The sequence below is a fragment of the Acinetobacter sp. G18 genome, assembly GCF_052660225.1.
Genome location: NZ_CP109658.1, coordinates 3,056,593 through 3,171,935, shown reverse-complemented (window position 1 = coordinate 3,171,935; position 115,343 = coordinate 3,056,593). Strand labels below are relative to the sequence as shown.

Sequence of the window (115,343 nt, the reverse complement as noted above, 5' to 3'; positions counted from 1 at the left end):
TATTGAGCTAATTTGTATTGCTCTTTAGTTGTTCTAGTTCTTGGTAAATCCACTCAACAAATTTTTGAATAGTCGGTGAGATGTCTTGGCTTGAGTGAATGAGATAGTACTTTCGGCTGCCTTTTAGTTTTTTATTAGAAACAATCACCAGTTCTTTTTTTTGTAGTTCAGACTCAATCAACATTTGTGGAATTAGAGCCATTCCCATGTCATGGCTAGCAGCAACCGCAAGCATTGAAAATAACTCATGGCGTTGTCCATCAAAAGGTTTCGGGTGCTGCATCTGATGAGTTAGAAACCATTCTTGCCAAATGCTAGGCCGAGTGGTTTGTTGTAGGAGAGGGATTTTTAATAAATCTTCTGGGCTTAAATCATAGGTATTTTCATTAATTATCACAGCATCTGGAAAATACTTTTCGATTAGCCTTGGTGAGCATACAGGTACAATTTCTTCATCCATTAAATAATGTGCTTGTATGCCGGGCCAGTGGTCAATTTGCTGCTGCGTACCTGCAAAAATCGCAGCATCAAAAATGTTATCATTAAATAAAAAAGGTTTAGTACTGGTTTCTAAATGAACGGTAATTTCAGGGTGTTTTTGATTTAAAAGATGAAGTTTGGGTAACAGCCAGCGCGTTGCAAAGGTAGGAACCACACCTAACTTTAATGTTCCACCTAAACCCTTATGAGAAATCACATCGGCTGTACATTTCTCTAAACCCAATAAATAGGGCTTAATACTTTTAAAATACTGCTGACCTGCAATGGTCAGTTCAACGCCATGCCGAGTACGAATAAAAAGTTCAACGCCCAAGAAATCTTCTAACTGCTGAATTTGGCGCGAGACTGCACTTTGGGTAATACATAACTCTTGTGCAGCATAGGTATAACTTAGATGTTTTGCTGCACTTTCAAAGCAAATCAGGCCCTGAATAGACGGGATGCTTCTTCGCATAAATAAATCCTTTTATTTGTCGTCATATTTCAAAACAGCATATGACCTAAATGCAGATATCCGATTTTAGTATAAAAATAAGCCATTTTTAATGAAATACAACGAATTAAATATCTAAATTTAAACTTTCTTATTTTAAATATGCGTAAGTCGCATATCTGCATGAACATTTATCGTTTGATTACTGCATTTTTCACGCATAACATCGAGTTAAATAAAGAAGATCAAATCAAGCAGAGGATGCGATGAATCACATGGTGACAACAAAAAAAGCAAAAGTTCAATTTAACTGGCAAGACCCATTTTTAATTGAACAACAGCTTAGCCCAGATGAGCGCATGATTCGTGATGCGGCTCATGCCTATTGCCAAGAACGTTTGCAACCCCGTGTACTTGAACAATTCCGTCATGAAAAAACAGATCCATCTATTTTTCGTGAAATGGGAGAGCTTGGCTTATTGGGTCCAACCATCCCTGAGCAATATGGCGGTGCCGGTTTGAACTATGTGAGTTATGGTTTGGTTGCGCGTGAAATTGAATATGTCGACTCGGGCTACCGCTCTATGGCGAGCGTGCAAAGCTCATTGGTGATGGTTCCGATTCATGAGTTTGGTACCGAAGAGCAAAAGCAAAAGTACTTACCTAAACTAGCTACGGGTGAATACATTGGTTGTTTTGGTTTGACTGAACCTGATCATGGCTCAGACCCGGGCAGTATGATTACCCGTGCTAAAAAAGTTGACGGGGGTTACCGTTTAACTGGCGCAAAAATGTGGATTACCAATAGCCCAATTGCCGATGTATTTGTTGTTTGGGCAAAAGAAGTTTCTGCTGAAGGCAATGTCGGTGATATTCGAGGTTTCATTTTAGAAAAGGGCTGGGAAGGCCTATCTGCACCAGCAATTCATGGCAAGGTCGGTTTACGTGCATCGATTACAGGTGAAATTGTAATGGATAACGTATTTGTACCTGAAGAAAATGCGTTCCCTGAAATTCGAGGTTTGAAAGGCCCATTTACCTGTTTGAATAGCGCTCGTTATGGCATCGCATGGGGTGCAATGGGTGCTGCCGAGTTTTGTTGGCATACCGCACATCAATACACCATGGACCGCAAACAATTTGGTCGTCCGTTGGCTGCAAATCAATTAATCCAAAAGAAACTGGCAGATATGCAAACTGAAATTGCGTTGGGTTTGCAAGTGGCACTACGTTTTGGTCGTATGAAAGATGAAGGCATTGCCTCAGTTGAAGGCACATCTCTAATTAAGCGCAACAATTGTGGAAAGGCGCTTGATATTGCTCGTATGGCACGTGACATGATGGGTGGAAACGGTATTAGTGACGAGTTTGGCGTAGCACGTCATTTGGTCAATCTTGAAGTTGTGAACACCTATGAAGGTACACATGATGTTCATGCTCTTATTTTAGGTCGCGCACAAACAGGCATCGCGGCATTTAGTAACTAACTCATTCATTTTTAAAAATAAGGGTGTTCTTTCGAGAGTACCTTTAGGGATTTTTTACGCAAAAATTTATGGATAATGACAAGATTCATCGTAAGGATACTCATGTGAAGATGTACCTCTGTGTACTTAAATTTGAAAGTAAGTTGATGAAAAGTATAGAAGATTAAGTCATACAGAAAACATAAGTAAGCTACCGATGACTCATTTGGGAAAATGAGGAACTAAAGATGAACAATGATGTTCAAGTAATATCGAAAGAATTAAGAAATACATTTCCAAGTAACCTTGGAACATACGAAAGGATTGGACCAAATACATGGAAATGGGCATTATTATTTGCCTATTTTGCGATGGTGGTCGATGGCATTGATATTATGCTGCTGTCTTATAGCTTGACCAGTTTAAAGGCAGAGTTTGGTTTAAGTACCTTTCAGGCAGGTGCCTTAGGTAGTGCTTCTTTGGCGGGTATGGGTATTGGCGGTATTTTGGGTGGCTGGGCATGTGACAAGTTTGGTCGCGTACGGACCATTGCCAACTCGGTAACCTTCTTTTCTGTAGCGACCTGTTTATTGGGCTTTACGCAAAGCTTCGAGCAATTTATGGCTTTACGTTTTATTGGTGCTTTAGGAATTGGAGCACTTTATATGGCTTGTAATACCTTAATGGCTGAATATGTGCCAACCACTTACCGCACAACGGTCTTGGGCACATTACAGACGGGTCAGACCGTAGGTTATATTGCTGCAACTTTATTAGCTGGCGCAATTATTCCAGATCATGGCTGGCGCGTTTTATTCTTCCTGACCGTGGTGCCTGCTTTTGTAAATATTTTCCTACAACGATTTGTGCCAGAACCAAAATCTTGGCAGCTCACCAAAATTGAAAGCTTACAAGGCGATAGACAACCAAAAGAAATGGTCGTGGCTGAAAAGCCTAAAAGTGGAAGTATTTATAAGCAAATTTTTAATAACTTTAAACACCGCAAGATGTTTTTGTTGTGGATGACCACAGCATTCTTCTTACAGTTTGGTTATTACGGCATTAACAACTGGATGCCAAGTTATTTAGAAACAGAAGTGCATATGAACTTTAAAAACTTAACCAGTTATATGGTGGGTTCGTATACCGCAATGATTTTAGGAAAAATTTTAGCGGGTTATCTTGCCGACAAATTTAACCGCCGTGCTGTTTTTGTGTTTGGCACAATTGCGAGCGCTGTGTTCTTGCCAATCATTATTTTCTTCAATACCCCTGACAATATTTTGTATTTATTGATCACTTTTGGCTTCTTATATGGCATTCCATATGGTGTAAACGCGACCTATATGGCTGAAAGTTTTTCAACCGACGTGCGCGGTACAGCCATTGGCGGTGCTTATAACATTGGTCGTGTCGGGGCCGCGATTGCACCGGCCACGATTGGTTTCTTGGCATCGGGTGGAGCTTTTGCGATGGCCTTTATTGTGATGGGCGCAGCGTATTTTGTTGCGGGTGTATTGCCGGGCTTATTTATTAAAGATCGTCAGTACGATCCGCAAAAACAATCATAAACAATGACAAGAAGGTGCGTTGAGTACCTTCTAAAAAGATAAGGGTATCGTTATGGGTGCATTACAAGGAATTCGGGTTTTAGATTTAAGTCGTGTACTTGCAGGGCCTTGGTGTGGGCAAATATTGGCAGACCTTGGCGCGGAAGTGATTAAAATTGAACGTCCTCGAGTCGGTGATGACACCCGTATGTGGGGACCGCCATGGATGCCTGATCAAGACGGAAACATGACCCGTGAATCTGGCTATTTTCAGTGTACCAACCGCAATAAATATTCGGTTGCGGTGGACATTACCAAATCAGAAGGTCAGGCTTTAATTTATGAAATTGCTAAGACTGCCGATGTGGTGATTGAAAATTATAAGACAGGGTCTTTGGCTAAATATGGTTTGGACTATGCTTCCTTAAGTGAGCTCAACCCAAATATTGTGTATTGCTCGATTACGGGTTTTGGGCAAGATGGCCCACGTGCAGAAGAACCCGGTTATGATTTTATTATTCAGGGTATGTCTGGCTTAATGAGCATTACTGGCGAGCCTGATGATGTGGCAGGCGGTGGTGCACAAAAGGTTGGTGTGGCTGTGGTAGATATTCAAACGGGATTGTATTCCACCATCGCGATTCAGGCGGCTTTGATTGCACGCTCACACACGGGACGTGGACAATATATTGATATGTCACTCCTTGATGTACAGGTCGCGGCATTGGCAAATCAGGGAATGAACTATTTAGCTTCGGGTAAAGCCCCGCAGCGCATGGGCAATCAACACCCAAGCATTGTGCCATATCAAACTTTTAAGGCTAAAGATAAAGAGTTTATTATTGCTTGCGGTAACGACAAACAGTTTAAAGATTTGTGTATTGCGATTGGTTATCCAGAGTTACTCGAAAATGAAAAGTTTGTGCGTAATCAAGACCGCGTAAAGTATCGAGATGAACTGATTCCTTTATTGTCCGAGCACTTTTTACAGAAAACTGCCAAAGAATGGGTCAACATGATTCATGCGCTTAAAGTTCCCGTAGGTGTAATCAACTCTATTGAAGATGCTTTGGCTGAACCACAAATCGTACATCGTAATTTGGTGGTGAATATTCCTCATCGTTTGAATGAAAACTTTCAAACGATTGGTTCACCCATCAAGTTGTCTGATACTCCCGTTGAATATCATCATGCACCGCCAGAGCTAGGTGAACATACGGCTCAAATCTTATCGAGATTTAAAACAGCAGAAGAGCTAGCTGCATTAAAAGAGAAAGGCATTATTGATGGGAAAATTGCTTAAGCTATTGTCGTTTTTAATGTGATTCAATTTAAATAAAAACTGTGATTTGCAATAAATCACAGTTTTTTATTAGAAACTAAGCGTTTTTAATATTTAAAAATAAGCGGCAGCTCTGGTCTGAAATCATGAATTATTCCTTGAAGTTCATGATCAAAACTAATTTCCATTAAATGCTCTGATCCATCAGTCACTTCAAAATTATCAAGTGTATTGAACAGCAACGAAGTAGGGTGCTGTTCAAGGTTTGGAATAGAAACTTTAATCGCAGTGATTTCTGATAAATCTTTGCTATGAACAAGTGGTTGTTGTTTTTCTTTTGCAGCAAGGTCTGGTCGTGAAGCAAATGAAAGGAAGAACCACATCGGTTCAGTTACCACAGAATCTTTGGCAACATTTACTTCTAAGCTGGCTGGTAAATAGCTAGGCTTGTAAACCCAATTAGGAAATTTTGCACCGTTATCATCTTTATTTTTAGGGCGAAAACAAATACCAAAAGGGGACGCGATATTATTTTGAGTACTTAGTCGCTCAAAAAGCAGAGTCGGTTTTGTGAGATCACTTGAGGCTTCTTCGGGGTTATTTAAAAAGATTAATTCGATAAAGCTATTTTTAAAGAAAAAGCGTCTGTTTTGGGTACCTTGACCCGGGTGCTTATTGGATGAACCTTCTGTTAGACCGAATTTTTTTAAAGTTTCAGCTTCGGGAGCGCCTGATTGTACACAAATAAAAATATGGTCCACTTCCATTTTAAGTTCTCATACTAATGTTGATGAATATTAAATAATTGATTAATAGAGTTTTTCATGTTTATCGCAAGTATTTCATCGAAACCATCGACTAAAAAGCGGCTAATTAAGCCTTCAATCACCGTATAGATCAGCTCAGATAAAGCTTCACCATTCGGTATATTGCAGTTTTCCGCAATCAATACTTTAATCCATTGTTTATGAGCTTTAGAAATAGAAATAATGTCTTGATCATCTTGGTTAGATTCAGCGACTGCTCTTACAAATAAACAGCCCTTAAAAAAATCTTGTCTAAACCAATTGGTGTGCCAATCCAGAATTTTATTGATGGCTTCTAACCCTGTTGCATTTCCCACATAGCCCAAAAGGCTTTGCTTAAACCGTTCATCACGAGCAACGAGTACAGACTTAACTAGTTGATTTTTATTTTTATAGTACGTGTACATAGTGGTTTTAGAGCAACCAGATTCATCGCGAATCAAGTCAACGCCAACCCCGACAAAACTATTTTCATTAAATAACTTCTCGGCTGTATCTAATATTTTTAAGGCAGATTTTGACATAAAACTTTTCCAAAAAATAAAATAGTACAGATCTGTACTATTTGGAATTTTATCTATATGCTTTTTAAAAAGCAAATTTTTGTTTGAGGAAAAAAACCATGTTCTCGATCTTTTATGGCAAAGAAAAACTGGCTCCATCGCCCACTAAAATTGACGTTTTAAGAAGCCTTATTGGGGGTACGCTCAGTATTTTTATACTCCTGTGGTTGAGTAAGCTCACACATAATATCTTTATCATGGCGCCGTTTGGTGCGACCTGTGTATTGCTCTATACCGTGTCGCAGTCACCTTTGGCACAGCCGAGAAATATTATATTTGGGCATCTTATTTCGGCTTTTGTAGGTTTGTTTTTTCTAAAATTTGTCGGTGTTTCTATTTTTACAATTGCTTTATCAGTAGGTTGTGCCATTGCTCTCATGCAAGTTTTTAAATGTGTTCATCCACCTGCTGGGGCCAATCCTTTGGTTATTTTACTCACCGCAAGCAGCATACATTACCAGTGGAGTTTCTTAATTTTCCCTGTTTTAGTTGGTGCAGTGTCTTTAGTTTTGGTGGCAATGCTGATTAATAATATTAAAGCGAGTACCAAGTGGCCGATGTATGGCTTGGGAATTTTAAATAGTAAAAAGTAGGCAAGCTATGAAGTATTTTGAGCTTAAAATAATGAAAGTATTCACTACGCCAAGATAGTGAATACTTTTGAATGAAATTATGACTTTTTAGAAGTACGTTCTTCGATGGCAAATTTGAGTAAAGAAGCACTGCGGTAAAAACCGTGTGCGAACTTTCCAAATGGCATGGTAATAAAGAATGTCATGACCGTAGCTAAATGGAAAATCAGTAAAAGTGCCATGTAAGGTGTATTGCGAAATGCCATAAGAGCTAAGCCTGAAGCACTGACTAAAATTAAAAGGAAAATAAAACCTCGATCTACTGGTTTTTGCTCGCGGTCACCATGTAATGGATGGCGTTTAAGATTTAAATAGAGTAAGCCAGATGGTCCAATCACTAAGCCAAGCCCACCCAACGTACCTAAAATTACAGGCAAGCTAAAGATAGGGTACGGCGCATGCAGGTTAAGGAAATAGTGATATAAAGTCGCTACGCCTGTGGCTGCAAAGCAGAGCATAAAGCCATAAAAAGTCAGGTGATGGAACACGCGGCGGATTTGGGTGTAACGGTCATCTTGCTCATTACAGCCTTTGCCATGTCCACCATCTAAATATTTAAGCGTTAACACATTTTGAGAGGCTTGAATAAGGTCTGGTTTCTCAACTTTGCCGTGAATAACTTTAGACGTCTGTCTCCAAAATTTACTAATCCCAATGCCGAGCAAAACAATCGCAACTGTAAAGGTCGCTCCAAACAATAGAGCTAAAAAGTTATGCGGGAAAATCGCATAGAAATTACCTTGATAGCCTGCAAATAGGTCGGTGCCTTTGTACCAAACCACAGCTAACATGCATAAAAAGAAAATCACTGATAAAGCCGAAACAAAAGGAATCCCAACAGACTTATAAAGTCGGCCTAAAGGCTGAGGTGTCGCAAATTCTTGGTAAGTTTCTAAACGTACTTGCGCCATCGCTTTTGGAATGTTTACGCCAAACTCGTGCGGCGGGGCATATTGGCAAGCATGCAGACAAGCACCACAGTTATGGCACAAATTTGCGAGGTAATGAATATCAGCTTGATTAAACTCAAGACGCTTGGTCATCGCCGCAAATACAGCACAAAACGACTCACAGTAACGACAAGCATTACAAATCTGTAGGGCTCTTTGAACTTCCTGCTCATGGTCAGAGAGCTGAACAACTGGAATTAGGGCTTTAGTACTAGCATTCATGTTCAACTCCTTGTGAAAGTGCGTAGTGGGCTGCATTTTTTCCGGCAATGCGTCCAAACGTTGTGCCAATCGACATGCCGACCCCTGCGGTATAACCCTGACCGAGTACGTTACCTGCCATCATTTCACCTGCGACAAACAGGTTGCGGCTTGGCTTATTGTTAAAACGTACAGCAGCATCGTCTTCGACTTTTAAGCCTAAATAGGTAAAGGTAATGCCAGGTTTAAGTGCATAGGCATAGAACGGTGGCTTGTCGAGAGGAACGGCCCAATGGGTTTTGTTGGGAACAATATTTTCGGTGGTGCAGTCATCTAAAACTGTGTGGTTAAAGGTGCCTTGCACACAGGCTTGATTAAATTCTTCTACGGTGTGGCATAAGGTTTTTGCATCTAGTCCGATTTTTTCGGCTAACTCTTGAATGCTATTTGCTTTTACACCCGCAAACACAGGTGGCATAAAGCGACCAATGGCTTTTGAGTCGATAATAGAATAGGCAATTTGCTGAGGTTGTTTGGCAACCAGGCGGCCCCAAATCGCATAACGTTTTGGCCAGAAGTCTTCGCCTTCATCGTAAAAACGTTCGGCTTTGTTATTGACCACAATTCCTAGTGAAACGCAGTCAATACGGGTGCAGATGCCGCCGTCATATAACGGTGCTCTTGCATCTACAGCGACGCAATGCGATTGTGATGGATCACCAATAATATCGGCGCCTTGATCTATCATAAATTTGAGTAAGTTGCCCTGATTAAAGCGGGTTCCGCGAATAATGAAATTATCGGCAGGCCATTCACCGTTTTCATTTTGTCCCCATGCTTCTCTTAACCATTCCAGATTTGACTCAAAACCACCTGCGGCCAATACACAGCTTTTCGCTTTAAATACACGGCCATCTTCCGCAATTGCAGCTTCAAAATGTCCTTGGTTTAACTTTAGATCTTTAATTTTTGTGTTGTATAAAATCTCAATGCCAAGCTCTTGGGCACTACGGTAATACGCATTAATGAGGGCTTTACCGCCACCCATAAAAAAGGCATTGGTACGTGCAACATGTAAAGCACCCGATAGTGGTGGCTGAAAATTGACCCCATGTTTACGCATCCAGTCACGGCAGGTCGCCGTGCTACGAATGACCAGACGAGCTAAGTGCTCATTGGTTTTGCCCGCAGTGACTTTAAGTAGGTCTTGCCAATATTCTTCTTCTGGGTAGGCATCGACCAATACATCTTGAGGAGCATCATGCATGCAACGGAGGTTACGAGTGTGTTGTGAGTTACCACCACGCCATTCTTTAGGTGCTGCTTCTATGACAAGCACAGACGCGCCACTTTCTTTTGCCGTGAGCGCGGCACACAGTGCGGCATTCCCACCACCAATTACAATCACATCATGCATGGATTTCTCCCTTTCTCAGCTAAGGCTAATGTAGCTTTAAAAGGGAAGAGGAAGTGAGAGGCTAAACTTGAATGGGTGTTTAGTAAAAATAAACACTAATGGCTTAAGTGTTTATGAGTTTCGCACCGGGCCAGCGCTTTTCATTAATCAGGTTAGTCACACAAGCACGAATCACTACTTTGGTGGCTAAAGTTGCAGGCGAGAGTTCTTCTTCAGACAGACTAATTAAATAGTTAATGCGTTCAATAGCAGGTTCTACAACGCGCAGTAAGCATAGGTCTTGCCGTGAGTTTAACGATGCGCCCGCAGGTTGGATGGTTGCCATTTCGAGTTGGCTAATGCTTTCCATTAACAAATGCAGCCCATCAATTTCATAGGCCACTTTAAGCTGATGAATTTTCTGTTCGAGCAACAAGCGCAGCCCATGTCGTTGGCTTGGTAAAATCAGCGGAAGTTCTTTAAGCTGTGAATGAGTAATGGTTTGAGTGTCTATACAGCTTTCAAGGTGGTACTGGCTTAGGACTTCTTTAGGCGAGATTAAAAACATCTGTTCTTTGACTAAAGGCTGTATGGCCCACTGTGGGTCGACATCGTCACTAAAGATGATAGCAACATCGAGCTGTCTTGCATTCACTAAGGCCTTTAAGTCACCCGATAAGCCTTCAATGAGACGGACTTTAATGTCGGGGTAGCGGTTTCTCATGAGTTTTAAAAAGTGCGCGCCAATAACCGACGCGACACTTGGCGAAAAACCGACGGTAACATGACCACTTAAACGCGAAGAATGTGCAGAATCTACAGCATGGTCTAAGTGTCTAAGCGCCAGTTGAACCTGTTGAAAAAAAGCTAAACCCGCAGGGGTGGGAACCGTACCCAAAGCAGTACGTTGTAAAAGGCGAATAGAAAGCTCGCTTTCTAATTTTGAGATTTGCTGACTTAATGCAGAAGTTCCAATATCGAGATTTTTTGCAGCTTTACCCAAGCTTCCAGACTCGATCACTGCAATAAAATATTTTAATTGTTTGAGTTCCACGGCAAATACTACATTGTCCTTTGTTCATTATTCTACACTGGTTTATTGCTCTACATTTTGTTCTATTACGCTGCGTAAACCGCTCAAAGAGTAAAGGCAACATCCTCTCAAAATGCTGCCTTTTAGAGCTTTTATTGTTTAACCTGCTCAAGACCCTGTTCTTCAATAATTTGTTTCGCTTGAGGCGATTTCACAAATTGAATAAGTTCTTTTGCGACTTTTGCATGTTCAGAGTTTTTACCAATGCCAGCAGCAAACACGGTGACTTTTTGATAAGGTGCAGGAATTGGGCCGACTAAATCAACTTGACCATATTGGCCAGTAAAAGGTTTGATTTCACTAATTTGCTGGAAACCAATATCAAACTGACCTTCAGCAATACGTTTTGCCACGCGGTCACCGACTACTTTTTCTGCTTTACCAGTAATCACTTTGTACTCGACAGGTGGAAAGCTTGGGAAAACATCTTTTTCAAGATGTGTACCGCTCGCACTTGCTGAATAACCAATGTGCTTGGCATTTAATAAAACTTTTTCGAATTTTGCCGCAGAGCTAATATCTGGTTTTGGTGCACCTTTAGGTACAGCCATACCAATGCTCGAATTGACTAAAGCGCTTTGTGAATTTGGGTCGACATAACCTTTTTCTGCAAGCTTACTGAGTTCAGGAGCAGCCAAGACCACCATGTCAAAACGTTCACCACGATCGAGACGGTTTGGAATTGCAGTTGGCGATGCACCCATAGATGAACCAGATGAGAGGTGAACTGTATGACCAGTTTGCTTTTCAAATATTGGAATGAGTTTTTCCATAGATGAATAGAAACCGCCAGAGCTAATCACTTCGAGGGTATCTGCGTTAGCAAGCGTTGAACCTAAGCCTGCACTAGCTAGGCAGATGGTCATGAAGATAGGGGACTTTTTCATAGTATCTCACTTTTAATGACAGGAGAGCACAGTACGGCTGCAACATGCGCCGTACTGTTCATTAAAATTTCAGGTTAAGTAGTTAGTTGTTTTAAGCGCCAACCTTGGCAGGTTCAGCAATCGCGTCAGATTTGTTCTGCTTAGAACCGCGACATAGATATAAACTTGAGATGAGGCTACATACCGCAGCGAGCATCAGCCAGAACGCTGGTGTGCTTGCATTGCCTGTGTTTTCCACAAGGTAAGTACACGCCATTGGCGTCATACCACCAAAAATAGCGGCTGCAAGACTGAACGCTAAAGAGAAGCCAACGGTACGAACACGTTTTGGCATTACTTCGGCAAGGGTTGCTACCATAGTCCCGTTGTACATACCAAAGAAGAATGAGAAGTAAGCAAGCGTGATCAGTAAGTTTGAAAAACTAATATCGCTCACCAACCAGCTTAAAACTGGATAACTGGTAAAAATCGCAAGTGTCGTAATACCCACTAACACTGGACGGCGACCAATTTTGTCTGAAAGTAAGCCACCCATTGGTAACCAGAAGAAATTTGATAAACCTACAAACACGGTTGCTAAAAGGCTATCTGTGACTGACATTTCTAAAGTACGTTTTGCATATACTGTGGTGTAAACCGTAATGAAATAGAACGTGGTGGTGGTCATGGCACTCATCATCATACCTGCAAGTACAATGCGCCAGTTGCTCGCCAGTGTGCTGAAAATTTCTTTGGTTGATGGGTGAGTTTTTTGTGCTTTAAATGCTTCAGTTTCCTCTAAAGTACGACGGAATAAGAAGATTAAAGGAATGATCAAACAACCAATTAAGAACGGAATACGCCAGCCCCATTCACTCACTTGTGCATGAGTTAAAACGGTGTTGAGCCAATAACCAAATAACGCAGCAAACACCACCGCAATTTGTTGACTACCAGACTGCCAGCTTGTGATAAAACCACGGTTTTTATCGGTTGCAATCTCTGCGAGGTAAATCGACACACCGCCAGATTCAACACCTGCCGAGAAGCCCTGTAACAGACGTCCAATGACCACCAAAATAGGGGCCATAATACCTATGGTGTCATAACCCGGTACAAAGGTAATTAAGATGGTACCAATAGCCATAAGGCTTAAAGTCACAATCAAACCCTTACGGCGACCGATTCTGTCGACATAAGCACCCAAGAAAATAGCGCCGAGAGGACGCATAAGAAAGCCCGCAGCAAACACGGTAAATGTCATCATTAAAGAGACATATTCATTTTCAGAGTGGAAAAATTTTGCTGCGATATAAGTGGCATAGAAACCAAAAAGAAAAAAATCGTACTGTTCTAAAAAGTTGCCACTTGTTACATTTAATATTTTTTTAAAAGTAGCCCTACGGTTATTAACGACATCCATTGGAGACCTCCTTGGCCTGACAAAATGGAAACATTCACGATCTTCAAAGTTTGGACGTAAATTGATTCAATCAATAAACCTAAATAGGAAATGGGTTAGAGATGAGATTTAAAGGTGTCCTTGGTAGAAAATGTGATGCCTTGTTTCCAGTTAAAACTACACATCTATATTTCGATAAACAGAAAACCACTTATCATTCGTATAAAAATGTAATCTTAAAAAGCAGGGAAGAGTGAGAGGCGAAAATTAATTAGGTATTTAGAAAAATTAATGACCCTTTAAACAATAATTTCAGAACATGGCCAAATTTGGTTTTGAATCAACTCTTTCACACATGCCTTAATGGCTGACTTGGCAGCAAGTGCAGCGGGTGATAATTCTTCTTCGGCAAGGCTCACTAAGTAGTTAATTCTTTCCACTTCTGGGTCAATCACCTTAAGTAATTGCAGCTTATGTTTGTACTCTTGCAAGCAAGCACTTCCGGGGCGAACACTAGCAAGGTCAAGGTGAATCAGACTGTCCATAAGTAAGTGTAAGCCATCAATTTCATAGACAACATTAAGCTGCCCAATCTTGTGTTCAAGTAGCTTTCGTAAGCTATGACGCTGACGTGGCAACACTAATGGAATATCGCCAATTTGCTGGGACTGAATAATTCCGCTTTTAATGCAATCGGCTAGACCATATTTTTCGAGCACTTCTTTGCGCGCCATCAAGTACATTTGCTCGCGTACCAAGGGCTGTATAGACCACTGCTTATCAATCTCATTAGTAAAAATAATGGCAATATCAAGCTGACGCGAGTTAATGTATTGAATGAGATTACCTGACAGGGTTTCCACAATCTCTAAGCGAATGTCTGGATAGCGTTCAGACATCAGTTTCATTAAAGGGATACCAATCAAAGCGGTAATGGTCGGTGGAAAACCAAGGCTGACATGACCTGACAAGCGTGCCGAATGCGCAGCATCTATGGCAAAATTTACCTGACGCAAAATAAGTTGCGAGTGCTTTAAAAAGGCAAGACCTGCTGGGGTTGGTGTCACGCCAAAAGCATTACGCTGTAATAAGCGAATGCTTAGCTCTTGTTCGAGCTTACTAATTTGCTGACTAATCGCCGAAGCACCGACATCGAGTTTTTGGGCAGCTTTACCAATACTGCCCGATTCAACGACTGTCAAAAAATACTTTATTTGCTTGATTTCCATAATAAATGTATTCGCTCATCATCCTTGATTTATAGAGATATGAAGGATTGGAAAATCTATCATGCATTTTTATATTAACAGCAATGCATAAAAAAGTTTCTGAAAATTAAGCGGCTCTACTGAAACTGAGTAAAAAGTAGAATCACACCTAATACACATAAAATAGAGCCAATCACCTTATTAATTTGCACTTGCTTGGCTAACATTTTTTGTCTCAACAGCATGGATGAAAACAGTACAGCCACCAGTGAAAACCATACAAAATGAGCAAATGACATAAAAAGGCCATAAGCTATAAGAACGCTTTCAGGTGTAGTTAAACTCACAATTTGCGTATAGGTGCTAATCACAAATAGTGTGGTTTTAGGGTTCAGGGCGTTGGTAAAAAAGCCGTATTTTATAGCTTGAAAACTGCCTATAGCGTTTGAAGCAACAGCGTCTGAAACAGGTTTTTGCGTAAAGGTTTTATAGCCAATATAGATCAGGTAAAGTGCGCCAATGTACTTCACAATATTCAAAATTTGCGGCGTATAAGCCATCACAAAGGCAACGGCAACTAACGTATAGGTCACATGCACCAACACGCCAAGCGATATTCCAAGTGAAGTGAATACACCTATTTTTCTGCCGTACAGATAACTATTTTTGGTAACGATCGCGAAGTCAGCGCCGGGGCTAACCACCGCCAAAATCGTAATGAGAATAACCGCAATAAACTCTGCCATTATCTTATATCCTCACTGAAAATGAGGGAGTTCATCTGTACTTTTTGGAATGTATGTAAGAGAGCGAAAACACTACTTAAAATTGCTATTCTTTTTGTAAGAGATGCTGGGGCTTCAGGTTTTCGAAGATAGATATAGATATTCAATATGTTTTTCATCATCTAAAATGGGGTTTAATAAAGATGATTTTTATTTTGAACAGAAATCTAAAAATAAAAATCGATAAAAACGACTACACATTTATGAGTTTTTGGAATGATTGAAAGAATATCGCTGAATTCATTAAAATTTTTCTACTTTGTGGCGAAGTATGGCAGCGTCACTTTAGCTGCAAAGAAATTATTTGTGACGCAAAGTGCGGTCAGTAAACAGATTTATAATTTAGAAGAAGCTTTAAATACGACTTTGTTCGATCGAAAAAATAAAACACTTGTGATGACCGAACAGGGTGAAACTTTATTAAGTTGTTGCCATCAGGTGTTTGGTCAACTCGATGAATGTTTAATACAACTCAGCCAGCCTAAAACCCACAATAAACAACTGGTTTTGTCGTGTGAACCGACTCTTTCTATGAAATGGCTTATTCCACGGCTCTCAAAATTTAAAAAATTTGGTCATGATTTTGAGGTTGTGCTACTCACAGCAGGCGGCGTGGTCGATTTTGAAAAAGATAATATTGATATCGCAATTCGCCGAAATGACTTTGATTGGGGAGAGCATCTTTATAGCGAAAAGATTGCCGATGAATATATCGCTCTAGTCCAAGCAACCAAGCCATCGGAAACAAACGACTTACTGATTTCGACCTCTAGACCGAATTTTTTCAAAAGCATGAGTCGAATTGCTGAGTTAACGCAGAGTTTAAAAGGCTACACCAAAGTTGAACTCGAACATTTTTATCTATGTTTAGAAGGTTGCTTGGCGGGACTGGGCGCAACGGTCATCTCAATTTATATGATTGAAAAAGAGCTTGAGTGGAACTTACTGAAAAAAATTTCATCTGTTGTGCAAGATAATTCAGCCTATTTTTTACTTTCTCATAGCGCTTTTGAGGAAGATTCACGTAAAACCATATTTTTAGAATGGCTAAAAGCAGAGATGAATGAAAGTCAGCACACATTACTTTAGGTTGATTCTTTTTAACTTAAATTTTTACTATTAAGTATTTGAAAATAATAATTAATATTTGAAATGTTAAGGTGCTGTGTGAGCGCCGTGTCTTGAATTTCTGCTGTCTAAAATTCCCGAAGATGAAAAAAATTTAACGTTATACTTATTTATTAAACCATAAACATGAATTTCACTCAGTTTGTAATGAGACTAAATCATTTTTATTCATGTTCTGATTGCGGTATAAATCTATTCATGCTCTGAAGCGCTCCAGTAATTCACTTTGATAAGACCATAAGGCACAAATCTGACAAGTCTGGAAAGTTTAAAAAGAGCAAAAAGTTTTTATTTAGGTTTTATCTCAGAAATTAGGGTACTGATCACAATGAGTAAAGAATTTACATTTACGATTAAGAGTATTTGTTTCGATGAGAACTATCGTCCAGCAGACAATACACGTATTACAACCAACTTTGCTAACTTGGCAAGAGGGATGAGCCGCGAAGAGAATTTGCGCAATACATTGCAGATGATCGACAATCGTTTCAATGCCTTAGCTCATTGGGACAACCCTAAAGGTGACCGCTATGGCGTTGAACTTGAAATCATTTCAGTTGAAATGAACATTGATGCCGAAAACCGTACCAGCGGGCTTCCTTTAATCGAAATATTGAAAACCAATATTGTTGATAAGAAAACCAATGAGCGCATCGAAGGTATTGTAGGCAATAACTTCTCGTCTTATGTACGTGACTATGACTTTAGTGTGCTTTTGTTAGATCACAACAAAAACAAGTCGACTTTTAGTACGCCAGAAAAGTTTGGTGAGTTGCACGGTAACTTGTTTAAGAGCTTTATTAACTCTGAAACTTACAAAGCCAACTTTAAAAAAGCACCTGTGATTTGCTTAAGCGTTTCGACGACTAAAGAGTACCACCGTACTGAAAACGAACATCCAGTTTTAGGTGTTGAATACAAGCAAGAAGACTATTCATTAACTGATGAATATTTCCAAAAAATGGGCTTAAAAGTTCGCTACTTCATGCCGCCAAATAGCGTCGCGCCGTTAGCGTTCTATTTTACAGGCGATTTGTTGAGTGATTACACCAACCTTGAGTTGATTAGTACCATTAGTACGATGGAAACATTCCAAAAGATTTACCGTCCTGAAATTTACAACGCAAATTCAGTGGCTGGAAAATCTTATCAACCAAGCTTGAAACACGAAGATTATTCACTTACTCGAATTGTGTATGACCGTGAAGAACGTAGCCGTCTGGCTATTGAGCAGGGGAAGTTTGTTGAAGAGCAATTTATCAAACCATACCAAGCGATTCTTGAGCAGTGGTCTGCTAATTACGCTCCTAATTAATCAACATATAGGTCATTGATCATGAAAAAATTACTACCGACTTCAACTGCTGGCAGCTTACCTAAACCGTCTTGGCTTGCAGAACCTGAAAAGCTTTGGTCGCCTTGGAAACTCGAAAACGAAGGTCTGCTTGAAGGTAAAAAAGACGCGTTACGTTTAGCATTGCACGAACAGCGCCTTGCTGGCATCGACATTGTGAGCGATGGTGAACAAACCCGCCAACACTTTGTGACCACGTTTATTGAACACTTAAATGGCGTAGATTTTGAGAAGCGCGAAACAGTTCGAATTCGTGACCGTTACGATGCAAGTGTGCCATCTGTTGTAGGTGCGGTGTCTCGTCAAAAGCCTGTGTTTGTTGAAGATGCGAAGTTTTTACGTCAGCAAACTGATCAACCAATTAAGTGGGCATTACCTGGCCCAATGACTATGATTGATACGCTTTACGATGGTCACTACAAGAGCCGTGAAAAACTTGCTTGGGAATTTGCAAAAATTTTGAACCAAGAAGCGCGTGAGTTAGAAGCTGCTGGTGTAGACATCATTCAGTTTGACGAACCTGCATTTAACGTATTCTTTGACGAAGTAAATGATTGGGGCGTTGCGACTTTAGAGCGTGCAATTGAAGGTCTTAAGTGTGAAACTGCGGTTCACATTTGCTATGGTTACGGCATTAAAGCTAACACTGATTGGAAAAAGACACTCGGTTCGGAATGGCGCCAGTACGAAGAAGCTTTCCCGAAACTGCAAAAATCTAACATCGATATTATCTCGTTAGAATGTCACAACTCACATGTGCCTATCGACTTACTCGAACTCATTCGTGGTAAAAAAGTCATGGTCGGCGCAATTGATGTTGCATCTAACCAAATTGAAACTCCGGAAGAAGTGGCAAACACACTTCGTAAAGCGCTTCAGTTTGTAGATGCTGACAAGCTTTACCCTTGCACAAACTGTGGTATGGCACCTCTTTCACGTGAAGTGGCACGTGGCAAGTTAAATGCTTTAACGGCAGGTGCAGAAATCGTTCGTAGAGAACTTACTGGTTTTGATCTTACTGCTTAATATTTACCAATAAGTGGTATAAAGGGTTACTTTTTTGATGGCAGTTGATAATCAAACAAGTAACCCTCATTTTACTTACTACATGTCGTTCTACATCAGAAAGCATGTCGATAAAGTACCTTCCTGATGGAGTTGAGCGGTATAGCAAACACTCAGGACAAGGTACGGTTCAATTTAGGAATAATGTCATGGTTCAAGCAACAGACTTTAGAAATGCAATGTCTTTACTCACAAGTGCAGTTAGTGTTGTGACTACGGCAGGCATGTCTGGCCGTTTTGGATTTACTGCCTCTGCTGTTTGTAGTGTGACCGACACACCTCCGACATTATTGGTGTGTATGAACCAATCTGCGAGTTCACATGCACATTTCCTAGATAACAAAATCTTAACTGTGAATGTGTTGGGCTCACACCACGAACATATTTCAAAAGCATTTTCATCTAAACTCACACCAGAAGAGCGCTTTAAACATGGCGCATGGATTGAGTTAGAAACAGGTTCTCCTGTGTTAGATGATGCGTTGGTCAGTTTCGATTGTGAGATTGAACAAATTCAACAAGTCGGTACACATACGATTTTTATATGTCCGATTGTGGCGATTAAACAAAGCCAACATGACCAAAGTTTGGTTTACTTTAACCGCGCTTATCACCAAGTGGGGCAGACCGAGATTGTCTAAACCCACTCGTTTAGTTGTTTCTGAAATAGCGAAATGAGGGCCTAGGAACAAGCCTATTTACAAGTTGTTTCACCGGGTTCGGGCTCTCGGATTTCTAGCTTATTGTTCTGTTCTACTACACAAATACGTGTATCGAAAGTTTTGTATATATCTAAAGTAATGTCATAAGCCACATTCTTTTCAAATGCCTTTAGAGGAATTTTTACACAATCTTTCTCTTCTATTGGCAAAGGAACATTTGAATATTCTTTCTCATAGGTGCTTTTGTAGCCGTTTGTATAGTCAGCTTTCGCCACAAAAATCAAAAATTTATTATCAAAAGAATAATGCGTTTTTTTAGGGTTATTGGTAAAGGCACATACATAATCTTGATGTAGTGTAACTTCTAATGGAAGAGGGCCTTGGCTACAGCCATTTAACAAACACCCAGTGGTAAATATTAAAATGGACTTTGAAGATAGTCTTATCATTTATGTTCTCGTAAAGTTCTAAAAAATATTCAAAATCAAAAAAGTAAAATTCATGTCGTTTAGCTTACCGTATCTGACTCTTTTTAAAAAATTAATAAATACAATTAAATATAATATCTAAAATAATAATTAAGTTAATCTAATGAAAAACAATAAGATATTTAATCACTTGTCATAAAAGCGACATTGACACTTCTAAACTCTCAGATTATGCTTTGCGTGCTGGCCACATTGCCAGCCGGCTTTGACAGGCCGCGCTCAAGAACATTGAAAAAATTCATTTTTTTGATGTAGACTCACTCGTCCCCCTTTTTGTAGCGGTAGGACGGAAGGGGGACACCTTCAGGTGTGCTGGGTCTTGAGCCAGTCTGTCAACCCTCTTTCGTTCTGCCACCATAATTCCAAATGAATGCTCTGGCAGAACTCCAATAATTAGGAGTTGGCTATGCACATCCATCATTTCTTGGTACTCAGTGCCAAAAGCTATAACAACACAGCTTAAAAAATTACAGCAGCTTGAACGCCGTAGGGTTTTCAGGCTTTAAGTCATTTTTATTTAAAACTTAGCAACAACAAAACTTGAGATGTGCCAAGCACCGTCTTGCGGCTTTGCTGTGCCTTTTTTTCTCCCAAAAAGGGCACAGGCTTTTTATCTCATGCAGAAACAACAAGAATTTAAAAAGGTAAAACTATGCCAACTTTAGAACTATCTTCCAAAAAATTACAGGTTATTCAAACCGCAATCCAACTCTTTACCACTCGTGGCTTTCACACCGCAGGCGTAGACCTGATTGCTAAAGAAGCTAATATCACCAAGTCCACGTTTTATAAATATTTTGGCTCGAAAGAACATCTGATCGAAATGTGTATCGCCTTTCAAAAAAGCCTGCTCCGAGAAGAAGTGCTCTCTATCATTTACTCAAGCCGTTACTACACTTCAAAATATAAACTCAAAGAAATTATTGTTTTACATGCCAATTTAAACAGTCTGTACAACCTTTTACTTAAAGCCATTTTTGAAATAAAACTTCTTTACCCACAGGCTTACAACATGGCGGTTGAATACCGAAAATGGTTGCGCCATGAAATCTTTGATCTGATTTTTAGCTGTGAAACCCGCGAGCCAAAATTCGATGCCGACATGGTGGTAAACCTGATCGATGGTTTGCTGCTACAGGTTTTAAGCTCTAATAGTTTGGATGAACGGGATGTGGTGGTGGAGAGGTTTTGGGGGAGAATATAACTAATGTACTTTAAAAAATATCGTTAGTTATTTAAAGCTAAGGCTTAATAAACTATATAAAGCGAAATGATTTTCTAAAGTGTTGGAGAGTACTTTTTTATTAAAGATATTTTTAAATCTAATAAATTAAGTGTGAAATAACAGAAACTAAAGAAGAGTTTCATTTTCATAATTATTTAATAGAATTTTTTGATCAAACTGGTTTTGCTTTCCTATAATTTTTAGCTTGATAAAAGACATATTTATAATATATTAACTCAGCAAAAAAATTGCTTAGAAAAAATAATTTTATTTTAAATTTATATTAAAGGGGTTTTCATGACAACATCAGATAAAATTTTAGATGGATATGACAAGGTCAGTACAGCTAATGATCTAATTGATAAGGCAAAAACTTTAAATGATTTCAAAAACGATTTAGATAAGGGGCCGCCACAAACACCTGAAGATGCTGGAAATACTATAGGTTTATTGCTTCCTTTAATTCCTGGTTTGGGAGGCCTTGATGGAGATGTTGCTCAAAAATGGGGAGAAAATGCTGCTAGAAATATTGATCCAAGAAATAGAGTAGATAGAGCAGTTGAACAGGCGTTATCTGGTGGTGAGGGAAAATATCATTATGTTGATCCATTAATACTAGATCTGAATGGAAATGGAATTGAAACAAATGGATTAGAAGGAGGGGTGAAATTTGAATTAAATACATCTGGCCTTCAAGTTAAAACAGGATGGGTATCTTCTAACGATGGATTATTAGTCTGGGATAGAAATAATGATGGGCATATTAATGATGCTTCAGAATTATTTGGCAATCATGTTTTAATGAATGATGGTTCGATTAGCCAGAATGGTTTTGCTGCACTCAGTGATTTAGATACTAATAAAGATAATATTGTTAGTAGTGATGATGAGGCTTTTAAAAACCTAAGAGTATGGAGAGACCTTAATCAGGATGGAATTAGCCAAGAAAATGAGCTGTTTACACTAAATGATTTAGATATTAAATCACTTAACTTAAATTATTCAGATGTTAATACGAACCTTGCAAATGGAAATATTATTTCTCAAACAGGAACTTATGAAAAAAATGATGGTTCTTCTCACGTCATGGGAGACGTGAATTTTGCAATTGATATCACTCAAACCAATAGAGAAGATACTAATCTAAAAGATTTAAACCTTGCTGATCTTATTCTTTTTGGTAGAGGCAGAGTTTCAGATTTACAAATGGCTGCTAAAGGATCAGTGGAACTCAGAAATATAATAGAAGATTATAAGAAATTAACAAGTATTGCTGATAGAGAGGCTATGCTTGATAAATTAATAATACAGTGGGCAAAAACAGATCCTTATTATTCAGAAGATATAAATTTAGTAGGTAGATGGATATTATCAGCAAACGAAGGTGTTGCAATAAGACGTCCAAGTGGTAGTGGGACTGAGGTTAGGGAAGTAGATTTAGCTACCTTTAATGATTTACCACTAAATATACAACACAAGTTTGAACTAATTAAACCTTATATAGCTGCACTCAACTCTTTGACTGGTAAAAATATAACTAGCTTATATTTTAATGGAAAAGATTACTCTGGTGTCAGTGCTGAGAGTGTTATTGATAAAATGGCCGATGCCTTTACTATTTTAAAAGGTTTAGTTTTTAAAGAATTATATTCACAAACTATATTTTTAGAGCAATTTGGTGATGATATCTATGGTTCTATGACAGAACCCTCAAAAGTTTTTCTAGATATCCCTAAAATTTTTTCTAAATTAGATAATTTATCTACTATTAATGAAGGTGAAGCATTTAAAAATCTTTTCTTATTATTAAATCATCTTAAAGAGTATGGATCAAAAATTCAAATTATAAACCTTGATTATTTAGAAACTTTATTCAATCACTATGTGATTGATTTTGGAACTATTAAAGTTGATGCATGGTTCGATGAGTTAAGCCAATATGGGTATGCTAATTCGAAGGCATACGTTGGTACTGATACTAATGATGTAATAGAGAATACAGATAAAAATAGTGATGGTTATCTATACGGTAATGAGGGAGATGATCAGCTTTATGGCAACATAAATAACGATACACTTGTAGGGGGCTTGGGGAACGACACGTTATATGGGCGTGGAGGGAACGATACGCTTGAAGGCGGAGAGGGCGACGACAAACTGTATGGTGAAGAAGGAGCCGATATTCTCAAGGGTGGTCTGGGTAACGATACCTTAGATGGCGGTAATGGAAATGACATTCTTGAGGGCGGTGCTGGTAACGATACTCTGAGTGGCGGTGCTGGTGATGACATCCTTGAGGGTGGAGCCGGTAATGACCAGCTGAATGGTGGTTCGGGTAACAACATCTATCTGTTTGGCCGAGGTGACGGACAGGACACGGTCAGTTCAAGTTATGACAATAATGTCAGCAAGCTTAATATTCTGAAGTTAAAAGAAGGTATTACCGCTTCGGATCTGATAATCAAACAGGTGGGGAGTGGTCTTGAAATTAGCATTTCAGGGAGCACGGATAAAATCACATTCCAAGATGTGCTGTTTCATGATTCCTTAGATAATCAGTATAGCTCATTACAGCGTATAGAGTTTGCTGATGGCACCAGTCTGAAAGTTGCCGATATTTTACAGCAGCTCTATCAGGGAACGGATGGAGCAGACTGGTTGGCTGGAACGACAGAAGCGGATCAGTTATTTGGAGGCTTGGGGAACGACACGTTATATGGGCGTGGAGGGAACGATACGCTTGAAGGCGGAGAGGGCGACGACAAACTGTATGGTGAAGAAGGAGCCGATATTCTCAAGGGTGGTCTGGGTAACGATACCTTAGATGGCGGTAATGGAAATGACATTCTTGAGGGCGGTGCTGGTAACGATACTCTGAGTGGCGGTGCTGGTGATGACATCCTTGAGGGTGGAGCCGGTAATGACCAGCTGAATGGTGGTTCGGGTAACAACATCTATCTGTTTGGCCGAGGTGACGGACAGGACACGGTCAGTTCAAGTTATGACAATAATGTCAGCAAGCTTAATATTCTGAAGTTAAAAGAAGGTATTACCGCTTCGGATCTGATAATCAAACAGGTGGGGAGTGGTCTTGAAATTAGCATTTCAGGGAGCACGGATAAAATCACATTCCAAGATGTGCTGTTTCATGATTCCTTAGATAATCAGTATAGCTCATTACAGCGTATAGAGTTTGCTGATGGCACCAGTCTGAAAGTTGCCGATATTTTACAGCAGCTCTATCAGGGAACGGATGGAGCAGACTGGTTGGCTGGAACGACAGAAGCGGATCAGTTATTTGGAGGCTTGGGGAACGACACGTTATATGGGCGTGGAGGGAACGATACGCTTGAAGGCGGAGAGGGCGACGACAAACTGTATGGTGAAGAAGGAGCCGATATTCTCAAGGGTGGTCTGGGTAACGATACCTTAGATGGCGGTAATGGAAATGACATTCTTGAGGGCGGTGCTGGTAACGATACTCTGAGTGGCGGTGCTGGTGATGACATCCTTGAGGGTGGAGCCGGTAATGACCAGCTGAATGGTGGTTCGGGTAACAACATCTATCTGTTTGGCCGAGGTGACGGACAGGACACGGTCAGTTCAAGTTATGACAATAATGTCAGCAAGCTTAATATTCTGAAGTTAAAAGAAGGTATTACCGCTTCGGACCTGATAATCAAACAGGTGGGGAGTGGTCTTGAAATTAGCATTTCAGGGAGCACGGATAAAATCACATTCCAAGATGTGCTGTTTCATGATTCCTTAGATAATCAGTATAGCTCATTACAGCGTATAGAGTTTGCTGATGGCACCAGTCTGAAAGTTGCCGATATTTTACAGCAGCTCTATCAGGGAACGGATGGAGCAGACTGGTTGGCTGGAACGACAGAAGCGGATCAGTTATTTGGAGGCTTGGGGAACGACACGTTATATGGGCGTGGAGGGAACGATACGCTTGAAGGCGGAGAGGGCGACGACAAACTGTATGGTGAAGAAGGAGCCGATATTCTCAAGGGTGGTCTGGGTAACGATACCTTAGATGGCGGTAATGGAAATGACATTCTTGAGGGTGGTGCTGGTAACGATACTCTGAGTGGCGGTGCTGGTGATGACATCCTTGAGGGTGGAGCCGGTAATGACCAGCTGAATGGTGGTTCGGGTAACAACATCTATCTGTTTGGCCGAGGTGACGGACAGGACACGGTCAGTTCAAGTTATGACAATAATGTCAGCAAGCTTAATATTCTGAAGTTAAAAGAAGGTATTACCGCTTCGGATCTGATAATCAAACAGGTGGGGAGTGGTCTTGAAATTAGCATTTCAGGGAGCACGGATAAAATCACATTCCAAGATGTGCTGTTTCATGATTCCTTAGATAATCAGTATAGCTCATTACAGCGAATCGAGTTTGCAGATGGTACGAGCATGAAGGTTGCCGATATCATTCCTAATTTATATCAGGGAACGGATGGAGCAGACTGGTTGGCTGGGACTGCAAATGCGGATCAGTTATTTGGAGGCTTGGGGAACGACACGTTATATGGGCGTGGAGGGAACGATACGCTTGAAGGCGGAGAGGGCGACGACAAACTGTATGGTGAAGAAGGAGCCGATATTCTCAAGGGTGGTCTGGGTAACGATACCTTAGATGGCGGTAATGGAAATGACATTCTTGAGGGTGGTGCTGGTAACGATACTCTGAGTGGCGGTGCTGGTGATGACATCCTTGAGGGTGGAGCCGGTAATGACCAGCTGAATGGTGGTTCGGGTAACAACATCTATCTGTTTGGCCGAGGTGACGGACAGGACACGGTCAGTTCAAGTTATGACAATAATGTCAGCAAGCTTAATATTCTGAAGTTAAAAGAAGGTATTACCGCTTCGGACCTGATAATCAAACAGGTGGGGAGTGGTCTTGAAATTAGCATTTCAGGGAGCACGGATAAAATCACATTCCAAGATGTGCTGTTTCATGATTCCTTAGATAATCAGTATAGCTCATTACAGCGTATAGAGTTTGCTGATGGCACCAGTCTGAAAGTTGCCGATATTTTACAGCAGCTCTATCAGGGAACGGATGGAGCAGACTGGTTGGCTGGAACGACAGAAGCGGATCAGTTATTTGGAGGCTTGGGGAACGACACGTTATATGGGCGTGGAGGGAACGATACGCTTGAAGGCGGAGAGGGCGACGACAAACTGTATGGTGAAGAAGGAGCCGATATTCTCAAGGGTGGTCTGGGTAACGATACCTTAGATGGCGGTAATGGAAATGACATTCTTGAGGGCGGTGCTGGTAACGATACTCTGAGTGGCGGTGCTGGTGATGACATCCTTGAGGGTGGAGCCGGTAATGACCAGCTGAATGGTGGTTCGGGTAACAACATCTATCTGTTTGGCCGAGGTGACGGACAGGACACGGTCAGTTCAAGTTATGACAATAATGTCAGCAAGCTTAATATCCTGAAGTTAAAAGAAGGTATTACCGCTTCGGATCTGATAATCAAACAGGTGGGGAGTGGTCTTGAAATTAGCATTTCAGGGAGCACGGATAAAATCACATTCCAAGATGTGCTGTTTCATGATTCCTTAGATAATCAGTATAGCTCATTACAGCGTATAGAGTTTGCTGATGGCACCAGTCTGAAAGTTGCCGATATTTTACAGCAGCTCTATCAGGGAACGGATGGAGCAGACTGGTTGGCTGGAACGACAGAAGCGGATCAGTTATTTGGAGGCTTGGGGAACGACACGTTATATGGGCGTGGAGGGAACGATACGCTTGAAGGCGGAGAGGGCGACGACAAACTGTATGGTGAAGAAGGAGCCGATATTCTCAAGGGTGGTCTGGGTAACGATACCTTAGATGGCGGTAATGGAAATGACATTCTTGAGGGCGGTGCTGGTAACGATACTCTGAGTGGCGGTGCTGGTGATGACATCCTTGAGGGTGGAGCCGGTAATGACCAGCTGAATGGTGGTTCGGGTAACAACATCTATCTGTTTGGCCGAGGTGACGGACAGGACACGGTCAGTTCAAGTTATGACAATAATGTCAGCAAGCTTAATATTCTGAAGTTAAAAGAAGGTATTACCGCTTCGGACCTGATAATCAAACAGGTGGGGAGTGGTCTTGAAATTAGCATTTCAGGGAGCACGGATAAAATCACATTCCAAGATGTGCTGTTTCATGATTCCTTAGATAATCAGTATAGCTCATTACAGCGTATAGAGTTTGCTGATGGCACCAGTCTGAAAGTTGCCGATATTTTACAGCAGCTCTATCAGGGAACGGATGGAGCAGACTGGTTGGCTGGAACGACAGAAGCGGATCAGTTATTTGGAGGCTTGGGGAACGACACGTTATATGGGCGTGGAGGGAACGATACGCTTGAAGGCGGAGAGGGCGACGACAAACTGTATGGTGAAGAAGGAGCCGATATTCTCAAGGGTGGTCTGGGTAACGATACCTTAGATGGCGGTAATGGAAATGACATTCTTGAGGGTGGTGCTGGTAACGATACTCTGAGTGGCGGTGCTGGTGATGACATCCTTGAGGGTGGAGCCGGTAATGACCAGCTGAATGGTGGTTCGGGTAACAACATCTATCTGTTTGGCCGAGGTGACGGACAGGACACGGTCAGTTCAAGTTATGACAATAATGTCAGCAAGCTTAATATTCTGAAGTTAAAAGAAGGTATTACCGCTTCGGACCTGATAATCAAACAGGTGGGAAGTGGTCTTGAAATTAGCATTTCAGGGAGCACGGATAAAATCACATTCCAAGATGTGCTGTTTCATGATTCCTTAGACAATCAGTATAGCTCATTACAGCGTATAGAGTTTGCTGATGGCACCAGTCTGAAAGTTGCCGATATTTTACAGCAGCTCTATCAGGGAACGGATGGAGCAGACTGGTTGGCTGGAACGACAGAAGCGGATCAGTTATTTGGAGGCTTGGGGAACGACACGTTATATGGGCGTGGAGGGAACGATACGCTTGAAGGCGGAGAGGGCGACGACAAACTGTATGGTGAAGAAGGAGCCGATATTCTCAAGGGTGGTCTGGGTAACGATACCTTAGATGGCGGTAATGGAAATGACATTCTTGAGGGCGGTGCTGGTAACGATACTCTGAGTGGCGGTGCTGGTGCTGATACTGCAATTTTCAAAATTTTAGAAGGTTTTGGAAATGATGCTACAGGTGGTAATGGCATTGATACATGGTCAGACTTTAATATTTCCCAAGGAGATAAAATCAATATTTCTGATTTAATTATGGGTCAAGCTAGTAAAGAAAATCTCAATCAGTTTGTATCATTTGAAAAAAGCGGTTCAACAGTTACGCTAAGTTTTGATAGAGATGGAAATGATGTAAATTATTCACCTACCAAGCTATTAATTTTAAATAATCAAACAAATGTGGCTAGTTTGGATGATTTAATTAAAGCTGATGTATTTATAATTTAGTTTCATCACTGATACTTTAATTTAAATTTTAAAGACTGAATAAAAAACCGCTATTAGATAGCGGTTTTTTATCTGCACCTTTTATAAAGAACTTTCATACTCCACATACCCATCTTCAATTGCAGGAATAATCTCTACAAACTCAAAGTAGGGCACTGTACAAAACTCAGAGTTTCGTATCGCATCAATCACAAAATAATAATCTTGCAAAGATGTCGTTTCAAATACAGCAATATCACTGGCTTTAGTACTAAACGCTTCAACGTCATACCAGCGAACTTTTACAGTAGAGTACTTTTCAAAAATCGGTTCAAGCTTTTGTGTACTAAACTCAGCCCGCTTTTCACGTGGTAAAGCCAACCAAGCAGGCAAAGCTCTTAAATGAATAAAAAAAGTATAGGTTCTAGACATAACCACTCCATCACTGGGCTTAGTTGTAGCTCAACTGAAAAGACAGCATTTGCTTGTCATATCAACATGACTCAGTCAGTATATGAGTGATTACTCATATTATATACTCGCATTTCGGCCCATGTTAGAAACCCTCCCAGACCCACGCAAACGCCCGCGTCAAGCACGCTCAGTGGCTACATTTGAAGTTATTTTAGAGGCGGCTGCTCGCATTCTGGAGTCTTTAGGCTTTGCTGGATTTAACACAAATGCTGTGGCTGAACGTGCTGGCGTAAGCATTGGTAGCCTATATCAATACTTTCCATCTAAAGATGCTTTAATCGTCGAGTTAATTCGACGTGAGCGAGCTAAGCTTTCAAATCGTATTGTTGAAGCCATACAGCAAAATGATGCCGCAGACTTAAAAGAAAAATTAAAACTCATCATAGACGCTGCTGTGCAACATCAATTTAGCCGTCCTCAGTTAGCACGAACACTAGAATTTGCTTCTGAACTCATTGGAAAAGACTTGGAAGAAAGTGAACTTCAACACGAGCTTGAAACCATAATTTCTGATCTGTTTATACGCTCTGGCATTTCACATGCGCAGACAGCGGCACAAGATGTGATTGCTTTAAGTAAAGGAATGATTAACGCGGCAGGTATAGCAGGGGAAAGTGATTTAAATCATTTACAGCAGCGAGTTGAAAAGGCTGTATTGGGTTATTTGGATTTGAGCTAGCGGACATAAGCTAATGTTATAGCGGCACAACCTATGTCATTATAAAGAAAGAGCATATAGATTTGATAAATTCTTTGGAAGATGCTTTTAGATACTCGACTTACTTAAGTGTATATATGTATGCAGGATAGGGTAGTGAGTCATTGTAAGAAAGATTTAGATTAGAGTGGATATTTATCTGCTTTAGAATTAATAGAGATTACATGAAATTGTAGAGAGTTGATCAATAAGTAATCCTGAAAGGTGACAAAACATTAAAAAAGCCCAAGTACTATGAGTCGGGCTTTTTAAAAAAATAAGACTATGATTTATATTAGATAAAAAATTACATTTCGCATAAGCTGTATTATATTAATTTTAGATTTTCTTCTTAATTCGAAAGAAAAGTTAACCCCTTTTATTTTTTAACACGTATAGTTTTATTTGTATTTTAAAAATATAGATTATCGTTTCAATCGTACGGGTAGTTTAATTTGCTTAAATTACTCTGTGTAAATTTTATTTACATATACAATGCTCCTTGAACTAGATGCTCTTCCTTTAAATCATCTGTACATGATGTCAATTTATTTGATTCAATCATGTATTTCTTTAAAAACTCAATTTGCTGAGTATCGAGTAAATACTTACAAATATAGCTATCATAAGAATACGAAAGCCAATCATTGACAAATATTAAATAATAATTTCCCTGATCAATATTGAATAACAATTCAGTATGCTGATACTGATCTTCCACTATGAACAAACAAAAATTATCCCACTTCAAGAATTCAGTTCGATAAGGATGGCATTCAAAATATTTAGAAATTTTTTGCCCCTGTATGACTTGAATTTTTGGTAAATACTCAAGCACTCTTCTGATTGAAATTATAGTTGCACTAAAACTTCGTTCTGCCCCAAAACTATGACTCTCGTTAATCCACTCACCTTGAGATAATTCAGCCTCAACAACATAAGATTTTAAAACTTCAGTTGGTCGATCATATAAAGTATTCAGTTCTGAATGTGGAGGGAGCCAAAGCAAATAATATCGCCCATTTTTAGTATGTTGAGCTTCAGAGTCTTGTAAAGAAATTTGGTACCTTTCACCAACTCTAGGCAAAAGCTCATCTAACTTTATGATGGACTCCCAACTTAAATCCCAGTTTGTTTGAGACCAATTGGCAGAAGCAAGTAGTTCAATTTTATTTCTATTCATTTTGACGATTTATCAGCAATTGCTTATCCCAGAATTAACTTTAACTCAAATCTTTTACAAACCGCTAGCTAGCCAACAAAGGTCCTGTGGCATTAAGGATAAACTGACGAAAACATGTTATATCAATCATCTTATCCAAATAAATATTATTTAACATAATGGGCGTTATCTAAATAATATTTAAAAAGCTTTTTAAAATCACTCTGTATAACTTGAGTGAGGCATAACTCGGTTTAACTTAAAATTTCTTTTTTAAATTCAAAATTAGAATAAAAGCTAATTTTTTATCACAACAGATATTCTTGTAGCTCTTTTTCAATTGTTTCGCTAATCAACGTTGAATAGTCACTATCCTTAGTATCTAAATGACGCATTAACCACACATCTTGTTTTAAAGTTTGCTCAGGTAGTATGGGTACTAAACCAAAAGCCTTTGCAACAAAACAAGGCAGGGCTGTAATTCCTTGTCCTTCAATGACTGCTCGTAGTTGCGAGTGCATGTTATCAAAAGATAAAGCAGGAGCTGCATCTTGGGTGAGTTCACGTATCCATTGTGCTAAGAACGTATATTGAAGGCTTCGGTCCCAACCAATTATACAATGATTCATTAAATCATCAGCCGTTTCAGCATGCTCTGTGAAACTAGCAAGATAATCTTTATTACAATAAAGTCCATATTCTAGTTGGCCAAGGCGTCGAATAATGTAACGCCCGCTTTCTGGACGAACAAGTCGAAGAATAATGTCAGCTTCCCGTCTGGAAAAATCAACAGGAACGACACTCGTTGAGATTTCTAATTGTAAATCTGGATGCTTCAGTTGCAACGCTGTTAGCTTTGACTGAAGCAACTGTTGCCCGATTAACTCAGGTAAAGCAATACGGAATAATGATTGTTGCCCTTGATCGTTGTAACGTTCCATCGCTATTAAATGCTCTTCTGCTTTTTCAGCCAAAGCAAAAAAATGTTTTCCAACGTGGGTGAGTGTATAGCCATCACTGTCTCGAGAAAAAAGAACCGCATTGAGACTTTTCTCGAGTTCAACGGCTCTGCGATGTACGGTAGAAATACTAATACCAAGCAATTTTGCACTGCGGCTCAACCCGCCAGTTCGCCCAATAGCTAACAAAATTTTAGTATCGTCCCAGTTCATACCTTTCCATATTTAGAAAATGCGTTTGCAATAAAAACTATAGTATCCCCGCTGTCTAGATTTATACAATTCAAATAACTACTACAAAGAATCAAAACTCATTATATAAGGCGACCATAAACCTTTTCGAACTACGACATGTGGCACAGCAATTAAATAAGATTTTCTGGTTATGGCGGGAGCTATTTCTGAGATCACAATATTAACAACAGAGGAGTTCTGCCATGACGACCATTTATGTAGTTGATGCATTTACCATCCAACCAAATACAGGAAATCGAGCAGGGGTTGTTCTAGATGCTGACCATCTTACAACGCAAGAAATGCAAGATATTGCTGCATTTGCAGGATATTCAGAAACTGCCTTTGTTCTGTCACCTAAAGATCAAAGTCATGATATACACGTTCGATATTTTACCCCTACAAATGAAGTCCCGATTTGTGGACATGCGACGATCGCTACTCATTTTTTACGTGCAACTACAGGCCACCAATCAGACTATCCATTAATTGCAAAAACAGGGGCGGGTCATTTACCCGTTTCAATATTTGGAAGCCCAGAAGCATTATTGGTGAAAATGACTCAAGGTCGCGTAGAGTTTTTACCACCTTTTAATGCGAGTCAACGGAGTGATCTTGCAAGCGCACTGGGTGTGAGCGAGAGTGATTTTGCCGACTTGCCAATACAAGTTGTCACGACGGGGCATTCCAAGGTGATGGTACCCATGCTGAGCAGAAGCACGCTTGATGGATTAATTCCGAATAATGAAAAATTGAAAGCCATGAGTTCTGAAATAGGCTGCAATGGTTTTTTCCCATTTGTCTTGGAAGGTAGTAAGCAAGAACCTATTACCTATGGTCGAATGTTCGCGCCTGCAATCGGTATTAATGAAGATCCTGTAACGGGTAATGCAAATGGTCCAGCGGGAGCGTACCTTGTTCATCACGATTTAATCGAATGTGACCAGAAAGTAAGTTATTGGGGGTATCAAGGTGTAGCCATACAAAGACCGGGGCGAGTTTTAGTAACAGTTGAGAAAACAGATTCAATATTACACGTTAGCATTGCAGGCCAAGCGGTTTTAGTTGGCTCAGTTTTGTACTCGGGAAAAGATTGATTCTGTTAAATAAATGATAAAACCTTGCAGTAACACGATAGCTGTCTTTTTTGTTGTGAATGGCACAACAGGTGCTATTTTATTTTCAGACTTACTGCAAGCTCATTTGTTAAGCTTGCAGTAAGTTTATCTTATAAATATTTCTGCAAAAAGCCAGCTTCAACTACTCATTCTGCTAAGAGTGTGACGAGGTTCTTAGGGTTTCCAGTCGTGTAAGTCACAGACTACCTTTTCTTCAGGTTTCATTTTCTTTATATCTTTTGGATCACCAGATAGAGGGTGGCATAACCGAGTGGATTGCTCATTATCTTGTCCAGTTGTACGAGCCCAAACTGTAACTAAACCAGAGTTTTGAATCGTCTGATTACAACCTTCAAGTGCATGGAATGCATGAATTGAATTACGTTCAAAGTAGGTGAGCCACTTCTGCTCTGGATCTTGATTGGAAAACCACTTTTTCCATTTACCTTTTGACCCATCGATCTGAACGTTCCAGCCTTTTTCACTGCGTTTTTGTTTGAATTGGTCGCTGTCCCAGTGCATCACCATAAACTTATTTTGATCAATACACTGAGGCTTGGTCAGCGTCATATAAATCTCTTGAGGGTGGTGATAATGGTAGGGGTAGGATGTATTGAATAGTTGAACTGTCATACCTATTTCTGCACCTACTTTTTCACCATTAATTTCCTTAATCCGCAAGTTACCCCATGGACCCATGACTTCTGCATAAAGATAACCGCCACGGAAACGGTCGCTTCCTGCATTTGAGTTTTCTGCGTATAGCGGGATCCAACCTACGGAAGACCAAAGCGTTGGTAGTCCTTTGATACTGACATCCTTCGTCCAGTGCGACTTAGTGTCGGTACGTGAAGTAATTGCTAAGAAATTTTCATTCAACTCTAAGCCTGCTGTACCAATTGCGCCCCCCATTTTTTTGTAGTAATCAGTCAGTAATGGGCGGTTAATCCATTTTGAGGTTGCTGACAAATTTTGTACTTGTAGACTAGGGGTGTAGAGTGTGAAATCTTTATAATTCTTTTGTGGGTCGAAACATGCCTTTGCTTTGTCTGGCTCGGCTAATATAGCTCTAAGGTGTTTCGCAACCAGTTCAACATCACGGTATTTCATAATACAACGTGTTTGCGCTTTTCCTGTTTCGGAAGAATAAGTTTGGGTCGTTGCTTGCGCTGAGTCTTTGCATTGACCAGTAGGCGTCTCAAGTGCCTTGAGGTATTGGTCTAAATAGACTAGGGACTCGGCCCAGAACTGGTCAACAAGCTTCTGTTCATCGGCAGTCAAGTGTGCAGGTTTTACATCGTCTTGGCATTTGAACTCAGCCGCTTGTGCTTGAAAGCATGCAAGCGTAGTTCCAATAACTACCCCTAAAATTCGTTTATTCATGATTCTATCTCTGTTGTTATCGCTAAGTGGAAGAGCTTGATATTTCTACTTAAAGTCTCTAATTTTTTGCACTTTAAAATGATGTAACTAATAAAAAAGCTGACTAAGTCCTTACAGTCGTAACTAACTTTATAGAGTTAGAAAATACTTAAAAATTATCCTAAATATTGAAGTTAAAAATGAAAATCTAAACTTCTAGTAAAGAGCACAAAGCTTAAGTTTAAAATGATTTTCACATTTTATCTTTTTGATTTAAAACAACTAATTAATTTTAAATAAGTCTACATTATACTTTTTTTAAAAAGTTGAAGATCATAAAGTATCTAAAAATTTCGAAAGTCATTGTCAGAAAAAATTATATAAGTTGTTGAAATCAATTTTAATCTAACAAGATTGCTATTTCTAGATGGATGGTCTATTTTATAAATATGAATTATTCGAATTTACCCAAAAGACCACGTGGTCGGCCCACTAAACATGGCATCAACTATGCAGATACGAAAGACGTATTAATACGTCGTGGTATTGAATTGCTTACAGAACGTGGAATGAATGCCATGAGCTTAGATGATCTCATGAAGCCTATTCAAATCCCTAAAGGCTCGTTCTATCATTATTTTGAAAACAAAGAGGCATTTATTTTAGAAGTCCTAGATGCTTATGAAACTTATTTTGTAAAACGATTAAATAAGTTTTTAAGTCAACCAGATCTTACACCTCAAGAAAAACTACAAAACTTTGTAAAAGACGCTGGAGAAAAACTACAGAAATATGATTTTAAGCGAGGTTGTATTCTGGGGAACTTAGGGCAAGAGGTTTCTTATTTAGCCCCTGAAATTATTGCTCGAATAGAAAGTATTTTTCAGGTCTGGCAGAAAATGATTTCTGATTGCTTACGTGAATTTTATTCTCAATACAGCTTAGTAGATTGTAATGAAATGGCTTACCAATTTTGGATTGGGTGGGAAGGCGCAGTTCTTAGAGCGCGTTTAATCAAATCTACGAGTCCTTTAGAAGCATTCTTTCGCTTGTTTACATTAGGGGTAGAACAGCTCAATAGCATAAAAAGTTAATTAAAAAATAAATGCAGATTTCTGCATTTATTTTTTAATTAATTCTAGACAGTTAGTCTAATTAAATAGAGAGGAAGTTCTATGTATAAAGGTATCGTAATCACTAAAGATGATGCTGGTTATCTGGCAAAGGTTGCTGAGATTAGTCCAAAGCCTTTACAAGAAGGAGAGGTTACAGTTCAGGTAAAATATTCAACATTAAATTATAAAGATGCTTTAGCCATTACTGGGCGCTCTCCCGTAGTGCGTAGTTTTCCATTAACACCAGGTATAGATTTTTCAGGTGTTGTAATTGAATCAAAACATCCAGTATGGAAACAAGGCGATGAGGTTTTATTAAATGGCTGGGGTGTTGGTGAAAAATATTCTGGCGGATTGGCTGAGCAAGTGACTATTTCAGGTGATTGGCTCATACAGAAACCTTCTGCTTTTTCTTTTAAAGATGCGATGATTATTGGTACAGCAGGTTATACCGCTATGCTGTGTGTCATGGCTTTGCAAAAGCATGGCATTAAACCAAGTGATGGAAAAATTTTAGTAACAGGTGCAAATGGTGGAGTGGGTAGTATTGCCATTATTATTTTGAGTCACCTTGGCTATGAGATTACAGCATCAACTGGTAGACCCCAAGAATCAGAATATTTAATGAGTTTAGGGGCTAGCGAAATTATTGATCGCGCTGAATTATCTTCACAAGGAAAGCCGCTAAATAAGGAAATTTGGGCAGGTGTGATTGATACTGTGGGTAGTCATACTTTAGCCAATGCATGTGCTAGTACAAAATATCGTGGTGCGGTGGCTGCTTGTGGTCTGGCGGGTGGAATGGATTTCCCTGCAACAGTTGCTCCATTTATCCTGAGAGGAATTACGTTGTATGGAATTGATAGTGTTATGGCACCAATCGAGCTAAGAAAAGAAGCTTGGGAGCGTTTAGCTACAGAATTAGATAAAACGAAATTGGAAGCAGTAACGACTGAGATTCAGTTAAGTGATGCCTTAAATTTTTCAAATGAAATTTTAGATGGAAAAATAAGAGGTAGAGTTGTTGTAAAGCTCTAAGCCTTCAAAAAAGGTTTAATGACTCTTTGTGTACCTTGGGGTGAAATGATTTTAGTTTATAAAAAAAGCCATCTACTGAGATGGCTTTTTTTTAGAATAATTTCAATTGTCGTTTTTCTTTGATAATACTTAAACTTACCAGCTTAATGCACCACCAATTTGGGAGTTAGATACTGCATTTTAATTAATATTGAATTTAATTAGGATTTTATTAGTTTTACTAATTAATTGCATGTGTGTTACTCATTTAATTAAAATAAATAATGATTATTTAGCAGAAGTAATACAATTGTAGTATTTCGTATTGCCATACCCATTACTATGATTAATGAATATAAATTTAATTAATATAGATAACATTTAAAAATGCTAGACAAAACTAAATGCGATGCCTTTTCGGCCGTCGTTGAAACAGGAAGTTTCGAAAAAGCTGGTAAAAAGTTATGTGTATCTCAGTCAGCGATTTCTCAAAGAGTTCGATTATTAGAGGAACGATTAGGGAATGTATTATTAGTGAGAGAAAGACCATGTAAACCAACACCATTTGGAGCTGAGTTATTTGCTTATCTTCAACGAGTGTCTTTATTAGAGAATGTTTTTTTAAAATCGGTCATCGATAATAATAAATTTAAGCCGTTACCCATTGCTGCGAGTATCGGTACATTTGAGTCATTGCTTTTCCCTATATTAGCCAAGTACTGTCTGTCTGAGGCTATTACAATAGATGTAAAAATTGATACGCTTTGTAATACCATCGAACTCTTAAAAAGAGGAGAGGTTCAGGCCTGCATTACTTCCGAGTCTGAGATAATTAGAGGGTGTACAAGTGTATATTTAGGTAATATGGTTTATTGCCTAGTTGCCTCAGAGAATTTTATTAATAAATGGTTTAAAAATGGAATTAATAGAGAGAGTCTGCGTTTAGCTCCTTTAGTTTTATTTAATGAAAATGAAAGAATATATTTCGATTTTTTAGAATCTAACTTCGGGCTCAAAAAATCAATGATTCCTTTTCATATTATTCCTTCAACTGACTCTTATATTTCTGGGCTTGCTTGTGATATGGGCTACGGAATAATGCCTATATGCAAGATAAATCAGGATTTATCGAATCAGGGCATAAAGGAAATTTCGAAAGAATATAGAATTAAGATTCCATTATACTGGCATCAGCTTTCTTATCTTTCTCCAGCAGTTTCAATAATGAATGATATTATTATTAAGCACTCAACAACAATCTTGGCTACCGTAGGGAATGAAGATGCTTAAGCATGAGGGTCAAAGTCCACTCGAGATATACAACTCTATGATTGATAATGGCGTTGTTCTTGCAGATCCGTCTCAGCGACAAGCTATTGAAACATTAAATGAGATTTGGAATAAAATTGAAAACCAGTCTAGTCATTTCTTTAGTCCCCAGATTAAAGGTCTATATATGTGGGGAAGTGTAGGAACAGGCAAGACATGGATTATGGATTTATTCTATAACTCTCTTAATTTTAAAAAGAAAATGAGAGTGCATTTTCATCATTTCCTAAAAGATGTTCACAAGCAGCTTATTGCCTATCGGGGAAATAAAGATCCTTTAAAGCTGATTGCTAATGACATAGCAAGCAACTATAAACTGATTTGCTTTGATGAGTTTTTTGTATCAAATGTTGCCGACGCAATGATACTTTCAAATCTATTTAATCTGCTATTTTCAAAGAAAGTGATATTGGTTGCTACCTCGAATATTGACCCGGAAGATCTTTATAAAGATGGTTTAAATCGTGATAGATTTTTAGAGACCATAGATCATATCAATAAGAATTGCACAGTCTTGAAAATCGGTAATCAACTCGATTATAGAACCATTAAAGAAAGCAACGCCAATGACCATTTCTATAGATTTCCATTAAATGAAGAATCAGAACAATGGCTTCATTCGGTTTACCAGCAGCTTACAAATAACCAGAAAGAACTCAAGACGAGCATTATGATCAACCATAGATCAGTCGAGGTTAAATCTTGCTATAAGAATGTGATCTGGTTCGACTTTGAAAACCTTTGCCGAGAAGCCAGAAGCCCAGCTGATTACATTGAGATAGCAACGCAATATGACTATGTGCTCATCAGTGGAATTGGTGATTTAACAGATAGAATTTATGATACCGTGAGACGTTTTATTTATTTGATTGATGAACTTTATGATCAAAAAATCAAACTATACTTTGCTGCTTCACAACCATTAAATCAATTATATAAAGGCGAGAAGCTTAAATTTGAATTTCAAAGAACGTATTCACGATTACAGGAAATGCAAAGCATAAGTTATAACAAGGAACTTCAAGAGCCTGCTTGAATATATAACGATGCTTTGCATGACTAACACGCAGTTGGATTAAGCAAAAAAGTACGATTTTTCTGGAAATTTTGCCTTATATCCATTCTGCAAAAATACTTCTAATGCTTGAATAATGTCGGCTTGTTCCTCTGTACTAATTTCCTTTTTTCTATTGTTTTTAAAGTCTTCAATAATATATTGAATATCAGCGTTATAGTCCTTAATAAAAATATCTGAACTCAGTCGAGTTTTAGGTTCAATATTGGCAAGTAGTGGTTCTATTTCTTCAATATTTTTAAAAAATTCAATACTAAATTCTCCAATTTGAAGAATGATATAACGGCTTTCAACCTCAATATCTTTATTTGCAAATCTGTGTCTAACATTGGGGGGAATTTGAAAAAAGTCGCCCTGATTAACAATATATTTCTGCTGCAAATCTGGTAACTCAACCTGAATAGCACCTTTTGAGCAGTACACAAGATCGGGGATATGAGTATGCTTATGAAACGGAAACAGGCTATCTTTTAAATTGCACAGCACTATCCTAATATCACGGTCATAACAAAACTGATGCATTTCCATTGATCATTTTCCTTGTCCGATTAACTAATTTTATAAAGTTGTTCTGGCGTAAATATGGGTTCACTGAGATGCTTTTGAAACAATTCAACCCAATCAGTCGAGACAGAATCAGCAGCATCAACAATCGCTTTGGAAAAGTTACGTTCATTCTGCCAGTATCGGGTAAGCACACCAAAAGAGTAAAAATACTCCGAGGGCTTTATAAATCCTCTACGGTTTTCCATCAGTTTGAAGGTCTCGAAGCCATCTAGCATCAAACCTCCAGTGTTATATTCATCCTCCATATTCGGGACAATATTCTTTTGCTCTAACAATGATTTAATCAATGCTGATGGATGTTTATAGATATCAAAATCTTGACTGATCGTATTCACCACAAGATCAAAATCAAATGAATGCCCTAGATCATCAGTGAGCTGTACATGGCTATCCATTATTTTTAGAGGTTTACTGTTATAGCCAAGTTTGAGTGATTGAAGTAGACCAGCTTCAAATAGGCATTTCAGCTTTTGTGCATTTTCCAGTGGGATTGGTACGGCAAGGCGAATGAATAAGTGATCAAATTCTTGGTCATAGCGTTTTTTATCATGACTGCTTAAATAGCGGTAAAACTTCATTCTTCGTACTTTAAGAATGATCATATTAATTAAGTCATTAAGCTCTTGGTGCTCCAGATCGTATTTCAACTTTTCATAAGCATTTGCAAATTTCAAGTTGCATAAGTCATTGAATGACACTTCACCATTCGTTGCATCTTTAAGCTCAAGATCAAGCAGATGAAGAATATCATCTAGTGATAAAACCTGATTTAAGTGCTGCTGCAACTCAGGGAAAGATTCATGATTGAAATACTTAAAGTCATAGTTAGGTTTATTGCCTCGTACCGCAGGGAAGTACCCTGAACGACTAGCAACATAGGCTTTGAAGTTTTTATCTGTCACGGCCTTCTGATAGCTTGAGAAGGCTCCATTTTCAGTTGCAAACGATCCTTCGCTAAATAGAGTGATGATGGTATCAACGCCACTAGGGCCCATACCGCGAACAAGAACATTTGGCTTATAATCTTGTTTCATAATGTCATTAAGTCTCATTAAGACTTTTTGAAAAGGATATGGTTTTACGAATAAACTCTGTTTGGAGTCTAAATGACTGGCAGTCCAGTGTCCGATAGTCAGCAACAGCTTAGAAAATCCTTTTAATTCAATGGTTCGATTTAAGTTTTGATTCTTAATAACTAAATTATAACCGCCTTTAGCCTCGTAGCCATCGATAGCTTCATAGCCATTGTAAACTTCAACTTTTATACGATTTAATTTGGCTAATTCTAGGTATTTTTTGAATCTATCATTCAGATAGATACCAAACAAAGCTCGAGGGTAAAAAGCGTTAGGATCGGGGAAGACTTGCGATTCATCAGCCAAAGATTTCTTATAAACTAGGTGGGGATAATGAGTCATCAGATGGTTTTTATTTTCTACCATCCAATCCACAAAGTCGTTATCCCAAAGCGACATTGAATGGGCAGGATTATTACACAAATGGCCAGCCAATAATTCGTCTTTGTCGTATGGATTCCCATGTCCCATAGATTCACGCATTTCAACAAGAGTAATAAAGCATGACTTATGATCAATCTCTTGATTTAGTAATTTTTTTACAAAGCTGATGAAGGTACACGTACCTGAGAATCCCATTCCAATGATACAGAACTTTTTCAAAGTAATATCGTCCATAAAAATGTAAATTCAGGAAGTTATAAATTAACTTCCTGAATAATATGAGTTAGTTCAATTTCTGAAGGGCTTCTTTAATACGTGCTGCGGCTGCCTTTAGAGTCACGGGATCACGTCCACAATTCATGCGAATGTAATGTCGGAGGCTATCGATGTTTTCACCAAAATGCATGCCTCCAATAGAAGCAACTTTTGCTGTCTCCAAAAGATATTGATCTGCTGAATCAAATCCTAGCTTTTGGATTTTGTCGCCATACTTTGACAAGTCTAAGAATAAGAAAAATCCACCCTCAGGCTCAGTCACTTCTAAACCAGTGCAGCTTTTCAAGTCTTCAATGAATGTCTGCATGTTCTGTCTGGCAACTACCGCACGTTTCTTTGCAACGTCATCCATGTATTCTTGCATTGCTTCATGTGTCGCAATTTGGGCATAAGTCGAAGCAAATGAGTTTAAATTCACCTGTACTTTTTCCATAACTTTAATCAGTTTGTCCGAAGCACAAATATATCCAGATCGGTCGCCGTGCATTCCATAGGTTTTACCGGGACCAGTGATATAAATGGTGTAGTCCCACATAGAGTGTGTTTGGTCTTTAAACTGCTGGGTAATATTTGAAATGTTTGCAGGCTTAGTATTCAAAATATGTGATTCATACGGACAATCAAAAAGCACATAGATTGGGCTTAGACCTTTTGATAAACGTTCTGCATTGGCAGTTAAAATCACTTTCGAAATCGACTCTAATTCATCACGAGTATAAATTTTGCCAGAAGGGTTTAGGCAGTCACCAAGAATGATAATTTTGGTCTTATCAGTAATGGTTTTTTCTAACTCAACTACATCAATCGCTTGGTTATAAAAGTCTTTGACATAGATTGGTTTAGCTTTACCTAAGTGCAATTCAATCATGTCTGCGTAATGAGGCCAGTTTGGTACTGGGTAAATCACTTCATCATCTGGATTTAGAAGTGTATGAAATACCACGGTGATAGCACCTTTAATACCGCCAGGAGTGACCATGATTTCAGTATCTGGATTGAAGCTGATGTCTCGTAAACGCTTCACACGCTCAGCAATAGCCTTTCGTAAGAAAGGGAAGCCTTTAACTGGGGCAAACTCATGGATAATTGCAGCATTATTTGAAATATAACTCTTAACTGCATCATCAATACCGCTATTGGTCTTTTCATCTAAAGTACCAATACTTAAATCAATGACCTGATCATCTGCGCTAGACTTTTTATTTAACTCTAAAATTTTCGCCTTAGTTCCGTGTGTAATTGATTCACGTAAATTCAAGGCTGCTTGTGAAATACCTAAGTTTTGCATTATGAAATCTCAAAATCCGTTTTAATTAAAGTGATACAGCTTGATCAAACATTGCATTCCACATCTTAAACTGGGCTTTCAATGTTTCATTTGCACCAAACTTAATCTCATCAAGGTCTTCTTGGTTATTACAGTTATTATGGACACACTGTTTAGCATCTTGAGCATGACGATCTTCGACGCCATTTTCGATATGGGCGTTAAAATAGACCTCAACTTTCTTAATGAATTCACTTGGATCAAGTTTTTTGTTATTGAATCGGAACGCTTCGCGGAATACGGTAAGCATCTTATCAGCATGGTTTTCTAGGGCCATGACTGCCCCCAACATGCGAGGATAACTACCCGTAATCAAACCTTGGATAGTATCTCGATACTGCAATGTCTCTGCGATGATTCGATCACTATTCTTAGCCTGTTGAACCTTCATCTCTGGAAGATTGTATTCTGCGGCGCCAAATACATTCAGCGCATTCTCCATAAAGATTTCATGACACTTGGCTTTTTCACCCATACCAGTTTCTTCACTTAAGATGTGAGTGAATAGGACTAGAGTGTCCATATCGTTTTCAAAAGCAGATCGCGAACATACATGAGCAATCCCTTTTACGGTTAGCTCGGTACGATAGAAGAAATTGTCACGAAATAAGATATATGATTCTGGCGTCCATGAAGTAGAAGTCAAATGCTTGAAATAATTGTTTTGGAAAATTTCATGATCATCCATTTTAGTAATGAATTCATCTAACTCAGCACTAATCGTTTCTTTACAATCAACATTTCCATTGATGATTACTTTAGAGTTCATTCTTGAATTATCCTTTTATAATGAAATTTATTTTTTACAGCGAAATTTTTATAACAAAGAAATAATCAAAAAAAATGAGTATTAAATATTTTAATGTTTGATAAAATTATCTAATATTTATGTGATAAATTATATTTTAGTGTAGTTTGGCTTGGTTAAAAATCAAAAATGGAATTTTAAATGTATCTTTTAGAAGATTTTTCAGTACTGCAACTTTCAATAATGTTAATAACAATAGTATGCTCTTATATTATTTTTGGAATGGTGGGTTTTGGAACTGCATTAATTGCGAGTCCTGTATTACTTAACTTTTTGCCTCTCTCACAAATTATTCCACTGTTAGCTTTACTAGATATGTTCGCTGCCATTTCGAATGTCATTAAAGATGGTAAGAAGGCAGACTTTTCTGAATTAAAATTTCTAATCCCACTTATGTTTGTCGGTAGTTTTCTTGGCTTTATACTGCTGATGAGAGTTAATGCAAGTTACGCACTTCTAGCATTTGGTATATTTACGCTTTTATATGCGATTTACTCATTAAGTGGCTTTAAGCCCCAGAAAAAACTAGAGAAAAAATTTGTTTTTCCTTTTGGATTATCTGGTGGTTTCTTAGGAGCCATGTTTGGTAGTGGGGGGTTTTTATATGCGATTTACCTCAATGGACGAATCGAAACTCCAGAAAAAATCCGTGTCACTCAAACTACATTAATTGGATGCAGTACGGTTTTTCGAGTCATTCTATTTACTACAGCAGGTGTGTATTTTTCGGATAACTTATTGTCACTTGCGCTTCTGTTTATCCCATCGATGTTGATAGGTGCGTTCATTGGTAAGCGAATTACACTCAAATTGTCTAAACAGCAATTCTTGAAAATTATTAATTTTATTGTACTGCTATCTGGAATATCGATTATTGTTAAATACGCTTTAACAGTATAGATTCATTATTATGGGTACCTAAACTAATTAATTTAGATATTAATAATTTTACTATTAAATTTATTTTATTTTTTAATAATGAAGGATGAATACATATACTGCTTTATAGAAAATGTTTATCAATACATTGATACCTGTAGTGGAATAAAATCAATTAATTAATATCCATTTATAAATTTTAATAGAGTGATAGTGGATTCTAAAAAAAGTAACTATAGAATCAGTAAAGTTTTCATTAAACTCATTTAAAATTAATTTGAGTGAAAACGTGGTAAGGGATACATATAGAAGCTGGAAATTTAATAAGATTACTGAAAATCTGCATATGTATGATCAAGATTTAGCCTCTTGAAAAAAGTTTAATAAATACAAGCCAAGAAAAAACCGCTAATAGATAGCGGTTTTTTCTTAATTAACTAAGTCGAAACTTACCAGCTTAACGCACCACCAGTTTGGTAGTCAGTTACGCGAGTTTCAAAGAAGTTCTTCTCTTTACGTAAGTCCATCATCTCTGACATCCACGCAAATGGATTCGTTACACCAGCAAATTGCTCTGGTAAACCTAACTGAGATAAACGACGGTTACAGATGAATTTCAAGTATTCTTCCATCATGCTTGCGTTCATACCCAATACACCACGTGGCATTGTGTCACGTGCATATTCGATTTCAAGCATAGTACCTTCAAGAATCATTTGAATGACTTCTTGTTGGAACTCGGCAGTCCAAAGGTGAGGGTTCTCAATCTTGATTTGGTTAATCATGTCGATACCAAAGTTCAAGTGCATAGACTCATCACGCAAGATGTATTGGAACTGCTCAGCAACACCGTTCATCTTGTTACGACGGCCCATACTCAAAATTTGAGTAAAGCCACAGTAGAAGAAGATACCTTCAAGTACACAGTAGAATGCGATCAAGTTACGAAGTAAACGTTGGTCGTTTTCAGGAGTACCAGTGTGGAAAGTAGGGTCACTTAAAGATTGAGTGTACTTAAGGCCCCAAGATGCTTTACGCGCAACAGATGGAATCTCACGGTACATGTTGAAGACTTCGCCTTCATCCATACCTAAAGATTCGATACAGTATTGGTAAGCGTGAGTATGAATTGCTTCTTCAAATGCTTGACGCAAAATATACTGACGGCATTCAGGGTTAGTAATGTGACGGTAAATCGCCAATACTAGGTTGTTTGCAACCAAAGAGTCCGCAGTCGAGAAGAAACCTAAAGAACGCATAACAATAGTACGCTCATCTTCGGTTAAGCCATTTTCAGACTTCCAAAGCGCGATGTCGTGGTTCATGTTAACTTCTTGTGGCATCCAGTGGTTTGCACACCCGTCAAGATACTTCTGCCAAGCCCATTCGTATTTAAATGGAACAAGCTGGTTCAAGTCAGCGCGACAGTTAATCATGGCTTTGTCGTCAACCTGAACGCGTTGCGCGCCCATTTCTAGCTCTTCAAGGCCAGGAGCAACGTCTAAATGTTCTAAGGCTGCAGAGGCTCTAGCCATTGTATCGGAGGCAACTGTTGGTCGCACGGAATGGGTTCCAGTGGATTGTGGAGCTGCCACGCTCGGCGATGATGGCTGCGCAGTAGATACATTCTGCGAATCTGGCGTTTTTTCCGGTTGGATGGCCGCAGACTTGTGTTCAGGTGCAGCCGGTTTTTGCGAATCATCTTCAAAATCGTCCCAACTAAGGATAGACATTTTTGTTCTCTCTTCGTTGTATATATCTATATTTGACATCTCTTAAACGAAGATGTCCCTACTATACGCTTTTAATGTGTAAACAAAATTAAGTTTTATTAAGGTATGACCAAATTTTGGGCCTTTGGTCTCTACTCACTACAACTTATTTTGCTTACGCTGTTGCTTACGTATCGTAATGAATGCGTAAACCATCGGCATATAAAAGAAAATAAAGGCAAAGATTAATACTCCAACACCAAGCATATAATTATGGCTGAGATGAGAAAGCATAATCTTTACCTCTTTTAAAATTGCTCTTTAGTGAAAAAGAGCAATTTTATTGAATGTTATTGGCAAGCTTCACAATCAGGGTTGTCGATTGAGCAAGCCATTGGTACAGGAGCTGCTTGGGTAAAGCCTTCTTCTTCAACCGCTGCTTCAGGTTTTTTCGCTTCTACGACCGGAGCCGCTGCAGGTGCTGCTGCTTCTACAGTTGCAGGTTTAACCGCGTTCAACGCACCTGTGTTAATTGTAGATTTTTCAGCAGAGGTTGCACCTAAAGCTCGGAGGTAATAAGTCGTCTTAAGACCACGTAACCATGCCATCTTATAAGTGATGTCAAGTTTCTTACCGTTTGCACCAGAGATGTAAAGGTTAAGAGACTGTGCTTGATCAATCCATTTTTGACGACGTGATGCAGCATCAACGATCCAACGTGTATCTACTTCAAACGCAGTAGCAAAGATTGCTTTTAATTCTTCAGGAATACGAGCAATTTTTTGTACTGAACCTTCAAAGTGTTTAAGGTCGTTAACCATTACTGTGTCCCAAAGACCACGGTCTTTCAAGGCACGAACAAGGTAAGGGTTAATAACAGTGAACTCACCAGACAGGTTAGATTTCACATATAAGTTTTGGAATGTTGGCTCAATAGACTGAGAAACACCACAAATGTTAGAGATGGTTGCCGTTGGAGCAATTGCCATCACGTTTGAGTTACGCATACCGTCTTTTTGAACTTTGGCACGTAAAGTGTCCCAGTCTAAACGTTGAGTACGGTCAACTTCGAACATGCGCTCTGGACGAGATTTCGCAACAATTTCTAAAGAGTCGATTGGAAGGATACCTTGATCCCACAATGAACCTTTGAATGTTGAGTAAGAACCACGTTCAACAGCCAAGTTGCTTGAAGTTTCAATCGCGTAGTAGCTAATCACTTCCATTGATTCATCTGCAAAATCAACAGCAGCGTCTGAACCGTAAGCAATACCCATTTCGTATAGTGCATCTTGGAAGCCCATGATACCCATACCCACAGGACGGTGTTTCAAGTTAGAGTTTTTCGCTTGTGGTACAGCATAGTAGTTAATGTCGATAACGTTATCGAGCATACGTACTGCTGTTTTAATTGTGCGAGCTAACTTCTCACGGTCTAACACACCACCTTGAACGTGTTGTACAAGGTTAATCGAACCTAAGTTACATACAGCAATTTCGTCTTGATTTGTATTCAAGGTAATTTCAGTACATAAGTTAGATGAGTGAACTACACCAACGTGTTGTTGAGGTGAACGTAAGTTACATACATCTTTGAACGTGATCCAAGGGTGACCAGTTTCAAACAACATAGAAAGCATTTTGCGCCATAAGTCTTTAGCACGTACTTTCTTGTGTAGCATGTTAGTTTCTTTCGCTACAGACTCATAGTAAGCATAACGCTCAGCAAATTCAGCACCAGTTAAGTCGTGCAAGTCTGGAGTTTCAGAAGGGGTAAAGAGTGTCCATTCACCATCTTCAAATACACGTTGCATAAACAAGTCTGGAACCCAGTTCGCAGTGTTCATGTCGTGTGTACGGCGACGGTCATCACCGGTATTTTTACGAAGCTCTAAGAACTCTTCGATGTCTAAGTGCCAAGTTTCTAGGTATGCACATACAGCACCTTTACGCTTACCACCTTGGTTTACGGCAACAGCAGTATCGTTCGCAACTTTCAAGAATGGAACAACACCCTGAGACTTACCGTTTGTACCTTTAATATAAGAGTTCAAGGCACGTACAGGTGTCCAGTCATTACCTAAACCACCAGCCCATTTAGAAAGCATCGCGTTGTCACGCATCGCGCCATAAATGTCATAAAGGTCATCGCCAATCGTTGTTAAGTAACAACTTGAAAGCTGTGGACGTAATGTACCTGAGTTAAACAGGGTAGGCGTAGAAGCCATATAGTCGAAGCTAGACAATAAGTTATAGAACTCGATTGCACGCTCTTCTTTATCTTGCTCATTGAGTGCAAGACCCATTGACACACGCATGAAGAATAATTGTGGTAATTCGAAGCGAACGCCGTTTGAGTGAATGAAGTAACGGTCAAATAGAGTTTGTAAACCTAAGTAGGTAAACTGATTAGAGCGTTCTGGTTGAATTGCTGCTGCTAATTTTTCTAAGTCGAAGTCAAGCAAGTCAGGTGAAAGCAAATCAAGCTCTACACCTTTTTTCAAGAATGCTTCGAGTGCATTGTTTTCAGCAGTATCAGTTGGTAGACCTAAGAAAGCTAAACCTGTACCCACTAATTCATTACAGAGCAAACGTGCAGTTACGTAAGTGTAGTTTGGTTCTTGTTCAATACGAGTACGTGTTGCCATCATCATGGTTGTAGCAATATCGCTTTCTTTTACGCCGTTATATAAGTTTTTAACGGTTTCATCCACGATCGCTTGAACGTCAATACCTTCCAAACCTTCAGCTGCTTTAGAAACTGTAGCTTGTAATGCACTTAAATCAAGTGGCTGAAGCTGACCGTTCGCGTCAGTAACTTGTAAAGTAGGGTGGTGGTTTGAGTTTGTTTGCTGACGAGCGTTAGCGCGTTGTTCACGGTAAATCACATAAGCGCGGGCAACTTTTTGTTCCCCAGTACGCATTAAAGCAAGTTCTACTTGATCTTGAATTTCTTCAATGTGGATCGTACCGCCCGATGGTAAACGGCGAGTAAATGTATTTAAAACCATTTCCGTCAACTGGGTAATACGGTCGTGAATACGGCTAGAATCCGAACTCTGTTGACCTTCCACAGCAAGAAAAGCTTTACCAATCGCAACAGAAATTTTATCTGCATCAAATGCAGCAACATCTCCAGTGCGTTTAATCACCTGAATTTGACCGGGAGTCGAAGTAATTACGCTCATGCCAGCATAGCTCCATTGTCACTTTTGTTATGTTCATAGACCGTTTGAACCGAGCAAAAAACATGCCACGATATTTGAGGGATAAACACAAGACTTAGTAGTTAAAGTTTATTTTCAACACAAGATACGGGATTTTTTAAGCTAGATCAATCTTGACTTTTTAGTAATTTTTTATCTGTATGATTTGTCGGGAGATAGCATAGCAAAGCTATTAAAAAACGCTTATAGATAACTTTGTGGATAACTCAAAAAACAAGCACTTGAATGAATTTAAATTCCGCCAAGAAATAATTTGTTTAATATTCATACATAGGAAATATGAATAGATTATGACTTTTAATAACAATAAACAGATATTAAAAATACTTGGAAATTCAAAGATTAATAAAATGCAACAAAACATGGTTGTCATGTATCAGTTTGGTGAACGCCTACTTGTTTACAATGTAAACGTGTGTATATTGCAAATGATAAACGAATGTATCTGCAAGATTTTTAAGATGCATGTAATGAGATTTATAGGGGCAATGATATGAGCCAAGAAGAAAAGTTACCAAAGATTCTGATCGTTGAAGATGACGAGCGTTTAGCACGATTAACTCAAGAATACTTAATTCGCAACGGCTTGGAAGTTGGTGTGGAAACTGATGGTAACCGTGCAATTCGTCGTATTATTAGTGAACAACCAGATCTTGTGGTCTTGGATGTCATGTTGCCGGGTGCCGATGGTTTAACCGTTTGTCGTGAAGTTCGCCCACATTACCATCAACCTATTTTAATGTTGACTGCACGTACTGAAGACATGGACCAAGTACTTGGTCTGGAAATGGGTGCTGACGATTATGTCGCTAAACCAGTTCAGCCACGTGTATTGTTAGCGCGCATTCGTGCACTATTACGTCGCACAGATAAAACTGTTGAAGATGAAGTTGCACAACGTATTGAGTTTGACGACCTTGTCATCGACAATGGCGGCCGCTCTGTAACGTTAAACGGTGAACTTGTTGACTTTACAAGTGCTGAATATGACTTGTTATGGTTGCTTGCATCAAACGCTGGTCGTATCTTATCGCGCGAAGATATCTTCGAACGTTTACGTGGTATCGAATACGATGGTCAAGACCGTTCAATCGATGTACGTATTTCGCGTATTCGTCCAAAAATTGGCGATGATCCTGAAAATCCAAAACGTATTAAAACTGTACGTAGTAAAGGTTACTTGTTTGTTAAAGAAACCAATGGATTGTAAAATCTGATTAAACTTCCTATAAGGTTGGTCGAGTGTTTAAACACAGTATATTCCTGCGAATATATGCGGGGCTGGTAATTCTTGTTGTTTTGGTGGCTGTTTTTGGATATTTACTGGTACAAATTATCAACTACCAACGCGCACAAGAATACCGAGAATCTTTAACTGATGGTATTTCTTATGTCATTAGTGAAGGGGTCGCTCGACAACCTGGGAAGCAGCAAAAGATAGATTGGATTTCTGACGCATCTGATTTGCTCGAACTTCCAATTTATTATACCGATGCAAGTAAGGTTGAACTGTCTCGAACCGAGAAAAAGCGGATCGAAGCACAAAAATCTGTAGTTCGTTACGATGCAAGTAATAGCATTGCTTATGTGATTATTGGCTTACGTGACGACCCGCAGCATTATCTATCTATAAAAGTCGACAAAATTAGTGAACGCCAAATGAAGGCTCTTCCTATTTTTGTACTCGACTACCTCATGTTTTATCCGGGTCAGGAACAAGAGTATCTTGCCAAGATTCAAAAACATTTTTCATATCCAATCAATATTCAAAACATTCAAGATATAAATCTGGATTCTGAACAGATTGGACGTTTACGCCAAGATCAAAGCGTGATGTTGTACAAAGATAGTGCAACAGTTCGTGGTACAACTATTTCGATTGTCTCTCCAATTCCGAACCATCCTACGCAAGTTTTGGTGCTAGGCCCTGTTCCAATGTTTAACTGGATGCCTTTACAGCTTTCTGCGGGTATTACCTTATTTAGCTTGTTCTTATTAAGTTTAGGTGTTTATGGTTTGATTTTGCCGTTAGAGCGCAAAATTCGACAAGTGCGTTATGCATTAAACCGTATGAAATCGGGTGATTTGTCATTGCGTGTTCCTATTGAAGGAAGTGACGAAATGGCAAACTTGGCTTCAAGCTATAACAATATGTCTGATCATATTCAGCGTTTAATTGAAGCTCAACGTGAGTTAATGAGAGCTGTATCTCATGAACTGAGAACGCCAGTAGCACGTATACGCTTTGGTACGGAAATGTTGGCCGAAGAAGATGACTACAATCATCGTATGCATCAGGTCGACATGATTGATAAAGATATTGAAGCACTCAATACCTTGATTGATGAAATCATGACTTATGCAAAACTAGAGCAGGGCACACCTTCGTTAGATTTTGCAGAAATTGTGCTGTTTGAAGTGTTGGATCAGGTTGCTGTTGAAACTGAAGCCTTAAAAACGCAGAAAGAGATTGAGCTCGTTCCACCACCTTTATATGTCAAGGTGGATGCAGAGCGTCGTTACCTTCACCGTGTTGTACAAAACTTGGTCGGAAATGCGGTTCGTTATTGTGATAATAAAGTGCGTATTACTGGTGGTATTCACAGTGATGGTATGGCTTTTGTTTGTGTTGAAGATGATGGGCCAGGTATTCCTGAGCAAGACCGTAAGCGTGTATTTGAAGCCTTTGCGCGTTTAGATGACAGCCGTACGCGTGCCTCTGGTGGTTATGGTCTGGGACTTTCAATTGTAAGTCGTATTGCTTACTGGTTTGGTGGTGAAATTAAAGTTGATGAAAGCCCAAGTTTGGGTGGGGCACGTTTTATTATGACTTGGCCTGCACATCGATTTAAACAACCCCCATTAAAAGCCAATAAAAAAGCACCTGCATAAGGTGCTTTTTTATTGGTTGATTTATAGTTGAGTCGCGTCAGGCTCCAAAATCGGTTTCCCGCTTCTTAGACTGTTGAGAGCATCGGTATTAAAGTCAATTAACAGCGAATTATTTTTAGCATCAATTTGATATTTTTGAATAAGAGGTTGGTCTCCATTCAAAGTTTCAACTTTATATGAATCTGCAATATGTAAAATGCCTTCTAGGTTTGTCGTGGTTGACGCGAAATCTTGTCTAAAAATTTCATAGACATCTCTCAAGTCAAAAATGGCATTATCTGCATCTGGATGTTTTTGAATATAGCTTTCTATATGTCGCACGAGTAATTGCGCGAACAAGTAATAGTCTGGTTTATGCGTATATTCTAGATTCATACATTTTTCTCCTTATTATCTGTTATTAGCATACATGGCAAAAACAGAAGTTATTGTATAAAATTCATTACACTAGATGATGACTTTAAAATATTACAAAGAAATAAAAACCCGATTACGTCCTTGGCGTTTAGCTTGATAGAGTGCGTCATCGGCTTCTTTAAACAGGCTTTCAATAGAGCGATGGTGATTTGGTGAATATAGACTTATACCAATACTGACCTGTACAAAAATAGGTAATTTCCCATAAACATAAATCGGTTGCTGACTAATCTTGGTACGTATTCTTTCAGCGAGTTCAAAAGCGGCTTCTTTATTAGTATCAGGAATAAAAATTGCGAACTCTTCTCCACCAAAACGTCCTAGTAAATCATGAGGGTGTAAAATATTTTGTATAGTGGTTACACAGGTTTGTAAAGCTCTATCTCCAATTAAGTGGCCATAACTATCATTTACTTTTTTAAAATGATCGACATCCAGCATAAAAAAAGCAGATGTTTTATTTTCCTTTTGAACTTTTTCTTGAAGTATACGAACTGATTGTAAAAATTGACGTCGAGTTAAACTAGATGTGAGCTCATCATGGGCAATAGCATGTTGGAGTTTTTGAATTAACTCAGAGTGAAGTGCACTAATACTAGAAACAGTCAGAGGTGCAAGCGTCATCATAATTAAGCCAATACGAATTGAAATGGTATTGCTTAAGTATTCATTTGGATAAAGTAATAAATAATGACCAGAGACATGGTAAATAATATAAGCACTGGTAAATGAGGTAATTAGGGCGACTACAATAGGTTTGTAGCGTATAGCACACCAAACTAAAGCTGCGATTGGATAGAGTAAAGAACCTGGCCCAGAGTCGTAATAACTTACTGTAATTGAAATTAATACAGCTAAAAAAGGCAATAAGTCGATAATGCTTATATGTTCCCGATGACCATTAAAGTAACGTTTTATTTGGGAGTAAGCAGGGATGTTGAGCAGTATAGGAAGTAAGAGTAGGGCATTTTGTAGTTCTGATGTCATCCAGTAACCAAACTCAGCCCAAAAGCTGCCAAGCATAAACTTGGTATTAAACATAGGCACAAAAGTCGCGGCAAATAAAGCGCCAACTAAACTGCCTATGCCACATAACCCGAATAAAAAAAGGTAAGAATAACCACGATGAGCAGATCTAATGTGTTGACTTAAACATAGATATAGCACTAAAGAGGTAACAACATAAATATAGTTAGATGTTGTTAGGATAATAGTCAGTAAAAATGGTGTGCCTTGAATAAGGTCGGCAATAACATATCCAGTATATGCACCAAGAAAAGTACCGAGCTTACGTGTTTGAGGATAACGGACCAGTAATCCTAATAAAACTGAATTGGCCGGCCAGAAAAAAGCCAGAAAACTAAGGGGCCGAGATGCAATTCCAATAAAGCAGCATATCGAAACAATGATCGTAAATAGAAAGAAGAATTTCAGGAAGGAAGAAAATGAAAGTTCACGAACTGAGTATGGCATCAGCTGCCCTTAATGATAAATACCCTTATCCAAGAGTAATAAATATTATGCATGATTAAACATTCATCATAATTCAGAGCAGAAGATGAATACAATAAAAAACCACTTAATATTATAAAAAAGTAAGTTGTTTAATTTGACCAAATGAGCGATTGTTCAAATAATATTAAAAATCAAAAAATGAAAAAAATCATCACAAGCATAAAAACTATCAAATAAACCGATTGTAAACGGTGAAACCCCCTCTACAAGACATAGATGAATACTTTTGATTAGAAAATCATCCAAAAGACTAAGACGCTTCAACTAGCATGCGAAATTAGAAATCAGGTACAATTGGCGGGATTAATTTTGTGTTTGGTGTATTCAAAGGCCAATACATACATTCTTTGTTAAATAATAGGCCTGCCAGGAGTTATCCCCGCATGAGTGCCATTACTCCATACGACTGGGCGATTATCGCCTTCGTGATCGGCGTTACATTTCTTTGCGTCTTTATGCTCACAGTTCCCTTACTCCTCGGGGGAAAATCGTGGGGACGTGCTAAGCAAGAGCAGTTTGAATCAGGTGTCGTGAGTGCTGGTGGCGCTCGCATTCGCCTGTCTGCAAAGTTCTATTTAGTTGCAATTTTCTTTGTTGTATTCGACTTAGAGGCACTTTACCTCTATGCATGGTCTACTTCTGTGCGTGAAGTAGGGTGGTTGGGATATACCACTGTTGTGATCTTTGTCGTTGATCTATTGATTGCGCTTGTTTATGCCTTCTCTGTAGGTGCCTTAAGTTGGTCACCGGCAGATCGTCGTAAATCAGCAGGTGAAAAGATCAAAGTTGGTTCACCAACAATGAATATTGCTGAAATTACACGCTTTAACTCTATTGAAGAGCTCGTAACTGACCCTACAGGCCAGATTCCAGCCCAATCATCAGGTCGTGTTAAGTCAAAAACTACACCTGCATTGTCATCTGAAAAGGAGTAAGTCGGGATGAAATATACTCTGACCCGCGCGAATCCGGATGCTGATCAATACCCATTGCAAGAACGTCAAATTGTGACTGATCCGCTTGAAGAGGAAGTGAATAAGAATGTATTCATGACTCGTTTAGAGGATGTCTTGCATACAGCAGTAAACTGGGGACGTAAAAACTCTTTGTGGCCATTTAACTTTGGTACCTCATGTTGTTACGTTGAATATGCAACGACTTTAACAGGCGTGCATGACTTGTCCCGTTTCGGTGCAGAGGTTATTCGTGCTTCACCTCGTCAGGCTGACTTGATGATTGTTGCAGGTACCTGCTTTGTAAAAATGGCTCCGGTTATTCAACGTTTGTACGAACAAATGTTAGAACCTAAGTGGGTTATTTCAATGGGTGCTTGTGCAAACTCTGGAGGTATGTACGACATCTATTCAGTAGTACAAGGTGTAGACAAAATTATTCCTGTTGACGTGTACGTCCCAGGTTGTCCACCTCGTCCTGAAGCATTAATTCAAGCATTAATGCTTTTGCAAGACCAGATTCAATTAGAGCGACGCCCGCTTTCTGCCGTGATTGGTGATGATCTTCAGCCAGTGTATAAGCCAAAGATGATGCCAGAACGTGATCGTAAGAATGCGCAGCGTATTGCCGTTAAAAACTTACGCTCTATGGATGAGATTAAATAATTTTTGACGGTGTTTTTACATGTCTAACCGATATGTTCATCGAGAAAATTGACAGAATTTGTATTAAATAGGAAGCCAAGCCAATGGCTGAAACTGACATTGCTATGCCAGAGTCAACACCAGTTGATTCACGCCCAGCATTTGCAATCGTAGAAGAGCTCAAAACCAAATTTGGTGAGAACTTCTATGTGCAGGCGACTTTTGAAGAGTTTCCAACAGTCTGGGTTGAGCGCGCACGCGTGCAAGAAGTCCTCATGTTCCTGCGTAAAGTGGAACGTCCTTATGTAATGCTGTTTGACTTATCAGCGATGGATGAGCGTTTGCGTCAACATCGTGATGGTTTACCAGCATCTGACTTCACTGTGTTCTATCATTTATTATCGCTTGAGCGTAATAGTGACATTCGTATCAAGGTTGCCTTGAACGAAAATGATCTTAACCTCCCGACAGCGACAAATATCTGGCCAAATGCCAACTGGTATGAACGTGAAGCTTACGATATGTTCGGTATCAATTTCGAAGGGCATCCAATGCTCCGTCGTATTTTGTTGCCAACTTATTGGGAAGGTCACCCGCTTCGTAAAGAATATTCAGCACGTGCGACAGAATATACGCCGTACATGCAAGACAAAGCGAAGCAAGATTTCGAACAGGAACACTTACGCTTTGTACCTGAAGATTGGGGTCTTAAGCGTGGTAACGCTGACGAAGACTTCATGTTCTTGAACTTGGGTCCTAACCATCCATCTGCGCACGGTGCGTTCCGTGTTGTATTGCAGTTAGATGGTGAGGAAGTGAAGGACTGTGTACCTGATATCGGTTATCACCATCGTGGTGTGGAAAAGATGGCTGAACGTCAAACATGGCATTCTTTCATTCCTTATACTGACCGTGTCGACTACTTAGGTGGTTGTGCTCAAAACATGCCGTATGTCATGGCTGTAGAGCAAATGGCAGGTATTAAAGTTCCTGAACGTGCGCAAGTGATTCGTGTCATGTTGAACGAATTGTTCCGTATTAATAACCACTTGTTATTCTGTGGTACGGCAATTCAGGATGCCGGTGGTATGACACCAGTATTCTATATGTTCGCAGACCGTCAAAAAGTTTACGACATTGTTGAGGCAATCACGGGTTACCGTATGCATCCAGCATGGTTCCGTATTGGTGGTACAGCACACGACCTTCCAAACAACTGGCAAAAACTTGTTAAAGAGTTGCTAGAGTGGATGCCTAAACGTTTGAACGAATACTACACAGCTGCACTTAAAAACTCTGTGTTTATTGGTCGTACACGTAATGTTGCTCAATACGATGCAAAATCTGCGCTTGCGTGGGGTGTAACTGGTACTGGTTTACGTGCAACAGGTATTGATTTCGACGTACGTAAATATCGTCCATACAGTGGCTATGAAAACTTTGATTTTGATGTGCCAGTTGAGTATGAAGGCGATGCATACGCTCGTGTACTTGTTCACTTCCGTGAAATTACTGAGTCACTCAAAATTATCAAACAGTGTTTGGATAACATGCCTTCTGGTCCATATAAAGCGGATCACCCATTGGCTGTGCCACCACCAAAAGATAAGACATTACAAGACATTGAAACCTTGATTACGCACTTCTTGAGCGTGTCATGGGGTCCTGTTATGCCTGCTGGTGAATCATCATTCATGACCGAAGTTGTGAAAGGTGCAAGTACTTACTACTTGACTTCAGATAAAGCGACCATGAGTTATCGTACTCGTATTCGTACACCGACGTTTACTCACTTACAGCAAATGCCTTCAGTGATTAACGGAAGTTTAGTATCTGACTTAATCATTTATCTGGCGACCATTGACGTGGTTATGGCTGACGTGGATCGCTAAGAGGTAACACATAATGATGATTTTGACTGATAAAAAACCACGTGTGAATGTTGAAGGAATTTTGACTGCGGAAGAAATTCACGACATCGAACATCACATTGGTCACTATCCGTACCCACGTGCAGCCTCTTTGGATGCTTTGAAGTGCGTACAGCGCCGTAATGGTTGGGTAGATGACGCTCAAATGAATGCCATCGCACAGTTGTTGTCGATGAGTGTTGCTGATTTGGAAGGTGTTGCAACATTTTACAACCGTATCTATCGCCATCCGGTAGGTCGTCACGTAATTTTGCTTTGTGACTCAATTGCTTGCTTCTTAATGGGTGCTGAAACACTTGCTGAAGCATTCCAGCGTGAATTAGGTATTCAGTATGGTCAGACGACACCAGATGGTCGTTTTACATTGCTACCCATTTGCTGCCTAGGCAATTGTGACAAAGGCCCAACGTTAATGATTGATGAAGATACTCACGGTTTAGTGGAAGTGACATCAATCAAACAGTTATTGGAGAAGTATGTATGAATACCGAACCAAAACCAATTTATGGCGACGGTAATCCGGAAACTCATCCACTGACTTGGCGTTTAAGCAAACAAGAAGCAGTACGTAGCGCTGACGATTACGAAGCACTTGAAGGTTATGCAGGCTTTAAAAAAGCATTAGGTATGAAACCTGCTGAAGTGTTAGATGTCATTAAAGCTGCAACTGTAAAAGGTCGTGGTGGTGCAGGCTTCCCAGCAGGTATCAAATGGTCTCTTATGGCACCAAATGATGGTGGCCCACGTTACTTAATCTGTAACGCCGATGAGATGGAACCGGGTACCTTTAAAGACCGTTTGTTGATGGAAAAACTTCCTCACCAATTGATCGAAGGTATGTTGATTGCAGGTTATACCTTAGAAGCAACTCAAGGTTATATCTTTATTCGTGGCGAATACATCGAGGCTGCACAATACCTAAATGAAGCGCTTGAGCAAATTCGCGCTAAAGGTTACTTAGGTGACAACATTTTAGGTTCTGGCTGGAACTTCGAGTTACATGTGCATACAGGTGCAGGTCGTTATATCTGCGGTGAAGAAACTGCATTGATTAACTCACTTGAAGGCCGCCGTGCTAACCCACGTACGAAACCACCATTCCCGCAAGTTGCTGGTGCATGGGGTCGTCCTACGATTGTGAACAACGTTGAAACTTATAACAACTTGCCAGCAATCATGCTTCGTGGTCCAGAGTGGTATATCGGTTTATCAGCTGGTAAATCAAAAGATCCAGGCACTAAGATTTATGGTGCGTCAGGTAAAGTTAAATTCCCTGGTCTTTGGGAACTTCCATTTGGTACGACTGCTCGTGAAGTAATTGAAGATCATGCCGGCGGTATGCGTGAAGGCTTAAAGCTTAAAGCATGGTTACCAGGTGGTGCGTCTACTGACTTTTTACCTGCAGATACTATTGATTTACCAATGGATGCAGACACTATTATGAAAGCAGGTTCTCGTTTGGGAACATGTTTGTTGATGGTGGTAGATGAAACTCAATGTATGGTATCGCTCACTCGTAACTTAGAAGAGTTCTTTGCGCGCGAATCATGCGGTTTCTGTACACCATGCCGTGATGGTTTGCCATGGGCTGTTAAAGCGCTTAAAGCACTTGAGACAGGTGAGGGTAAGAAAGAAGATATCGATCATTTACAAGAGTTAACTCGTAAATTGTGGATTGGTAAAACTTTCTGTGCCCACGCACCAGGTGCGATGGAGCCGCTTATGGGCGCACTCAAACATTTCCGTGGTGAGTTTGAAGCGAAAGTGACGAATCGTCCTGTCGTGCAAACCAGCAACGTAGAACAAGCTTAAGGAATTCGACTATGGCTACAATTCATGTCGATGGAAAATCGTATGAAGTCAACGGCTCGGAAAACTTGCTACAAGCATGTTTGAGTCTGGGCATCGACATCCCATATTTTTGTTGGCATCCATCCTTAGGTTCGGTTGGTTCTTGCCGTCAATGTGCAGTAACTCAGTATGCAAATCCTGAAGATACGCGCGGACGTCTTGTGATGTCATGCATGACGCCAGCATCTGACAATACCTATATCTCGATTGAAGACAAAGAAGCTACGGATTTCCGTGCGTCTATTGTTGAATTCTTAATGACGAATCACCCTCACGACTGTCCAGTATGTGAAGAGGGTGGTCACTGTCATTTACAAGATATGACTGTAATGACAGGTCATGACCGTCGTCGTTATCGTTTTACAAAACGTACGCACTATAACCAAGAACTCGGCTCGTTCATCGCGCATGAAATGAACCGTTGTATTGCTTGTTATCGTTGTGTTCGTTACTACAAAGACTATGCTGGCGGTACGGACTTTGGTGTATATGCGAATGCATCACGTGTTTACTTTGGTCGTCCAGAATCAGGTACTTTAGAGTCTGAATTCTCTGGTAACTTGACTGAAGTATGTCCAACAGGTGTATTTACCGATAAGACTCATTCGGAGCGCTATAACCGTAAATGGGATATGCAATATGCACCAAGCGTGTGTCATGGCTGTTCTTCAGGTTGTAATATTTCTCCGGGTGAGCGTTATGGCGAAATCCGTCGTGTAGAAAACCGCTTCAATGGTTCGGTTAACCAATACTTCCTTTGTGACAAAGGTCGTTTTGGCACAGGTTATGTCAACCGTGCAGATCGTCCGCGTCAACCTCAATTCCGCAATGGTGAAACGGTAGTAACTGTTTCAGTTGACCAAGCTTTAGATCAAGCAATTGCGAAACTTGAAGGTAAAAAGGTTTTAGGTATCGGTTCACCACGTGCAAGCTTAGAATCAAACTATGCATTACGTGAACTTGTAGGCCAAGCAAACTATTCAACAGGTGTTGCACAAAAAGAGCAAAATCTTGTTGAGCTTGCAGCTTCAATCATGCAAACAGAGGGTATTTACAACCCGAACATGCGTGAAATTGAAGGCTATGATGCAGTATTAATTTTGGGTGAAGATTTAACTCAAACTGCACCTCGTATGGCATTGTCAGTTCGTCAAGCTGCAAAAAACAAAGCTCGCGAAATGGCTGCAAAAACACGTACGCCAGATTGGTTGGCTGAGCCTGTACAACGTATTGGTCAAGAAGCGAAGTCTCCGATCTATATCTTGGCTGCAACTCAAACTCGTCTTGCCGATGTTGCAACTGGTGAAGTGGTTGCATCTCCAAATGACATCGCGCGTTTAGGTTTTGCAGTTGCTGCAGCAGTTAAAGGTGAAGTTGTAAGTGGTTTAGATGACGATGCAAAAGCATTTGCACAAACTATTGCCGACACTTTAAAAGCAGCAAACAAACCGTTAATTATTGCGGGTACGAGCTTGCAAGATGCTTCAATTATGGAAGCTGCGGCAGAGTTAACGCAAAACCTTGGTTCAAAAGCTGGTTTAAGCCTTGTTGTTCCTGAAGTGAACTCTATGGGCTTGGCATTGTTTGGCGGTTTAAGCCTTGAACAAGCATTTGCTCAAGACTACGACACACTTGTGATTGTTGAAAATGACTTGTTCCGTCGCTTACCGGCTGCTCAAGTTAAAGCAGCACTTGATAAAGCTGAAACAGTAATTGTGCTTGATCACAGCGAAACAGAAACTGTGAAACAGGCTGATATTGTACTTTCAGCATCAAGCTTTGCTGAAGGTGATGGTACTGTTGTAAGCCAAGAAGGCCGTGCACAGCGCTTCTACCAAGTTTACGATCCAAGCTACTACAAGCCTGAATACGCGATTAAAGAATCTTGGCGTTGGTTGCATGCCATTGAAACTGGTCTTAAAGGTAAGCCAGTTGATTGGACATTGCTTGATGACGTTATCGAAACTATCGTTAAAAATGTTCCTGTGCTTGAAGCAATTCAAGACGTTGCACCAGATGCAGGCTACCGTGTACATGGTTTGAAAATTGCGCGTGAACCACGTCGTTATTCTGGTCGTACAGCAATTCGTGCACCTTTATCGGTTCATGAACCTAAACAGCCAACAGATCCAGACTCAGCATTAACATTCTCTATGGAAGGTTATGTTGGTCCACAAAATGCATCTTCACTTGTACCATTTGCGTGGGCTCCGGGTTGGAACTCTCCACAATCTTGGAACAAATACCAAGATGAAGTGGGCGGTCACTTAAAAGGTGGTGATTCGGGCGTTCGTTTATTCGATCGTTTAGCAAAACGTCCAGCACGTAGCTATGTTGCTCCAACTGCTGTAGTTGCAAACCCTGAAAGCTTCCGTCTTGTACCAATGCACCACATCTTTGGTTCTGGTGAATTCACGATTAAAACGCCTGCAATGGAAACTCGTATTCCAGAAGCTATGTTTGCAGTTGGTGAGCAAGATGCAACGCGTTTGAATTTGCAAGAAGGCCAACGCATTACAGTTAAAGCAGGCGAAACTACAGTGAGCTTGCCTGTACAAGTAATTGAATACTTACCTACAGGTTATATCGGTTACCCAGTTGGTTTAGCACCAACAGTATCGTTAGCTGAGCCTGTTTCAGTGGCTTTAGGAGTGTAATTCATGAATCAAGAAATTATACGTCAAACGCCACTTTGGGCTGAGAACTGGCCAATTGCTTATGCAGTTGTTCAAGCAGTTGTGATTTTGCTTGTTGTTGTTCTTGTTGCTGCATTAATGTCTTTTATTGAGCGTCGTTTACTTGCTTGGTGGCAAGACCGTTATGGTCCAAACCGTGTTGGTCCTGGTGGTATGTTCCAGATCGTTGCCGACATGCTTAAGATCATGTTCAAAGAAGACTGGACACCAAAATTTGCTGATAAATTAACTTTCCGTTTAGCTCCAGCAGTTGCGATGGCAACTGCGGTGCTTTCGTTCATGGTTATCCCGGTGAGTCCTTCACTGGGTGTTGCCGACATGAGCATCGGTCTGTTGTTCTTTATGGCAATGGCTGGTATTGCAGTCTATGCAGTCTTATTTGGTGGCTGGGCTTCAAATAACAAATACTCATTGCTTGGTGGCTTACGTTCAGCTGCTCAAACCATTTCTTATGAAGTGTTCTTGGGTATCTCGTTAATGGGTGTGGTTGCAATTGCAGGTTCATTCAACCTTCGTGAAATTGTTGAAGCACAACGTGATGTTTGGTTCGTTATTCCGCAATTCTTAGGTTTCTTGATTTTTGTGGTTGCTGGTGTTGCGGTAACTCACCGTCATCCATTTGACCAACCAGAAGCAGAACAAGAATTGGCTGAAGGTTACCATGTTGAATATGGCGGTATGAAATGGGGTATGTTCTTCGTTGCTGAATATGTCAACGTTGTACTTATCTCTGCATTGATCGTGACTTTATTCTTTGGTGGCTGGTTAGCGCCATTCAATTTAGAAATTCCATTTGTTCCACCAGTATTCTGGTTTGTGATTAAAACAGCATTCTTTGTAATGATGTTTGTATTGGCACGTGGTTCTTTAATGCGTCCACGTTATGACCAAGTCATGAACTTTGGTTGGAAAATTTGTTTGCCATTGGCGTTGGTCAACTTGTTAGTGACTGGTGCTGTGATTCTGATGAATCAGGCCTAGGACAGCAGGGAGTACAAAATGTATAAATTTCTAGCTGGATTCGGATCAATTGTACGTTCGTTGTTTATGGTATTTAGCCATGCAACGCGTAAACGTGACACGATTTTATATCCAGAAGTACCGGCTGAACAAATTGTGCCGCCACGCTTTCGTGGTCGTATCGTATTAACGCGTGACCCAGATGGGGAAGAACGTTGTGTGGCATGTAACCTTTGTGCGGTTGCATGTCCAGTTGGCTGTATTTCACTACAAAAAGCAGAAAAAGAAGATGGGCGTTGGTATCCGGAGTTTTTCCGTATCAACTTCTCTCGTTGTATTTTCTGCGGTATGTGTGAAGAAGCATGTCCAACGACAGCGATTCAAATGACTCCAGATTTCGAGTTAGGCGAATACGTACGTCAAGACCTTGTATATGAGAAAGAAAACTTACTCATTTCAGGTCCAGGTAAATACCCAGACTACAACTTCTACCGTGTAACTGGTATGGCTGTTAGCGGTAAAGAGAAAGGTCAAGCACAAAAAGAAAGTGCACCAATCGATGTACGGAGTCTATTACCATGATGTGGCCGTTTTATTTGATGGCGCTCGTGGCCATCGTTTCTACGGTTCGTGTAGTTACTAACACGAACCCTGTACATGCATTGCTTAGTCTGATTGTTTCATTACTTGCAGTTGCTGGTATTTTCATGATCGTAGGTGCGCCGTTTGCTGGCGCCCTCGAAATCATTGTTTATGCTGGTGCAATTATGGTCTTGTTCGTATTCGTGGTGATGATGCTTAACTTAGGGCAACACACTGTAGAACAAGAGCGTAAATGGCTTTCTTCAGATGCTTGGGCATATCCAGCACTCATGAGCTTTTTACTTGGCTTACTTTTAGTTTGGATGCTTGGTGGTGAATATACAACCATCTCTGCACCACTTGGAGCACAAGTAATTGGACCAAAAGTTGTTGGTCAAGCGCTCTTTACTCACTACTTATTATTGGTTGAAGTTGCCGCGATGTTATTGCTAGCAGCCCTTGTTGCAGCATACCACTTAGGTAAACGTGAACCAGGTGCAGAAGAGGAAAAAGAATAATGGGCCAGATCCCTTTAGAACATGGTTTGATTGTTGCAACCATTCTTTTTGCACTCGGTTTTTACGGTGTAATGGTGCGACGCAACCTACTATTTATGTTAATGAGCCTTGAAATCATGATGAATGCTGCTGCGTTAGCATTCGTTCTTGCGGGTAGCGTATGGGCACAACCAGATGGACAAGTGATGTTCATTCTGATTTTAACCCTTGCTGCGGCAGAGGCGTGTATCGGTCTTGCGATTGTTCTTCAGTTCTATCATCGCTTCCATCATTTGGATGTGGATGCTGCTAGTGAGATGCGCGGATGAGTTATTTATATCTAACAGTATTATTTCCGCTAATCGGTTTTATTTTATTGGCGGCAGGGCGTGATAAGCTCTCTGAAAATGTTGCAGCAATTATTGGTGTGGGTTCTGTAGGTTTATCTGCATTATTTGCATTGATTGCTGGTATGGCATTTACCAATAGCGGTCAGCAGGTTTTTGTTCAAAACCTTTGGACATGGTTCAATGTTGGTGGTTTCGCTCCTGGCATTAGCTTACATTTAGATGGCTTATCTTTACTTATGATGGGCATGATCACTGGTGTTGGTTTCCTAATCCACATCTTTGCATCATGGTACATGCGTGGTGAAGAAGGTTATGCGCGTTTCTTCTCTTATTTCAACCTATTCGTTGCAAGCATGCTTGTGCTTGTATTGGGTGACAACTTAGCGTTGTTATTCTTAGGTTGGGAAGGCGTAGGTCTTTGCTCTTACTTGCTCATCGGTTTCTATTATGCTAACCCTGCAAATGGTTGGGCAGCGATCAAAGCATTTACAGTTACCCGCGTAGGTGACGTATTCTTACTTATCGCTTTATTCTTGCTTTACCAACAATTTGGTACGCTGAATACTCAGTACATCGTTGAACACGCAGCAGAAGTAATGACGAAGAGTTCGTCACTTACCATCTGGACTGCTTTAATGTTGTTCTTGGGTGCTGCTGGTAAATCTGCTCAAATTCCATTGCAAACATGGTTGGCAGATGCGATGGCAGGTCCAACACCTGTTTCTGCATTAATCCACGCAGCAACAATGGTAACGGCTGGTGTGTACTTATGCTGCCGTTTATTCAGCGTATTTGAGCTTGCACCTGAAGTGATGCAATTCATTTCGGTAACAGGTGCTGTAACTTTATTAGTTGCAGGCTTTGCTGCTCTTGTGCAAACAGACATCAAACGTATTTTGGCTTACTCAACAATGAGTCAGCTTGGTTATATGTTTATGGCTGTTGGTGCAGAAGCTTACCAAGCTGGCTTGTTCCACATGTTGGCTCACGCATTCTTCAAAGCATTATTATTCTTGTCTTCTGGTGCAGTTATTCTTGCTTACCATCACGAACAAAATATTTTCAAAATGGGCGGTTTGTTCTACAAAAACAAATTCCTATTTGCATGTTTCGCGATTGGTGGCGGTGCATTAGCAGCGATTCCATTCTTAACAATCGGCTTCTTCTCAAAAGATGCGATTCTTGGTGAAGTTTGGGTACAAGGTCAATCAGTTGCTCTATACCACACCTTATATTGGGCTGGTGTAGCGGGTGCGTTCCTGACTTCAATCTATACTTTCCGTTTAATTTGGGTTGTATTCTTTGGTAAAGAAAATACACATTACCATGAGATTAAAGGTGCAACTTACTGGGCGCCATTAGGTATCTTGGCTGTATTGTCTACTTTTGTGGGCGCTGCACTAAAAGGCCCTGTAGCTGGTATTTTAAATACAGCGAAAATTCCTGAATTCCACGTTGCTGAACAGTTTGTAGAAGGCATGCATGGAGCAGAGCATTTAGCTGTAGGTATCGCGCTTGTTGGTTTAGCAGTTGGTATTGGTCTGTTTGCATTTGCTTACGGTGCAGTAAAATCGTTTGCTCAAACAAGTCTTGGTGCTGGCTTAGCTCATATCTGTCGTACTGCATTTGGTTTCGATGCGTTGTATGACATCGTTTTTGTTAAACCTTATTTATTCTTCGCCAAACTATTTGGTCGTGATCCAATTGATAGCTTGTGGCTTGTGCTTCCTGCGCTTGTTAAAGGCGGAAACAGTTTTACAAGCTCACGTCAAACAGGTTCATTGCGTGAATACGCATCAAGCATGTCACTCGGTGTAGTGGTGTTATTGATGATCTTGATCGTTATTCAGGTAGTGGGGAAATAAAATGGAAAACAATTTAATTTTACCCGCGCTGATCCTTGTTCCGTTCATTGCAGGTTTTGCTTGTTGGTTAGTCGATAAACTCGACAAAACTTTACCACGCTGGATTGCCTTAATTGGTATGCTCATTACTTTGGGCTTAGGTCTTGCACTTTGGCAAAGTGGTACTTATACATACGAGTTGGGCTCAAAAGTCCCAACTTGGTCAGCTGAGTTCTATTTACCGTGGATTAAATCTCTCGGTATTGGCATTCACTTAGCAGTGGATGGCTTGTCTTTACTCATGGTGTTGTTAACAGCTTTACTGGGTGTACTTGCTGTTGGTTGTTCATGGGGCGAGATTCAAAAGAACGTTGGTTTCTTCCACTTAAACTTATTATGGAGTTTAGGTGGCGTTATTGGCGTGTTCTTGGCAATCGATTTGTTCCTATTCTTCTTCTTCTGGGAGATGATGCTTGTACCAATCTACTTCTTGATTGCGTTATGGGGTCATAAAGGTTCAAACGGCCGTTCACGTGTTTACGCTGCAACTAAGTTCTTCTTATATACGCAAATCGCTGGTTTAGTGATGTTAATCGGTATCCTTGGCCTTGTGGTTTATGGTTACATGATGACTGGTATGATCGGTTTTGATTACAACTATTTATTAGCTGTAGCGAATCGTTTACCTGCTGGCTTCGCGTATGGTTTCATGATCTGCTTCTTTATTGGTTTTGCAGTGAAGTTACCAGTGTTTCCATTGCATGGCTGGTTACCAGATGCCCATGCTCAAGCTCCTACAGCGGGTTCTGTAGACTTGGCTGGTATCTTGATTAAAACAGCAGCATACGGTTTACTCCGTTTTGTAATTCCATTCTTCCCGGCAGCTTCTGCACAGTTTGCAGATATTGCGATTATTTTCGGTTTGATTGGTATTTTCTACGGCGCTTGGTGTGCTTACCAGCAAACTGACATGAAACGTTTACTTGCGTATACGTCGATTTCACACATGGGCTTCATTTTACTTGCAATCTATGCAGGTAATATTTTGACCTTCCAAGGTTTAATGATCATGATGTTGGCACATGGTTTGTCATCTGCTGCATTGTTCATTATGTCTGGTCAAATCTACGAGCGCTTGCATACACGTGATTTGCGTTTGATGGGTGGTCTTCGTGGTCAACTCCAATACTTACCATTCTTCTTAATGTTCTTCGTAGCTGCTCTTGTTGGTGTGCCAGGTTTAGGTAACTTTATTGGTGAATTCCTGATTTTGATGGGTTCATTTAATAAATATCCGGCCTTCACGATTCTTGCTTCTATCAGCCTTGTATTTGCAGGTTTATATGGCTTGATCTTGATTCACCGTGCTTTATTTGGTGAGCCAAACCCTGAACAAAAGCAACACTACACTAGTCCATTAAAAGACTTATCTGCTCGTGAAGTTGTTATTTTGATGATTTGTGCGATTGGTCTCGTTTGGCTTGGTATCTTCCCACAAACATTCTTGGATGTATCTCATTCAAGTATGCAGTGGTTGGTCAATAGTTATGTGCCAGTACAAGAAGTCGTTGAAACTGTTCAGCAAACAGCTACTCAACTTGACCATGTGGAGATCCAATAATCATGAACTTCACAGTATCATTTTCTACGATTATGCCATTAGCGCCTGTGATGATTGTTGCGTTGACAACAGTCGTCGTTATGCTGCTCATTGCAATTAAGCGTAACCATAATTTAATCGCAACAACTTCTGTTGTCGGTTTAAACCTTGCTGCACTTTATATCTTGTTAGAACTATTTGGCGGTAAATTTGTACCGGCAAATGTGATGGGCATGTTTATGGTTGATCCATTTACTTTGTTCTATCAGTTCATGATTTTAGTTGCATCATTGGCTTGTTGTACTTTGTCTCATGCTTACATCGAGACTTATAAAGACAACCGTGAAGAACTCTATCTTCTGTTACTTGCTTCTGTAGCAGGTGCAATGTTGATGGTTGCAAGTTCTCACTATGCATCTTTCTTCATTAGCCTTGAGTTAATGTCGATTCCTGTATACGGCTTACTTGCTTATACATATCAACGTAGCCAATCGCTTGAAGCGGGTATTAAGTACCTTGTACTTTCTGCAACAGCTTCTGCGATGTTGTTGATGGGTATGGCGTATATCTACGCTTACACTGGTTCGCTTTCATTCTATGATTCGGTTCAAGCTTTATTTGGCGCAATCAAACAGCCAATGGTGTTATTAGGTTTAGCACTTATTATCTTTGCTGTTGCATTCAAATTGTCGCTTGCACCGTTCCACAAATGGACACCAGATGTATATGCAGGCGCTCCAGCTCCAATGGCAACTTTCTTAGCAACTGCTGCTAAGGTTGCGACTATTGGTTTGTTCGTACGTTATTTGCTTGCTTCTGGCGCAATTATGGTGAACTCGCTAGTGACTGTTTTGACAATCATTGCTGTATTGTCAATTTTAGTCGGTAACTTGCTCGCTGTTCGCCAAGTGAACTTAAAGCGTATTTTGGGTTATTCATCTATTGCTCACTTTGGTTATTTGTTAATTGCTTTAATTAGCATGACATATGCGAGCTTAGGTAGCGTAACTGTGTATGTGGTGACTTATGTATTAACCACTATTGGTGCCTTTGGTGCAGTAGCGTTAATGTCTAGCCCATATAACAACGTAGATGAAGCTCAAAGCCTTGCAGACTACCGTGGTTTGTTCTGGCGCCGTCCAGTACTTACAGCAACATTAACAGTCATGATGTTATCTTTGGCTGGTATTCCATTAACAGCAGGCTTCATTGGTAAGTTCTTAGTTGTTATGGCTGCTGTAACGACTCAACACTGGTTCTTAGCTGCAATGATTATTGTGGGTAGTGGTATTGGTTTGTATTACTACTTACGTGTGATGGTTGTGATGTATATGACTCCACCTGAAACTCCTCGTATTGATGCTGATGCACATTGGGGACAAAAAGTGGGTGGTTTGATGGTATTAGCTGCTGCTGCATTAGTGATTATTTTGGGTGTATATCCAGATCCAATGATTAATTTGGCGTTAAAAGCAGAAATTTTATCTCCATTACATTTCATGCTTTCACAACAGCAATAATTCTTGTGTACAAAAAAGCCTCCAAATATGGAGGCTTTTTTTTATTGATAGTTAAAAAAAGATTATAATAAATACGTTTTTATATTTTTAGGTAACATCTGTGGCCATTCAAGAAATTCGTCACCCACTTATTCGTCATAAATTAGGTTTATTACGTCGTGCTGACATCAGTACTAAGAATTTCCGTGAGCTTGCTCAAGAAGTGACTATGTTATTGACATATGAAGCAACGAAAGATTTACCTGTTGTGGATTGCGAAATTGATGGATGGGCTGGAACTGTTACTACTCAGCGTATTGCTGGTAAAAAAATAACGATTGTACCGATTTTACGTGCTGGTATTGGTATGCTTGATGGCGTGCTTAATCTGATTCCAAGTGCAAAGGTAAGTGTATTAGGTCTTGAGCGTAACGAAGAGACTTTGGAAGTACGTACTTACTATAAAAAGCTAGTTCCAGATGTGGCTAACCGTATTGCAATGATTATCGATCCAATGCTGGCAACAGGTAACTCTTTGGTTGCTGCAATTGATGTGTTAAAGGCAAGTGGATGTAAAGATATCCGTGTTATGGTATTGGTTGCAGCTCCTGAAGGAATTGCAAAAGTTGAGGCAGCACATCCTGACATTCAGCTTTATACTGCATCTATTGATGATGGCTTAAATGAACAAGGTTATATCGTTCCTGGTTTAGGCGATGCTGGTGACAAGATTTTTGGTAGTGTTCAAAAAGATTAATTTTTGAAATAGTCATAAAAAAGAGACTTCATCAAACCGTATTTTTAACAGCGGAATTGAAAGTCTCTTTTTATTTACAGCAACGATTGGATAGGAAAAATAGGGGAAAGATCATGAAACAAGAGTTTTATATTGGAAGAGTAAAACAATATAACGCCGATAAGGGGTTTGGTTTTATTTCAACCACTGAAGGAGATATTTTCTTTCATATTTCTGACTTTCCTGCATCAGAAGGTGAGCCGAAAAGAAATGAGAAAGTGAGATTTCTTGCGGCTGACAATCAAGGGAAATTTAAAGCGATCAAAATTGAGCGTGTTGACACGAATCCTGCGAAAACCAAAAAAAATAAAATTGCGGATCACAATAAAGCGATCACGAGTGAGTTATTGTCAAATTTCCGACGTTAATAATGAGCTAAATGTAATATATTAAAAACACTTAAATAATGAATGTATTAGACAAGTGTTTTGATGCGTTCAGAAAGATTAAGTGATTTAGAATTAAGGGAGATATTAATTTCCCTTAATTTTCTTAAAAATGAATAATAAGATAAAGAATGGGGAAATATGGTTCAACGGGGAAAAATTAAACGCAGCAAATTCAAGCTGAGTTCACGTGAGTACATCAGTATATTTATCGTTGGCATCTTGGTTGTTGTTGCGTGTGTGACTTTTATTGTATTGCACTATCGTCAACAGGCTCAGCAGCGTGCATCACATGAAAAAGTACAATTATTAATACAGCAACAAAAGCAGATTATTAAGGAACAGCGCGCAGCTTTGGGTAAATTGCCAGATATACAACTTTCTGAGAAAACGAAAAAGGCTTTAGCATTTACTCCTCAAACAGTTGCTTCTCAAACAGCCCCAGCCCCGAAACGAATAAATGATGAAACATCGGCTTTTCATTGTGATGGGCGTGAGTATTGTACGCAAATGCATTCTTTAGAAGAGGCACGTTGGTTTGTAAGAAATTGCCCAAACACTAAAATGGATGGAGATCATGATGGTGAGCCATGTGAAAATGACTCTAGATGGCATTAGAAGATCAGGCTTTAAGCCTGATCTTCATCGCAGAATTTTAAAAATGCTTTAAGACCCGGGCCTTGATATTTTTGGCGATGTACCAGCATATAAAGTGGACGGGTCAGTTGCCAAAATGGTGTATCTAAAATAACGAGTTGACCTTTCTCACTTAAAGGTTCAATCGCTAATCTAGAAATACAAGACATTCCTAAGCCACCTGCCACTATTTTCAAGATTGCTTCATTATGACCAAGCGTTAAGCGAATGTTGGCATCTGGTAGATCTTGTAAAATTGCATTATCAAAGACTTCTCGCGTACCAGATCCTTCTTCACGTAAAATCCATTCTACGTCATGAAAATCTTGAGGCGTAAGTGGACGATTTAAACGAGTTAAAGGATGATCTGGTGAACAACACACTGCCAGCTCATCATCACGCCAATGAATACATTGTAGTTGAGGTAAGTGACAAGAACCTTCAATTAAAGCTAAATCTAATTGGAACTGATTTACTGCTTCAATCATTTGGCGTGTATTGCCCACTTGAAGTTGTAAATGTGCTTGCGGATGACGTTGTAAAAAGTTAGCCATTAAATCAGGCATTAAATAGTCGCTAATGGTTAAAGTCGCACCGATACGTAAATCGATACTTTGTAATTCACCCTTAGCAGCTTGTTCAAACGCTTCACAACGTCCTAATATTTCTAATGCTTGAGGAAGTAAAAAACGTCCAAGATCATTAAGCTGTAAGCGCTTACCTAAACGATCAAATAAAGGAGCACCTAAGCCGTCTTCTAAATCGGCTAAAGCCATACTAGCTGCACTTTGCGTCAGTCTGACCGCATCACTGGCTTTAGTAACGGTTCCTTCTTGGGCGACTGCTACAAAAACAGCCAACTGGCGTAATGTCATCCGCATGTTTAAAAAGCCTTAACGTTTAAAAGTATTCATTATTTCGGCTGTCATGCTAACATGAGCGCACTATTTCATGCCACGTTGAAATCATGTCAATTGAAAAATTTAGCGTAGAAAAAGTTTTATCAGTTCATCGTTGGACCCCAACACTTTTCAGCTTTACCATGACTCGCCCTTCGCATTTTAAATTTACCGCAGGTCAGTTTGCGCGTATAGGTTTAAAGGTAGGTCACGAACTGGTTGTCCGTGCTTATTCGGTGGTGTCTTCTCCATTTGATGAAACGCTAGAGTTCTTCTCAATTGTTGTACCAGACGGTGCTTTCACTTCGAATCTACAGCATTTGAAAGTCGGTGATGAGCTATATTTAGAAAAAATTCCATATGGCTATCTGACTTTGGCGCGTTATCAGCAACCTTTACCGCATGATTTATGGTTATTAGCAACAGGTACAGGTTTGGCTCCATTTTTGTCGATGCTACAAGACTTTGAAACTTGGTCTAATTATCAAAAGATTAGTTTGGTCTATAGCGTCCGTACAGCAGATGAATTGGCTTATGTCGATCGTATTCAAGAGATTGCTGAAACGTTTGGGGACGGGCATAACGGCTTTAAATTTATTCCTATTATTACCCGAGATTCATCTGCGCCGTTGCATGAGCGCTTACCGGTTTTAATCGAAAATGGTGAGTTAGAAAAAGCAGCAGGTCTAGAACTTAATTCAGCAACCAGTCACGTTATGTTATGTGGAAACCCACAAATGGTAGATGATACCAAAGAAGCTTTAAAACGCCGTGGTTTGACGATGAATCGTCGTGGTGAAGGAAATATTGCGGTAGAAAATTATTGGTAAAAACCGAAAATAAAATATTTTAAGAAAACTTTTTATGGATATGTTTATTAATGGACAAACATATCCATAAATTCACGAATTTCTGAAATCGCGCTGTCGACATCTGTTGAAAGCCAAGTTGGTTCAAACAGACCTGCATAATATTCAAGACGATCTTGAGGAACAACCAAGCGAACAGGGCAGTCTTCTTCAAGTAAACGCCACGGTAAAATTGGGACTTCATTGTCCAGAAATACATTGATATTACGAATATCAACAATCATCGCATTAACACATTCAGGGAATGGCATGACCGAGAACTCTTCGGTACGGCGACGGAAATACTCAAGATCACCCCATTTTAACTGGAAGCTTGGTTTATTAAATTCAATAATACCAATGAGATGCTCATCTCTTGTTTGATGCAAATAACATTGATGTGTGACGTCAGTGTCGAGATCAAGAGTTACGCTTTGCTGACGATACATCATAAAATTGAGTAGCTTTAAAACAAGGGGGCTTATTATAGCCTATTTTATAAAAAGTAAGCGCTAAAACATATTGTATTACAAATCGAGTTTTAAAGAAGGTGATGAATAAAATGAGATTATATTTTTAATAGTCAAAATTAATGTGGCTAAATTTTATACTAAATTTATTATTTTAAAAGTAGAGTTTTGCAAACCTAGTCACCTACGCATAATGCTTTTTCACACAATGCAACAAATCAAATTGTTATGATGATTATAAAGTTAATGATAATAGAAGAGGGGAAAGAAGATGCATGATTTTTCAAAACCACCTCATGTGACGAGTCCTGAAGAAACTGCGAAAAAAAGAAGATTGCCAGTTTATATTTTAATTATTGTTGGGCTTTTTCTTATTGCACTCATCGTCTACATGGTTGCTGATCATAGCAAAACGCCTAAAGAAGAAGGAGCTTTTCAACATGAGGCCACACCACATGTCATGATGGGTAGTCCTGATTTGAAGACTTACAAAGGATAGTAAGCCCAACAGTATATCTTGATAGAAAGCCTTTAGGATGTGTCCTGAAGGCTTTTTTTGCAATCTTTTGCATCAATTTGTTGTATTTATGCAGAAGGTTGTTGATTGAAAAATATTCAAAACATAAGGTGACATAGACCGCATTTATCGTCATTTTTTACAACGAACTGGTGTTTTTCATTTATTGATAACACTGAAAAGAACATAACAATTGAGGACATAACAATATGAATGAATTTTTTAATGGGCCTCGCGGCGCTCAGTTTGATGCGATGTATTACTGGGATCAGTTTCATCCTATTTTGGCTGCAATTGTCATCTTACTGGTTGGCTGGATAATCGCTTTATTAGTTGCAGCAGGGGTAAAAAAACTTCTGCAAAAATTAAATACAAATGCCAAATTATCTTCAGCTACAGGACGTACTCCTAATATAGAAGGCCTCGTCTCCAAAGTCATATTCTGGTTTATTCTGATTCTTGCTGTGGTTGCCGCTTTAAATGTGCTCAACATCAGTGGAGTGAGTGGACCATTTAGCAATATGGTGAATCAGGTACTCGTCTATATTCCAAATATTATTGCTGCCGTGGTGGTGGGTTTCATTGGTTGGATCGTTGCTCGACTGGTGCGGGCGGGAATTACCAATGTGCTATCCAGAACGCAACTTGATGACAAATTAAGTAGCGAAGTAGGGGTAGGGGGAATTAGTCAGAATATTGGTGAAATTCTTTACTGGCTTGTGTTATTGCTTTTCCTTCCTATTGTTCTCTCAATCTTAGGGTTAACAGGTTTACTTATTCCTGTTCAAAATATGGTAAATGAGGCAATAGCCTTCTTACCAAATATCTTTATTGCTGGCGTTATCGTTTTTGTTGGTTATATCTTGGCAAAAATTGTACGCGGTATTGTTGAAGGCTTAATCAATAGCTTAGGCGTTCAAGCGCAAGCTGAAAAAATTGGTCTTTTCAAAAGCTCTAATGTAGGCAAATTTTTAGGTTCATTTGTTTTTGCCATTATCATCATTACGACATTGATTGTGGCATTTGAAGCTTTAGGTATTGAGACAATTTCTCAGCCAGCAACAGCAATGCTCAATGAAATCTTGCAAGCGATTCCAAACATTATTGCTGCTGGTTTAATTTTACTGGTTGCTTATATTGTTTCTCGTTTTGTTGGACGTCTAGTTGCTGAACTCATTGCAGGAACAGGTGTTGATGAAATCCCTGCAAAATTAGATGTACAACGCTTTTTCGGTCAAACTAAAGTTTCTGGTGCTGTTGGCTGGTTAATCGTGTTCTTTACCATGTTGTTTGCAGTTTCAGAAGCTGCTGACCGTCTTGGCTTTGAACAGATTAGTGGTCTAATCGCAATGTTTATCCACTTCGGTGCAAACATTCTATTGGGCGCTGTAATCTTGGTGATTGGTTTCTGGCTTGCCAATGTTGTGGCAAATGTGGTGCAACGCGGTGAATATAACAGTTCGCGTTGGTTAGGTAGTTTGGTTCGTGTCTTAATTATTGGCTTAGTCCTTGCGCTTGGTTTAAAAGCGATGGGTATTGCTGATTCGATTGTGAACCTAGCATTTGGTTTAACTCTAGGTGCAGTTGCAGTGGCTTTTGCGCTTGCATTTGGCTTAGGTGGTCGTCAACCAGCGGAAAGACTGTTGTCTGACTTGCTCGATAAAGCGAAAAAAGAAGCAAATCAACCAAATCCTTTATATCAACCACCTTCTACTACAACAGCAAGTACGTCTTCGGCTTCAACTGCGCCAACGGCTACAACTTCATCATCAACTGTTTCATCTGATGCAAAACCAGCAGATTCTGCCCAAGTAAATCCATCACAACCACCAGTAAATAAACCGTTTGGTTCTACTGGCGAAAATGATGAAATTTAGTAGGTGTAACTAATTTTCAGATAAACAGTACAAAAAATCTTTGATTTTTGTGATAAGTTCGACCACTCTATATTGAGTGGTCGTTCTGTCTTTGACAGCTATAAAAACAAATAAGTGAGGAAAATACGATGAAAAAGCCTGGTCGTTTTTTAGCACCTGTTGTAATTGCTGGGATTACCGTTGGTTTTTTAGCAAGTGCTTATAAATTTGTGTTTAGCAAATCTGATTCATCAAAACAGGCAACAACGCATACACGTGACGCTGAAAAATCATCAAGTGAAGCGAAAGCAGCAAATTAGCTTATTCAGCATTTAAACATATTGCGCTGCTGCATAAGCAGAAGACCAAGCCCATTGGAAATTATAACCGCCTAAATGGCCGGTCACATCCAGTACTTCTCCAATAAAGAACAATCCTTTCTGCTTTTTGCTTTCGAGTGTTTTAGATGAAACTTCAGTTGTATCAATTCCACCTAAGGTCACTTCGGCAGTACGATATCCTTCAGTGCCTGATGGTTTAACCGAAAAACCATGTAATTGCTCAGCAATATGCTCTAGCTGTGCATCACTGATATTACCAATCGCCGTTTCGCTATGCTCTGGCCATATGAGTTGTTGTAGCTCTTGTACAATACTTTTCGCCGTAAACTCATTCAAAAGGGTGCGCAATAAAACTTTAGGCTGTGCTTTCTTTTTATCTTTTAAATAAGCTGCCAAATCTTGGCTTGGGAAAAAGTCAATTTTAAAACTTTCTCCAGTATTCCAATAGTTAGAAAGCTGTAAAGAACTTGGCCCACTTAATCCACGATGGGTAAATAATAACGCTTCAGTAAAGCTATTTTTTGAGTTGCTTAACGTAACATCTAAAGCATTACCACTTAAGCGAGTGGTGACTTCTTTAATATGATCTGAAAAAGTAAATGGAACTAAACCTGCACGAGTAGGGAAGACTTGGTGTCCAAATTTTTGTGCTAATTCATAGCCAAATCCAGATCCGCCCAAAGTCGGAATAGATAAGCCTCCTGTAGCAACAACTAATGACTCACAGCTAAAACGACCTTGATTGGTGTGTACAGAAAAACCGCCTTGTTCTAATGGGTCGATCTGTCCAACTTCACAATGGGTTTGGACTTCAACATTGTTGGTTTTATTACACTCACTCACCAACATCTCTAAAATTTCTTTAGCGCCGTTTAACGTAAATAATTGCCCGTGTTTACGTTCTTCATAGGCAATTCCATAATCACACACCAGACCAATAAAGTCCCAGTTGCTATAGCGTGACAGGGCAGAAATGACAAAGTGCGGATTATGAGAAATATAGTTATCAGGCTCTACATAGAGGTTGGTAAAGTTACACTTGCCTCCGCCCGACATTAAAATCTTTTTACCAATTTTGTTGGCTTTTTCTAAAATTAAAACCGAGCGCCCTCGTTTAGCAGCATGTGCAGCCAACATGAGTCCAGAAGCGCCTGCACCTAAGACAATGACATCGACATGACTGTTAGACATAAGAGATTCTCGATTAATCGTGAAAATTTAAAAGGGGCATATACTACCATGTCAGCACTTACTCGTGCTAAAGACATTTACTGCTATGCAGAGTAATGTGCACTAAAAGCTAATAAGTTATTGATGTGATTTATTTCTTATATCTGCCTGTAAACCACCAGAATGAATTGCCAAAATGCGAGTTCCTTCAGAAAAGTAATTATTCTTTATAAGATCAAACAGACCGAACATCATCTTTCCCGTATAGATCGGTTCTAGTGGTACCGCATGCTGCTCTTCAAAACTGTCTATAAATGCCAATAATTCGGGTGAAGTTTTTGCATACCCACCACAGCAGTATGCATCTGTCACAGACCAGTTCTGTTTTTTGGTCCACTGCCGAATTTCTTGTTGTAAAAAGTCACCTTTTAAAGCCGAAAACCCTAAGACTTTTTGGTGTAGTCCACTCCTTTCAATAAGACCCGAAATCGTTCCGCCAGTTCCTACTGCACAGCAAATGACATCATAGTTTTGCAAATCGCTTTGGCTGAGAATTTCCTGACAACCTTGAACAGCCAATTCATTGGTGCCGCCTTCTGGAATAATAAAAGTTTCAGGAAACTGATGACCTAGCTTTTGAAGATAATTTGCGTCATCTCGCAAGCGATACTCATTGCGTGAGACAAAATGTAGCTGCATTCCCAGACTTTGGGCTTTTGCCAAAGTGGGGTTAAGAGGCTTACTCGCTAACTCTTCACCACGAATAATTCCAATACTATGTAAGCCAAAAAGATGAGCTGCATAAGCAGTTGCAGCAATATGGTTGGAATAAGCCCCACCAAAAGTCAAAATAGTTGATAGACCTTGTTGTTTTGCGGCAAGCAGATTGTATTTTAGTTTGAAAAATTTATTGCCCGAAATTTGAGGATGAATTAGATCTATCCTTTTAATGTCGAGATGAACAGATGAGGGGAGTTCAATGTGCTGGTAGGAAATCGGTTGGGCAATGTGATCAAACATTAGAAATTGAGAAAAATAATGAATGATCACATTGTAGCTTTTTAAAGAGAACTTTAAAAAGCTGATTAAGAACTTGTATCGACAGAAGTAATTACTGACATACCAGGGCGTAAGTGTTCCATTCCTTCCTGATTCGGGTCTATGGTGATGCGTACAGCTATGCGTTGCACAACTTTAGTAAAGTTGCCTGTCGCATTGTCTGGCTTTAACACACTGAACTCTGAACCTGCAGCAGGTGAGATTTGCTCAACATGGCCTGTAAATTTTTTGTGGTTCATGGCATCGACAGTAAACCATGCTTTTTGACCAATTCGCATATTGGCAATTTGGGTTTCTTTAAAGTTAGCAATCACCCAAGTTTGCTGTGGAATTAAGTAGAGTAACTGTGAGCCTGCCGCGACATATTGTCCAACACGAGGGTTTACTTCACCCAGTTGACCATCCATTGGAGCAACAATAACGCTATAGTCTTTGGTGGTCTGTGCTTGGTCTAACTGTGCTTTAGCACTTGAAACTTGTGCTTCTAAGCCAGCTTCTGCGACCTGCGCGGTTTTCAAAGCCTCTTTAGCAACTAAAACATTCGCTTCTGCCTGTTTAAGTGCTGCAAGGTTATTTTCAGCATCGGCCGCGGCTTTATCTTGCTCAGATTTAGAGGCTGCACCACTATTTCCTAGCTGTTGGTAACGTCTAAGCTGAGCTAAAGAGAGTTCGTATTGAGCTTTTGCTTGATCGACTTTAGCTTGCGCCGCCACAATATCAGCTTGCTTCTGAGCAATGGATTGGGTTTGGTTGGCTAAAGTATTTTTAGCTTGTTCAACCCCAGAAGCTGCCTGAGTTACTTTTTGGTCATAAGTGGTTGCATCAATGTGCATTAACACTTGACCCTTTTTAACGTGATCAAAGTCTTTGACTAATACATCTTTAATGTAGCCATTAATTTGTGAAGATAAAATCGTAGTTTTACCTTTGACATAACTATTGTCAGTTTGCTGGACACTCGTTGCAAAAGGACCAATTCTCCATGCCCATAAAATTACTAAAATACCGATAATAAGGACTCCCAACATCCAGAACAGAGTTGAGCTTTTTGTCGGAATCAATTTACTTGCAGGTGCAGGTGCAGGTGTTGGCTCGTTGGCAGGAACCTGAGCAGGTGATTGTTCCGGTTTGTTTTGATCATCTGACATATATCAATCTCAATTTCTATTTCATCAATAACAAAAGCCTTTAAGGGCGGCTAATTCCTCTACGTTGTAGATATTTACTACGCGCAATGTTAAATCCACCCCATAAGAGCAGTGCGATAGCAAAAATACCGTTTAACGCAATAACATCATTGTAGGCGCGCACTTGGGCTTCACGGGTGACTACTTGATTGAGTGTGCGCATGGCCTGAGTCGTTTGTAATGCCGGGTCATTTGTTGTGATGGCTGCACTACGTTGATAGGTGGAGAGCCTTTGAGAAACTAACGGATCTGATTGTTCTAAATCTTTAATAATCTCGACTTGATAGTTCTGTGTGCGGTGTTGTTGATAGGTCGAGAAGAAAGAAGACCCGACAAGGCCACCAAAGGTTTGAGTTGCAGAAAACAAGACAATAAAAGTCACTACATACGAAGGACCTTTAGCCAAAGTTTGGGCAAAGCCAATAAGCAATAAAGGCCCAATAAATAAACCACCTGCGAAGCCTACTAAGAACTGACTTGCAAAGAAGTTCACAGGCCGAACATCACTGGTTAAGTGGTAATCTAGTCCGCATGCAACCAGAATCAAGAACTCTGCAAAAAGTAAGTGGAAGATAATTCGTTCACGTGAAAAAGTCAGTGCACTAAACAGCGTTCCGCTTAAAATCCCGATGAATATCACTACATAAAGAGGTACAAACTGATCAGGCCCCATTCCCATAGCTTTTAAGAAATTAACCGCAGCATAGCTTTGCTCTGACATTAGAAGTCGAATAGCAAAAGCACCAAAAATGAAACGCAAGGTCGAAGCAGTACCTAGCCAACGTGTCATAATTAATGGATTGGCTCGATAGTGTTCATAGAGCAAACCAAGAACAACCAAACTAAAGCCAGCAATTAAAACGTAAGCAAGCCATTCACTGTTAAACCACCATAAAATTGGGCCTTGTGTAAGCACAATACATAAACATGCAAAACCGGGAGCCAGTAAAGCAAAGGTAAAGAAATCCTGCTTCTCAAATACATAAATACGTAAGCTTCGTGGTAGTTTCAATGAAACAACCATGGCTAAACAACAAAGTGCTAAACCTAGCTCAAAGGTGTAAAGAACAGACCAACTGTCTGTACTTACAAGAAATGGAGAAATAATCCAAGCGACGGGAACCCCTAACTGCTGAAAACCGAAGGCAATATATATACCTTTTGCCATATCTGCTTTTTTAAAAGCTTGCATGGTGTAATACATACCTAAAGAGCTGAGAGGTGCACCAGCCAAACCCGCTATAACCCTTGCAAATAGGGCCATTTCGTAGGTATGCACAAAAATATGTAAAACCAGCACGGCAATAAAAATAACCAGTCCTATTTCCGAAAATACTCTCAGACCATACTGTTGCCGGGCTTTAAACAAAATCAGGTTTGAGCTGACATTTGCCATGACATAAGCAGCAGGTAGCCAAGCAGCTTCGGAAGGCGTCAGTCCATATTCACCTTGAATTAAAGGTAAATTCGCCGTAATAAAACCATTACTTAAACTTGCCGAAAGGGCTATAAATAAACCAATAAAAAAGTAAATAAACCGCTTAGGTACAGAGTGTGCAATTGCTGCTGGTGAACCAGGCAAAGTCGGTTGCTCGTCTGGTGTCCAGTCGGGTGGTGTTTCTAAATAACGAGGCGTTTTACTCATTCTATCCCTCGAATTTTTGTACTTGAATACCATTAAATAGTAATTCAATTGCTCGTTTTGCTAAGCGAGTCTGTTCTTCTGGCTCATGTCCTTGAAATGAAGAACCTAACATTGCAGTGACCATTGCATAGTCATTGGCAGTGAGATCAGCTCGACACAGTTTTTGTTCTATGGCATTTTCAATCAGTGGTTTAAGTGCATTATTTCGCCGTTCATAAATTTTTAACATAATTGGATCTTGTCGATCAATCACTCTCCAAAAATCTTGCAAAATTGCAAGCTTAGGAAGTTGTGCAATATGTCCTTCAATTAAACGAAATAAACCATCTTCGAATTGTTGAAAATGAGCTGCTTTTTGCTCTAGCTGTGTAATTGCACGCTCTAAAAGGGCGCTAATTAAGGCCTTACGATCACAAAAGTTGCGGTAAAAAGTTGCTCTACCTACACCTGCATGGTCAATCACAACCTGTAAGGGGACATTAATGCCATGAATACGAAAACATTCTTCGGCAGCATTGAGTAATTCATCCCGATTATGGGCAGCAATTTTTTGGCGGGTACTCATGTTCTTGGTTTTGAGAGTTTTAAAGACCGATATATTTAACGGACATTTTTGTCCGTTGTGAAGATATAAATTGTAAAAACATGAAAATTCAATTTTCATCATTTATATGTTTTCCATTTTTATATGTGACATAAAAAGCTGTTAGAATACCGCGCAATTGCGTAATGCTAGGTCAATACAATGTTTGAGTCCCTTATTTCTCTTTTTTCAATTGCGATGGCATTGATGCTTGGAGCAATAAGTCCTGGGCCAAGCTTTATTTACGTAGCACAAAATTCAATTTCTAAATCACGTAAACATGGTTTGTTTACAGCTTTAGGTACAGGTACAGGCGCAGCTCTTTTTGGTTTTCTAGCTGTTATGGGGTTGCAGGCAGTTTTATTAGCAGTGCCTTCTGCTTATTTAATCTTAAAAATTGGTGGTGGGCTGTATTTGCTTTGGCTGGCTTTTAAAATTATTAAACACGCTAAAGAACCAATTGCCATGGAAAATGATGGCAAATCAAAAATGACTTATAAACAGGCATATCGTTATGGCCTGATTACCCAGTTAAGCAACCCGAAAATTGCAGTCGTTCTAGCGAGTGTATTTACTGCTTTATTGCCAAAAGAAATTCCAAATTACTACTACGTTGCATTGCCAGTGATTTGTTTTATGATTGATGCAGGGTGGTATTCATGTGTTGCAATGCTGCTCTCTTCAGAGAAGCCTAGAACAATGTACTTAAAAGCAAAAACTGGCGTTGACCGAGTGGCTGGAAGCATTGTGAGTTTATTGGGTTTAAAATTAATTTTCTTCAAATGATAAGCCTTTAATTAAAATATCTAAAAAATACAAAGCCAGCTATTTAAAGTCTGGCTTTATTTTTGAGTAAAATATATACAAATTGAAATATCTTTTTTTATACTTAAATATTTAAAAAGTGGTAACTTAATAAATAAAACAAAAAGAAATGAGGATCACGTTATGAAAAAACTAATGGTGAGCATTTCTGTAGTTTTTCTCATCTTAACTACAGGGTGTGAGATGAAAACAATGAGTAAGCCACAACCAGCAAATGAGCGGACCATGAGCATTGTTGGTACACCTGTTCATGAAAAAGATTACAAGATTTCCGATTTACAAGCCAATAATCATGAGCAATCCAACTATTAAGTTACTCACAGCTTGCATCACTTACTGTATGTTAAATGTAGTAAGTGCATGTGAGCCTGCATCCTTGGATTGGAAGCTTTTTCAGGAAAAATATGATTTAAATCATGATGGAATGTACAGCTTAAAAGAATTTGAACGTGTCCAAGATTTCTACCCGTATAACTGGCCTACGGATAAGCGTTTTCAGGGAGAGAATAAGCAAACAGAGCTATTTCATTATTTAGATGAAAATAAGAATGGCTATTTAACAAATGAAGAGTTGGGGAATATACACGTTTTATTTAGTAACCCTTGTGAAGGGCGGCCATGGACATGATTTAAATCTTCTTATAGATGTTTCTAGAAAATTTATAGTTAAAAAAGCTCCCAAGTTAGGGAGCTTTTTTATTAAAGCAAATTAAGAAACTTTATCGCCAGGTTTTGCACCGCTATCTGGTGAAATAATGAAAATACCTTCACCATTTCCAGCAGCAAGTACCATTCCGTTTGAAATACCAAAACGCATTTTACGTGGTGCAAGGTTAGCCACCATGACAACCAATTTACCTTTTAAATCTTCTGGTGCATATTGGCTACGAATGCCACTAAATACGTTACGTGGTTCAGCTTCACCAACGTCTAACGTCAGTTGAAGTAACTTATCTGAACCTTCAACTGTACCTGCTTCAACAACCTGAGCAACACGCAAGTCAACTTTTAAGAAGTCTTCGATACCGATAATTTCAGCTTCACCCACTGCTGGAGTAGGGGCAGCTTTTTTCTCTGCCGCTTTGTCCTTTTTCGCCGTTGCTTTAGTTGCTTCTGGAGCAGGAGTACCTAAAGACTCTTTAGAAGCATCGACCATTGCCGCAACAGCTTTTGGATCAACACGTTGCATCAATGGCTGGAACTGTGCAATCTCATGACTTACAAGAATTTGTTTGCGTGACTCGAAATCGAAGCTTTCAAGTTTTAAGAAGTCTTGAACTTGCTTTGCCAAAGTTGGAAGAACTGGAGCCAAGTACACCGCGAGTTGACGGAATAAGTTGATACCCACAGAACATACATCAAGAACTTGTTGCTCTTGACCTTCTTGTTTAGCAAGTGCCCAAGGTTTTTTCTCATCAATATATTGGTTTGCACGGTCAGCAAGCGCCATAATTTCACGGATCGCCGTAGAGAATTCACGTGCTTCATATGCTTTAGCAATTGAATCGCCTGCATCAATAAAGATTTGTACTAACTCAGATTCTGTACATCCAGCAGATAAAGTATTGTTAAAGCTACTATTGACGAATTTTGCACAACGGCTAGCAATATTGACGACTTTACCGACTAGGTCTGAATTTACTTTTTGAACAAAGTCATCAAGGTTCAAGTCAGAATCTTCAACCTTATCTGAAAGTTTAGAGGCAAAGTAGTAACGTAAATATTCTGGGTTTAAATGCTGTAAATATGTCTCGGCCTTAATGAAAGTACCACGTGACTTAGACATTTTTTGTCCATTTACAGTCAAGAAACCATTTACGAACAAGCCTGTTGGAGTGCGATAGTTCGCACCTTCAAGCATTGCAGGCCAGAATAAAGCATGGAAATAAACAATGTCTTTACCAATAAAATGATAAACATCGTTTTGACTATCTTTTTTCCAGAAATCATCAAAGTTTAAATCTGGGCGTTTAGTTTTGATGTAGTTTTCAAAACTAGACATATAACCAATTGGTGCATCTACCCACACGTAGAAATATTTATTTGGTGCGTCTGGAATTTCAAAGCCAAAATATGGTGCATCACGAGAAATATCCCAGTCTGCTAAACCAGCTTCAAACCACTCATCTAACTTGTTCGCAATTGAAAGTGGTAAGCGACCTTCATCACGCGTCCATTTTTGTAAATATTCAGAGAAGTTTGGAAGCTTGAAGAAATAGTGGTCTGATGATTTTTCAACTGGTGTTGCACCACTTAAAGTTGAACGCGGGTTAAGTAACTCTGTTGCATTATAAGTTGTACCACATACTTCACATGAGTCACCGTATTGATCTTCTGACTTACATTTCGGGCATGTGCCTTTAATGAAACGGTCAGATAAGAACATCCCTTTTTCTGGGTCAAATAATTGAGTTACAGGGCGAACTGCAATATTTCCAGCTTCACGGTTTTTAATGTAGATATCTGTTGAGCGTGCTTTGTTTGCATCGCTATGTGTTGAATCGTAATGATCGAAATGAACGCCAAAACCGTCAAAATCACGAATGTGTTCTTTTTGAACATTCGCAATTTGCTCTTCTGGGCTAATACCATTCGCTTCGGCACGTAGCATAATCGCTGTACCATGAGCATCGTCCGCACACACATAAGTCACATCATGACCCATTGCCCGCATGGCACGAACCCAGATATCTGCCTGGATGTAACCGAGTAAATGACCCATATGAATTGGACCATTCGCATAAGGGAGGGCATTAGTGACTAAAATTTTACGCACGGATTTCATTCTCTCATTCGTATTTATAAGGTGGAAGATTTTAACTGATGAGTAAAGAAAAACAAAGCATAAGAAAGATTGCTTCATAAGGGGGGCGAGTGCAAAACAAGAGCTAAGCTTGAGTAGTTGGATAAGCAAAGATTAATAATCTTTGGCTAGAAGCAAGGGGAAGCAAAACATATTTTAAGTTAAAAGTTATTTCTCTTTAGAAAAGATAAACAAATCAAAAAATATTTGAATCTTCCTGTATTGTCTTTGTTTCAAATTGCAGTTACGGTCAGAAAATAAGTCATAACGATGTATAACTATTAACTTACTTCAGGTAATTTTTTTAATTAACGATGAGGATAACAACGATGACTACTGAAAATAAATTAGATGAATTAAAGGCAAAAGCGGCAGATGCAAAAGTAAAGGGTGAGAAAGCTTTGGACGACCTAAAGGAAAATGTTAAAGAGAAACAGGCCGCTGCAAAAGATGCTGTTGAAGATAAAGTAGATGAATTAAAGTCAAAGGCAGCAGATGCAAAAGCACAAGGTGAAAAAGCCTTGGATGATTTGAAGGACAATGTAAAAGAAAAACAGGCTTCTGCAAAAGATGCTGTTGAAGATAAAGCCACTGATTTGAAAGGCAAACTTGATGATGCTCAGCATAGTCTGCAAGATAAGTTTGATCACTTACGTACTGAAGCGGCCCATAAGCTTGATGATGCTAAAGCCAAAGCCGCAGAATTGAAGGAAGAAGCTGCATCAAAACTTGATGAGTTAAAAACCCAAGCAACTGCAAAGTTTGATGAATTGAAGAAAACAGCAACAGATAAACTAAATAAGTTAAAAAATCACGATTCTGCTGAATAAGCTGATTTAAACTAAAATCCGTGCTGCTCACTCAAATGTTGAGGCTTTAAAATTAGCAATTATTCATTTCGAGTTGAGCGAGTACGGACCAATACTGTTACACTAGCTCCAATAAGCTGTAATGATCTGTTTTTGGAGTAAACAATATGTCTTGGCTTTCTTCATTAAAGTCTGTTTTTTCACCGGCACAAGAAGTGAAAGAAGATGAAATCCAAACCGTACTCCAAAATTATTTGCTACCCCATTCCAAAGATGCCTTAAAAGAGCGCATTAGTCAGCTTCAGGTGCAAGGTCGAGTTCTACAACTCACCATTAATACATTTCCTGATGAAAAAGAGCATCTGCAGCAAATTCATGATGAATTAGCCGATGCCTTAGAAAAGTGTGGTATTGAAGAACTTAATTTGCACGTAGTTCAGCAAAAGCGCCCAGCACAAGAAAGCGCAGGTCAAGGTTGTTCATCTAAAGCACCGAAAGAAAATTCGAACTTACCACCAGTAGTTGATGCTTCAACTAAATCTGTACCTGATTCAAACAATCCACCGATTCAAAAAGCTGCTCCTCAACAAAGAGATGTTCCAGCTCATCCTCGAATTAAGAACGTTATTTTGGTTTCATCTGGTAAAGGTGGTGTTGGTAAATCGACCACTACGGTCAATTTAGCGCTTGCCTTACAAAAAATGGGACTCAAGGTTGGGGTGTTAGATGCCGATATCTATGGCCCAAGTATTCCAACCATGTTAGGTAATGCTGGCAAAACACCTCTTATTGAAAGTGAAAATTTTGTACCTTTAGATGCATATGGTATGGCTGTACTTTCTATTGGACATCTCACTGGTGATAACAATACACCTGTCGCATGGCGTGGACCGAAGGCAACAGGTGCTCTAATGCAATTGTTTAATCAAACACTTTGGCCAGATTTAGATGTATTGATGATTGATATGCCGCCGGGTACAGGTGATATCCAACTCACACTTGCACAGCGTATTCCTGTGACTGGCTCAATTATTGTGACGACTCCGCAAAATGTTGCTTTATTGGATGCCACCAAAGGAATTGAGTTGTTTAATAAAGTTGGTATACCAGTATTGGGTGTTGTTGAAAATATGTCGACTCATATTTGTTCTAACTGTGGGCATGAAGAACAAATTTTTGGTATCGGTGGCGGTGATAAGCTTTCCGAGCAATACCATATTCCATTATTAGGACGTTTGCCTTTAAATGCTCAAATCCGTGAACATGCAGATCAGGGTAAACCGAGTGTTGTAGCAATGGATGACGCAGCGGATAGCTACATCGATATTGCTAAAGCAGTATGGCAACAGATTGAAAAAATCCCTCAACGCACGCGTGATGATAAACGAATCTTTTGATTCATCCGACCCGGCTTTAAGCCGGGTTTTTTATTGTTTGGTTAAAAGAAAAATTTAAATCACTGAATCTAAATAACAAAGCTTATCTTGAAATTGGCATGTAGATTGCTAGTTTACGCTTTTAAAAAGAAATAGGTGAAAAATGCAATTTAAATATACTTTGGGCGTCATCAGTTTATGTAGTGCGGTATTTTTAATGGGATGTAATGATGATAACTCAACTGTCTCACAAACAGCGACAGTTGAAGAACAGAAACAGAAACTGCAGCCGATTATTATTCAAGGTGCTTTACCTGTAGAATCGCAACAGATGGCAGCTAAATTACAGAATGTGACTGTTGAAAATGTTGGTGGATGGACCTTTTGGAAAGGAACACACAATGGTTATCCAATGATTATATCCAAAACACGTATGGGTATGAGTAACTCTGCTGCTGCAACAGCTTTAGCCATTGAGCGTTATAAGCCGATTGCAATTATTAATCAGGGGACATCAGGTGGACATGACCCAGATCTACATGTTTACGATATTGTTTTAGGAAAGTACGCAACTAATATTGGTGCATTTAGAACCCCTAAACAAGCCTTAGGAGCTGGATCAAATTCACTCAATTGGGTTGAAGCATTTGATGTTTTACCAACCGATGAGTCTGATCCCGAACCGATTGCAATTCGCAAATTTGAAGGCGATAAAGAGTTATTAATGGCGGCCCATAAAGTTCGTTATGACAAAGGTCAAGTAGTTGAAGGAACGATTGGATCAGCAGATGTTTGGAATAATGAATTGGATCGTATTCAATTTTTCCATCAACGTTATGGTACCTCTGTTGAGGAAATGGAAGCAGCATCAGTTGCACAAATTGCAAGCCAGTTTAATGTTCCTTTCTTAGGAATTCGAATTTTATCTAATAATATTACCAATAATGGCGCATATGACCCAGGTACTGGAGAAGCTTGCCAAGACTATGTGCTTAATGTGGCAGAAGAATATATGAAATCTAAACTAGCAAAATAATAATTTAACTCTATGCAAGAAGATGAGTTCTTAAAGAGCATCTTCTTGTTTTTTATAACCAGCTCGACTTTTCCAATTTCGAATGACCATCCAACGCCAAAAAACTTCAGTCACTATATAAAGTATGATTGCAAATACAAATGCTTCAACTACAAGCCCTGACATTAAAATTTTGGCGAGACTGAAATCTATATGCCCATGACCAAAGTGAGTAATCCACCTAGAAATTTGATGCAATACACCTAAAAGCATCTTTTTATTAATCATATGTACATGATAAATATGTGAACCAAACCAGAACCCAGTATATAAAATGGGAACTAAAGTGAGAGGATTACTGAGCCAAGCAAGCATTAGGCTAATAGGCAAATTCACTTCAAATAGCAATACTGCCATCACAATAAAGACGCTATGAAATGGAATAGGCAGTAAACCGAAAAATGTTCCTACAAAAACGGCTCTTGTAATTGATTTACGGTTGACATACCAAAGCACAGGATTAAGGGTTTTTTTCCCAAAAATCCTTAAAAATTTCATATTTGAAACTTTCTCTGGAGAAGGAAGCCAAGACTGAAAAAATTGCTTTGCCATAATCATAGGATAGTAGAGTCTGGTGACTCATATAAACACAAAAAAACAATATATTAATTGAAACTTATTGAAAGCTTAAAAATTAAACTTACTGCAGTAATAATTCATTATAGATCTTTTCGAGGTAAAAATAGATTTTAAATAAAAATACTTATATTACTTAATACAATTTGGTACGCAAAGTTCAACAACTGACTGCTAAGTTTTTTAGATTAAAATTTTAAAAAATTACCTATCCTATTGTTTAATATTGATTTTAAAATATGGAATGTCAATTTTTTAAAAAATTGTCTTACAATTAGATTTTGCCTTGGCGAAAAATATCTATTAATCTGAAATGACTACATTATGAGGTCATTCAATGATTTCATGGCTATTTATTGGCTTAGTTGCCACAATTTTACTTACCCCAGGCCCAACCAATACTTTACTCGCATCGTCAGGAGTACAAGTAGGTCTTAAGAAGTCTGCGAAATTAATTCCGGCAGAAGTTCTTGGATATGTAATTTCTATTTCAGCTTGGGGCATGTTAATAGGGAAAGTTTCTGCAACGCTTCCTTTCTTACCTCCTATGCTTAAATTGCTAAGCGCTTGTTACATTATTTTTTTAGCAATTAAGTTATGGCACACAGCCAATCAGCAATTTGAGTTAGATCAGCCAACGATTCGCCCGCGTGAATTGTTCTGTGCAACTTTACTGAATCCTAAAGCATTACTGTTTGCTTCAGCGATTTTCCCTGTTACCGCATGGACTGATTTTCATATTTATTTCATCCATATGCTGGCTTATTTAGCGTTAATTACACCGATTGCATTGTTCTGGATTTTCTTGGGGTCAATTTTGGCAGGCAATAAAGTACGTTGGTTAAATCAATCGAATTTACAAAAAACAGCCTCGCTGATCTTAGTCAGTTTCTCAATTCCGATTAGCTATTCTGCTTTATTAAACCTTTAAAAGTCTTACTGAGCTATTCTTATCGAGAAGAGTAGCTCAAGCATTGTTTTCATAATTGCTTTTTTACGTTAAAGTACGTCGCAATCAATGAAATTACCTTTTGGATAGAAAATACATGGCTATTAAGTCTGATCGTTGGATTCGCGAAATGAGCGAAAAACACGGCATGATTGAACCTTATGCAGAGAATCAAGTCCGTTTTGATAAGAATGGCGAAAAATTGATTTCTTACGGGGTCTCTAGCTATGGTTATGACGTACGCTGTGCCCGCGAATTTAAAGTTTTCACTAACGTACATTCTGCAATTGTTGATCCGAAAAATTTTGATGATAAAAGTTTTATCGACATTGAGTCTGATGTTTGTATTATTCCACCAAACTCATTTGCTTTAGCACGTACAATTGAATATTTCCGTATTCCGCGTAATGTTTTGACTGTATGTCTTGGTAAATCGACTTATGCACGCTGCGGTATTATTGTCAACGTGACGCCTTTAGAACCAGAATGGGAAGGTCACGTGACTTTAGAATTTTCAAATACTACGAATTTACCTGCACGTATTTATGCAGGTGAAGGTGTAGCACAAATGTTGTTCTTTGAAAGTGATGAAGTTTGTGAAACGTCTTATAAAGACCGTGGTGGTAAGTACCAAGGTCAAACTGGCGTGACACTTCCGAAAACCTAAGTTGTTTTTAATTTAGATTAAATTCTAAAAATGGGTCACTTTAAGTGGCCTATTTTTGTTGAAAAGTAAAGAAAGTGGCGTTCATCGGAATATTAATAAATGAACGTTTTCTTTTGTAAAAAATGATATAAAATGATCAATAATTGATTTGTTTCTTTGAGTTGTATCACACAAATCAAAAGAAACTAGATCGTAAATATCGGCGTTTTCTTTATGTATTTAATTTAAGATTAAAGCAAGAGAAGCCAAATAAAAAGAAATCAAATTAGATTATGCCCCCAAGGATACGGAGGTCGGTCATGCGACAGTTTAAGTCCCTTCATGTAGCTATTCTAGCACTTGGAAGTTTATGCTTTTCTTCTGCTTATGCTGGTTCTACCTTAGTTCCAATGTCAGATGCTGAGTTGTCAGCTACTCGTGGCCAAGCCTTGATGAGTATGTCTTATATTGCGCCTACTGATTCGGCAAACTTAGAAAAACTACGCGATAATAGCAGTAATATTGGTTTTTATAAGTTAGGAATGGAAGCCCAATTAGAAATCAATACTAATATTCGTAAACTTCAGTTGGGCTGCGGTGGTGTAAATGGGGCTGGTGGCTGTGATATCGATATCGATAACCTAAGTTTAAGTGGGCAAAACTTTGATACCAATGGGAATCCATTGCCCATGTCTAATGAAGATCGTGCTTCATCTTCTGCAGTACTAACGAATCCATTTATTGAGTTTGCTATTAAGAATCCAACTTCAGCCTCAACAAGAGAAGTAGTTGGTTTACGGTTAAGTGCTGAAAAATTTATCGGCCTCCTTACGGCAGGTACTGAAAATACAACTACTCCCAATGGGATTAACTCGATTTCTGGTTATATGCAGGTCCAATCTGATAGCAGTGGTTTAATTAAAGGTTATGCTACAACTTCTGCTACCCGAGATAATTTATATGGTGCAAATGCAGTAACAGGGCGATTACAGGCTTTGGGTTTAGGAGGAGCTGCTGAGGTAAGTTTTATTACTTCAAATGGTGGATTTAATATTCCAGGCATTCAAAATAATTATTTTGAAATTGCTCCAATTCAAGTTAATGGTAATCGTGTTACTTCAAAAGTTTTATCTGCTCCAGTGAAAGTTCCTAATATTTATGTAGGTCATAGTAGTTCGTACCCAGTAGATGGTACGGTGCAATATAATGCAGCTGGTCCGCATGATCCTGCTTATCCTGAACCGACAGGTATTTATACTCAGGGGGGGAAAGTTGAAGCTACAGTAACAGATTGTAGTGTATTAGCATGTTTCATTGCAGGTAAAGGTTCTAAATTTCCTAATGTATATATGAATGGTACTATTTCAAATATTACAGCGAATTTAAATTTAACCCAGTCATTGGGACTTATTCATAATCTACCAATTAATTCACCAATGTATCTTGCACTGCAAAATCAAATGCTCCAATGGCCAGGTGCAAAAGCAGATGACGTGGCTCAAAAGGGTTGGTGGATGTCTTTTGCAAATCCAGTTAACATCGGTAACATTATTCCACAAGATGCGATTGATATTTCACCGTTATTCCCACAAATTTCAACAGCTGTTTCTGCCTATTTACAAAATAATCCAGCTCAAACTTCTGATTTATTAGGACTATTAAGTATAGGTGATTTGGATGTAAATATTGGTACTATTGATTTGAAAAATAGTCCGCTCACATTAAATTTAAGCAACTTGCAGTTAACGAATCAAAACTTTAAGCCCAACTGCCATGGTTCAGGTTTAACTTTTTGTTAAAGGCTGAGAAGCCAACTTGGGTTGCTTTACATTCATCGGAAAAGTAATTTTTTACGTGCTTTTTTTTGCATTTGTGCAAATATTCCGCATAATAGAAATGTGGAAAGGTTGGCAATATCTTTTAGATTTGCCTCTTTGTCTAAGGTGAAAAGGATAGATTCACCTAGCATCAAGGATTGTTAAAGAAAAATAAATATGGTGCGCGGCATCGTATAAAACAGGAAGGTCAAGATGACTACACTTAATTATACGGTAAGATTTCAAAAAACCGTTTTGGCAAGTTTAATCGGGCTTTGTATAAGCCAAACTAGTTTCGCACTTGAAGAACTTTCTGATGCGGGCTTAAGTGAAACTACAGGCGAAGGTATTGCTATCTTGCCCCAAAATACTTATATGGTATTCCGTGGCGCAGGTGCTAATGAAACCGCAAATCAAATTTTAACTGACCGTACTAAAGATACAGGCTATATCAATTATGTACCTGTTGGGCCGTTAAGTATGACGGCGGCAGATACTAATAAAAATGGCTCGATTGATTCTGGTGACCGTGCAGTAGGTAAAGCTGATATTTTTCTTTATGGTTTAGCTCTTTCTAAATCTGATAATAATACTAATAGCCGTCTTGCATCTACCGATACTGCGGCAGCGATTTCGAGTTGGGGTACTGCTGTAAACCCATGGATATTCAAAGTAGCTACTCAGAATCTTGTACCTAATTTTAGTGCTGCTACATGTAGTGGAGCAAGTGATCCATCTTGCCAGGTAACGTATTTAGCCTTAGAGGCGCCTTTATATGAGGTGGGGACAAGAGATACGGCAGGACTTGATGCATATAAACTTAAATTAGGTCTATGGTCAGATATCTTTGTTCGCAATCCAAATAAAATTGATGGTGCGACAGATCAGTTTAATTATGGCGACTCAAATGGTTTGATTGGTACGAGTATTGATGCAAGTCGCGCGAATCGATTACGTTTACAAGGTATCTGGAATAACTTTGGTTTAAATGGTAGCCGTCTACAGCTCTTCCAAACTTTGGGAGGAGCGACATCCGCAAATGGATTGAGTCCATTTTATAATAATACTCTAGGCTTTGCGGGTGTTGTGCGTTTAAATAGTGGTGACGCCTCTAATTTGAGAGCAACAATTACTTCAAATACTCCTACAACGACAGTAGGTCCATGGGTAAATCGTTATAGTACTCAATATACTGGTGCACCTAGCAATAGTTCACCAAGTTCAGATTGGTTATATCGTATTCGCAGCCAGACTACTACAGTTAATTCAACTGGATCATGGACTGCTCCAACAGATAGTGCAATGGATAATGTATTGCGGTTGAGTACTCGTGAATCTGGCACTGGGCAAGGTAATCTCATTACTCCTGCTATTAATGGTGGGCTTGCACCAACCTTCGATGCAAACGAAGGTTTATATCTTTATAATCCGAATATTAATCTTGTGTTAGGTTCTTTATACCAACCACTCGTTTTAAGCTCAGATGGTAAAAACTTTAGTTTAGAGCTTGCACGTATTCCGAATAAGCCTGAAATTTATAAGAAAATCTATACTGACTACACTGGAACAGATAGTACTTATCTTGGTTCTACCTGTAATGTTTATCAATGCGGTACGAATGTAACCTTAGGAGGTAAAACTTATCAAGGTTCTAGTGCAACGCATAGTAGTATCTCAATCGGTTCAACTGTTTATAACTCGACAAATAATACATTAGAAGCCTTTAAAGGGAACAATACTCAAGATGCAGTAGGTATTTCATTTGGGAAATTACCAACAGGAACGGTTGCTGCTGTAACACAAGTTAAAAATTTCTATCAATTACAAAATCAGGAACGACGTGGAGGCAGCTATAGTTGTGGATTTTTAAACTTAGGAACTTGTTATGACACATGGCAATACCGTACAGCATCAGGTTGGACGGGAAATGCTGGCTCAGGCTTAAGATTTGACTCTCAAGGAGCAAACTGGGCGAATATTGATAGTACCTCTTATTATAATCCGACGACTAACACAACAGGTTATACCACTACCGATGCAGGGAATGGGGCTCAGTTTGTAGTACCAAATGGTACACCTTTACCTGATGCACTTTACAATAATGGACGTTGGTATACGACTACACCAAATGCAGATGTGAACACTTATAAATTATCAGGAGCACAAATTAGCTCTTCAATTAGTAATAATATGGGTTCAGCAGTCATTGATGGTGTTTTAATCCAACATTTAAAACTCACCACAAAAGGTCTATAAGAGGAGGATAATGCGATGAAAAAAATAACTGCTTTACTCCTTACTCTGTGTGCAACTGCGACTCATGCAGAGTTACAAACCTTGGATAATGATGCTTTACAGGCGATTAATGGCCAAGCTGGTGCTGATTTGTCTTTAATGCTCAATTTAAACCAAACCAGTAACGGTATATTTGATAATGGTAGCGGTGGTGTTTGTGAAAATGTTGAGTTCTGCCATATTGGATTAGCAATTAATAAGCGTTTTGTGCAAGCAGATGCGACTAAACCAAGTGGTTGGGCCGAAAATAGTGATAGTGGTAATAAACTTTGGTTGGTGTTTAAAGGCGTACAAGGAACTTTAAATATTCAAAAAATGGGTTTGGATGGTGCCGATTTAAAGTATCTTGATAAAACCAATACCGAAATTATAAAACCTGCGATTCAACTTAGTTTTAGTGCAGCACAGCCGATTTTAATCCGTAACTTTGGTTTTAACGCGTTATCTATTGAGCAAGATAACTTTACAAGCTCAACCACGACCCAAGGCTCAAGTACCAATATGTATGATTATGCATATTTCAAAAAGCCAACGTATGCGGCAACTGCAAATAGTGCAAATCAGCAAGTTGCAACGGCTACACCTTCAGCCTATGACTATGGACGTGAAACAGGCTTTATGGGCTTAATGATGAACGGTAATTTAGCAATTCAAGGAAAAGTCATGGTGTTTAGCTGTGATGGTAGCCATCCCCGTTGTTAACGCTTAATGTAGATTTCAAAGGAACTGAAGTGATGAACAAAAATAAAGAAAGTCACAGCTCAAAGTTTATTTTAAATACATTAGCAACCAGCATGTTGTTAGTGAGTGGGCAAGTGTTTGCTTTAGAAGCTTTAACAGATGCTGATTTGAGTGCGGTAAACGGTCAAGATGGAATCTCGATTCAAACGACTTTTAATGAAATTAATATTGATAATGCTTATTGGGATGACCATGCGGGCACAGCAACAAGCGCCGATCAGGTTTTAAGAGCGCAAGCCAGTGGCGTAAAAATACAAAAAAGTAATGCGTCCACCCAAACTTTAGGAACAAACTACCGTTTAGATGTGGGAAGTAATACAGCTACAGGTAAAGCTGGCATTGATTTTTCTATGCAAAGTAGCCCATCCCTCATTACAGTAAATAGCGTTAAAGTTTGTAATAGCTCTGCTACATGCTCACCTACGCTAGGGCAGTTGGCTATACAAACAACTTCTCCTTTAAATTTAGCACTGACTACTCAAGATGGTCTATTTAGTCCAAATAGCCAGTCAAATATGACATTAGGAATAAACAACGCAAATATTTATTTAGGACAGTTAGACGCCCGTAGTCAGCTTAACCAGCTAATTTTAAAGAATTTTAACTTTAATTTTGTTGGTAAAGGTGTCATGTTCATCGATCCCGTTAGGGGCATTGTTTTACAAACGAATACTGGATCAAATGTAGCTGCTGTTGGGCAAACACCAAGTACGACTTATGGTTATGTAGACTTTAATCGGGTAGCAGACTCAGCTTCGGGCTTAACAGCTGGTACTTATGTAGATAGCAATGGTAAAGCGACTAATTCGGGTCTTAACATTGAAGTAATGCTTAGCTCTAATGTTGATAAAACTAATCCTTATGGACTAGATGCGACCAATACACCGCAAAATTCAAAAGGTTTAATTCGGCTAGGTGCCAGTGGACGTATGGTAAATAGTTATTTACAAGTCCGTGGTATGGATGGTTCTTCAGACACTACAACTTTAGGTACTGCAAATACTGCTTCGGGTACGAGCTCAAGTAATAGTATTTTGGGTAATACTGGAATTGCCTTCCGTATGAAAGGTGAATTCACTAAAGATAATGATTCAATGCTGGGTTCAGATGGTAAAGCCACGACTTTAGAAATTGGTGGGGCAGGTTTAAATGCTTACGGTTTCGAGTTCGGCAATTTAACAGGTCTTAACTCAGCTACGCGCGGTTATTTTGATAGCGGAAATATTTATTTAAATCTTGCTGATACAAAAACATTATTAATGCCAAATAATGCGACCTTAAACAGTATTCGTTTAGGGTCGGGTACTTTAACAACCGCCGCCGATTATCAACATAATATTCACCGCGATACGGTGACTAATCCATTTAGTTTGATTCTTGCAATGCGTGGAGCAGAGTTTCAAGCATTTTCAAGACGAGGACGTTTTACCACAAGTGCAAATGTTGCTGCTGCCAATCAATTTGCAGATAACGGTTTAACTAACCAATGGGGCTTGGCTTTACCTTTTTATAATTTAAATGCCAATGCTGCAGTTTACGGTTTAGATGCGCCTGCAAATAGCGCTTTTTACTATACAAAAGATGCTAACGGTAAACCCATTCAAAATGTTGTAGGTACTTCTGGAACAACTTCGCGTTTAGGATTTGGTGTTGCTGTTGGAACAACAGGTCGAGATACAGGCGGTACAAAAACAACTTCAATTTTATTAATTGATGGTTCTCCAAATGCTAATAATGCAGGCAACCCTACCGACTATTACATGGGCTTACGTAATATCGATATGTTCTTAAAAGGTAATGGCAGTATTGGTTTAGAAAATGGCAGTCTCAATATTAGTTTAAGAGAGATGCTCATTGCTTTATCAACTGAAATTGCAGCGGGCTATTTACCAGGCGCTAAATATAAAACTTGTCCGGCAACAGGGTCTTGTACCTCACCAATTGATAACTTTGCCAGAAATAATGACGTTTTATTTGGCTTAAAACTACGCTTAGGTGGTGATTTAAATTTATCGATTGTGCCAAATAGTTCAATCGCTGATGGTAGTGCTTTAACTGTACTCGGTGACTTCACAATGCCAGCCACAGCAACTGGAAATACAGTTCAAATTAGTGACCCAATTGATGGTTCGGCAATTGGTTTTGATAATATTACCGGAAAGCTAGCGTTTAACACTGCTTTAGTAGTGGGCAAAGATACAACAAGTGGTTTAGGTAAAGTGGGGGTAAATACCGCAGTCTACTTTAACCCAGATAAAAGTATTGACGGTGCCTTACGAGTTAAAGATATTAATTTCTATCCACCTTCAACAGGGGCAGGCGCACGTTTAGGTGAACTTGCAATTACTGGTGGACGTTTAAATAGTAGCTTTAGCATCGTGCCGAGAAATGGTGCTTTTAACTAATAAAGAAAAGTGGCGATATCGCCACTTTTTATAAAAAATTTATTTTGAATGTGATTGGATTTGCATTCGTCGGGTTATAGGGATAATTGTTTTGTACTCATCTATTATTCTGATAATCTGAACAAATAATAAACGTTTGTCTCTTAAGGATTAGAGCGACATGAAAAATAAAAATATAGTGTGCTGGTTATTACTTACCAGTAGTTCAAGTGTTTTTGCGATGCAACCTTTGGATGACCAAAGTCTTTCAGCGGCGACAGGTCAAAATGGTTTAACGCTAGGCATTCAGGCCGATAAAGTTAAATTTAATCAGGTTGCATTGATTGATACCAATGGCATCGCCTCTACGTCTTACAATAGTAAAGCTGGTCTTGTCATTGCAGGGAACTCTACGAATCCTGTTCCAAGCATAGAGTTTATTAAAGCAGCTGTATCGACCAATCCTTCTTTCAATATTGCTATTGATACCGATGCAGGTGCGGGTAAGCCTTTTGTAAATTTAGCTGTCACGATGGGTAGTGACGTAAATGGGATTCGACTTACACCGTTTTCAGTTTATTTGGCACCTAACACTTCAGTATCTAGCCCTGCTGATTATGCGGTGAGTAGTTATGCGCCAAAATCCATTTTTAGTTCGGGAACCACGGTAAATACAGGAGTAAAGGAGCTTGTTCGCTCTACAGGTAATCTTGATATTAACTTTGTGCAAACCAATAAACCTCGTTTAAACATTCAGTTGGGGCATGCTGCTCAGTCTGTTATGGTTAAATTTGGTGGAGCACTTCAATCGATTTGTTCTGCCGCTGCGGGTTGTCCAATTACGTTAGTGTCCGATACTACAGGTGCTTCATTTGGATTTAAATTTGCAGGAACAAATGCAGCTACAGGTTTTCTTCTTGATGGGTTTTATGCTGGGGTCGATCCAACAGGATTAACTTTTGGTAATACAGGTGCATCTAGTAAATTTGATGCATCGCTTAACAATGTCACTTTAGGAAATTTAGCAACACAAAGTACAACAACTTTTAATAATTTACCTAACGGGTCTATGGGGAGTTTTGGAGTTACAGGCGCTTCAGTGACTGACTTTAAAATGAAAGTAAGCGGTTTTTAAAAAATAATTACTTAACCTGAAATACCAAAATAGGGTGGCTATATCAACAGCCACCCTATTTTATAAATTTTAAGTATTTAACGATGAGATGAACTGGTTTGTTCTAATTGATGAACAATTTCATCTAAAGCTTTAATTCGTTTAACTTGGTCCCACAGTTCTTTCGCTTGAGGGTAGGCTTTGGTCATCATACCTAACCATTGTTTATAACGACCAACCATCCCAATTTCTGTTTTTGCCTGACCATTTAAAAAACGGATTTGTAAGTCAACCAATTGCTCCCAACTAAATAAAGCCTCATCCATATTTTTACGAATGCATTGTGTTAAATCAGGAGTAGTTACAGCACCGCGACCAATCATTAAATCTTCACAACCAGATTGCTGTTGGCAGGCCTTTGCATCTGCATTGTTCCAGATTTCACCGTTAGCAATGACATTAATTTTTAAAGCTTCTTTGATTGGTAGAATTTTTTCCCAATAAGCTGGTGGTGTATAGCCATCTGCTTTAGTTCGCGCATGTACTGTTAACCAGCTTGCGCCAGCATCTTCAACCGCGTGCGCATTTTCCATGGTGTGGTTTTCATCGAGATAACCTAAACGCATTTTTGCTGAAACAGGAATATGTGCAGGTACAGCATCACGGACAGCTTTAATCAGCATATGTACCACGTCTGGTTCATCAAGAAGTACGGAACCACCTCGGTGTCGATTTACGGTTTTGGCAGGACAACCAAAATTAAGATCGATCGCAGGAGCACCTAGTTCAACCACTTTTGCTGCATTTGCTGCCAGCATATCTGGATTATTTCCTAAGAACTGCACATGAACAGGTGTACCTGCTGCTGTTTTACCGTCGTTCTTTAACTCAGGGCAAAAACTATAATAGATATGGTCTGGTAAAATACTGTCTGTAACTCGAATAAACTCGGTTACACACCAGTCGAAATCACCAACAGATGTGAGAGTATCCCGCATGATCGGGTCAGTTAAACCTTCCATTGGAGCGAGTATGAGTTTCACAGTCTGTGCCACCTGATTAAAACAAAAACAGCGTTATACGGGATATGTATAACGCTGTCTAGTAGTGCTGAAATTTTAATTGTTTTATCGGCCTAATATCATTTCGAGTACAAATTTACTGCCAATAAAACCAATTGCTAAAAGTGCAAAACCAATTAGGGTAAAACGAATCGCTTTTTGACCGCGCCATCCAAGTTTGTAGTGCCCAATCAATAATGAGCCATAAATAATCCATGAAATAATACTAAATACGGTTTTATGAGCGAGATGCTGAGCAAAGAAACTATCAACAGTTAAAAAGCCAAATGTGAGAGCGATAGTGAGTAAAATAAAACCAGTAATAATTAAGTCAAATAACAAGGATTCCATGGCCTGAATAGGCGGGAGTAAATTGACCCAAAAGCGTTTTTTTTGTTTCTTTTTGAGTTCACGATTTTGGAACCATATCAAGATCGCATGTATGGTTGCCATCAGTAAAACTGCATAGGCGGAAAGTGAAAGAATAATATGCGTATCTAGGCCTAACGAATGCTGTTCAATAAATTGATCAGGTTTACTAAAGCCAAAACCTAAAATAAGTCCAATCGCTGCTACAGGAATACCGAGTAAGTTTAAAGGTACAATTGGACGAAAAGTACTAAAAATTAAACTTAACAACAACATAAGCCATGATGTAAAAGAGACTAAATTAAAAACATCATAGTTAATTCCTAATGGTGTCAGCATGGCATTACATAAAACTGTACCGTGTAATAGCAGTGCCAAGGTTGTAACAAAAGCAAATAACCATGGGTTTGGTTCACGTTTTGACATTAAACGTATGAACAGATACCAGAAAGAAGTGGTATATGCGATGAGTGCCAAAATTGTGTAAACCAAGGGGAGGCTAATCATGTCAAACCTTTTTCAGGATTAATTCATCTAGATAAGATATAAATTCGCTGCGAACTAAAGTATCCTATAGCATTCTATGCATAAATTTTCTATTTCGAGAAAGATTTTTTTGCAACTAGCCATTTTAAGCGGATTTTGCAATGTTTGATACCTTAACAGAACGACTCACACAGAGTTTAAGAAATGTTACTGGCTCAGGGCAGCTGACCGAAGACAATATTAAAGATACCTTACGTGAAGTACGTATGGCTCTTCTTGAAGCCGATGTCGCGTTACCTGTAACTCGTGAATTTATCGCGAAAGTTAAGGAAGAGGCATTGGGCCAAGAAGTGATGACTCAGTTATCTCCAGGCCAGGCATTTGTAAAAATTGTTTATGACGAACTCACCAAGATGATGGGTGAGGCGAATGAAACACTGGATTTAAGTGCTAAGCCTCCAGTTGTTGTATTACTTGCCGGTTTACAAGGTGCAGGTAAAACGACAACTGCTGCCAAATTGGCACGATTCTTAAAAGAACGTCAAAAGAAAAAAGTAATGACGGTTTCTGCCGACGTTTACCGTCCGGCAGCAATCAAACAGTTAGAAACTGTCTCGGCAGAAGTTGGTGCAGGCTTTATTCCATCAGATCCTTCTGAAAAGCCAATTGACATCGTTAACCGTGCAATTGAACAGGCAAAAATCCAGTTTGCTGATGTGCTGATTGTAGATACAGCGGGTCGTTTACATGTCGATGAAGACATGATGGACGAAATTAAAGAATTACATGCAGCAGTTAAACCGACTGAAACTCTGTTCGTGGTTGATGCCATGACAGGTCAGGATGCTGCAAATACTGCTAAAGCATTTAACGATGCTTTGGCACTTACGGGTGTGATTCTTACTAAAACTGATGGTGATGCGCGTGGTGGTGCGGCACTTTCTGTACGTGCTATTACTGGTAAGCCAATCAAGTTCTTGGGTATGGGTGAAAAGCTTGATGCCTTAGAACCATTCCATCCGGACCGTGTTGCTCAACGTATTTTAGGTATGGGTGACGTACTTTCTTTAGTCGAAGAAGTTGAACGTAAAATCGACAAAGAAAAAGCCGAAAAGATGGCGAAAAAATTGCAAAAAGGCGGAAGCTTCAACTTTGAAGATATGCTAATGCAATTTGAGCAAATGAAAAAAATGGGCGGCATGATGGGCTTCTTAGACAAGTTGCCTGGCATGAGCGGTGCAGGAATTCAGCAAGCAATTGAGCAAGCGAACCCTGAAAAACAAGTCAAAAAGATGGAAGCTATTATCCAGTCAATGACTGTTAAAGAGCGCCGTAACCCTGACCTGATGAACCCAAGTCGTAAAAAGCGTATTGCGGCAGGTTGTGGTATGGATGTTGCGGAAGTGAATAAACTCATTAAGCAACAAGCGCAAATGGCTAAAATGATGAAGAAATTTGCGAATCCATCTGGTATGAGCAAAATGATGCGTTCTTTAGGTAATATGCAAAAGCAGTTTGGCGGCGGCGGTGGCGGAATGGGACCACTGTTTGGTAACAACGACCAAAAGAAATAAATTCATAAAATAAAAGGCGCCTAGAGCGCCTTTTATTTTGTTCTGTGTTTTAGTCTTTAGGGTAATGAGCAATATATTGTTGCAACCCTTTAAGTAAAAGATCTGTTTCAACAGTTGGCTGGTACTTCTGTAGAAATTTAGCAAAAAGAGAGGCATCACCACCAGTCAGCAGCAGCTTTTTAGGAGATTGCTGCATAATATTTTCGATGGTACTAATCAGACCTAATAAAATACCGTGGTGTACTGCATCTACAGTGTTATTGCCCGGGTTCAGATTATCAAAAGCTGAATCTGGAATTTTAATACCTTTGGTATTTTGAATGAGTGCATCGCGCTGCAAATATAAATTAGGGAGGATGTAACCACCTAAATGTTGTTTGCCCTGCGTTAAATCAATCGTAAGCGCTGTTCCACATCCAATAATGCAATAGTTTTCTTGTTCCTCTGCCACAGCCAATACTTGTAACCAGCGGTCAATCCCGAGCTGACTAGGAACTTCATAGCCACATTGTAGGCCTGCATATTCTGAGTGAACTTTGGCAAAAACCACTGGAATTTCAAGCCATTTTAAAATCTGCTGAATACGCTGGTTGTTTTCAGTATCGAGAACCGAAGAAATTCCAATTCGATGCAGACCTTGGTGTTTAAAGTGTTGGATTAACCCAAGTAATAAATCGGCAGGAGACTGCAAATGTAGCTCGGCTGCATGTTCAATAATTTGCTGATTTTCAGTAATCCAGTATTTTAAACGGGTGTTTCCGATATCAAGCCATAAACTTTTCATGGGGAAAATACCTGATTACTGAGTTGATTGTGGCCTTAAACGACCTTGATAAAACTGCTGTGGTTCTGGAGTTTCAAGAATTACCGCACCTTCATTGGAGATTCCGACGAAACGGCCATGTATCAGTCCTTGACTATGTTCAAACTGAACTAACTGATTAAGCCATGCTGCATGGTGGTTAAAACGACCTGCTAGGTTATAACAACCATGATCAAACCAGCGAGCTGCATTTTGAATTGCAATATAAAGCTCTGAAATTAGCTCAAGCTGACTCATTTGCTCTAGACCTAAATCTTCTAAAGAGGTGATTGGCTGGTCACTATCAGTCACTGGTGGTGTTTTTAAATTAATCCCTACGCCTACAATAGCCTGATGCTGAGAAAGTGGTTCGACCAAAATTCCACCCCATTTCCCATGCGCACTATACAAATCATTTGGCCATTTCACTTGTAAGCTTAAAGCTTGTAACTGCGGGATTTGCAAAATATTTAAAGCAACTTCAAGTGCTAAGCGACCATCTAAGGGTGTTCGAGTTTGCACCAATGTGCTTAAATAAATGTTTCCTTCAGGTGAAATCCACTGCCGTTGATGTTGACCTCGCCCTTGAGTTTGTTGAGCACTGCAAACCAAGCCTGTTGTAATGCCTTTTTGGGCAATTTCACGAATATCATCATTGGTCGAAGTTGTGGTTGCTTTTAATAAAACCACTTCTGGAAGCTGGTTTTTTGCGCTTAAAAGTTGTTGTAGTTGGCGAGTCTCTAAATCCATGTTGAATATGAGCAGAGTGGTAAAACATTTATGGAGTTAATCATATATTTACTCATTGGCGCAATTGCTGGTTTTACTGCCGGATTGTTTGGGGTTGGTGGTGGACTAATTATTGTACCAATCCTCTATGTCGTTTTTACCCAGTTGCACTATGACCCTGCGGTAATCATGCATATTGCAGTCGGAACATCGCTTGCAACCATTATCGTGACATCATTTAGTTCAGTTTCTGCCCATCATAAAAAAGGTGCAGTACTTTGGCCTGTTTTTCGTAATTTGGCACCTGGGCTAGTGATTGGTTCATTCTTGGGGGCGGGTATTGCCGATTTGATGTCTGGTCAGCATTTGCAGCTTCTTATTGGTGTCTTTGCCGTTGTGATGGCCTATCGCATGTTTAAAGGCGCAAATGTGGTTGTTGACCCAACACGCCAGCTTCCTTCAACACCTATGCAATTTATGGCAGGTGGTGGCATTGGTATTGCCTCTGCAATTTTTGGTATTGGGGGCGGTAGCTTAACTGTCCCGTATTTAAACCGTCATGGTGTGGTCATGCAAAAAGCAGTTGCGACTTCTGCCGCTTGTGGTTTACCTATTGCTGTAGCGGGTGCAATTGGTTTTATGTGGTTTGGTGCCAAAGAACACATCTCTGTACCTAACACGATTGGTTATGTGCACATCTATGCGTTTATTGGCATTAGTGTAATGAGTTTTGTGACGGCTAAACTTGGTGCTAAGGTTGCGCATGCTTTATCACCACAAATGCTAAAAAAATGCTTTGCTTGTTTGCTCGTGGTAGTTGGCAGCTATTTTATTTATAAAGGTTTTATGAATTAAAAAGCGTATTCATTTAGAAAAATATAGAAAAAGAAGCTTAGACTCACATGGTTTAAGCTTTTTTTATTTGAAGATTTAAACAGACTAAAGATAAGTTTTTTCATCCGATTTCTGTATGGATTTTGGGTGGGTTGGCTTAAAATGCAATAAAATTGTCAGACAATGACATAGTTTTTAATGGATGGGATCAGTTAAAAACAAGGATGCGAAAGAAAAGCATGGATTAATGCATATAAAAAGTAGCGGGTGATTTATGAATCTCGAAGAGACAGAAAGTCTTTCTGAGCAAATTGTAAAATATATTAGCGAACAGATTATTAGCGGCGAATTGGTCGAAGGCGAACGCATACAAGAGCTTCGTATTGCGAAAGAGCTTGATGTAAGCAGGGGGTCGGTTCGTGAAGCATTATTATTACTTGAACGTACGCATTTAATTGAAATTTTTCCGCGTCGGGGTGCAATTGTCTCAGAAATGTCTGCACAACAAGTGAAAGCACTGTTTGATACAAACGTGATGCTATTAGGACATATTGTACAACGCATCAGTGAAACATGGCGTGCGCACGAAGCTGATCAATTACAGCTCTTATTAGAACAACTTCTTGAGCATGTAAAAGCAGGTGATATCGAAAAATTCTACGATGCCATTTTCCAATATCTGGCTGAACAGCAAGATATGGTGGGTAATCCTTACCTAATGAAATTTTATAAAGAATTATTACCTTCTTTACGTCGTAGTTATTTTTTGACCCTAAATACCTCTAAAAGAGAACTGCAAGAAGCGTTTGCATTATTTAAACTCGTGACTGATGCAATTTTGATCCGAAAATCACAACAAGCCGCTTTATTTATGGAAGATTTTTGTCGACACTTACGTAACCTTGTGTTGGAATCGCTGACACGAATGAAACAGATTGAATTGGCTTGGGCGAGACGCTCACGCCGTTAGTTAGGGCATTATGCGTTTAAGCAGTTTAAAACTTTCCGGCTTTAAATCTTTTGCAGATAGTACAACTTTAAATTTCAAGGCTAACCGCACAGCAGTGGTTGGTCCAAATGGTTGTGGCAAATCCAATGTTATTGATGCGATCCGCTGGGTGATGGGTGAGTCAAATGCTCGTCAGCTTCGTGGTGGTAGCATGCAAGATGTTATTTTTACCGGAACATCCAAGCGTAAGCCAGTGGGTGTGGCGAGTGTTGAGCTACGTTTTGACAATACCTATGGCAAATTGGGTGGAGCCTATAATGCTTATAACGAGCTCGCTGTTCGTCGTCAGGTGACTCGCGAAGGTAAGTCTGAATATTTCTTAAATGGTACACGTTGCCGCCGCCGTGATATTACCGACATTTTCTTGGGAACGGGTTTAGGGCCGCGCTCTTATGCTGTGATTGAACAGGGCATGATTAACCGTTTGGTTGATGCTAAACCTGAAGAAATGCGTATTTTTATTGAAGAAGCAGCGGGCGTCTCTCGTTATCAGGCGCGTCGCCGCGAAACCTTGCAGCATCTTGAACATACTGAGCAAAACCTTTCACGTTTAGAAGATATTGCGCTTGAGTTAAAATCACAGCTTAAAACGCTAAAACGCCAGTCAGAAGCTGCGGTTCAATATAAAACCTTAGAAAGTCAGATTCGGACCCTAAAAATTGAAATTTTGTCTTTTCAGGCAGATAAAAGTGTACGCCTACAAGAAGAATATACAGTTCAAATGAATGAACTGGGCGAAACTTTTAAGTTAGTTCGCTCTGAGTTAAGTACAATTGAACATGATTTAGAATCGACCAGTGCTTTATTTCAGCGACTTATTCAGCAGTCTTCACCACTACAACAAGAGTGGCAGCAAGCTGAAAAAAAACTGTCTGAACTAAAAATGACTCTAGAACAAAAACAGAGTTTATTTCAGCAAAATAGTACGACACTGGTTCAATTAGAACAGCAAAAAGCTCAGACGAAAGAACGTTTACAACTTTCCGAGCTACAGCTTGAAACACTGAATAATCAGCTAGAAGAACAAACGGAAGCTTTAACGACGGTTGAACATACCGCAGCCGAAGTAGAACAAAACTTTGCTGATTTACAATCTCAGCAAAAACAAGCACAGCAACAGTTTGAACAAGTAAAAGCTCAGGTTGAAAAACAACAGCAGCAAAAAATGCAAATGTCTGCGCAAATTGAGCAGCTAGGCAAAAATGTTCAGCGCATTGAGCAGCAAAAAGAAACGCTGCAACATCAGGCAAGTCAGATTCAATCGCAAGTACACGAAGATGAACAAGGTGAGCTTGAGCAACTACAACAGCAGCTTTGTCGTGAAATCTCAACTTTAGAGGCTGATATTGAGCAGTATGTGCAACAGATTGAACAGTCTCAACAAGCGCATCAGGCAACTAAAAATCAGCAACAAACACTGAAAACAGAAATACAGGTTTTATTATCTGAGCAGAAAAACTTAAGCCAGCTTGTTGCTAAACAAAGTCCAAAGCAAAACCAAGATACGCTACGTTTAATGCAGGCTCTAGAGTTAACGGAGCAGGGTAAGCCACATGCACAAATTATTGAAAAGTTTTTAGCAAAATGGTTGCAGGCACATATTGTTGAAACCGAACAAGTCTTTCAGGAAGGAATTGCTCGCCAGTTAAAACCGTCAGAACAAACAAGCAAATTTAAAGGAAATTTGGCCTGTTTAAATGACTGGATTGCGTCACCGCAACTTTCAATATTTTCCAATGTAGCAATTGCGCAAAATTTATCTGATGCTTTAAATGAGCAAAAGCAACTACAACATGGCCAGTCTGTTTTGACCTTAGATGGTTATCATGTTGGGCAGGATTGGGTAATTGCTCTTATGTATGATGACGAAAGTCAAAGTGCGCAGGGTATGCTCAGTCATCGTATTCGTCTAGATGAAATTGAACAAGTTCTTCAAAAGCAGCAACCTGAACTACAAGCATTAGATCAAATTACAGTTCAGCAAAAAGAAAAACTTGCACAGGTACAAGCTGACTTACAGCAGAAACAACAGGTTATTAAACAAAAACAAAAAGACTTGCAACAGCTTGATGTACAAATTGCTAAACAACAAACAGCAGCACAAGCATTTTTATTGCAAAAACAGCAATTGAAAGATCAACTCGCTCAGTTAGACATGCAGCTTGAAGAAGATGCAATGCAAAAAGACGATCTTGAAATTGATTTGCATGCGCTTGCGATGAAGTTAGAAACCATTTTACCTGACTATAAAACTTTGCAATTTCAGGTAGAAGAATTAACTGAGCAGCTTGAAGAACAGCAACAAGTCTTACAACAGCAACAACAAGAGCGCGAAATTTTACGTCGTAATAGTACACAGACGACTCAACAAATAGAGTTGCTTGAAAAAGATATTTCGTTTTTGCAGAGTCAATATCAACAAATTGCAGCGCAAATGGAACAGGCGAAAAAGTTTGTTGACCCTATTCAGTTAGAGCTACCAAACCTTGAGTCGGAATTTCAACAACAGTTTGCTCAGACTGAAAAGTTGCAAAAGACTTGGAATGACTGGCAGCTTGAGCTTAATAGTGTGCAGGAAAAACAGCAGACTTTGACCGATCAGCGCCATCAGTACCAACAGCAAGATGAAAAACTCAGAGAGCAGCTTGAAGCCAAACGTTTAGCATGGCAAGCAGCTAAATCAGACCGCGAGCATTATCAAGAACAGTTAAAAGAGTTAAATGCCGAACTTCAAACGGGCTTGAAAATAGATTTAACCGAGCACCAGCAAAAACTGGAAAAGGTACAAAAGCAGTTTGAAAAAATCGGTGCGGTTAACTTGGCAGCCTCACAAGAGTTTGAAGAAGTTTCTCAGCGTTTTGATGAGTTGAGCCACCAAATTCAAGATTTGGAAAATACGGTAACTCAGTTAAAAGATGCGATGAAAAGCATTGACCAAGAAACCCGTAAACTCTTTATGACGACTTTTGACCAGATCAATCAAGAGTTGCAAAACCTGTTTCCAAAGGTTTTTAATGGTGGTGAGGCAAGTTTAAGTCTGGAAGATGACTGGCAATCTGGGGTTAAGCTCATGGCGAGACCACCTGGAAAGAAAAATAGTTCTCTAGCATTACTTTCCGGTGGAGAAAAAGCGTTAACGGCGTTAGCATTAGTATTTGCTATTTTCAGGTTAAACCCGGCACCGTTTTGTGTACTCGATGAAGTGGACGCACCACTCGATGATGCGAATGTACAGAGATATTGTAATTTGGTAAAAGAGCTTTCTGAACATGTACAATTCATTTACATTACACATAATAAGCTGGCGATGACCATGGCAACTGACTTGTTGGGTGTTACTATGCCTGAACCGGGCACATCAAAATTAGTCACTGTCAATTTAGAACAGGCAAAAGAATACGGGTTAGTTTCGGAGTCATAGAATGGAAATCAATACGATTATTGGCATCGTTGTTGCCATTATTATCATGCTAGTTGGCTTAAGAATGATTTTAAAAAAGCCGAACCACGCTGAACCCTCGCTAGACAGTGATTTGCATATTAATCCTGAAAGTAATCAACCGGTTATTCCTCGTCATGTACGAGATCAACTTGAACAGCCTGAAGCGGTCGCAGCATCAGTAAATGTGGCTGAACGAGTGGAACCAACTTTAAGCGAGCTAGTACAACTAGAAGAAAAGGAAACAAAAGAAGTAGAACAAGTTCAAATAGATCAGACACCGGCACCCGTTGTAAATACGCCAGTAGAAGAAATCAAAGCTGAAGAAACTACTGTAAGTCCAACTGCAAGTGAAAATAGTTCAGTTGAGTTAACTGATACTGTTGCTGCTGAACCAGAAGCTATAAGCTCATCTGAACAAAAAGTTGCAGAAGATCAGCAAAAAACTGAACCAGAATTAAGTTTAAATCCAAATATTGAAACTGCTGAAATTGCTGAATTTGAAGGTGAAAGTAATATTTTGGATGTTCATTTACATGAGCAACAACGTTATGACGATGAAAGTGCATTAGCAGTAGCAGAGCAAATTATTGCATTAAACGTTTATCCGAATCCGCGCCGTGCGTTATCGGGTGATAAAGCGCTGAAAGTACTTTTAAAATATGGCCTACGTTACGGTGAAATGTCTTGTTTCCATCGTTATGAAAATACCGATGAACCAAGTGCACTCATGTTCTCTGTACTTCGTATGACAGATAACGGTCCTGCTGGTTTCGATTTGGAAACTTTATCTGCTGAACAAGTTCAAGGCTTGGCATTTTTCCTTGCACTTCCAAACAGTAAAGCAGTTACTGGTTTTGACATGATGACCAGTATTGCAGGCCTAATTGCTCGTGAAATTGATGGTAAGGTTTATGATGAAAATAACCTCGAGTTTACGCCACAGTTAAAAGAGCATTGGCGCCATCATGTGATTGATTATCGTCCTGCACAGGCAACAGCCTAGTTTAAATTTTTTGTATAGGTTGCGATAATTGCAACATATCTAGTCGCAGCTCAGGGTGGAGAAATTTCCACCCTTTTTTATGGTGAATAACATAATGGCAATAACTTCCGTGATCGAACAGATGCGTCAGCTTATTCAACTGATTGCAAAGCATAACCATGCCTACTATGTCATGGATCAGCCGACAATCTCGGACAGTGAATACGATCATTTATTTCATCAGCTAAAAGCTTTAGAAGAGCAATATCCTGAACTTATTCAAGCTGATTCACCAACAACGAAAGTAGGTGGACAAGCACTTTCAAAGTTTGAAAGTGTGACACATGTGGTGCCAATGCTTTCCCTTGGCAACGTATTTAACCAAGAAGATTTATTTGCATTTGCACGCCGTGTAGAAGAGCGACTACCAAATCAAAAAGTACAATATGAAGTTGAGTTAAAACTCGATGGTCTTGCAATTTCACTATGGTATGAAAATGGGGTATTGGTTCGTGGTGTAACCCGTGGTGATGGTGAAACGGGCGAAGACATTACGCAAAATGTAAAAACCATTCGTAACTTGCCTAAAGTTCTGCACTCTGAAAAGTACGACATTCCGCGCTTGCTCGAAGTTCGTGGCGAAGTACTCATGCCGAAGTCTGGTTTTGAAAAACTCAATGCCGACCAAGAGGCAAAAGGTGAAAAAACTTTTGCTAACCCTCGAAATGCAGCAGCAGGAAGTTTAAGACAGCTAGATCCAAATATTGCTGCTAGTCGACCTTTAGCATTTTACGCATATGGTATTGCGCAGTGTGAGCCAAATCATAACTTAACGACCATGCATGATAGTTTGCAATGGCTAACAGAGCTTGGATTCCAAATTGCGGAACGTCAATACTTGTGTAACTCAATTCAAGAAGTACAGCAGCGCTATGAACAAATTCAGCAAGAGCGTCCAAGTCTCAAAGTTGAAATTGATGGCATGGTGGTTAAAGTCGATGACCTTAAACAGCAACAGCAACTTGGTTTCTTAAGCCGTGAACCACGCTGGGCAACTGCTTATAAATTCCCTGCACAAGCTGCACTGACCACTGTTGAGCAGATTGACTGGCAAGTAGGCCGTACTGGGACTTTAACACCTGTAGCACGCTTAAACCCTGTTTTTGTGGGTGGGGTGACTGTTTCTAATGTGACTTTGCATAATATTGGTGAAATTCATCGTCTAGATGTACGCGTTGGAGATACGGTAAGTGTTTATCGTACGGGTGACGTTATTCCTAAAGTAGAAAAAGTTTGGCCAGAGTTCCGTCCTGCTGAAGCAGAGATTGTTCATTTACCAGAAAACTGTCCAGTATGTGCATCTCCTGTAGTTATGCCCGAAGGTGAGGCTCTGGCACGTTGTTCTGGTGGTTTATATTGTGCTGCACAGCGTATTGAGGCTATTCGTCACTTTGTATCGCGTAAAGCTCTGGATATTGAAGGTTTGGGTGATCGTTGGGTTGAGTCTTTATTACACCTCGATTTACTCAAAGATGTTGCTGATATTTACCATTTACATGAACACAGAGAAACGCTGTTGGGCATTGAAAAAATGGGTGAAAAGTCGGTACAGAACCTTATTGATGCCATTGAAGCCAGTAAGAAAACAACGCTTGCGCGTTTTATTTATGCCTTAGGTATTCGTGGGGTCGGTGAGACAACTGCCAGAATGTTAGCCAATACATTCCAGACATTAGAGGCTCTTAAAGCTGCTGATATTGAAGCTTTGAAGAAAACTCCAGATGTAGGCGATATTACTGCTGAATGGATTGCTGATTTCTTCTTGGCACCGCATAACATTGAAGTACTTGATCGTTTAATTGCTGCTGGTATTCATTGGGATGCACCAACAGCACCAACACGACAACCATTAAACGGTGAAAGCTGGGTACTTACAGGTACATTAGAGCAAATGACACGTGATCAGGCGACTCAAATGCTGCAAGCATTAGGTGCACGTGTAAGTGGTAGTGTATCGAGTAAAACTAAATGTGTGGTTGCGGGTGAAAAGGCTGGTTCAAAACTAGAAAAAGCAGCGAAATTAGGTATTCCTGTCATGAATGAAACAGACTTCTTATCGCTTATGGCGGGTTATGGGCAGACTTTGAGCTAAAAGACTTAGCGAAATAAGAACCATTGATTTTAGTTACAAATTTATAAATTGATGGTTCATGGCATATTTGAACGCTTGTTTGAGCTTATAAATCGGACAAGCGTTTCTTTTTGCAGAGGAAATTTAAATAACTTAAACTGCAAATGCGTATGTTTCTCATTTTAATTTGATAAAAATCATAAACTTAACTATTTTTTATTTTGCAATCATTTTTAAGTTTGCCCATAATAGACTCATACGATAGGAGATTTATTATGCGTGGCAATCCAGAAGTCATAGATTATTTAAATATGCTCATTGGCGGAGAGTTGGCTGCCCGTGATCAATATCTGATCCATTCTCGTATGTATGAAGATTGGGGTCTAAACAAGATTTATGAACGTATTGACCATGAGATGCAAGAAGAAGCTTCTCATGCTGATGCAATTATTCGTCGTGTATTGTTTTTAGGTGCCAAACCAAACATGCACCGTGAAGATATCAATGTCGGTACAGACGTTGTATCTTGCTTAAAAGCTGATTTAGCACTTGAATATCACGTGCGTGAAAAATTAGCGACAGGTATTAAACTGTGTGAAGAAAAAGGCGACTACATTAGTCGTGACATGTTACGTCAACAATTATCAGATACCGAAGAAGACCATACTTACTGGCTTGAAAAACAGTTGCGTTTAATTGAACTGATTGGCCTACAAAATTATATTCAGTCTCAAATTTAATGATTTGAAGAACCCAGCTTAAGCTGGGTTTTTTATTCACTCGTTTTAATAAAACAAAGTCACTGCTAGACGTTAATATTGTCAAATTGAATATATTCAAAGCCTTACTATATAAGGCTTTGGCAGTTACAAAAAAGTCAGAAAAATTGTGTCAGACCCCATGTTTTTTTTATGGAATTGGATATAATTTCGCCAATAAAAACCCTTGCCTGAAACTTAATATGGCAAGGGTTTTTCTATGGGGAATCGGTTGGTATGGATCGCCAATGGCTTTATGGTGAGCTTCGCGTATATGTTATTTTCCAAGTCTGCTGTTTTAGATACAGCTTCTCTCTTAAGCACACAACGATTAGCAACTCGTCTCAGCTTTTTTAGCTTGGGCTTTGCGATATCTGCTTGGGCACCACTCATTCCTTATGCACAGCAACGTTTAAACCTAAATCATGCAAATTTTGGTCTATTGCTGCTTTGCATGGGAATCGGTTCAATGATCGCTATGCCTGCGACAGGGGCTTTAGTTAAGCGTTGGGGATGCCGTCCATTAATTGCAGTGGCAACCATACTTTTAATGGTGTTATTACCAAGTTTAACGATCTGGCATAGTCTTGTATCGATGGCTGTGGCGTTATTTATTTTTGGTACAGCAGCAGGCAGCCTCGGCGTTGCTATCAATTTGCAGGCAGTTGTGGTGGAAAAACACAGCTTACGTGCGCTCATGTCTAGTTTCCACGGTATGTGCAGCCTTGGTGGTTTAATAGGTGCCATGCTTGTCACCACGCTACTAGCAATTGGCCTTTCACCACTCATGAGTACGCTGTCTGTGGTCATGATTTTACTGGTCGTTAGCTTTGTTGCTATTCCATCTGCTTTAACAACATTTGAGCAAGATGAACAAGGTGCAGCTGAAATAACTGACGCACCTAAAAAAACTTCGCGCCCGAATGGTACTATTCTCTTGATTGGAATGATGTGTTTTATTGCCTTCTTGTCAGAAGGTGCAGCAATGGACTGGGGTGGTATTTATTTGACTAGTAAATATCAGCTGAATCCTGCCTTTGCGGGGCTGGCTTATACATTCTTTGCACTTAGTATGACAAGTGGTCGTTTTGCAGGACATCTCTTGTTAAAACAATGGGGTGAGAAAACCATTGTGACCTATAGTGCAATTGTTGCTGCTCTTGCTATGGTCACTATTGTGATGGCACCTGTTTGGCAAGTTGTAGTATTGGGTTATGCACTTTTAGGTTTAGGTTGTTCTAACATTGTGCCTGTTATGTTTTCTCGTGTTGGCCGTCAAAATGACATGCCTAAAGCAGCGGCGCTTTCTTTGGTTTCAACTATTGCATACACAGGGTCATTAAGTGGTCCAGCTTTAATCGGTTTAATTGGTCAGTGGACCAGTCTAACCACAGTCCTATCTGGGGTAGCTGTCTTATTAATCATGATTGCTGTACTCAATCGCTTTACGCTTGTGAAGGCAAAGTAACTTAAGCTAACTCACCAGCCGAAAAGAACATCGAGAAAAACTTCTCGATGTTCTGTGAGTGTGAATTATTATAAGACATGATAAGTGGGTAAATACTTATCTTGTAATGAGAATTTAGATTTCGTGAAAGTCGGAGCATTTTCTAAATCTTTCAAGAAATTATTACGCCAATCACTCAAGTCCGTGGTTGCTAAACCCTCTATTAACTGTTCATAACGATTAATACGTTCAGCTTTAGACATCTCTAGAGCGGTTTTTAGAGTATCCATCATTGCTGCTCGATCTATTGGGTCAACAATCAAGGCCTGAGTCATTTGTTCAGCTGCACCAGCATATTTAGATAAAATTAGTACACCT

99 protein-coding genes (1 of these 99 running past the window's edge) are annotated in these 115,343 nt (G+C 39.5%); 61 read left to right on the top strand and 38 right to left on the bottom strand.

What is annotated here, in order from left to right; translation table 11 throughout:
- Positions 1–7: 7 nt before the first annotated feature.
- Positions 8–955, bottom strand: a complete 948-nt coding sequence (locus tag NE363_RS14970; RefSeq protein WP_445535366.1) for a LysR substrate-binding domain-containing protein — start codon at positions 953–955, stop codon at positions 8–10.
- A gap of 245 nt (positions 956–1,200) precedes the next feature.
- Between NE363_RS14970 and NE363_RS14965 the strand changes: the two genes are divergently transcribed.
- From NE363_RS14965 to NE363_RS14955, 3 genes are all read left to right on the top strand, one after another.
- A complete protein-coding gene (locus NE363_RS14965; RefSeq protein WP_062849414.1) occupies positions 1,201–2,421 on the top strand; it encodes an acyl-CoA dehydrogenase in 1,221 nt (406 codons plus the stop codon).
- A gap of 227 nt (positions 2,422–2,648) precedes the next feature.
- Positions 2,649–3,971, top strand: a complete 1,323-nt coding sequence (locus NE363_RS14960) for an MFS transporter (protein WP_445535365.1) — start codon at positions 2,649–2,651, stop codon at positions 3,969–3,971.
- Between the two features lie 52 nt (positions 3,972–4,023).
- Positions 4,024–5,253 (top strand): CaiB/BaiF CoA transferase family protein, encoded by a 1,230-nt coding sequence (locus NE363_RS14955; protein WP_445535364.1) that lies wholly within the window; start codon positions 4,024–4,026, stop codon positions 5,251–5,253.
- An 86-nt stretch (positions 5,254–5,339) separates the two neighbouring features.
- On the opposite strand, the gene NE363_RS14950 is transcribed toward NE363_RS14955, so the two are convergent.
- Both NE363_RS14950 and NE363_RS14945 read right to left on the bottom strand, forming a co-directional pair.
- Positions 5,340–5,999, bottom strand: coding sequence for a VOC family protein (locus NE363_RS14950; RefSeq protein ID WP_445535363.1), 660 nt, complete (start codon positions 5,997–5,999; stop codon positions 5,340–5,342).
- Positions 6,000–6,013: 14 nt separating this feature from the next.
- Complete coding sequence (locus tag NE363_RS14945; protein WP_445535362.1) at positions 6,014–6,562, bottom strand: TetR/AcrR family transcriptional regulator; 549 nt, start codon at positions 6,560–6,562, stop codon at positions 6,014–6,016.
- A gap of 98 nt (positions 6,563–6,660) precedes the next feature.
- On the opposite strand from NE363_RS14945, the gene NE363_RS14940 reads away from it, so the two are divergent.
- Positions 6,661–7,194 (top strand): HPP family protein, encoded by a 534-nt coding sequence (locus NE363_RS14940; protein ID WP_134262082.1) that lies wholly within the window; start codon positions 6,661–6,663, stop codon positions 7,192–7,194.
- A gap of 77 nt (positions 7,195–7,271) precedes the next feature.
- On the opposite strand, the gene tcuB is transcribed toward NE363_RS14940, so the two are convergent.
- The 7 genes from tcuB to NE363_RS14905 all read right to left on the bottom strand — a co-directional run bounded on the left by tcuB (position 7,272) and on the right by NE363_RS14905 (position 15,095).
- Positions 7,272–8,405, bottom strand: coding sequence for a tricarballylate utilization 4Fe-4S protein TcuB (tcuB, locus tag NE363_RS14935; RefSeq protein ID WP_445535361.1), 1,134 nt, complete (start codon positions 8,403–8,405; stop codon positions 7,272–7,274).
- Complete coding sequence (gene tcuA / locus NE363_RS14930) at positions 8,395–9,801, bottom strand: FAD-dependent tricarballylate dehydrogenase TcuA (RefSeq protein WP_445535360.1); 1,407 nt, start codon at positions 9,799–9,801, stop codon at positions 8,395–8,397. The genes tcuB and tcuA overlap by 11 nt, the downstream gene beginning before the upstream one ends.
- Positions 9,802–9,904: 103 nt before the next feature.
- Positions 9,905–10,834: a LysR family transcriptional regulator gene (locus tag NE363_RS14925; protein WP_445535359.1), complete on the bottom strand. Its 930-nt coding sequence runs from the start codon at positions 10,832–10,834 to the stop codon at positions 9,905–9,907.
- 131 nt (positions 10,835–10,965) lie between these two features.
- Entirely contained in the window at positions 10,966–11,760 is a 795-nt protein-coding gene (locus tag NE363_RS14920; protein WP_445535358.1) for a substrate-binding domain-containing protein, read from the bottom strand.
- A gap of 91 nt (positions 11,761–11,851) precedes the next feature.
- Positions 11,852–13,162 carry an MFS transporter gene (locus NE363_RS14915; protein ID WP_445535357.1) on the bottom strand — a complete coding sequence of 437 codons (1,311 nt, stop codon included), beginning with the start codon at positions 13,160–13,162 and terminating at the stop codon, positions 11,852–11,854.
- Between the two features lie 278 nt (positions 13,163–13,440).
- On the bottom strand, positions 13,441–14,370 hold the full coding sequence (locus NE363_RS14910) for a LysR family transcriptional regulator (protein WP_004703620.1): 930 nt from the start codon (positions 14,368–14,370) through the stop codon (positions 13,441–13,443).
- Positions 14,371–14,486: 116 nt separating this feature from the next.
- Positions 14,487–15,095, bottom strand: coding sequence for a LysE family translocator (locus NE363_RS14905; RefSeq protein ID WP_445535356.1), 609 nt, complete (start codon positions 15,093–15,095; stop codon positions 14,487–14,489).
- A gap of 255 nt (positions 15,096–15,350) precedes the next feature.
- Between NE363_RS14905 and NE363_RS14900 the strand changes: the two genes are divergently transcribed.
- The 4 genes from NE363_RS14900 (at position 15,351) to NE363_RS14885 (ending at position 19,322) form a co-directional block, all read left to right on the top strand.
- The gene (locus tag NE363_RS14900) at positions 15,351–16,223 is read left to right on the top strand and encodes a LysR family transcriptional regulator (protein ID WP_445535355.1); all 873 of its coding nucleotides are present in this window, start codon (positions 15,351–15,353) and stop codon (positions 16,221–16,223) included.
- Between the two features lie 367 nt (positions 16,224–16,590).
- Positions 16,591–17,577 (top strand): DUF1852 domain-containing protein, encoded by a 987-nt coding sequence (locus NE363_RS14895; protein ID WP_000031350.1) that lies wholly within the window; start codon positions 16,591–16,593, stop codon positions 17,575–17,577.
- Positions 17,578–17,598: 21 nt separating this feature from the next.
- Positions 17,599–18,642, top strand: coding sequence for a methionine synthase (locus NE363_RS14890; protein WP_004703605.1), 1,044 nt, complete (start codon positions 17,599–17,601; stop codon positions 18,640–18,642).
- 188 nt (positions 18,643–18,830) lie between these two features.
- Positions 18,831–19,322 (top strand): flavin reductase, encoded by a 492-nt coding sequence (locus NE363_RS14885; protein WP_100290469.1) that lies wholly within the window; start codon positions 18,831–18,833, stop codon positions 19,320–19,322.
- 53 nt (positions 19,323–19,375) lie between these two features.
- Here NE363_RS14885 and NE363_RS14880 read toward each other — a convergent pair whose 3' ends face one another.
- A complete protein-coding gene (locus NE363_RS14880) occupies positions 19,376–19,792 on the bottom strand; it encodes an NF045616 family extracytoplasmic (lipo)protein (protein WP_445535354.1) in 417 nt (138 codons plus the stop codon).
- A 691-nt stretch (positions 19,793–20,483) separates the two neighbouring features.
- Here NE363_RS14880 and NE363_RS14875 point away from each other — a divergent pair.
- Together NE363_RS14875 and NE363_RS14870 are read left to right on the top strand one after the other, a co-directional pair.
- Positions 20,484–21,035, top strand: coding sequence for a TetR/AcrR family transcriptional regulator (locus NE363_RS14875; protein ID WP_445535353.1), 552 nt, complete (start codon positions 20,484–20,486; stop codon positions 21,033–21,035).
- Between the two features lie 318 nt (positions 21,036–21,353).
- Complete coding sequence (locus NE363_RS14870) at positions 21,354–28,529, top strand: calcium-binding protein (protein WP_445535352.1); 7,176 nt, start codon at positions 21,354–21,356, stop codon at positions 28,527–28,529.
- Between the two features lie 81 nt (positions 28,530–28,610).
- Here the strand turns inward: NE363_RS14870 and NE363_RS14865 are convergent, their stop codons facing one another.
- The gene (locus tag NE363_RS14865; protein WP_445535351.1) at positions 28,611–28,940 is read right to left on the bottom strand and encodes a darcynin family protein; all 330 of its coding nucleotides are present in this window, start codon (positions 28,938–28,940) and stop codon (positions 28,611–28,613) included.
- Positions 28,941–29,061: 121 nt separating this feature from the next.
- Between NE363_RS14865 and NE363_RS14860 the strand changes: the two genes are divergently transcribed.
- Positions 29,062–29,661, top strand: a complete 600-nt coding sequence (locus NE363_RS14860) for a TetR/AcrR family transcriptional regulator (protein ID WP_445535350.1) — start codon at positions 29,062–29,064, stop codon at positions 29,659–29,661.
- 502 nt (positions 29,662–30,163) lie between these two features.
- Here NE363_RS14860 and NE363_RS14855 read toward each other — a convergent pair.
- Together NE363_RS14855 and NE363_RS14850 are read right to left on the bottom strand one after the other, a co-directional pair.
- On the bottom strand, positions 30,164–30,862 hold the full coding sequence (locus NE363_RS14855) for a hypothetical protein (protein ID WP_445535349.1): 699 nt from the start codon (positions 30,860–30,862) through the stop codon (positions 30,164–30,166).
- Between the two features lie 287 nt (positions 30,863–31,149).
- Positions 31,150–32,013 carry a LysR family transcriptional regulator gene (locus tag NE363_RS14850; RefSeq protein WP_445535348.1) on the bottom strand — a complete coding sequence of 288 codons (864 nt, stop codon included), beginning with the start codon at positions 32,011–32,013 and terminating at the stop codon, positions 31,150–31,152.
- Positions 32,014–32,237: 224 nt separating this feature from the next.
- On the opposite strand from NE363_RS14850, the gene NE363_RS14845 reads away from it, so the two are divergent.
- Entirely contained in the window at positions 32,238–33,131 is an 894-nt protein-coding gene (locus NE363_RS14845) for a PhzF family isomerase (protein WP_346791243.1), read from the top strand.
- 195 nt (positions 33,132–33,326) lie between these two features.
- Here NE363_RS14845 and dddY read toward each other — a convergent pair whose 3' ends face one another.
- Positions 33,327–34,535, bottom strand: a complete 1,209-nt coding sequence (dddY, locus tag NE363_RS14840; protein ID WP_288420826.1) for a dimethylsulfonioproprionate lyase DddY — start codon at positions 34,533–34,535, stop codon at positions 33,327–33,329.
- 428 nt (positions 34,536–34,963) lie between these two features.
- On the opposite strand from dddY, the gene NE363_RS14835 reads away from it, so the two are divergent.
- The 4 genes from NE363_RS14835 (at position 34,964) to zapE (ending at position 39,011) form a co-directional block, all read left to right on the top strand.
- Positions 34,964–35,608, top strand: a complete 645-nt coding sequence (locus NE363_RS14835; protein WP_346791241.1) for a TetR/AcrR family transcriptional regulator — start codon at positions 34,964–34,966, stop codon at positions 35,606–35,608.
- Between the two features lie 81 nt (positions 35,609–35,689).
- A complete protein-coding gene (gene acuI / locus NE363_RS14830) occupies positions 35,690–36,667 on the top strand; it encodes an acrylyl-CoA reductase (NADPH) (RefSeq protein ID WP_240062262.1) in 978 nt (325 codons plus the stop codon).
- Positions 36,668–37,033: 366 nt separating this feature from the next.
- On the top strand, positions 37,034–37,936 hold the full coding sequence (locus NE363_RS14825) for an ArgP/LysG family DNA-binding transcriptional regulator (protein WP_019457091.1): 903 nt from the start codon (positions 37,034–37,036) through the stop codon (positions 37,934–37,936).
- Positions 37,929–39,011: a cell division protein ZapE gene (zapE, locus tag NE363_RS14820; protein ID WP_445535347.1), complete on the top strand. Its 1,083-nt coding sequence runs from the start codon at positions 37,929–37,931 to the stop codon at positions 39,009–39,011. The genes NE363_RS14825 and zapE overlap by 8 nt, the downstream gene beginning before the upstream one ends.
- Positions 39,012–39,050: 39 nt before the next feature.
- Here zapE and NE363_RS14815 read toward each other — a convergent pair whose 3' ends face one another.
- The 4 genes from NE363_RS14815 to NE363_RS14800 are packed head-to-tail and all read right to left on the bottom strand — an operon-like array spanning position 39,051 to position 43,449.
- A complete protein-coding gene (locus NE363_RS14815; protein ID WP_191012672.1) occupies positions 39,051–39,578 on the bottom strand; it encodes a cupin domain-containing protein in 528 nt (175 codons plus the stop codon).
- Between the two features lie 20 nt (positions 39,579–39,598).
- Complete coding sequence (locus NE363_RS14810; protein WP_445535346.1) at positions 39,599–41,311, bottom strand: FAD/NAD(P)-binding protein; 1,713 nt, start codon at positions 41,309–41,311, stop codon at positions 39,599–39,601.
- 49 nt (positions 41,312–41,360) lie between these two features.
- Entirely contained in the window at positions 41,361–42,641 is a 1,281-nt protein-coding gene (locus NE363_RS14805; RefSeq protein WP_151741362.1) for a pyridoxal phosphate-dependent aminotransferase, read from the bottom strand.
- A gap of 25 nt (positions 42,642–42,666) precedes the next feature.
- A complete protein-coding gene (locus NE363_RS14800) occupies positions 42,667–43,449 on the bottom strand; it encodes an iron-containing redox enzyme family protein (RefSeq protein ID WP_445535345.1) in 783 nt (260 codons plus the stop codon).
- Positions 43,450–43,629: 180 nt separating this feature from the next.
- On the opposite strand from NE363_RS14800, the gene NE363_RS14795 reads away from it, so the two are divergent.
- On the top strand, positions 43,630–44,388 hold the full coding sequence (locus NE363_RS14795; RefSeq protein ID WP_004703552.1) for a sulfite exporter TauE/SafE family protein: 759 nt from the start codon (positions 43,630–43,632) through the stop codon (positions 44,386–44,388).
- Between the two features lie 428 nt (positions 44,389–44,816).
- On the opposite strand, the gene NE363_RS14790 is transcribed toward NE363_RS14795, so the two are convergent.
- The 3 genes from NE363_RS14790 to NE363_RS14780 all read right to left on the bottom strand — a co-directional run bounded on the left by NE363_RS14790 (position 44,817) and on the right by NE363_RS14780 (position 49,267).
- The gene (locus NE363_RS14790) at positions 44,817–46,100 is read right to left on the bottom strand and encodes a ribonucleotide-diphosphate reductase subunit beta (protein WP_077163843.1); all 1,284 of its coding nucleotides are present in this window, start codon (positions 46,098–46,100) and stop codon (positions 44,817–44,819) included.
- A gap of 138 nt (positions 46,101–46,238) precedes the next feature.
- The gene (locus NE363_RS14785) at positions 46,239–46,373 is read right to left on the bottom strand and encodes a hypothetical protein (protein WP_002120013.1); all 135 of its coding nucleotides are present in this window, start codon (positions 46,371–46,373) and stop codon (positions 46,239–46,241) included.
- Between the two features lie 56 nt (positions 46,374–46,429).
- On the bottom strand, positions 46,430–49,267 hold the full coding sequence (locus NE363_RS14780) for a ribonucleoside-diphosphate reductase subunit alpha (RefSeq protein WP_134262098.1): 2,838 nt from the start codon (positions 49,265–49,267) through the stop codon (positions 46,430–46,432).
- 329 nt (positions 49,268–49,596) lie between these two features.
- On the opposite strand from NE363_RS14780, the gene NE363_RS14775 reads away from it, so the two are divergent.
- From NE363_RS14775 to bfmS, 3 genes are read left to right on the top strand one after another with little or no spacing between them, the layout of a single operon-like run.
- Complete coding sequence (locus NE363_RS14775) at positions 49,597–49,803, top strand: hypothetical protein (RefSeq protein ID WP_019457085.1); 207 nt, start codon at positions 49,597–49,599, stop codon at positions 49,801–49,803.
- Positions 49,800–50,516 carry a response regulator transcription factor BfmR gene (bfmR, locus tag NE363_RS14770; RefSeq protein ID WP_000076440.1) on the top strand — a complete coding sequence of 239 codons (717 nt, stop codon included), beginning with the start codon at positions 49,800–49,802 and terminating at the stop codon, positions 50,514–50,516. Before NE363_RS14775 ends, bfmR begins: the two co-directional genes overlap by 4 nt.
- A gap of 32 nt (positions 50,517–50,548) precedes the next feature.
- A complete protein-coding gene (gene bfmS / locus NE363_RS14765; protein WP_019457084.1) occupies positions 50,549–52,198 on the top strand; it encodes a sensor histidine kinase BfmS in 1,650 nt (549 codons plus the stop codon).
- A gap of 21 nt (positions 52,199–52,219) precedes the next feature.
- Here the strand turns inward: bfmS and NE363_RS14760 are convergent, their stop codons facing one another.
- Both NE363_RS14760 and NE363_RS14755 read right to left on the bottom strand, forming a co-directional pair.
- Positions 52,220–52,573: a hypothetical protein gene (locus NE363_RS14760; RefSeq protein WP_004703515.1), complete on the bottom strand. Its 354-nt coding sequence runs from the start codon at positions 52,571–52,573 to the stop codon at positions 52,220–52,222.
- A 93-nt stretch (positions 52,574–52,666) separates the two neighbouring features.
- Positions 52,667–54,088 (bottom strand): GGDEF domain-containing protein, encoded by a 1,422-nt coding sequence (locus tag NE363_RS14755; protein ID WP_445535344.1) that lies wholly within the window; start codon positions 54,086–54,088, stop codon positions 52,667–52,669.
- A gap of 425 nt (positions 54,089–54,513) precedes the next feature.
- On the opposite strand from NE363_RS14755, the gene ndhC reads away from it, so the two are divergent.
- The 16 genes from ndhC (at position 54,514) to NE363_RS14675 (ending at position 71,338) form a co-directional block, all read left to right on the top strand.
- A complete protein-coding gene (ndhC, locus tag NE363_RS14750) occupies positions 54,514–55,065 on the top strand; it encodes an NADH-quinone oxidoreductase subunit A (RefSeq protein ID WP_004703510.1) in 552 nt (183 codons plus the stop codon).
- A gap of 6 nt (positions 55,066–55,071) precedes the next feature.
- Positions 55,072–55,749, top strand: a complete 678-nt coding sequence (locus NE363_RS14745; protein ID WP_002050353.1) for a NuoB/complex I 20 kDa subunit family protein — start codon at positions 55,072–55,074, stop codon at positions 55,747–55,749.
- A gap of 83 nt (positions 55,750–55,832) precedes the next feature.
- Complete coding sequence (nuoC, locus tag NE363_RS14740; protein WP_004703507.1) at positions 55,833–57,620, top strand: NADH-quinone oxidoreductase subunit C/D; 1,788 nt, start codon at positions 55,833–55,835, stop codon at positions 57,618–57,620.
- Positions 57,621–57,633: 13 nt separating this feature from the next.
- Positions 57,634–58,143 (top strand): NADH-quinone oxidoreductase subunit NuoE, encoded by a 510-nt coding sequence (gene nuoE / locus NE363_RS14735; protein ID WP_003653477.1) that lies wholly within the window; start codon positions 57,634–57,636, stop codon positions 58,141–58,143.
- Positions 58,140–59,471 carry an NADH-quinone oxidoreductase subunit NuoF gene (gene nuoF, locus NE363_RS14730; protein ID WP_004703505.1) on the top strand — a complete coding sequence of 444 codons (1,332 nt, stop codon included), beginning with the start codon at positions 58,140–58,142 and terminating at the stop codon, positions 59,469–59,471. The genes nuoE and nuoF overlap by 4 nt, the downstream gene beginning before the upstream one ends.
- A gap of 11 nt (positions 59,472–59,482) precedes the next feature.
- Positions 59,483–62,167, top strand: a complete 2,685-nt coding sequence (gene nuoG, locus NE363_RS14725) for an NADH-quinone oxidoreductase subunit NuoG (protein WP_445535343.1) — start codon at positions 59,483–59,485, stop codon at positions 62,165–62,167.
- Positions 62,168–62,170: 3 nt separating this feature from the next.
- Complete coding sequence (nuoH, locus tag NE363_RS14720; RefSeq protein ID WP_004703499.1) at positions 62,171–63,187, top strand: NADH-quinone oxidoreductase subunit NuoH; 1,017 nt, start codon at positions 62,171–62,173, stop codon at positions 63,185–63,187.
- A gap of 18 nt (positions 63,188–63,205) precedes the next feature.
- A complete protein-coding gene (gene nuoI / locus NE363_RS14715) occupies positions 63,206–63,748 on the top strand; it encodes an NADH-quinone oxidoreductase subunit NuoI (protein WP_004703498.1) in 543 nt (180 codons plus the stop codon).
- A complete protein-coding gene (gene nuoJ / locus NE363_RS14710) occupies positions 63,748–64,266 on the top strand; it encodes an NADH-quinone oxidoreductase subunit J (protein WP_014205902.1) in 519 nt (172 codons plus the stop codon). The genes nuoI and nuoJ overlap by 1 nt, the downstream gene beginning before the upstream one ends.
- Positions 64,266–64,574 (top strand): NADH-quinone oxidoreductase subunit NuoK, encoded by a 309-nt coding sequence (gene nuoK, locus NE363_RS14705; RefSeq protein ID WP_000529822.1) that lies wholly within the window; start codon positions 64,266–64,268, stop codon positions 64,572–64,574. Before nuoJ ends, nuoK begins: the two co-directional genes overlap by 1 nt.
- Entirely contained in the window at positions 64,571–66,460 is a 1,890-nt protein-coding gene (gene nuoL, locus NE363_RS14700; RefSeq protein WP_077163846.1) for an NADH-quinone oxidoreductase subunit L, read from the top strand. The genes nuoK and nuoL overlap by 4 nt, the downstream gene beginning before the upstream one ends.
- Before the next feature lies 1 nt (position 66,461).
- Positions 66,462–68,060, top strand: a complete 1,599-nt coding sequence (nuoM, locus tag NE363_RS14695) for an NADH-quinone oxidoreductase subunit M (RefSeq protein WP_039251650.1) — start codon at positions 66,462–66,464, stop codon at positions 68,058–68,060.
- Positions 68,061–68,062: 2 nt separating this feature from the next.
- Positions 68,063–69,559, top strand: a complete 1,497-nt coding sequence (nuoN, locus tag NE363_RS14690) for an NADH-quinone oxidoreductase subunit NuoN (protein WP_004703492.1) — start codon at positions 68,063–68,065, stop codon at positions 69,557–69,559.
- Between the two features lie 100 nt (positions 69,560–69,659).
- On the top strand, positions 69,660–70,295 hold the full coding sequence (gene upp, locus NE363_RS14685) for a uracil phosphoribosyltransferase (RefSeq protein WP_004703485.1): 636 nt from the start codon (positions 69,660–69,662) through the stop codon (positions 70,293–70,295).
- 113 nt (positions 70,296–70,408) lie between these two features.
- On the top strand, positions 70,409–70,702 hold the full coding sequence (locus tag NE363_RS14680; RefSeq protein ID WP_004703483.1) for a cold shock domain-containing protein: 294 nt from the start codon (positions 70,409–70,411) through the stop codon (positions 70,700–70,702).
- 159 nt (positions 70,703–70,861) lie between these two features.
- A complete protein-coding gene (locus NE363_RS14675) occupies positions 70,862–71,338 on the top strand; it encodes an excalibur calcium-binding domain-containing protein (RefSeq protein WP_445535342.1) in 477 nt (158 codons plus the stop codon).
- Between the two features lie 11 nt (positions 71,339–71,349).
- Here NE363_RS14675 and gigC read toward each other — a convergent pair whose 3' ends face one another.
- Positions 71,350–72,237, bottom strand: coding sequence for a LysR family transcriptional regulator GigC (gene gigC / locus NE363_RS14670; protein ID WP_004703480.1), 888 nt, complete (start codon positions 72,235–72,237; stop codon positions 71,350–71,352).
- An 86-nt stretch (positions 72,238–72,323) separates the two neighbouring features.
- Between gigC and NE363_RS14665 the strand changes: the two genes are divergently transcribed.
- Complete coding sequence (locus NE363_RS14665) at positions 72,324–73,085, top strand: ferredoxin--NADP reductase (protein ID WP_445535341.1); 762 nt, start codon at positions 72,324–72,326, stop codon at positions 73,083–73,085.
- Between the two features lie 47 nt (positions 73,086–73,132).
- On the opposite strand, the gene NE363_RS14660 is transcribed toward NE363_RS14665, so the two are convergent.
- On the bottom strand, positions 73,133–73,552 hold the full coding sequence (locus NE363_RS14660; protein ID WP_171057774.1) for a hypothetical protein: 420 nt from the start codon (positions 73,550–73,552) through the stop codon (positions 73,133–73,135).
- A gap of 292 nt (positions 73,553–73,844) precedes the next feature.
- Between NE363_RS14660 and NE363_RS14655 the strand changes: the two genes are divergently transcribed.
- The 3 genes from NE363_RS14655 (at position 73,845) to NE363_RS14645 (ending at position 76,266) form a co-directional block, all read left to right on the top strand.
- Positions 73,845–74,072 (top strand): hypothetical protein, encoded by a 228-nt coding sequence (locus NE363_RS14655; protein ID WP_191010873.1) that lies wholly within the window; start codon positions 73,845–73,847, stop codon positions 74,070–74,072.
- Positions 74,073–74,299: 227 nt separating this feature from the next.
- A complete protein-coding gene (locus tag NE363_RS14650) occupies positions 74,300–75,967 on the top strand; it encodes a mechanosensitive ion channel (protein WP_445535340.1) in 1,668 nt (555 codons plus the stop codon).
- 128 nt (positions 75,968–76,095) lie between these two features.
- Positions 76,096–76,266, top strand: coding sequence for a hypothetical protein (locus NE363_RS14645; RefSeq protein ID WP_019457074.1), 171 nt, complete (start codon positions 76,096–76,098; stop codon positions 76,264–76,266).
- 12 nt (positions 76,267–76,278) lie between these two features.
- On the opposite strand, the gene NE363_RS14640 is transcribed toward NE363_RS14645, so the two are convergent.
- From NE363_RS14640 to NE363_RS14620, 5 genes are all read right to left on the bottom strand, one after another.
- Complete coding sequence (locus NE363_RS14640) at positions 76,279–77,478, bottom strand: NAD(P)/FAD-dependent oxidoreductase (RefSeq protein ID WP_445535339.1); 1,200 nt, start codon at positions 77,476–77,478, stop codon at positions 76,279–76,281.
- A gap of 117 nt (positions 77,479–77,595) precedes the next feature.
- Positions 77,596–78,477 (bottom strand): 1-aminocyclopropane-1-carboxylate deaminase/D-cysteine desulfhydrase, encoded by an 882-nt coding sequence (locus NE363_RS14635; RefSeq protein WP_445535338.1) that lies wholly within the window; start codon positions 78,475–78,477, stop codon positions 77,596–77,598.
- A gap of 65 nt (positions 78,478–78,542) precedes the next feature.
- On the bottom strand, positions 78,543–79,664 hold the full coding sequence (locus NE363_RS14630; protein WP_445535337.1) for an HlyD family secretion protein: 1,122 nt from the start codon (positions 79,662–79,664) through the stop codon (positions 78,543–78,545).
- Between the two features lie 40 nt (positions 79,665–79,704).
- Complete coding sequence (locus NE363_RS14625; RefSeq protein WP_445535336.1) at positions 79,705–81,348, bottom strand: MFS transporter; 1,644 nt, start codon at positions 81,346–81,348, stop codon at positions 79,705–79,707.
- A 1-nt stretch (position 81,349) separates the two neighbouring features.
- Entirely contained in the window at positions 81,350–81,913 is a 564-nt protein-coding gene (locus NE363_RS14620) for a TetR/AcrR family transcriptional regulator (protein WP_004703463.1), read from the bottom strand.
- A 180-nt stretch (positions 81,914–82,093) separates the two neighbouring features.
- On the opposite strand from NE363_RS14620, the gene NE363_RS14615 reads away from it, so the two are divergent.
- From NE363_RS14615 to NE363_RS14605, 3 genes are all read left to right on the top strand, one after another.
- The gene (locus NE363_RS14615; protein WP_445535335.1) at positions 82,094–82,717 is read left to right on the top strand and encodes a LysE family translocator; all 624 of its coding nucleotides are present in this window, start codon (positions 82,094–82,096) and stop codon (positions 82,715–82,717) included.
- A gap of 162 nt (positions 82,718–82,879) precedes the next feature.
- A complete protein-coding gene (locus NE363_RS14610) occupies positions 82,880–83,068 on the top strand; it encodes an NF038215 family lipoprotein (RefSeq protein WP_019457069.1) in 189 nt (62 codons plus the stop codon).
- Positions 83,049–83,384, top strand: a complete 336-nt coding sequence (locus NE363_RS14605; protein WP_086496331.1) for a calcium-binding protein — start codon at positions 83,049–83,051, stop codon at positions 83,382–83,384. The genes NE363_RS14610 and NE363_RS14605 overlap by 20 nt, the downstream gene beginning before the upstream one ends.
- Positions 83,385–83,465: 81 nt before the next feature.
- Here NE363_RS14605 and metG read toward each other — a convergent pair whose 3' ends face one another.
- A complete protein-coding gene (gene metG / locus NE363_RS14600) occupies positions 83,466–85,532 on the bottom strand; it encodes a methionine--tRNA ligase (RefSeq protein ID WP_445536392.1) in 2,067 nt (688 codons plus the stop codon).
- 356 nt (positions 85,533–85,888) lie between these two features.
- Here metG and NE363_RS14595 point away from each other — a divergent pair, with 356 nt between their 5' ends.
- The 3 genes from NE363_RS14595 to NE363_RS14585 all read left to right on the top strand — a co-directional run bounded on the left by NE363_RS14595 (position 85,889) and on the right by NE363_RS14585 (position 88,780).
- Complete coding sequence (locus tag NE363_RS14595) at positions 85,889–86,389, top strand: hypothetical protein (RefSeq protein WP_004703453.1); 501 nt, start codon at positions 85,889–85,891, stop codon at positions 86,387–86,389.
- Positions 86,390–86,535: 146 nt separating this feature from the next.
- Positions 86,536–87,765 (top strand): iron-sulfur cluster carrier protein ApbC, encoded by a 1,230-nt coding sequence (apbC, locus tag NE363_RS14590; RefSeq protein WP_019457066.1) that lies wholly within the window; start codon positions 86,536–86,538, stop codon positions 87,763–87,765.
- 142 nt (positions 87,766–87,907) lie between these two features.
- The gene (locus NE363_RS14585; protein ID WP_445535334.1) at positions 87,908–88,780 is read left to right on the top strand and encodes a 5'-methylthioadenosine/S-adenosylhomocysteine nucleosidase; all 873 of its coding nucleotides are present in this window, start codon (positions 87,908–87,910) and stop codon (positions 88,778–88,780) included.
- 30 nt (positions 88,781–88,810) lie between these two features.
- On the opposite strand, the gene NE363_RS14580 is transcribed toward NE363_RS14585, so the two are convergent.
- On the bottom strand, positions 88,811–89,377 hold the full coding sequence (locus tag NE363_RS14580) for a DUF2062 domain-containing protein (protein ID WP_004703446.1): 567 nt from the start codon (positions 89,375–89,377) through the stop codon (positions 88,811–88,813).
- 355 nt (positions 89,378–89,732) lie between these two features.
- On the opposite strand from NE363_RS14580, the gene NE363_RS14575 reads away from it, so the two are divergent.
- The 7 genes from NE363_RS14575 (at position 89,733) to NE363_RS14545 (ending at position 99,362) form a co-directional block, all read left to right on the top strand.
- Entirely contained in the window at positions 89,733–90,326 is a 594-nt protein-coding gene (locus NE363_RS14575) for a LysE family translocator (protein WP_019457063.1), read from the top strand.
- A gap of 115 nt (positions 90,327–90,441) precedes the next feature.
- Positions 90,442–91,011 carry a dCTP deaminase gene (gene dcd / locus NE363_RS14570; protein ID WP_002120290.1) on the top strand — a complete coding sequence of 190 codons (570 nt, stop codon included), beginning with the start codon at positions 90,442–90,444 and terminating at the stop codon, positions 91,009–91,011.
- A 299-nt stretch (positions 91,012–91,310) separates the two neighbouring features.
- Positions 91,311–92,789, top strand: a complete 1,479-nt coding sequence (locus NE363_RS14565) for a hypothetical protein (protein ID WP_134262111.1) — start codon at positions 91,311–91,313, stop codon at positions 92,787–92,789.
- A gap of 231 nt (positions 92,790–93,020) precedes the next feature.
- Positions 93,021–95,063, top strand: a complete 2,043-nt coding sequence (locus NE363_RS14560) for a hypothetical protein (protein ID WP_445535333.1) — start codon at positions 93,021–93,023, stop codon at positions 95,061–95,063.
- 15 nt (positions 95,064–95,078) lie between these two features.
- The gene (locus NE363_RS14555) at positions 95,079–95,804 is read left to right on the top strand and encodes a DUF6160 family protein (protein ID WP_077163859.1); all 726 of its coding nucleotides are present in this window, start codon (positions 95,079–95,081) and stop codon (positions 95,802–95,804) included.
- 32 nt (positions 95,805–95,836) lie between these two features.
- Positions 95,837–98,248, top strand: coding sequence for a DUF6160 family protein (locus NE363_RS14550; protein WP_445535332.1), 2,412 nt, complete (start codon positions 95,837–95,839; stop codon positions 98,246–98,248).
- 160 nt (positions 98,249–98,408) lie between these two features.
- A complete protein-coding gene (locus NE363_RS14545) occupies positions 98,409–99,362 on the top strand; it encodes a DUF6160 family protein (protein ID WP_151761414.1) in 954 nt (317 codons plus the stop codon).
- A gap of 77 nt (positions 99,363–99,439) precedes the next feature.
- Here NE363_RS14545 and NE363_RS14540 read toward each other — a convergent pair whose 3' ends face one another.
- Together NE363_RS14540 and NE363_RS14535 are read right to left on the bottom strand one after the other, a co-directional pair.
- Positions 99,440–100,384: a tRNA-dihydrouridine synthase gene (locus tag NE363_RS14540; protein ID WP_174725460.1), complete on the bottom strand. Its 945-nt coding sequence runs from the start codon at positions 100,382–100,384 to the stop codon at positions 99,440–99,442.
- An 84-nt stretch (positions 100,385–100,468) separates the two neighbouring features.
- Positions 100,469–101,278: a cytochrome C assembly family protein gene (locus NE363_RS14535; RefSeq protein ID WP_019457056.1), complete on the bottom strand. Its 810-nt coding sequence runs from the start codon at positions 101,276–101,278 to the stop codon at positions 100,469–100,471.
- Between the two features lie 140 nt (positions 101,279–101,418).
- Between NE363_RS14535 and ffh the strand changes: the two genes are divergently transcribed.
- Positions 101,419–102,831: a signal recognition particle protein gene (gene ffh / locus NE363_RS14530; protein ID WP_004703430.1), complete on the top strand. Its 1,413-nt coding sequence runs from the start codon at positions 101,419–101,421 to the stop codon at positions 102,829–102,831.
- Between the two features lie 49 nt (positions 102,832–102,880).
- Here ffh and NE363_RS14525 read toward each other — a convergent pair whose 3' ends face one another.
- Entirely contained in the window at positions 102,881–103,615 is a 735-nt protein-coding gene (locus NE363_RS14525; RefSeq protein WP_019457055.1) for a pantothenate kinase, read from the bottom strand.
- A gap of 15 nt (positions 103,616–103,630) precedes the next feature.
- Positions 103,631–104,383, bottom strand: a complete 753-nt coding sequence (locus NE363_RS14520) for a biotin--[acetyl-CoA-carboxylase] ligase (protein ID WP_346791228.1) — start codon at positions 104,381–104,383, stop codon at positions 103,631–103,633.
- Between the two features lie 30 nt (positions 104,384–104,413).
- On the opposite strand from NE363_RS14520, the gene NE363_RS14515 reads away from it, so the two are divergent.
- The 7 genes from NE363_RS14515 (at position 104,414) to NE363_RS14485 (ending at position 114,986) form a co-directional block, all read left to right on the top strand.
- Positions 104,414–105,217 (top strand): sulfite exporter TauE/SafE family protein, encoded by an 804-nt coding sequence (locus NE363_RS14515; protein ID WP_022575885.1) that lies wholly within the window; start codon positions 104,414–104,416, stop codon positions 105,215–105,217.
- Between the two features lie 253 nt (positions 105,218–105,470).
- Positions 105,471–106,166: a GntR family transcriptional regulator gene (locus NE363_RS14510; RefSeq protein WP_022575884.1), complete on the top strand. Its 696-nt coding sequence runs from the start codon at positions 105,471–105,473 to the stop codon at positions 106,164–106,166.
- Between the two features lie 10 nt (positions 106,167–106,176).
- Positions 106,177–109,626, top strand: coding sequence for a chromosome segregation protein SMC (gene smc / locus NE363_RS14505; RefSeq protein ID WP_445535331.1), 3,450 nt, complete (start codon positions 106,177–106,179; stop codon positions 109,624–109,626).
- Position 109,627: 1 nt separating this feature from the next.
- On the top strand, positions 109,628–110,650 hold the full coding sequence (locus NE363_RS14500; protein WP_445535330.1) for a cell division protein ZipA C-terminal FtsZ-binding domain-containing protein: 1,023 nt from the start codon (positions 109,628–109,630) through the stop codon (positions 110,648–110,650).
- 94 nt (positions 110,651–110,744) lie between these two features.
- Positions 110,745–112,781: an NAD-dependent DNA ligase LigA gene (gene ligA / locus NE363_RS14495; RefSeq protein WP_445535329.1), complete on the top strand. Its 2,037-nt coding sequence runs from the start codon at positions 110,745–110,747 to the stop codon at positions 112,779–112,781.
- A gap of 254 nt (positions 112,782–113,035) precedes the next feature.
- Positions 113,036–113,500, top strand: coding sequence for a heteropolymeric bacterioferritin subunit Ftn (ftn, locus tag NE363_RS14490; protein ID WP_001214863.1), 465 nt, complete (start codon positions 113,036–113,038; stop codon positions 113,498–113,500).
- Positions 113,501–113,792: 292 nt separating this feature from the next.
- Entirely contained in the window at positions 113,793–114,986 is a 1,194-nt protein-coding gene (locus tag NE363_RS14485; RefSeq protein WP_081400295.1) for an MFS transporter, read from the top strand.
- Between the two features lie 68 nt (positions 114,987–115,054).
- On the opposite strand, the gene NE363_RS14480 is transcribed toward NE363_RS14485, so the two are convergent.
- Positions 115,055–115,343, bottom strand: partial view of an alpha,alpha-trehalose-phosphate synthase (UDP-forming) gene (locus tag NE363_RS14480; RefSeq protein WP_049066129.1) — the 3' portion only. 1,142 nt of this gene lie beyond the right edge of the window; only the last 289 of its 1,431 coding nucleotides appear in the window; its start codon lies off the right edge, out of view; its stop codon occupies positions 115,055–115,057.

Coding starts and splice junctions, on each gene's coding strand:
- NE363_RS14485 (WP_081400295.1), top strand. CDS start 113,793: ATGTTATTTTCCAAGTCTGCTGTTTTAGATACAGCTTCTCTCTTAAGC.
- NE363_RS14890 (WP_004703605.1), top strand. CDS start 17,599: ATGAAAAAATTACTACCGACTTCAACTGCTGGCAGCTTACCTAAACCG.
- nuoK (WP_000529822.1), top strand. CDS start 64,266: ATGGGCCAGATCCCTTTAGAACATGGTTTGATTGTTGCAACCATTCTT.
- NE363_RS14860 (WP_445535350.1), top strand. CDS start 29,062: ATGTTAGAAACCCTCCCAGACCCACGCAAACGCCCGCGTCAAGCACGC.
- smc (WP_445535331.1), top strand. CDS start 106,177: ATGCGTTTAAGCAGTTTAAAACTTTCCGGCTTTAAATCTTTTGCAGAT.
- NE363_RS14950 (WP_445535363.1), bottom strand. CDS start 5,999: ATGGAAGTGGACCATATTTTTATTTGTGTACAATCAGGCGCTCCCGAA.
- tcuB (WP_445535361.1), bottom strand. CDS start 8,405: ATGAATGCTAGTACTAAAGCCCTAATTCCAGTTGTTCAGCTCTCTGAC.
- nuoJ (WP_014205902.1), top strand. CDS start 63,748: ATGTGGCCGTTTTATTTGATGGCGCTCGTGGCCATCGTTTCTACGGTT.
- NE363_RS14910 (WP_004703620.1), bottom strand. CDS start 14,370: ATGGAAATCAAGCAAATAAAGTATTTTTTGACAGTCGTTGAATCGGGC.
- nuoE (WP_003653477.1), top strand. CDS start 57,634: ATGATGATTTTGACTGATAAAAAACCACGTGTGAATGTTGAAGGAATT.
- NE363_RS14755 (WP_445535344.1), bottom strand. CDS start 54,088: ATGCCATACTCAGTTCGTGAACTTTCATTTTCTTCCTTCCTGAAATTC.
- NE363_RS14595 (WP_004703453.1), top strand. CDS start 85,889: ATGACTACTGAAAATAAATTAGATGAATTAAAGGCAAAAGCGGCAGAT.
- NE363_RS14550 (WP_445535332.1), top strand. CDS start 95,837: ATGAACAAAAATAAAGAAAGTCACAGCTCAAAGTTTATTTTAAATACA.
- NE363_RS14560 (WP_445535333.1), top strand. CDS start 93,021: ATGACTACACTTAATTATACGGTAAGATTTCAAAAAACCGTTTTGGCA.
- NE363_RS14955 (WP_445535364.1), top strand. CDS start 4,024: ATGGGTGCATTACAAGGAATTCGGGTTTTAGATTTAAGTCGTGTACTT.
- NE363_RS14500 (WP_445535330.1), top strand. CDS start 109,628: ATGGAAATCAATACGATTATTGGCATCGTTGTTGCCATTATTATCATG.
- dddY (WP_288420826.1), bottom strand. CDS start 34,535: ATGAATAAACGAATTTTAGGGGTAGTTATTGGAACTACGCTTGCATGC.
- NE363_RS14615 (WP_445535335.1), top strand. CDS start 82,094: ATGTTTGAGTCCCTTATTTCTCTTTTTTCAATTGCGATGGCATTGATG.
- nuoG (WP_445535343.1), top strand. CDS start 59,483: ATGGCTACAATTCATGTCGATGGAAAATCGTATGAAGTCAACGGCTCG.
- NE363_RS14775 (WP_019457085.1), top strand. CDS start 49,597: ATGACTTTTAATAACAATAAACAGATATTAAAAATACTTGGAAATTCA.
- dcd (WP_002120290.1), top strand. CDS start 90,442: ATGGCTATTAAGTCTGATCGTTGGATTCGCGAAATGAGCGAAAAACAC.
- NE363_RS14745 (WP_002050353.1), top strand. CDS start 55,072: ATGAAATATACTCTGACCCGCGCGAATCCGGATGCTGATCAATACCCA.
- NE363_RS14855 (WP_445535349.1), bottom strand. CDS start 30,862: ATGAATAGAAATAAAATTGAACTACTTGCTTCTGCCAATTGGTCTCAA.
- NE363_RS14645 (WP_019457074.1), top strand. CDS start 76,096: ATGAAAAAGCCTGGTCGTTTTTTAGCACCTGTTGTAATTGCTGGGATT.
- NE363_RS14545 (WP_151761414.1), top strand. CDS start 98,409: ATGAAAAATAAAAATATAGTGTGCTGGTTATTACTTACCAGTAGTTCA.
- NE363_RS14605 (WP_086496331.1), top strand. CDS start 83,049: ATGAGCAATCCAACTATTAAGTTACTCACAGCTTGCATCACTTACTGT.
- NE363_RS14655 (WP_191010873.1), top strand. CDS start 73,845: ATGCATGATTTTTCAAAACCACCTCATGTGACGAGTCCTGAAGAAACT.
- bfmR (WP_000076440.1), top strand. CDS start 49,800: ATGAGCCAAGAAGAAAAGTTACCAAAGATTCTGATCGTTGAAGATGAC.
- NE363_RS14580 (WP_004703446.1), bottom strand. CDS start 89,377: ATGATTATGGCAAAGCAATTTTTTCAGTCTTGGCTTCCTTCTCCAGAG.
- NE363_RS14885 (WP_100290469.1), top strand. CDS start 18,831: ATGGTTCAAGCAACAGACTTTAGAAATGCAATGTCTTTACTCACAAGT.
- ndhC (WP_004703510.1), top strand. CDS start 54,514: ATGAGTGCCATTACTCCATACGACTGGGCGATTATCGCCTTCGTGATC.
- NE363_RS14895 (WP_000031350.1), top strand. CDS start 16,591: ATGAGTAAAGAATTTACATTTACGATTAAGAGTATTTGTTTCGATGAG.
- NE363_RS14880 (WP_445535354.1), bottom strand. CDS start 19,792: ATGATAAGACTATCTTCAAAGTCCATTTTAATATTTACCACTGGGTGT.
- NE363_RS14965 (WP_062849414.1), top strand. CDS start 1,201: ATGAATCACATGGTGACAACAAAAAAAGCAAAAGTTCAATTTAACTGG.
- NE363_RS14850 (WP_445535348.1), bottom strand. CDS start 32,013: ATGAACTGGGACGATACTAAAATTTTGTTAGCTATTGGGCGAACTGGC.
- tcuA (WP_445535360.1), bottom strand. CDS start 9,801: ATGCATGATGTGATTGTAATTGGTGGTGGGAATGCCGCACTGTGTGCC.
- NE363_RS14520 (WP_346791228.1), bottom strand. CDS start 104,383: ATGGATTTAGAGACTCGCCAACTACAACAACTTTTAAGCGCAAAAAAC.
- NE363_RS14680 (WP_004703483.1), top strand. CDS start 70,409: ATGAAACAAGAGTTTTATATTGGAAGAGTAAAACAATATAACGCCGAT.
- NE363_RS14920 (WP_445535358.1), bottom strand. CDS start 11,760: ATGAAAAAGTCCCCTATCTTCATGACCATCTGCCTAGCTAGTGCAGGC.
- NE363_RS14810 (WP_445535346.1), bottom strand. CDS start 41,311: ATGGACGATATTACTTTGAAAAAGTTCTGTATCATTGGAATGGGATTC.
- NE363_RS14660 (WP_171057774.1), bottom strand. CDS start 73,552: ATGTATCGTCAGCAAAGCGTAACTCTTGATCTCGACACTGACGTCACA.
- NE363_RS14795 (WP_004703552.1), top strand. CDS start 43,630: ATGTATCTTTTAGAAGATTTTTCAGTACTGCAACTTTCAATAATGTTA.
- NE363_RS14650 (WP_445535340.1), top strand. CDS start 74,300: ATGAATGAATTTTTTAATGGGCCTCGCGGCGCTCAGTTTGATGCGATG.
- NE363_RS14620 (WP_004703463.1), bottom strand. CDS start 81,913: ATGAGTACCCGCCAAAAAATTGCTGCCCATAATCGGGATGAATTACTC.
- NE363_RS14945 (WP_445535362.1), bottom strand. CDS start 6,562: ATGTCAAAATCTGCCTTAAAAATATTAGATACAGCCGAGAAGTTATTT.
- NE363_RS14610 (WP_019457069.1), top strand. CDS start 82,880: ATGAAAAAACTAATGGTGAGCATTTCTGTAGTTTTTCTCATCTTAACT.
- NE363_RS14515 (WP_022575885.1), top strand. CDS start 104,414: ATGGAGTTAATCATATATTTACTCATTGGCGCAATTGCTGGTTTTACT.
- NE363_RS14635 (WP_445535338.1), bottom strand. CDS start 78,477: ATGTTTGATCACATTGCCCAACCGATTTCCTACCAGCACATTGAACTC.
- NE363_RS14785 (WP_002120013.1), bottom strand. CDS start 46,373: ATGCTTTCTCATCTCAGCCATAATTATATGCTTGGTGTTGGAGTATTA.
- NE363_RS14800 (WP_445535345.1), bottom strand. CDS start 43,449: ATGAACTCTAAAGTAATCATCAATGGAAATGTTGATTGTAAAGAAACG.
- NE363_RS14815 (WP_191012672.1), bottom strand. CDS start 39,578: ATGGAAATGCATCAGTTTTGTTATGACCGTGATATTAGGATAGTGCTG.
- acuI (WP_240062262.1), top strand. CDS start 35,690: ATGTATAAAGGTATCGTAATCACTAAAGATGATGCTGGTTATCTGGCA.
- apbC (WP_019457066.1), top strand. CDS start 86,536: ATGTCTTGGCTTTCTTCATTAAAGTCTGTTTTTTCACCGGCACAAGAA.
- nuoL (WP_077163846.1), top strand. CDS start 64,571: ATGAGTTATTTATATCTAACAGTATTATTTCCGCTAATCGGTTTTATT.
- NE363_RS14640 (WP_445535339.1), bottom strand. CDS start 77,478: ATGTCTAACAGTCATGTCGATGTCATTGTCTTAGGTGCAGGCGCTTCT.
- NE363_RS14960 (WP_445535365.1), top strand. CDS start 2,649: ATGAACAATGATGTTCAAGTAATATCGAAAGAATTAAGAAATACATTT.
- NE363_RS14625 (WP_445535336.1), bottom strand. CDS start 81,348: ATGAGTAAAACGCCTCGTTATTTAGAAACACCACCCGACTGGACACCA.
- NE363_RS14760 (WP_004703515.1), bottom strand. CDS start 52,573: ATGAATCTAGAATATACGCATAAACCAGACTATTACTTGTTCGCGCAA.
- nuoN (WP_004703492.1), top strand. CDS start 68,063: ATGAACTTCACAGTATCATTTTCTACGATTATGCCATTAGCGCCTGTG.
- ligA (WP_445535329.1), top strand. CDS start 110,745: ATGGCAATAACTTCCGTGATCGAACAGATGCGTCAGCTTATTCAACTG.
- NE363_RS14790 (WP_077163843.1), bottom strand. CDS start 46,100: ATGTCTATCCTTAGTTGGGACGATTTTGAAGATGATTCGCAAAAACCG.
- nuoM (WP_039251650.1), top strand. CDS start 66,462: ATGGAAAACAATTTAATTTTACCCGCGCTGATCCTTGTTCCGTTCATT.
- NE363_RS14970 (WP_445535366.1), bottom strand. CDS start 955: ATGCGAAGAAGCATCCCGTCTATTCAGGGCCTGATTTGCTTTGAAAGT.
- NE363_RS14845 (WP_346791243.1), top strand. CDS start 32,238: ATGACGACCATTTATGTAGTTGATGCATTTACCATCCAACCAAATACA.
- ftn (WP_001214863.1), top strand. CDS start 113,036: ATGCGTGGCAATCCAGAAGTCATAGATTATTTAAATATGCTCATTGGC.
- NE363_RS14825 (WP_019457091.1), top strand. CDS start 37,034: ATGCTAGACAAAACTAAATGCGATGCCTTTTCGGCCGTCGTTGAAACA.
- NE363_RS14675 (WP_445535342.1), top strand. CDS start 70,862: ATGGTTCAACGGGGAAAAATTAAACGCAGCAAATTCAAGCTGAGTTCA.
- NE363_RS14940 (WP_134262082.1), top strand. CDS start 6,661: ATGTTCTCGATCTTTTATGGCAAAGAAAAACTGGCTCCATCGCCCACT.
- NE363_RS14870 (WP_445535352.1), top strand. CDS start 21,354: ATGACAACATCAGATAAAATTTTAGATGGATATGACAAGGTCAGTACA.
- nuoI (WP_004703498.1), top strand. CDS start 63,206: ATGTATAAATTTCTAGCTGGATTCGGATCAATTGTACGTTCGTTGTTT.
- zapE (WP_445535347.1), top strand. CDS start 37,929: ATGCTTAAGCATGAGGGTCAAAGTCCACTCGAGATATACAACTCTATG.
- ffh (WP_004703430.1), top strand. CDS start 101,419: ATGTTTGATACCTTAACAGAACGACTCACACAGAGTTTAAGAAATGTT.
- nuoF (WP_004703505.1), top strand. CDS start 58,140: ATGAATACCGAACCAAAACCAATTTATGGCGACGGTAATCCGGAAACT.
- NE363_RS14905 (WP_445535356.1), bottom strand. CDS start 15,095: ATGGCAGAGTTTATTGCGGTTATTCTCATTACGATTTTGGCGGTGGTT.
- nuoH (WP_004703499.1), top strand. CDS start 62,171: ATGAATCAAGAAATTATACGTCAAACGCCACTTTGGGCTGAGAACTGG.
- NE363_RS14575 (WP_019457063.1), top strand. CDS start 89,733: ATGATTTCATGGCTATTTATTGGCTTAGTTGCCACAATTTTACTTACC.
- NE363_RS14630 (WP_445535337.1), bottom strand. CDS start 79,664: ATGTCAGATGATCAAAACAAACCGGAACAATCACCTGCTCAGGTTCCT.
- NE363_RS14865 (WP_445535351.1), bottom strand. CDS start 28,940: ATGTCTAGAACCTATACTTTTTTTATTCATTTAAGAGCTTTGCCTGCT.
- gigC (WP_004703480.1), bottom strand. CDS start 72,237: ATGCGGATGACATTACGCCAGTTGGCTGTTTTTGTAGCAGTCGCCCAA.
- NE363_RS14510 (WP_022575884.1), top strand. CDS start 105,471: ATGAATCTCGAAGAGACAGAAAGTCTTTCTGAGCAAATTGTAAAATAT.
- nuoC (WP_004703507.1), top strand. CDS start 55,833: ATGGCTGAAACTGACATTGCTATGCCAGAGTCAACACCAGTTGATTCA.
- NE363_RS14585 (WP_445535334.1), top strand. CDS start 87,908: ATGCAATTTAAATATACTTTGGGCGTCATCAGTTTATGTAGTGCGGTA.
- NE363_RS14835 (WP_346791241.1), top strand. CDS start 34,964: ATGAATTATTCGAATTTACCCAAAAGACCACGTGGTCGGCCCACTAAA.
- NE363_RS14915 (WP_445535357.1), bottom strand. CDS start 13,162: ATGGATGTCGTTAATAACCGTAGGGCTACTTTTAAAAAAATATTAAAT.
- NE363_RS14565 (WP_134262111.1), top strand. CDS start 91,311: ATGCGACAGTTTAAGTCCCTTCATGTAGCTATTCTAGCACTTGGAAGT.
- NE363_RS14525 (WP_019457055.1), bottom strand. CDS start 103,615: ATGAAAAGTTTATGGCTTGATATCGGAAACACCCGTTTAAAATACTGG.
- NE363_RS14780 (WP_134262098.1), bottom strand. CDS start 49,267: ATGAGCGTAATTACTTCGACTCCCGGTCAAATTCAGGTGATTAAACGC.
- NE363_RS14665 (WP_445535341.1), top strand. CDS start 72,324: ATGTCAATTGAAAAATTTAGCGTAGAAAAAGTTTTATCAGTTCATCGT.
- NE363_RS14900 (WP_445535355.1), top strand. CDS start 15,351: ATGATTGAAAGAATATCGCTGAATTCATTAAAATTTTTCTACTTTGTG.
- NE363_RS14805 (WP_151741362.1), bottom strand. CDS start 42,641: ATGCAAAACTTAGGTATTTCACAAGCAGCCTTGAATTTACGTGAATCA.
- NE363_RS14535 (WP_019457056.1), bottom strand. CDS start 101,278: ATGATTAGCCTCCCCTTGGTTTACACAATTTTGGCACTCATCGCATAT.
- NE363_RS14875 (WP_445535353.1), top strand. CDS start 20,484: ATGCCAACTTTAGAACTATCTTCCAAAAAATTACAGGTTATTCAAACC.
- NE363_RS14555 (WP_077163859.1), top strand. CDS start 95,079: ATGAAAAAAATAACTGCTTTACTCCTTACTCTGTGTGCAACTGCGACT.